Genomic DNA, 80,766 nt, shown 5'->3' with positions numbered 1-80,766 from the left:
GGGCCTGTCATTAATTTCGTGTTCAAGGCATATCATTCTCCCCAGGAGAACCTATGCCTCGCAAACCGAAAGCTACGCCGGCAGAACTGCCGGTGATCCCCGCTGAGCTGCTTGAGAAGTTCGGCAACGGGCCGATGACGGCCGAAGCGATCAACGCCGCGACGTTGTCCTTGAAGAAGGCGCTGATCGAGCGGGCGCTGGGTGGCGAGATGAGCCATCATCTCGGCTACACGTCCGGTGCTGCAAAGCCCGCGGCCGTCACCAATCAGCGCAATGGCACGGGCGCCAAGACAGTCCTGACCGAGGACGGTCCGATCCGTATCGAGATCCCACGCGATCGCGACGGTAGTTTCGAACCGCTGCTGATTCCCAAGCACGAACGGCGCTTCACGGGTTTCGATGACAAGATCGTCGCCATGTATGCCCGGGGTATGACCGTGCGTGAGATACAAGGCTTTCTGCTCGAACAGTATGGCACCGACGTCTCGCCTGATTTCATCAGCTCGGTTACCGACGAGGTCATGGCCGAAGTGACGGCCTGGCAGGGCCGCCCGCTTGAGCCGATGTATCCGGTGGTGTTCTTCGACGCATTGCGGGTCAAGATCCGCGAAGACGCCGTGGTGCGCAACAAGGCGATCTACCTTGCGCTGGGCATTCTTCCCGACGGCACACGCGATATCCTCGGCCTGTGGATCGAGAACACCGAGGGCGCCAAGTTCTGGATGAAGGTGTTCAACGACCTCAGGACGCGCGGCGTCAACGACATCCTGATCGCCGTCACCGATGGTCTGAAGGGTATGCCCGAGGCGCTGGCGGCAGTGTTTCCGGCCACCACGCTGCAGACCTGCATTGTTCACCTGATCCGCAACAGCCTCGATTACGCGAGCTGGAAGGACCGCAGGGGCCTGGCCGCAGCGATCCGCCCGATCTACACCGCGCCCAGCGCGGAAGCGGCGCAGGCGGAACTCGATGCATTTGCTGATGGGCCATGGGGGCAGAAATTCCCGCCGGTCAGCGCGGCGTGGCGCAACGCCTGGGATCGCGTAATTCCGTTCTTTGCGTTTCCACCGTCGGTTCGCAAGGTGATATACACGACGAACGCCATTGAGAACATCAACTCGCAGTTGCGCAAGATCATCAAAACGCGGGGCCACTTCCCGACCGACGAGGCTGCGACGAAGCTCATCTGGCTTGCATTGCGTAACATCACTGCCGATTGGGGGCGTGCGGCTCATGACTGGAAGGCCGCCATGAACCAGTTCGCCATACTTTATGAGGACCGATTCGTTCGACCATCCGTGTAATTCTCAACCCGCCTTGAACACGGAAATTCTGACACCCCCTTCTTTGCCGCCGCAAAGAAAGATAAGCAAAGAAAGCGGCTCACACCGCCAGCTCATAAGCGGGTCCCCCGCGCAGCCACGGTAGTGGTGCATCTGGAATCTGTCTCCTCGCACACTCCGCGCGAGCGACAAAGGACTCATCAGCTCCCACTCCGCACTGCGTGCGTCGCGGATGGGTCTGCCAGGGAAACCCTAGGGCTTCGGTTGGGCTCGGTGGGGGCCGTCGGCTTCGCCTCGGCGAGACGCTCGCGCACTCATTGGCGAACCCCACTTCAAATGAAATGTCGATGCGTTGCATTCACTGCGCGGCAGCAGCTGTATGCGCCGCGGCGATGTGGCAACGAGTGGGGGAGCTGGGCAGACCCTGGGGGCGGGCCGCTTGAAATGTCGATACGTTGCATTCGCTGCGCGGCAGCAGCTGTGTGCGCCGCAGCGATGTGGCAACAAGTGGGGAACTGAGCAGACCCTGGGGGGGCGGCTGCTTGAAATGTCGATGCATCGCATTCACTGCACGGCCGCAGTTGTGCATGCTGCTGCGATGCAACGACAAGTGAGGGGTTTGGACAAACTGCAGGAACGAAAACAGAGCGGGGGTTCTTATGAAGAACCATTCGGCGCGCGCAGCGCCGCCGGAAGAATGACTGCTGTGTCACTGACGCGGAGTGTGCGAGAGCACGGATTCCAGATGCACCACTACCGTGGCTGCGCGGGGGACCCGCTTAAGAATAGCGGTTTGAGCCGCTTTCTTTTGCCTATCTTTTCTTTGCGGCAGGCAAAGAAAAGTAGGTGCCGCCCCGCACAGGGGCAACGCTAATAAACCATTAGCAAATCAAGGAAAGGCCAAAGAAGCCAGAACAAGGAAAGCCCAACACCGCAGGCATACAACCAAGCGCCGAACGGCAATCAGATCAAGAAAAGGCCAACGCCACAAACGCACAGACAAACAAACCGCCGAGCAGGCCCAAACCTTAATTCCGACTAGCAATAGCCCGCTGATCCCCACCAGAACCCGTCGAAGTAGAATCCGCCGTCTGCGAAGACCCAACTGCAGCCCCCCAAACAACGGAGTTGTTCACCGCATACAACCGGCAGGGCGCCGCACTCTGCTTCTGGCAATTGGCAATTGCCACCGTCATCGGATCATCGCCACCTTCGGCCCACGACCACGCACCCGTGTCCGAAACAGCAAAAGCCCGGCTAGGATACTGATGCAGGAAATTCCGATATCCATTACGGCCAGCTTCATCGACATACGGCACAGAATCGACCGCATCAACCGCAGCAAACCCACTCGCCTTAGGCATCGAAGGATCCGCCACGCGATACTGCACGCCAGTCGGCATCCCCACCCGAGCCAGGAAAGCCTCAACCGCTGGCCACCACACATGCACGCCATCGCGATCCCCAACCAGCCGATGTGCGTCATTCTTGTAGTTGCCGAAATCCACCATCTTCGCGCTCGCGCCGTGTGCGGCATACGCGGCGTACATGCCGGCCACCAGCGGCGCCGTCCACACCGAATCGTTATCGCCGTACAACCACAGCGACGGAACCCTGGTTTTCTCGCCATAAGCGCCGAACGCACGCGTCAGGTTGCCCTGCCAGTCATCGCACGCGTCCTGCCGCAAACCACCCGAGAAATTGATCAAAGCCCGCACGCCCGGCGCCGCGTCGGGACCGTAAGCAATCGTCGCCAGACCGCCGTGCGAAGTGCCGGCCACCACAATGTGCGTGGCGTCCACGTACGGCTGCTTCGACATGTAATTGATCGTCGCGGCCACGTCGCCGGCCTGGTCAATACCGTTGCGTTTGACGTTGCAACCATCCTGCTGATAAGTGCCGCCCGAATGGCCGAAGCCCTGACGGTTCGGCGCCACCACCACGTAACCGCGACGCACGAATTCGCGCGCGAACGGCAGCGGGTCGCTGCGCTCCTGCGTACGCGGATCACCAGGAATCTTGCCGTGGTTGAAAACGATCATCGGAAACGGGCCCGGGCCGTCCGGCTTGTAGATCGTCGTTTCGAGCGTGACGTTGCCGGCAGCGTCGACCGGCACGCGGATGATCTGTTCGTTCAGGCCGGCGGTGGGCAGATAAACGTCGTCGTCGAGCGCGATGCGCGGCACGTGCGCGCGGGTGAGAGGCCCCGCCTGGGTGTCGGCAAGCGGATCGGCATGCGCGAGCGCGACAGCGCACAGCGCCGCTGCACACGTCACCGCACACTTCGTCAAAACCTTGCTGAACACCATTGACGCACCTGCCTCAAAAACCTGCCCTGAACACCGTGATGTCTTGTCTGTCGAATGTCACCGCTGACAATTGCCTTTCATCGGCGTTTTCGACAAACAAAAACTCACTCGCGCACGTAGTGCGCTATGCGCACGCACGCTGATCGAGATCGCACGGGATGAACCCAAACGGCCGACGCGACCCCACGCGCCGATGATGAGCGTCACACATGTCACCCGGAACCGCCGTGGAGCCCTTGCTGGTGGGCTATCGGCAGGTGCCTGCGCATTTTGCGGAATCCGTATGGACCTGTTCTCGCAATGTGACGTCACAAACCTACGGCCTCATCCTGGCATGACAATTTTGTTTTGTGCAATCAAGGAGAACCCGTGGCGCAAAAATTGCCGCGTGCGAACCGGGACGCATTCGCCTCCTGGATGCTGTAAAGCGCCTGTCGTAAGCTGTTTGGCTGCACGAAGTAATGTGTTGCAACACATGAGCTGTGGCGTCGAGCCAACACGAAAAAAAGCCCTCGTTTGAGGGCCATATGTGATCACGGTGTGATCTGCGTTAGTGCGTCGTGTAAGGCTGTGGAAGGTATAGCCTATTCGTTGACGTCACCATCAACATAGCGCCAGTGCCCGTCGTCGCCACGGACGAAGCGGCTGAGTTCATGCAGCCGGTGGGCGCGCCCGCCGACCTTGTACCGTGCAACGAATTCGACGCTCGCATGATCGGCGTCGATTTCGGTGAAAGCCTTGATCTGCAGTCCGAGCCAACGCGGCGCGTCGGGGGCCGCGGGGTCGGCGTCGAGATCCGTGGGGCAGGTGTGCTGCGCCCAGGTCGCACGCAAATAATCCGTTGCGCCCACAACATACGCGCTGTAACGCGAGCGCATCAGTTCGAGCGCGCGCGGCGCGGCTTCGCCGCCGTCGATATAGCGGCCGCAACATTGCGCGAAGCGGGGCGGTTTGGCGCCGCTGCGTTGATCGGGCGCCGTGCCGCCGCATGGGCAGTCGGACGGTCGTTGCATTGACAACAATGGCTTATTCATCAGACGTTCAGGCAAGACCGCGCGCGATCAGGATCTTCTGGATGTCGCTGGTGCCTTCGTAAATCTGGCACACGCGCACATCACGGTAGATGCGCTCGACTGGGAAATCGCTCAGATAGCCGTAGCCGCCGTGAATCTGCAAGGCGGCCGAGCAGATGCGCTCGGCGGCTTCCGAGGCGAACAGCTTGGCCATCGCGGCTTCAGTCAGGCAGGGCTGGCCGGCGTCTTTCAGCGAAGCCGCATGCCAGATCAACTGACGTGCGGCTTCGAGTTGAGTCGCCATGTCGGCCAGGCGGAATTGCACGGCCTGGTGCGAAAACAGCGGCTGGCCGAAGCTCTCGCGCTCCCTTGCGTAGCTCAACGCCGCCTCGAACGCGGCGCGCGCCATACCGACGCTCTGCGCCGCGATACCAATGCGTCCGCCTTCGAGCCCCGATAGCGCAATCCGATAGCCTTCGCCTTCCGCGCCGATCAGATTCGCGGCCGGCACGCGGCAGTCTTCAAAAATAATCTGGGCGGTGTCCGACGAATGCTGGCCGAGCTTTTCTTCGACCCGTGCGACGACGTACCCCTTCGTATCGGTCGGCACGATAAACGCGCTGATGCCGCGCTTGCCGGCTGCCTTGTCGGTCACGGCCATGACGATCGCGACGTTGCCGTTCTTGCCGCTCGTGATGAACTGTTTGACGCCGTTCAATACGTAGCTGTCGCCATCGCGTGCCGCCGTGGTACGCAGCGCGGATGCGTCCGAGCCCGCTTGCGGTTCGGTCAGACAAAACGCGCCGAGCATTTCGCCGCGCGCGAGCGGCGTGAGCCAGTCGCGTTTTTGCGCCTCGTTGCCGTAGGTCAGCAGAATGCTGCACACCGGGCAATTGTTGACGGAGATCGCGGTGGAGGTGCCGCCGTCGCCCGCCGCGATTTCTTCGAGGATCAACGCCAGCGCCAGCGCGTCCATGCCCGCGCCGCCGTACGCTTCGGGCACGAGCACGCCATACGCGCCGAGTTCGGCGAGCTGGCGATGCACGTCCTTCGGAAAGATGCGCTCGCGGTCCCATTGCGCCGCGTGCGGGGTAACCGCTTCACGGACGAACGTGCGCACCGCGTCGCGGACCATCTGGTGATCCTGATCAAGCACCATGGCTCGGTCTCCTCATTAGTCTCCTCACGTATCTTTTCACCAGTCGAGCGCCGTGCCGTCGTATTGATAGAAGCGGCCGTTGAACGCGTCGTGCGCAGCGGCTGCCTGGGCGAGCACTTCGCGCATGCCGGTCACGCTGCGCGCAGGATCGATCGCCGCCTGTGCGCCGCCCATGTCGGTGCGCACCCAGCCAGGGTGCAGCGAAATACAGGTTGCGCGCCGCGTATCCAGCGACGCGACTTTCAGCGCGTCGTTGAGCGCCGCCTTACTCGCCCGGTACAGCCACCCGGTCGTGCCGCTCGCGTCGCTGATGCTGCCCATCTTGCTCGAAAGCACCGCGAACACACCGCCGGCTTCCTCGACGAGCGGCAGCAGGATCGGCATCAATTGCATCGGACCGCGCACGTTGGTATGCATGACCTGATCGAAATCTTCGGCCGTGAAGGTTTCGATGTCCTCGGTATGCGGGCCGTACACACCCGACACCAGCACGGCTGCGTCGAGCCGTTCGCCGTCGAGCTTCCAGGCGAGCGCCGCGATTTCTTCGGGCTCGGTGACGTCGAGTGAGAAAGTCTCCGCGCCGAGAGCTTTCAGCGCGTCGAGCGCGGCGCCGTCGCGCGCGGTGGCGAGCACGCGCCAGCCGCTTTTCTTGTACTGACGCACAAACTCCTGGCCGATGCCACGCGACGCGCCAACGATCAACACTGTCTTCATCGAATCACCTCGAGCTCTCAAGCGCGTAAGCAACGCGTCAAACCAGTTCAATGCCCATCGCGGTTGCTTCGCCACCGCCGATGCACAGCGTGGCGACGCCGCGCTTGCCGCCGCGCTTTCTCAGCGCGCCAATCAGCGTGACGAGAATCCGCGCGCCCGAGGCGCCGATCGGATGGCCGAGCGCACAGGCGCCGCCGTTCACGTTGACCTTGTCATGCGGCAGATGATGTTCTTTCATCGCGGCCATCGTGACCACCGCGAATGCCTCGTTGATCTCATACAGATCCACTTCGTCGGCCTGCCAGCCGTTCTTGTCGAACAGCTTGCGAATCGCACCGACCGGCGCGGTGGTGAACTTAGCCGGTTCCTGCGCGAAGGTAGCGTGGCCCACCACGCGAGCAAGCGGTTCGACGCCGAGACGCTTCGCAGTCGACTCACGCATCATCACGAGCGCTGCCGCGCCGTCGGAAATCGACGACGAGTTCGCCGCCGTCACGGTGCCGGTTTTGCTGAACGCGGGTTTGAGCGTCGGAATCTTGTCGAGGTTCGCTTTGAACGGCTGCTCGTCGTGATCGATGGTCACGTCGCCCTTGCGGCTTTCCACCTTTACCGGCGCGATTTCCCATGTGAACGAGCCGTCCTCGTTCGCGCGCTTCGCACGATTCAGGGACTCGATGGCGAACGCATCCTGCGCGTCGCGCGTGAAGTCGAACGACGCTGCGCACTCCTCGGCGAAGGTGCCCATCAAACGGCCTTTTTCGTAGGCGTCTTCGAGACCGTCGTAGAACATGTGATCGATAACCTGGCCGTGGCCCATGCGCATGCCGTTACGCGCCTTGGGCAGCAAATACGGCGCATTGGTCATGCTCTCCATGCCGCCCGCGACGATCACATCGACCGAGCCCGCCGCCAGCATGTCGTGCGCGAACATCGCCGCGCGCATGCCGGAGCCGCACATCTTGTTGACCGTGGTGCTGCCGGTGGCGAGCGGCAAGCCGGCGCCCAGTGCGGCCTGACGCGCGGGCGCCTGGCCCTGGCCTGCGGGCAGCACGCAACCCATCACCACTTCGTCGATCTGCTCGGGCTTCAACCCGGCGCGTTGCACGGCGGCTTCGATAGCGATCGAGCCCAACTGCGGCGCGGTGAGCGTTGCGAAATCGCCCTGAAATGCCGCCATCGGCGTGCGAGCCACACCGACGATCACGATCGGATCAGCTTTTGTGTCACTCATGTTTGTCTCCTTCATGTTTGAGTTCCTTGATCACACCTTCGACGATAGCCGGCACCTGACCGAGCTGGGCCGCGTCGTTGTCTTCCTTGTACGCGCCGCCGGCCGATACCGCGGCGAGGCAATTCCTGTAGGTTGCATCGAGCGCCGCCGGGTCGTTGACGGTCATGCCGAGGTTGCGCACCTTGCCGTCGTGCACGCCATACACCCAGCCGTGCACCGCGAGTTCCTGCCCGCGTGCCCATGCGTCGTTGATGATGGTGGTCCGGCATACGTTCATCACCTGCTCGATCGCATTGAGTTCGACCAGACGCCGATGCCGCGCCTCACCGATCGGCCATTCTTCGATCAGCGCGGCGTGCTTGGTGCGCACGTCCTGCACGTGATGCAGCCAGTTGTCCGCGAGACCCACGCGCCGGCCGTGCAGCGCCGCGGCGACACCCGAGCAGCCATAGTGACCCACCACCATGATGTGCTTGACTTTCAACAGGTCGACGGCGAACTGGATCACCGACAGGCAATTCAGATCGGTATGCACCACCACGTTGGCGATATTTCGGTGTACGAACACTTCGCCAGGCGGCAGGCCGATGATCTGATTGGCCGGCACGCGGGAATCTGAGCAGCCGATCCACAGATATTCGGGTGTCTGCTGGTGCGCGAGGCGTGAGAAGTACTCCGGATCTTCGGACAGCTTGCGGGCCACCCACGCGTCGTTGTTGTCGAACAGGTGGGCGAGCGGATTGGAAGGGGGAGAATCGTTCGTATTCATGGATGAGTCTGGGCGGTTGCTCGACCGATTGACCGGTCGATGTCATTGCATAAGGTTCGGACAGCGCGCTCAGCGATACGGGCCGCGCATGAAGCGCATGAACCATATGATGCGCTTCAGGTTCAGGCCACGCGCTCGGTGCGCTCGTCTGCCTGGTTCTTCGCTTGACCGGGCGCCGTATCGGCGAATCGTTCCGGATAGCGGATGCAGAAGCGCACGCTGCTGTCGTACGGGAAAAAGTCGGGCAGTTCGCCTTTCAGGAGATGATCCTTGTGCCGTTGCCATAGCGCCGGATCGAAAAAGTCCGCGTGATGCTGCATGAAAGACCGGCGCACGCGTGGGTCGCCGAGCAGAAACGTGCCGTATGTCTCCGGGAAAATATCGTGCGGGCCGACCGAGTACCACGGCTCGCCCGACATTTCGTCTTCCTCGTTACGTGGCGCCGGCACCGCGCGCACATTGCATTCAGTCAGGTACTCGATCTCATCGTAGTCGTAGAACACGACGCGGCCGTGACGTGTCACGCCGAAGTTCTTGTACAGCATGTCGCCAGGGAAGATGTTCGCCTGCATCAATTCCTTGATCGCGTTGCCGTATTCCTTGATGCCGTGATCGATGTCGTCGTCGCTGCCGTTTTGCAGGAACAGATTGAGCGGGACCATCCGGCGTTCGATATACAGGTGGCGAATCACCAGGTTGTCGTCCTCGTGTTCGATCAGGGACGGCACTTCTTTTTCGAGTTCGCGCACGAGCGCTTCGTCGAGCCGCGAAAGGGGCAGCGCCACGCTCGAATATTCGAGCGTATCGGCCATGCGGCCCAGACGGTCATGCCGTTTGACGAGCTGATACTTTCCCTTGATCTTCTCGCGCGTGGTTTCCTTGGGCGGCGGGAAGTGGTCCTTGATCAGCTTGAATACGTACGGAAACGACGGGAGCGTGAACACCAGCATCACGAGCCCCTTGATGCCGGGCGCGATGATGAACTGATCGCTCGAATGCTTCAGATGGTGCAGCAGGTCGCGATAGAACAGATTCTTGCCCTGCTTCTGCAAACCCACCGACGTGTAGATTTCCGCCTTCGGTTTGCCCGGCATGATCGTGCCGAGAAATTCGACGTAAGCGGAGGGCACTTCCATATCCACCAGAAAGTACGAATGCGAGAAGCTGAAGATGATCAGTAACTGTTCGCGCTTGAGCAGCACCGTATCGAGCGCAAGCACGCCCGGCTTCACATGGCGCAGCGGCACGGCGAACGGCAACAGCGAATCGCCGTTGATGATCCGTCCAACGATATACGCTGACTTGTTCCGGTAAAACAGCGACGAGAGCACATGAATCTGGAAGTTGGCCGCTTCGTCGAACACGCCGAATGCCTCGTGGATCGTCTGCATCACGCACGCGACGTCGCGGGTCAGATCCTCGAACGGCGGCTCCAGCTGGAAATTGGTGACGATGCGCTCGAGCGTGGCCGCGAGACCGTCCTTGCCGGGGTAATACGCACGGTAAGTCGGCTTCGCCGCCGGTTCGTCATTTTCGATGTACTCGGTCGAGATCGCCGGGCGCACGAAAATGAAGTCGTTGTTGAAGTACGAACGGTGCAGGATCTTGCAGCACACCGAATTGAAGAACGTCTCCGCGCACTCGGGCTGGCGGTGCGTGGTCAGCAGGCCGATGTAGTGGAGCTTGATCTGCTGCCACACTTCGTCGTCGATATTTTCGGCGTCGTATTCGTCTTCGAGCAGTTCGACGCATTCCTCGACGCGATCGTCATACGAGGTAATGCGCTCGCGCGCCAGCGTTTGCAGCCCATGCCAGTCGGCCGCTTCGAAGAGCGTTTTGGCATGGATCGCGGCGTCGCGGAAAATCCGGTAGTGCCGATCGAATCCTTCGAGCATCGTCTGCGCGACATCAAAGCCGATCTGGGACGACAGCAGTTTGGGGAAGTGATTCATGTCGAATTCGCCTGATCGGGGCTTACGCGGACTGGGTCCCGCGAGCGCCGCTTTCCAGCAGCGTGCGCGCCTGGGCTTCGTATTGCGCGAGGTCTTCGAGCGTCGCGTTCAGGTCTTCGAGCTGACGTTCGAGCACGTCGCGATGGCGTGCCACCGTGGCAAGAAAGGCGTGCAATTGCGGCACGGTGTCGGTTGGCGACTCATAGACATCGAGCAAATCGCGGATTTCCGACAGCGTGAAGCCAAGCCGCTTGCCGCGCAGCGTGAGTTTCAGGCGGGTTCGGTCGCGGCCTGAATAGACGCGCCGCAAGCCGCTCGAGCCTTCGCGGCTGGGCGAGAGTAAACCCTGATCTTCATAGAAGCGGATCGCTCGTGGCGTGACGTCGAATTCCCGCGCGAGCTCGGTGATCGTGTATTGCGTGTTCATCGGGGCGTCCCGTGACCGGGCAGAAAATCGGATTGAACGATAGAATCGACGTTTACGTTATCGTCAACTTGATCGAAACGCAACTACGGCGCAATACGGCACCGGTATGTCCCGGCCGGGCCGCAACCACGCTGTCCGGCATCGTATACCTCGCCATGCCGGGCGGCCGACGGAGGAAGACAAACACAATGAATGCACTCGAACATCAACTCGACTACCCGTTCAACGACACCTTGCCGGAAGCCGGCCACGCGATGGAAGTCGTGCCCGGCGTGTTCTGGCTGCGCATGCCGCTGCCGTTCGCGCTGGACCACATCAATCTGTGGCTGCTGCGCGATGAAATCGACGGTCAGCGCGGTTGGACGGTAGTCGACTGCGGCATTGCGTCGGACACGATCAAGGAAAACTGGGAGAAAGTGTTCGACTCCGTGCTTGACGGTTTGCCGGTGCTGCGCGTGATCGTCACGCATTGCCATCCGGACCACATCGGCCTCGCGCACTGGATCTGCGGTGGCGGCGACAGGAAGCGCTGGGACGTGCGCTTGTGGACGACCCTCGGTGAATACATGCAGGCACGCGTAATGGCGGCCGGCGACGGCTCGAATGCGGGCGGCGAGGGCGCGGCGCGGCATTTTGCGCGGCATGGTCTGAACGATCAGGCGTCGCTCGAAAAGCTGCGCAATCGCACGAGCTACTACTCGAGCCTCGTGCCGGCGATTCCCAGCCAGTACCGCCGCTTGCGCGAAGCCGATGGCGTGAAGATCGGCGGCAAGACCTGGCGGGTGGTGACGGGCTTCGGCCATTCGCCGGAACACTGCGCGTTGTATTGCGAGGAAACCGGCACGCTGATCTCCGGCGACATGGTGCTGCCGCGCATTTCGACGAACGTCTCGGTGTTCGACATGGAACCGGAAGGCACGCCGCTCGCGCTGTATCTGGAATCGCTCGGCCGCTACGAGACGATGCCCGAAGACACGCTCGTGCTGCCGTCGCATGGCAAGCCGTTTCGCGGTGTGCGCACGCGCATCAGGCAATTGCGTGAGCATCATGACGCGCGTCTGGCCGAAGTGCGCGAGGCCTGTGCGCAGAAGCCGCAGAGCGCGGCGGATATCGTGCCGCTGATGTTCAAGCGCCAACTCGACATCCATCAGATGACCTTCGCGATGGGCGAGGCGTTGGCGCACTTGCATCTGCTGTGGCTCGCGGGGGAGTTGACGCGCAACCAGGATGCAGACGGAGTGATCCGGTTTAGCGGCGCGCCCGATCAGAAGCATTGATCGGGTGATGACGTCAAAACGGTGAGGACAAAAAAACAGACCCGGTGCATGGCAGCGGGTCTGTTTCGTTGCTCAACATCGAGCGTGGCGTGACTCGGTGGTGACGCGGTGGTTTTACTGCACCGCCACCGCCCCAAAGTTCTGCCGTCCGAACGGACTCACGTGATAGCCGCTCACATTCGTGCGCGTGATGGCTGCCGCCGTCGGATAACCCAGCGGAATCCACAGCGCCTGATCGTGGATGATCTGCTGCGCCTGTTCATACGCCTTCGTGCGTTTGGCCTGGTCGGGCGTTGTCTTGCCGTCGGCGATCAGCTTGTCCAGATCCTGATCGCAGAAGCGCGCAAAGTTGATGCCCGACTTCACCGCATTGCAACTGAAGAGCGGCGACAGATAGTTGTCCGGATCGCCGTTGTCGCCGGCCCAGCCCATGAACAGCGTGTCATGCTGGCCTTGCTTTGCCTGCTTGATCAACTCGCCCCATTCGATCACCTTCACGTCCGCTTTCACGCCGATCTTCGCGAAGTCGGCTTGCAGCAGTTCGGCGCCGGCCTTCGGGTTCGGGTTCAGCACGCTGCCGTTCGGACGTACCCAGATCGTCGTTTCGAAGCCGTTCGGATAGCCGGCGTCCGCGAGCAGTTTCTTCGCCTTCACCGGATCGTACGGCCACGCCTTCACTGATTTGTCGTAGCTCCACGTGTTAGGCGGATACGGATTGACGGCCGGAGTCGCGGTATTGTCGAAGATCGCCTTCAGATAGGTCGTGCGGTCGAACGCCATGTTCAGGGCCGCGCGCACCTTCTGGTTGTCGAGCGGTTTCTTCTGCGTGTTCAGTGCGACGAAGGCGGTCATGAAGGCCGGTGTCTGCACGATGGCGAGCGACTTGTCGCTCTTTGCTTCGGCGAGATCCTGCGGCTTGGGCGACAGCGCGATCTGGCATTCACCCGCTTTCACCTTTTGCGCGCGCACCGTGGCGTCCGGCGTGATCGCGTAGATCAGGCGGTCGATCTTCGGTTTCGGACCCCAGTACGTCGGGTTCACGTCGTAGCGGATCACCGCGTCTTTCGTATAGCTCTTCAATTCGAACGGACCCGTGCCGATCGGCTTTGCATTCAGGTCGACCTGTTTGCCGGCCTTGAGCAACTGGTCGGCGTATTCAGCCGAATAGATCGAGGCGAAGCCCATTGTGAGGATCGATACGAAGGTCGCGTCCGGTGCGTTCAACTCGAACTTGACGGTGTTGTCGTCAACCTTGCTGATCGACTTGATGAGCTTCGGCAAGCCCATCGACTGCGCGTGCGGAAAGCCGCTCGCGCCCGCCACCTTGTGCCACGGATTGCTGTCGTTGAGCATGCGGTCGAACGTGAAGACGACGTCGTCGGCATTCAGCGCACGGGTGGGCTTGAAATAGTCGGTGGTCTGGAACTGCACGTTCGGGCGCAGATGGAACGTATAGGTGAGGCCGTCGGCGCTCACGTCCCACTTGTCGGCCAGCGAAGGCTCGACTTTTTTCGCGGCCTCGTCGTACGAAACCAGCGAATTGAAGATCACGTCGGCCGACGCATTGGTCGTGACGAGCGAATTGAACTGCACGACATCGAAACCGTCGGGGCTCGACTCGGTACAGACGGTCAGCGGTTTGGCGAGCACGAGCGCGGGCGCCGTGAACAGTACGGCGGCTGCGAGCAGTTTGAAGCGCATAGGATCTCCCATAACAAGCGCAGTCAGGCAGTGCGTCTGGTTGTGTGGTTATATTCCGTTGACGGGCGACGGCAACCGATGGCCGGTCTGGCCGTCGTCTTTATTGTGATACGTTTCCGGCGCCAGCGCATGGTTTGGCGGATACCGTACACGCGCGTTTTGGCCCTCGCGAAAGCTTATCGAAGGGTGGTTGTGGCGACAACAATTTAATCCGCATATCCATATGGACTGAGGATGTGCGTGCCGGCTCCTTGTCGTGCGGATACACGCAAAAGCCGAGGCGTTCGATTTATTCGGGGACGGCGCGGGGTTTGCGCGGCGCGCGTTCGAAGGCGCGGTCGTAGAGCCAGCGCGGCAGCACATGCAATAGCATGGCCGCGACACGCATCTGCCACGGGAATACCGCGAAGGCAGTCTGCCGCTCGATCGCGCCCGCCACCTTCACGGCGAAGCGGTCGGCGTCCATCAGGAAGGGCATGCCGTACGGGTTGTGTTCGGTCATCGGCGTGCGGATATAGCCAGGTGCGATGGTGACCACGCCGACGCCCAGCGGCCGCATCTCGACGCGCAACGCTTCCAGATACTTGAGCGCCGCCGATTTGGACGCGCTGTAAGCGCCCGACCCTGGCAAGCCCCGCACGCCGGCGACGCTGGCGATTCCGACCAGCGTGCCTTTCTTCGCAGCCACCATTGCGGCGGCGAACGGCTCGAACGTGGCGACCATGCCGAAGTAATTGATATCCATCACTTCGCGGAAGGTGCGTAGATCGCCCTGCCCGGTGACCGCGCCACGGCTGATACCGGCATTGGCGATCACGATGTCCGGCAAGCCATGCTGCGCGATGAACTGCGCGGCCGCTTCGGCGAGCGCCTCGGCGTCGCGGACGTCGACGGAATACGTGGAGATGGAATTCTGCGGATGGGACTGCTGGAAAGCGGCGAGGGCGTCGCCGCGGCGGGCAACCAGGCCGAGAGTCGCGCCGCGCCGCGCATATTCGGCGGCGAGCGCGAGGCCGATGCCACTCGAGGCGCCGGTAATGAAAACCTTCAGGGGTGAACTCATTCCGGCGCCTCGGCTTTACATCTTCTTGGCGCGGACCTGTTGCACCAGGTAGTCGAGCACCTGAATCGTGCCCGGCAGGCTGTTGGTCGCAGCCGGACCGGTTTCATACTTGCCCTGCACGGCCAGCGTCGGCACGCCGTCGATCTTGTAGTCGTCCATCAGCTTCTTGTCCTTCTGCAACGCGCTTTGCGTCGAGAACGAGTTGTACGCGTCCATGTACTTCTTCGGATCGACGCCGTTCTTCGCGAGGAACTTGGTCTGATCTTCCGGCGTCAGCAAATAGTTCTTGTTGACGTGGATTTCGTTGAAAACCTTCGGCGTGAGCTGCTGGGCGAGACCCAGTGCGTCAAGCGCGTGGAACATTTTCGAATGCGGGATGAAGTCGTCGCGGAAAGCGACCGGCACGCGCTTGAACACGACGTCCGGACCCTGCTTCTTGATCCAGGCTTCGAGGAACGGATCGAATTCATTGCAGTGCGGGCAACCGTACCAGAAGAATTCGGTGACTTCGATCTTGCCGGCCGGCACGTCCGTAGGTTGCGGCGTGGCCAGCACGGTGTAGTCCTTGCCGGAAACCGGCGCGGCCGGCGATGCATGCGCCGTGGCGGCAACCAGGCCCAGCGAGAGGAACAGAATGCTCAGCAGTTTTTTCATGTTGTGTTGACCCAAGTAGGCGATAAAGCGGTGGCGCCACGCAAATGCCCGTCACCGTTTTCAATGTCGGCGTTAGACGTTCTAGTCGATTGTGTTTGTCGATTGTGCCTGTGACTCGCGCCGCGCGCCGATAGTTCGGCGGCGGCGCGTTCCGGCAAATCACCGTTGCTTATTGTTTGCTTATTGCTTCGTAAAGCGGATCACCGCGGTATCCACACCCGCGTCGGACAGACGCTGACGGCTCGAATTCATGTCTTCGAACTTCGAGAACGGGCCGATACGCACGCGGTAGTACGTCACGCCGCCGGCATCGCGCTGCGTGACCTTCGATTCGAAGCCCTGGAAGGCAAGACGCGCCCGCTGCTGTTCGGCGTCGGCGGAGGTCTTGTAGGCGCCCACTTGCAGGAAGTAGCCCGTGTTCGCGTCACCCGCGACCGGCGCCGCGCCCGAACCCGGCTTGGCATTGGCCGCCGTGCTGGGCGACGTGCTCTTCGGCGCGGAGCCTGCCGCAGTGGCGGCCGGCGCGCTGGAGCCTTGCGGTTTTTTCACCGGCGTGGTGGCCGTGCCGTTGTCCTGCGCGGGCTTCGGTGCGACTGCCGTGCCGTTCGCGTTATCGCCCGAAGGCGGCACTTCGACGATCTGCGGTTCTTCCAGCATGCCGGACTGCGTCTGCGAATTGGTCTGGCCCGGCGCGGTGTTAGGCGGCGCCGGTTGCGCGGCTTGCGGGACCGGCTGGCCCGGCGTTTTGCCTTGCAGAGGACGGTTCGGGTCGTATTGCTGCGGCTGGCTTGCGCCGTTGTCGGGCGTGGCCGGCGGCGCGACCTTCGAGACGAACGGCGTAGGCGCACGGGTGATATACAGCGCCACCACTACCGCGATCGCGAGACCGACGATCAGGCCCAGCACGATACCGAGAAAGGTGCCCCCGGTTTGTTTCGATTGCGATTGCTTTGTTGTGCGGCGTGGTTTTGCCATCGTATGAATCACCTGCAAAAAGAATCCTGGAACGGCCGTCGATTATAACGACGGCCGCGTGCATGTTGCGCCGGAGGACTTACATCTTGACGGGAGCGGAGACGCCGATCGTCGCGAGACCGTTGGCCAGCACCTGACGGGTGGCCGCAAGCAGCGCGACGCGCGCATTGCGCTCGGCCGCGTCGTCGACCAGTACGCGTTCGGCTCTGTCATTGTAGAACGAGTGGAATTCCCCGGCGAGGTCGCGCAGATAGAACGCGACCGCGTGCGGAGCGAGTTCGTCGGCGGCGTGCTCCAGCATGTCCGGGAACTCGGCGAGCTTGTTCAGCAAGGCCATGGCGCGTTCGCTGGTGAGCGGCGACACGTCCAGCTGGGCCAGCGTGCTCTCGTCCGTGTTGTAGCGCGCCTTGCATTCGGCGATGACCGAGCAGATCCGCGCATGCGCATACTGTACGTAGTGGACCGGATTTTCGTCGTTCTGTTTCAGCGCCAGGTCGATGTCGAACACGAATTCCGTGTCCGCCTTGCGCGAAATCAGGAAGAAGCGCACGGCGTCGCGGCCGCGGCGAATCGTCTCTTCGTCGATCAGGTCGATTGCGGCTTCCGAGCCCGGCGTGGCGCCGCCCGACCATTCGATCAGATCGCGCACCGTCACATAGCTGCCGGCGCGCTTCGAGATCTTCACCTCTTCGCCGTTGCGCATCACCGTGACCATCTTGTGCAGGATGTAGTCGGGATAGCCCTTCGGAATGCCGACGCCGAGGCCCTGCAGGCCGGCGCGCACGCGCGCGATCGTGCCGTGGTGGTCCGAGCCCTGCACGTTGATGACCTTGGTGAAGCCGCGTTCCCACTTGGCGACGTGATACGCGACGTCCGGCACGAAGTAGGTGTAGGTGCCGTCGGTCTTGCGCATGACGCGGTCTTTGTCGTCGCCGTCGTCGGTGGTGCGCAGCCACAGCGCGCCTTCCTGCTCGTAGGTCTTGCCGGCGGCGACCAGCGCCTCGACGGTTTTCTCGACCCGGCCTTCCTTATACAGCGACGACTCCAGGTAGTACTGGTCGAACTTCACGCCGAACGCCTGCAGGTCCATGTCCTGTTCGCGGCGCAGATAGGCCACCGCGAAGCGGCGGATCGCGTCGAGGTCTTCGACGTCGCCCGCGCCCGTCACCGGCTCGCCGTCACTCGCGGCCACGGTGACGCCGTTCAGATAGTCTTTCGCGATATCGGCGATGTACTCGCCGTTGTAGGCCGAAGCCGGCCAGCCTTCGTCGCCCGGAGCGAGGCCGCGCGCGCGCGCCTGGGTCGACACGGCGAGCGTGTGGATCTGCACGCCGGCGTCGTTGTAATAGAACTCGCGGTGCACGTCATAGCCCTGGCTAGCCAGCACGTTCGACAGCGCGTCGCCGAGCGCCGCCTGGCGGCCATGGCCGACGTGCAGCGGGCCAGTCGGGTTGGCCGAGACGAATTCGATCAGCACGTGCTTGCCGGCGTCGCGCTGCGAACGGCCGAAGCCGTCCTTTTCGGCGAACACCGCAGCGATCACCGCCTGCTTGGCGGCCGCCGCGAGGCGCAGGTTGATGAAGCCGGGGCCGGCCACTTCGGCGGCTTCCACGAGACCCTTTGCCTGCGGCTGCGCGAGCAGCGCGTCGACGATCTGTTGGGCCAGCTGGCGCGGGTTGGCGCGCAGCGGCTTGGCGAGTTGCATCGCCACATTGCAGGCGACGTCGCCGTGCGCGGCCACTTTGGGACGCTCCAGCGTGATCGTGGGCGAGACGAAGGCGGCTTCGCTCGCGCCCTGGGTTGCTTCAGCGACCTGCTTCACCGTGTCGGCGAGCAGTGTTTCGAGGGTATGTTTATGTGCGGGCAGCATGCTTGTTGCGAGTCCAGTGAGGCAATCCGGTGATGCGGAAGAAGCGGCGGCCGCGCGCGACGCGCAGCCGATTCGTCAGAAGCGTGGAAAGCGGCGCTGGGCCGGCCGTGACGCACCGGGCCGCGATACGGCACGTTGCGCCCATTGGGGCGGCGCAACGATGCGCCTGGCACGGCTGCATGCGCTCGCGCGCGGTTTTGACCAACCGGCACAGCCAACGCCACCTGTACAACGCCCGGCACAGCGCATTGCGGCGCGCTTTTCCGTTCAGACGGATTTTAGCAGGTGCTAATATGTTCAATGAGATGCCCACCAAGGGCCGTGGCCGCCGTGCCTGATCGGCGTGTCAACGCAACGCACGCCGGCGGCGAGTTTTGAGCGGCCCTCGCGTCGATCCAACATAACGAAAAAGGGAACAGTCATGCTGATTACTTTTAAATGCCGGGCCTGCCCGGATGTGATGATGCTGGAGAATCTCGCCCAATACCTCGTCGGCATTGTCGGCAAGCGGCTTGGTGAGCGTGGCGTCATCATCCACGACGAACTTGACGTTGCGATCAGCAAACTCGAAGCGGCGATCACCTTCGACAAACAGGAACGCGCCGAGCACGATGGCCATTTCCACGAAGGTGAAGACGGCCACGAGCATCATGAGATCCCGCCGGGACTCGCCCAGCGCGCGTATCCGTTCCTCGACATGCTGCGTGCCGCGAAGAAGGAAAACGCGGATATCGTCTGGGGTATCTGATTCTGGCGTGATTCGCCGGTGGTTTGCGGCGCGCCAGGCGGCGCGGCGCAGAGCACGTTGCGCAGCACGCAATGTGACGCATCAATGAAAAGAGCCCGCAGCAGCGGGCTCTTTGTCTTTCATGGGCCTGAACGACCCTGTGCCGAACTGGCTTACTGGCTGGCGGCATCCGCGGGTGCCGCCATCGGTGCCGACGCACCCTTCTTCATTTTTTGCTTCTTGGGCTTCTTGACGTGCTTTTGCGTAGGCGGCGAATAGGAACTGACCGAGCTGGCGGGCTGGGCCAGCGCCACCGAGGCGCCTGCGGCGAGCGAAACAGCAGTCAATAACAGCGTCAGCTTCTTCATACGATTCTCTCCGTTGACGATTGCAATTTGATAAGCCGACGCGTTTTGGCCGCGTCTGGCGGGTTGAAGCCGTTTCAGTCTACAAAGCCGAAAATTGCACTGCCGCAAATATTCAGCCTAGCGCGCCCGATATAGTGGGTTCCCCCCCGCAAGGCTTACAGCAAAGGCGCGAGCGCCCGCTCGGCGTCTGTTTTCGACAACGACATGCGTTTTGCGTAGTCTTCCAGCTGGTCCTGGGCGATCTTGCCGACCGAGAAATAGGTGCTGTCCGGGTGCGCCAGATAGAAGCCGGAGACGCTGGCCGCCGGCAGCATGGCCAGCGATTCGGTCACGCTCATGCCGATTTCGGTGGCTTGCAGCACATCGAACATGTCGCGCTTCACGAGATGGTCCGGGCAGGCCGGGTAGCCCGGCGCCGGGCGGATGCCATGGTATTTTTCGGCGATCAGGTCGTCGTTCGAGAGGGTTTCGGTGTTCGCGTAGCCCCAGAGATCGCGGCGCACGCGGGCATGCAGCGCTTCGGCGAAGGCTTCGGCGAAGCGGTCGGCGAGCGCCTTCAACATGATCGCGCTGTAGTCGTCGTGATCCTTTTCGAACTGCTTTTCCTTCACGTCGACGCCCAGACCTGCCGTGACCGCGAACATGCCGATGTAGTCGGCCACGCCCGAATCCTTCGGCGCAATGAAGTCGGCAAGCGAGCGGTTGGGGCGCATCACGCCGTCCACCACCGGCCGCACGCTTTGCTGGCGCAGGTTGCGCCAGGTGAGCGCGACTTCCGAGCGTGACTCGTCGGTATAGATCTCGATGTCGTCGTCGTTCACCGTGTTGGCCGGCAGCAGGGCGATCACGCCGTTGGCCTGCAGCCAGCGGCCCTGGATCAGCCGCGCGAGCATGGATTTGCCGTCCGAGAACACGCGGCGGGCCGATTCGCCGACGATCTCGTCGTTCAGGATCGCCGGGTACGGGCCGGCCAGGTCCCAGGTCTGGAAGAACGGACCCCAGTCGATGTAGTTCGCCAGTTCGTTCAGATCGAAGTTCCTGAACACACGGCGGCCGATGAACTTCGGCTTGACCGGCTGGTAGCCCGCCCAATCCACCTTGGTCCTGTTCGCGCGGGCTTCGGCGAGCGTGACCATGGGCAGGGCTTTCTTGTTGGCGTGCTGGTCGCGGATACGGTCGTAGTCGGCTTTGAGGTCGTCCACGTACTTCGCCGCGCCTTCATCGGACAGCAGGCTCGAGGCCACGGAGACCGAGCGTGATGCATCCGGCACGTAGACCACCGGGCCCTCGTAATGCGGTGCGATCTTCACGGCGGTGTGCACGCGCGAGGTGGTCGCGCCGCCGATCAGCAGCGGGATCTTCTTGATGCGGAAGTAATCGTCGCGTTGCATTTCAGACGCGACGTAGGCCATCTCTTCGAGGCTCGGCGTGATCAGGCCGGACAAGCCGATGATGTCCGCGCCCTCGACCTTGGCTTTGGCGAGAATGTCGTTGCACGACACCATCACGCCCATGTTGACCACTTCGAAGTTATTGCACTGAAGCACCACCGAGACGATGTTCTTGCCGATGTCGTGCACGTCGCCCTTCACCGTGGCGATGACGATCTTGCCTTTCGCGCGTACGTCGGCGCCGGCTTCGGCCATCAGCTTCTTTTCTTCTTCGATGTACGGGATCAGATGCGCGACCGCCTGCTTCATCACGCGCGCCGACTTCACGACCTGCGGCAGGAACATCTTGCCCTGGCCGAACAGGTCGCCGACGACGTTCATGCCGTCCATCAGCGGGCCTTCGATCACATTGATCGGGCGGCCGCCGGCGGCCGCGATCTTGGCGCGCACTTCCTCGGTGTCTTCGACGATGAAGTTGGTGATGCCGTGCACCAGCGCATGCGACAGACGCTTCTCGACGGGCTGGTTACGCCATTCGAGGTTCTCTTCCTTCTTCGCCGCGCCGGTCTTGAACTTGTCGGCGATTTCGAGCAGGCGGTCGGTGCTGTCGTCACGGCGGTTCAGCACGACGTCTTCAACACGCTCGCGCAACTCCGGATCGAGGTCGGCATACACGCCGAGCTGGCCGGCGTTGACGATGCCCATGTCCATCCCCGCCTGAATCGCGTGATAGAGGAACACGGTGTGGATCGCTTCGCGCACCGGATCGTTGCCGCGAAACGAGAACGACACGTTCGACACACCGCCGCTGATCTTCGCGTACGGCAGGTTTTCCTTGATCCAGCGCGTGGCGTTGATGAAGTCGACCGCGTAGTTGTTGTGCTCTTCGATGCCGGTGGCGACCGCGAAGATGTTCGGGTCGAAGATGATGTCTTCGGGCGGAAAGCCCACTTCATTGACGAGGAAGTCATACGAGCGCTTGCAGATCTCGGTCTTGCGCTGGTAGGTGTCGGCCTGGCCTTGTTCGTCGAAGGCCATCACGACTGCTGCCGCGCCGTAACGGCGGATCAGGTTCGCGTGATGACGGAACGCTTCTTCGCCTTCCTTCAGCGAGATCGAGTTGACGATCGCCTTGCCTTGCACGCACTTCAACCCGGCTTCGATCACCTCCCACTTCGACGAATCGATCATGATCGGCACGCGCGCAATATCCGGCTCCGAGGCGATCAGATTCATGAAGCGGACCATTGCCGCCTTCGAATCGAGCATGGCCTCGTCCATGTTGACGTCGATGATCTGCGCGCCGTTTTCGACCTGCTGCCGCGCGACCGCGATGGCATCGTCGAACTGGTCGTTCAGGATCATTCGCGCGAACGCCTTCGAACCGGTCACGTTGGTGCGCTCACCCACGTTGATGAAGAGCGTCCCGGACGTGACGTTGAACGGCTCGAGGCCGGAAAGGCGCATGGTGTGATCGGTCATGGCGTAGGTGCGGTTCGGTTGCGTGCGTCGGGTTTGATAGCGATAGCGTGGCGGGTCAGCGGCGCGCCGCCGGACTCAGTGACTCAGTCAGGCCGCGTCGCGGTATTGGGTCGGCCATTGGCGCGGCTTCACTTCAGCCAGCGCCTTGGCAATCGCCGCGATATGCTCGGGTGTCGTCCCGCAGCAGCCGCCGGCGATGTTCACGAGGCCTGCCTGCGCGAACTCCTTCAGCAATCCCGACGTATCCGCCGGCAATTCGTCGAAGCCTGTATCGCTCATCGGATTCGGCAAACCGGCGTTCGGATAGCACGACACGTAAGTGTCACAGAGCTTCGCCAGTTCGGCGATGTACGGGCGCATCAGCGCCGCGCCCAACGCGCAGTTCAAACCGAAGGTGAGCGGTTTGGCATGACGCAGCGAGTTCCAGAAGGCCTCAACGGTTTGCCCCGACAGAATCCGGCCCGATGCATCGGTGACGGTGCCCGAGATCATGATCGGCAGGCGCTCGCCGGTGTCTTCGAACAGCTCGTCCAACGCGAACAGCGCAGCCTTTGCATTGAGCGTGTCGAAGATCGTTTCGACGAGGAACAGATCGCAGCCGCCGTCGAGCAAGGCCTTGGCCTGCTCGTAGTACGCCGTGCGCAGTTCATCGAACGTCACGTTGCGCGCGCCCGGATCGTTCACGTCAGGGGAAATGCTCGCGGTCTTCGGCGTCGGTCCGATCGCGCCGGCCACAAAGCGCGGCTTGTCGGGCGTCGAGTACTTGTCGCAGGCGGCGCGCGCCAGCTTCGCCGATTCGAGGTTCATCTCGATGGCGAGGTCTTCCATCCCGTAGTCGGCCTGCGCAACCGTGGTGGCGCCGAACGTATTGGTCTCGATGATGTCCGCGCCAGCAGCGAGATACTGCTCGTGAATCTCGCCGATGATCTGCGGCTGCGTGATCGACAGCAACTCGTTGTTGCCCTTGATGTCGCGCCCATAGTCCTTGAAGCGCTCGCCGCGATAGCGGGCTTCGTCGAGCTTGTAGCGCTGGATCATCGTGCCCATCGCGCCGTCCAGAATCAGGATGCGCGACTTGAGCAGCGCGGGCAGCGCCGTGCCGCGCGTATAAGCGGCGTCGGGACGGACTGGCGTGGCGGATTGAGCAGGCTGGTTCATGGCGGACGAGGGCTTGCGCCGGCTTTTTCGGGAAACCTGTCATTGTAGCCGCAGTGGGGCGGTTCCGCCGGGCGCGGGCCCGGCGGCCGGGGAGCGTGCTCCGCGGTAACGGTGGTCGTTGGGGAAAACGAAACAACGGAAACAAATGACGAAAACAAAACGGCCCAGTCAGGTGAAAGCCTGCTGGGCCGCATTATTGCTGCTGACCGACTTGTAAGGGCCGCCGGCTATGCCGGTCGGCGCGGTCGATGGTTGTCGCCAAACCGTTACGTCAAACCCTTCGGTTAGTGAAGAATCACCGGTTGATGCATCAGGCTGTCGAATTGCCCGAGGAATTCGTCGACCTCATCCAGTGACGGTTCCTCTTCGATCAGTTTTTGCACGTGCTCGCGAAAGCTCGCTGCCATTGCACCGTCTATGTAGATTTCGCGCTGCATGTTCTTGTCCACGATCTCATAGCCTCCTGATTTCATGGCCAGCGGGCCTTCCTGCGGCGGAAACTCGACGACACAATAGTTGGGGCTGTTATAGATCATTTGCATGGCGACACTCCTTATTTCCGTTGGCTCCTGGCCATTCCTGCGCCATAGGTGGAGCTTGTGGTGTGGAATTCAAGGGGTGGGTCCGGATTGACGCTTGTGAAGTTCCGAACCTACCGGTTAGACCGGCTTTCCAAGAAACGTTTCAAGCAGTGCAGCAAAACGGTGAGATTGTTCGATGGGTGCGAGACAGGCGGCATCGGGCAGTTCGAACGGTGCGCCTTCCACGGCGTCTGCTATTGCCTGCGTTGCAGCAGGAGACGTGCCCGATCGTGGCGGTCCGCCACCCCGTCAACGCCGGGCGACATACGGTTCCCAGCTTACCCCGTAGAGCGAAATCGCGCAGGGCTTCGAACGCCATGACGTAGCCTTCTGACAACGTAAGTGTTAATTCGTCATGAAAGTTTGTGCAGCCTGTTCGAGACCCTGCTCGAGCTCAGGGCTTTTCGGGCAGATTGCCAGGTGCGGTCGAATCGACCGGCGAAGCCGCGCCGGGTTCGGGCGTGGTGGTGGGTGCGTCGGTCGTGGGCGGCTGATGTGCCGGTGTGCTTGCAGAAGGCACGCCGCTGCTATCGGTGCCATTGGTTTCACTTGTGCCACTGGTGCTGTCGGCCGGGGCGCCGGTATCGTCTGCATTGAGCTTGCCGCGCCATACGAGTTCGAACTGCGTGCCGTTCGGCTCGGTCTGCATGATTCGCGCGGGCAGCCAGCCGAGCGACGGCGCGAGCCATACGTCGATGCGGCGCAGATCGCCATCGTGGCGAGGCAATCGTTTGAAGTGGCGTGTTTCGAGGTAACCCTGCGCGGTGCGGATCGTCTCGTCGCCAATCGTCTCGACGGGCCAGTTCTCGCCGCTGTCGTTATCGACGACGAAGAATTGCCGCGTCACGCCCGGCTTGTAGGCGGCAGGGTCGCCACGCACGAGGCTGGCAAGTTGCATCACCATGCTGAAACGGTCTTGCGCGCCGTCGGGCAGCGGCAGCGCTGCCGGCGTGCGCGTGAAGACGATCATTTTGTCGGTGCGATTGAAGATCGCCACGTCTTCCGGACGGCGGCCGCGCTTTTCGATGTACTGATCCGGAGCGAGCCCGAATGCGTCGATGCGGCCATGGCTCGAATACGTGAACGCGCCGACAAAGGGCAGCGGCACGGTAACGATCATCTCGTAGCTTTGCGCGTTGCTGGTCCAATGGATTGTGCCAGGCTGGTTGCGCACGCCGTTGTAGAACGTGTCGTACTGCAGTTCCCCGGACGGCGGAACAGAGAATTTCACGCCCGTGGCAGCTTTAGGCGCGCTGGCGGCGGGAGCACTGGCCGTAGCGGCGGCGGTTGCATTCGCATTCGCATTGACTGCCGCACTGGCGGGGCTCGTTGCGCCTGCTTCGCTCGCGGCTGCATCCGATGCTGCCGCGACCGCCGCTGCCTGCTTCGCCGGTTGCATTGCTGTCAGCACGTGTTCGCGCGGTTTGCTCGCAGCGGCCTTGTGCGCGGGCGCTGGCGCCGCGGCTTTGGGCGCATCGGCGGCGGGATTGCGCTCGATACGCTCGGGCGTCAGCAGGGCGACCTGCACGGGGACATGCTCGTTGTCCGATGGATTCAGCGTGGCGCGATTGCGCTCGACCCATTGCGCGGCAATCCAGTGCAGGACGGCCACCACAAGCAGCACCACAAGCCATCGCCATACCCGCACACCGGCTCGCGGCCCGGCGGGCGGCGTGCGATCAGTGTGGCGTGTGGCAGAAGGTGAGGACATGGACGAATGAATGTGAACGGGCCGACGGTGACAGGATAAGCGAGGGGCAGGTGCGGCCTCCCTGCCTGGCGATTACGGCGCACGCCGCTACGGCTCAATACCGAACGGGCCGCGCAGGGTTTCGACCACCCGCCTGAGAACGATGTTCCTGAACCCAGCGCGATCAGCGTGGCGTCGCACTATACCCGAGCTCGTACGAGAGTTTTTGCGCACATTCGCGCAGCGCCTTATCGATTTCGCCGCCCCAGTGGATATCGAACGCGCCTTCATGGCCGAGTGCGACGAGGCCGAGCGCGAGATCGCCGGTCGAGTCGAACACCGGCATGCAGAACGCGTGGATGGTCGGCAGCAGCATGCCTTCCACGCGCGCCGCTTCGTGCTGCCGCACTTCCGCCAGCGCCCGCTCGACCTCTTCCGGCGTGCGCGGGCCGCTCATGTGCGACGAGCGCCGCGAATCGGCCAGTTCGCGCTCCAGCATCGCCGCGGTTTTGCTCGACGGCAGATAGGCGGCAAACAGCAGGCCGGTGGCGGAACTGAGCAGTGGCATCACGTCGCCGAGCTTGAGCGACGCCTTGGCGGGATGGCTCGACTCCATCCAATGGACCATCGTAGGGCCCTGATTGCCCCACACCGCGATGCCCACGGTCAGATCGAGCCGGTCACGCAGCTCGGCAAGCGCGATGCGCGCGAGCTTCACGCCATCGACGCGCGCCAGCCGCGCAAGCCCCAATTGCAAGGCGAAGCCGCCCAGTTCGTAGCGGCCCGACAGCGGGTCCTGCGCCACCACGCCGAGGCGCAGGAAACTCACCAGATAGCGGTGCGCTTTCGCCGGACTCATGCCCGCACGCTGGGCCAGATCGCGCAGCATCATTGCGCGTGGTTCGTGGGTCAGCACCTCGAGCAATCTGAAGCCGACTTCGATCGACTGGATACCGGAGCGCAGTTTTTCCTCGCCGGCCTCGATGCTTTCGTCGTCGGATTCGGGCGCGCCGTGCGGTTCGAGCGGTTCAGCGGAGTCAGGGTCGGTACGGATCGCGCCGGAGCGGGCAATTGGAGGCATGAGCGAGGCGCATGGAGCGCGTTTAAAAGACCGTGAGAAAAGAATAGGGCTGGACCCGGCAGGCGTGCCGCGCGGGTTGCGCAAACCGCCGCCGGGCGCGGGCACTTGGGCCGCGCCGATTCACCATCGTAGAATAGATTCCTTCTATCGTCACTAACGGTTCACTCCTCTATGAAACTTGCCACGCTGAAGGACGGCACGCGCGACGGGCAACTGATCGTCGTGTCCCGCGACCTGCACACCGCAGCCATCGCCGACGCAATCGCGCCCACCATGCAGCGCGTGCTCGACGACTGGGCCTTCTACGCGCCGCAACTGCAGGACCTGTACGACGCGCTCAACCAGGGCCGCGCGCGCAATAGCTTCCCGTTCGACGCGAAGGAATGCATGGCGCCACTGCCGCGCGCGTTCCAGTGGGCCGACGGTTCGTCGTACGTGAACCATGTCGAGCTGGTGCGCCGCGCGCGTGGGGCGGAAATGCCGCCGGAATTCTGGACCGATCCCCTGATGTACCAAGGGGGCAGCGACGACTTCATCGGCCCGAAAGATGACGTGCTGTGCGCGTCCGAAGAATTCGGCATCGACTTCGAGGCGGAGGTTGCCGTGATCACCACCGACGTGCCGATGGGCGCCACTCCCGATCAGGCGCTTCGTAGCGTGCGTCTGGTGACGCTCGTCAACGACGTGTCGCTGCGCAATCTGATCCCCGCCGAGCTCGCGAAGGGTTTCGGCTTTTTCCAGAGCAAGCCGGCCACGTCGTTCGCGCCGGTGGCGGTGACGCCCGACGAACTCGGCGAGAGCTGGCGCGAAGGGCGCCTGCACCGGCCGATGATCGTTCACTGGAACAACAGGAAGGTCGGCCAGCCGGACGCCGGCACCGACATGGTGTTCCACTTCGGCCAACTGATCTCGCACGCGGCGAAAACGCGCAATCTGCGCGCCGGCGCGATTGTCGGCTCGGGCACGGTGTCGAACAAGGACGCGAAGCGCGGCTATTGCTGCATCGCCGAGAAGCGTTGCCTGGAGACCATCGAGCACGGCGCGCCGCAAACCGAGTTCATGAAGTTCGGCGATACCGTGAGAATCGAGATGTTCGACGAAGCAGGCAAGTCGATTTTCGGCTCGATCGAGCAGGGCATCGCGCCGCTGGACTAAGGCGTGAGGTCGATGAGCCGGGGTTTTGCGCGGTCCGCGGCATCCGGACCGTGCGGGTCTGTGCTGTGGCGTCTACGAAAGGGTTTCGCCCGATGCCGACGTCACAGCGCGCCGCTACACTGACTGGCGCATTGGCGGCCTCGGGGTCGCGGCAGGGCGCCGGCTTGCGAAGCCACCGCGAAGCAGCACGTGAGCAGGGCACAGGCAATACAGAAGCAAAATACGAGCAGCACATCGGCAGTACATCAAAACGAAAAACCGACGTGAGGAGACAGCATGCCGCGATTTGAATCCCTTGAACGAGGAACCTGGCGCGCTCGCGCATCGAGTGTGCGAACACCATCGCCGCGCGGGCTTGCCCGTCTTGCCGCAGCGCTAACTGCCGCGTTGCCCGCCATCGCTCTTGCGCAGGTGAAGATCGGCCTCGTGCTGTCGCTCACCGGGCCGGCCGCGTCGCTCGGTATTCCCGCGCGCGACACCGTCGCGCTGCTGCCCAAACAGATCGGCGGGCAGAGCGTCGAATACATCGTGCTCGACGACGCGTCCGACACCACGCAGGCGGTGCAGGACACCAAGAAGCTGATTTCCGAGAATCACGTCGACGCGATCATTGGGTCGTCGATCACACCGAATTCGCTTTCGATGATCGATGTGGTTGCCGACGGCGACACGCCGATGATCTCGCTCGCCTCGTCGGCGAAAATCATCGAACCCGTGGATGCAAAACGCCGCTGGGTATTCAAGACTCCCCAGACCGACGCCATGATGGCCTCGGCGATCGCCGCGCACGCCAGCACGCACGGCGTCAAAACAATGGCGTTCATCGGCCAGGCCGACGCGCTCGGCGAAACGTTCTATACCGAAGTCGCCAAATTCGCGCAGTTGCATCATATCGACATGGTGGCGAGCGAGCGCTTCAATCGCACCGATCCGAGCGTGACCGGCCAGGTCCTGAAGATTCTCGCCACCCACCCGGATGCGGTGGTGGTCGGCGCGGCCGGCACGCCCGCCGCGCTGCCGCCGAAGACGCTCAGGGAACGCGGCTACAAAGGTCTGATCTATCACAATCATGGAGTCGGCAATAACGACTTCCTGCGCGTGTGCGGCGCCGATTGCAACGGCACGTTCCTGCCCGCGAGCCCGGTGCTGGTCGCCGCGCAATTGCCGGTGGATCATCCAGCCAAACGTCTCGCGCTCGACTACATCGCGCGCTTCGAGGCCGTGCGCGGACCGGGCAGCGTGTCGGCGTTCGGTTCGTACACGTGGGACGCCGGCATGCTGCTCGGCAATGCGATACCGATCGCACTCAAGGTGGCTGCACCCGGCACACCGGAGTTTCGCCGGGCGCTGCGCGACGCGCTGGAAGCAACGCGTGGTCTCGCGGACACCAACGGTGTGGTCAATATGAGCGCCACGGATCACCTCGGGCTCGATCAACGGGCACGTGTGATGGTCGAAATCAAGAATGCGAAGTGGGTTTATCAACCGAATTGAGTTTGCGCGAGGTTCGCGCCGATAGGGCGCGAACCAGGCCTAATGGGCTGAATGTGCCCTGAAGGTGATGGTTTCAACAGCTGCACCGATAGACGGATTGCTCACCATGTCTCAGGCACCACACAGTAACGACGCGTTCTACGCGCACTACCAGTCGCTGCAATTGCACCGTCATCCACACGGCGTGCTCGAAGTCGTGATGAGCGGCGAGGGTGCGAACAGGAGCGGGCTTGCCACCGCCAATGCGCGGATGCACTTCGAGCTCGCCGAAATCTGGCGCGATATCGATCGGGACCCCGAAACGCGTGTCGCGATCATTCGCGGTGAGGGCAAGGGCTTTTCGGCCGGTGGCGACCTGCAACTGGTCGAAGACATGGCGACCGATTTCGACGTCCGCGCGCGGGTCTGGCGTGAGGCGCGCGATCTGGTCTACAACGTGATCAATTGCAGCAAGCCGATCGTTTCGGCGATGCACGGTCCGGCGGTCGGTGCGGGGCTCGTGGCAGGCCTGCTCGCCGACATCTCGATTGCTTCGAAATCGGCGCGCATTATCGACGGCCATACGCGGCTGGGTGTTGCCGCGGGCGATCACGCGGCCATCGTCTGGCCGCTTCTGTGCGGCATGGCGAAGGCCAAGTATTACCTGCTGCTGTGCGAACCTGTGAGCGGTGAGGAGGCCGAGCGGATCGGCCTCGTGTCGCTCGCCGTCGACGAAAACGATCTGCGGCCCAAAGCATTCGAAGTCGCGCAGAAACTGGCGAACGGTTCGCAAACGGCGATCCGGTGGACCAAGTATGCGTTGAACAACTGGCTGCGCTCGGCCGGCCCGGCGTTCGATACGTCGCTGGCGCTGGAATTCATGGGGTTCGCCGGGCCGGATGTGCGCGAAGGCGTGAGCTCGCTACGCGAGCGGCGCGCGCCGGATTTTGGCGGCGCGGACCCGTGGAGCGGGCGGCCGAGACGGACACCGGGCGGCGGCGCTTCGGGCGGTGAGCACTCCTGAAACCGCTGACGGGCGCGTATCGCGCGAGGCCTCATCGGTCCGCGTTTGAGACGCCGCGCGAGTGGGGCCGCCGGCCCCACGGGTAGCCGCCCAAACTCGGCGCGGTGTGGGTCGCCCCGCGCGGTATGATCGAATCAGACGCGTCCGGGATGGCGCTATTTCTTCCCCTTTTATGCAGCGAGGCGACAAGCATGACCGATACACCTGGCACCACGCCGCCCTTTCCTGGCTTCCCCGGTTTTCCGCCCGCTGAAATGCTGGAACGCATGTGGGGCATGATGCGTCTCTCGCCGTTCAGTTCGGCGTTCTCGGGCGCGCAGTCGGGCAGCAGCCTCGGGCCGTCGCTGTCGATGATGTCCGACATGATGGCGCCACTGACCAACGTCGAGGAACTCGACAAGCGCATCACCGATATGCGTGCGGTCGAGCAGTGGCTGAAGCTCAATCTGAACATGCTGCAGTCCGCCATTCAGGCGCTCGAAGTGCAGCGCGCCACGCTCGCGACGCTGCGTGCGTTCGGCGCATTCGCGCAGTCGTCGATGACGCAGCCGGCTTCCGCAAGTGCCGCGCCGAGTCCCGCGCCGGCCGGCTGGCCGCATCCGGAGGCGGCTTCGAATTCAGCTTCGGCTTCGGACCATGCGAGTTCATCGTCAGCCGCCGAGCCGGCAACTGACGAGAACGAGGCGGCCACCACGCCGCCGTTCGACGCCTCCGCCTGGTGGAATCTGCTGCAGTCGCAGTTCAACCAGATCGCCCAGTTTGCGATGACGCAGCCCACTAACGCAGCCTCCGCGGCGGCCGGTTCGGCGCCGGATTCGCCGGGCGTGGCCGAAGCGCCGGGTGAGACCGCAGAAGCAGGCCACGCCACCAAGCGGCCGGCGGCGAAGCGGGCCGCGCCGTCAAGCTCGACCTCAACCTCAGCTTCGGCGGCCGCGAAGCCTGCAGGCAGTGCGGGCGCAACGCCGCGCACGAGGAAGAAACCCGTTTGACGGCAGGCATGAACCCGGGCGATGCAATTCATGCGACAGCAGTGCAAAGCCCGGCGGATTCGCGCTGCAGTGAGGCAAATTCGCCACATGTCATGGTTTTGACCTCGATCGTCGGCCACACTCCGCGAATCGGGCCGTTGAATCGGGCTCTTTATTGAGAGAAGTCAACCCGGCGCCAGCGTCGCATCTGCTGGTGCACGGGATCCGTAAAGTCAGCGTGCTATCATTGTGTAAGCTTCATTTGGCTTTTGGGCGTGCGCTGAAAACAACCAATCCAGCCGCCCTCGCTCCATTCGTTGCCGGTATCCCCGGCGCAGGGCTGGACGGTGCGGATTCATCGCAGACTGGCTCGACCTCAGGCATAGGGTATCCCTCACCCACGGTTGGCCGCGTAGCGCGTAACTTCTGGTTAGCGGCGCCGCGCAAACGGCTGGACTTCTTTGCTGCCCAATGCATCTAGGCGGCCGATTACCGCGTAAAATTGAATGCTTGGCCGATAAACGGCGCACAAAGCGGTGCGTTTCGTTCGTCGTCAGTAAAAGTGCTACATGTAGTAGTGACAGACACAGACAGTATGCGCAGAACAGGGGTGGGACTATGAACACCATGCTTTATCCGGAACTTTATAAATCGCTCGAATCCGTTCGATGGGACATGGAGAAAGACATTCCCTGGGACAAGTTCGATGCATCGCTATTGACCGACGAGCAGGCCGCGACGATCAAGATGAATGCGATCACCGAATGGTCGGCATTGCCCGCCACGGAAATGTTCCTCCGTGACAACCATCACGACAGCGATTTTTCCGCGTTCATGAGCGTGTGGTTCTTTGAAGAACAGAAGCATTCGCTGGTGCTGATGGAATATCTGCGCCGCTTCAAACCGGAAATGTGCCCGACCGAAGAAGAACTGCACGCCGTGCGCTTCGAATTCGACCCGGCGCCGCCGCTCGAAACACTGATGCTGCACTTCTGCGGCGAAATTCGCCTCAATCACTGGTATCGCCGTGCTGCCGAATGGCACACCGAACCAGTCATCAAGGCCATTTACGAAACCATTTCGCGCGACGAAGCGCGTCATGGCGGCGCTTATTTGCGCTACATGAAGAAAGCGATGGTGCAAACCGGCGACATCGCGCGTGCTGCGTTCGCCAAGATCGGCGTTCTGATGGCATCGGCGCGCCGCACGGAAAAGCCGCTGCACCCGACCAACCTGCACGTGAATCAGGCGCTGTTCCCGCGCGACACGATTCAATCGCGTCTGCCGGATCCGGAATGGCTCGAGCGCTGGCTCGACGAACAGATCCGTTTCGACGACGGCTGGGAAAAGAAGGTGGTGGAACGGATCCTGCACAACCTGTCGATTCTGTTCGAGCGCACGTTCAACACGGCGCAAGAGTTGAACCGCTATCGCAAGGAAGTGGTCGCGCGTCTGCAGGCCGATCAGAAATCGGCTGAACAGCCGGCTTGATGGCTTAGCGCAGACGCTTCAAGGTATCAGGAATGGCCCGGCAGGCGTGAGCTTGCCGGGCCATTTTGCTTCATGCCGTTCGACGTGTATCGTGGCGGCACTTCTTTTTTCTTCGCGACTCCATCATGGCCGCCACTTTTGAACGCAAGATTTTTACGCGCGACGCGCTGGTGAAGCTTCGCGCTGCGATGCCCGCACCGGTTGTATTTACCAACGGGGTATTCGACATCCTGCATCGCGGGCATGTGACTTATCTTGCCGACGCCAAAGCACTCGGCGCCTGCCTGATTGTCGGCGTCAATAGCGACGCGTCCGTGCGCATGCTAGGCAAAGGGGACGACCGGCCGATCAATAGCGAGGCCGATCGGATGGCTTTGCTCGCGGCGCTGGAGAGCGTCGACTACGTGGTGTGCTTCGGCGAGAAGACGCCCGTGGAACTGATTTCGGCGGTGCGGCCCGACGTGCTCGTCAAAGGCGGCGACTACGACATGGACGTTCTGCCCGAATCGGCCATTGTGCGAGGATGGGGCGGCAAGGCTTTGGCGATCCCTTTCGAGCATGAGCGCTCGACCACCGCGCTATTGAAGAAGGTTCGCGCGCAAGGCTGAGGCGTTTGTCCGGATCTGGGTGGCGCTTTTTTCTTCGCCGAAGTTAAGCGTAGTGCCGGAGGCCGCGAGCCGTCTGGCGCCGCTTCCCTACTGCGGCAGCGCCGATGCCGCGATCGGCGCCGCCGGCACCGGGCCGCCTACGACCGCCTGGTCAGCGGCTTCGGCTGCCGTTAAGGGTTGCACCTTCAACCACTCCGCGTGGAGCTGGCGATTCAGGTGATTCGGCTCGCGGTTGCCGGCTGTGGGCGTCGGGCCGAATACGCCGCGCATCGCGACGAATGCCAGCATGTTGGCAAGAAACAATATGGCGATCAGCCAGCGCAGCATTGTTCGTATTCCCGGTCGATGAGTTCAGCCGCCGTTATCCATATGGCCGCGGCTCAGGCGCCGCCTGCCAGCGTGCCTTCGGCGGCAATGAGCGCAAGCCCCGACAGCACCAGCGAATCGTGGCGAGTATGCGGCACTTTTAGCGCACTTGTCACTTCGTCCACGGCACCGCCGCTGACCACGAGGCGCACCGGCACCTGCCATTCGTCCTGCAAATCGCGCCACATACGTTCGATCAGACCGGCTTGCGCCAACGTGCACCCGGCCGATAGCGAGCGTGGCGTATCGGTCGCGAAGAACGGGCCCTGGCGTTCCCGGCGGGACGTGGCGTCCGTGTCGAGCAGGCCGCGCGCCGCGTTGGCGTCGAGCGTCGGCAGTTGCGCGGTGTGCTCGCCGAGCGAGCGCATCATCAAGGTCCATCCCGGCGCGATCAGGCCGCCGACAAAGCAGCCGTCCGCACGCAACGCTTCAAGCGTGGTCGCGGTGCCGAACGTTGCAATCAGCAGATTTTCACCGGGAAACGCCGCGTGCGCGCCAATCAGACCGGCCCAGCGGTCACTGCCGAGCGCATTCGGCGTGGTGTAGCTGTTGGTCACGCCGCATTGCTGTGCGCAGGCGCGGATCGTCGTGCGCGGCAGTTGCGGCCAGTGAGCGTCGAGGCGCGCAGCAATCCACGCCGCGACAGCTTCGCCTGCCACGTTCGATATCCATGCACTGCCCGGCGTCGGCAAACCCGGCCAATCAGGCTGGTCGGCACCGCCGTGCGCGAGCGCGCCGGCGGCGATTTGCGTGCCGTCCGGCTGTACCAGCGCCCACTTGATGCGGCTATTGCCTGCGTCGATCAACAGATAAGGCGCGCTGCTCGTCATGCAGCACCGTCGGCCAGACGCAGCGAGACGTCACCGGTCGCCACGGTCAGGCGGCCCGCCGCCGTGTTGAGCAACAGTTGCCCGCGTTCGTCGACCCCTGCGGCCACGCCGCGAGCCAGTTCCTGGCCTTGCTCCAGTAGCACGACTTCGCGGCCTGCGTAGGCGTGCACGGCGTTCCAGCGCGCCTGGAAGGGTGCGAAGCCGTCAGCGCCGAAGCGCTGCAACGCGGGTTCGAGCGCATTCAGTTCCGCCGCCAGCGTATCGGTGAGGTTCGCGTTCGGCAGCGCGCGTTGCAGCGCGGTCGGCACGGTGCCGCGCGCTTGTGCCGGAATGTTGGCGTTGAGCGCGCTGACTTTGGTGGCGAGTTCGTCCGCACCCTTCACATTGGTGCCGATGCCGATCACCACGGCGCTTGCGTCATCCGTGCTCCACGCGGTTTCGATCAGGATACCGGCGAGCTTGTCGCCTTCGAGCAGGACGTCGTTGGGCCACTTCAGCGCGATCTGCCCGGGGCCCGCGACCGGCAGCGAGCGCAGCCCGTCGACCAGCGCCACGCCCACTGCGAGGCTCAAGCCCGCCAGCCCTTCGAGCGGACGCGGCAACACGCAGGCGACCGAAAACAGCAGCGCATTGCCCGGTTCCGCATACCATGGACGGCCACGGCGGCCGCGGCCTGCGGTTTGCAGATACGCGACCCGCACGATCGGCCGCGGCAGCGCGCCGGCTTTACGCGGCAACGCCTTGACGCGCGTCATCAGGTCGGCGTTGGTCGAGCCGGTTTCCTCGACGATCTCGATCGGCCAGTCATGCGCATGCGGACCGAATAGCGCGACGGCGCGCTCGCGGTCGATGCGCCAGTCGGAAGCCGGAGCGGCTTGGGGTGGGGTCTTGGAGGCGTTCATGAACCATATTGTAGCGACAGCGAACGCTGCGAGCCCACGGGCACAGTTCATCCGCCGCGCCTTCGTTACAATGACCCCTAATCCGATAACCAGATTGCAGCGATCCTTGAACTACGACACTCCGCCCGGCCTTGAAGTCGCGGCAGGCAGCCAAGGCAAGATCGTCCGGCTTTCGGGCCAGTGGACGGCGCTCGCGCTCGCACGCGACAAGGCCACCGGTCACGTGATTCCCCTGCTGCGCTCGCTGATCGGCGCTGAGGGTATCCGTGAGTGGGACCTGTCGCGTATCGACCGGATGGACCACGTCGGCGGCCAGGCATTGTGGCGCGTGTGGGGCCACAAGATGCCGCCGGACACCACGCTCACCGACACGCAACGTGACATTTTCGAGCGTATCGCGCTGCTCGACACGGCGCGCGAAAAGGTCGAGCCGGTAGTCAAGGTCGATCCGTTCACCCGGCTGGGTCTCGCGATATTCTCGTTCTTCGAGCATCTGTACGGCGGGTTCGGCATGCTCGGGCAGGTCGTGATCGATCTCTTCGCGATCCTGCGCAAGCCGAAAATCACGCCATGGACCGAAATCTCCGCGAACATCTATAACGCCGGCACCAAGGCGTTGCCGATCACCGCGCTGGTCGCGTTCCTGATCGGCATCGTGCTGAGTTATCTGTCCGCGCAGCAACTGCGGCTTTTTGGCGCGAATCAGTACATCGTCAATATCCTCGGGTTGTCGGTGATTCGCGAATTGGGGCCGGTGCTGTCGGCGATTCTGGTGGCGGGCCGCTCGGGTTCCGCGATTACCGCGCAGATCGGCGTGATGCGTGTCACGGAAGAACTCGACGCCATGCGCGTGATGGGCATTCCTCACGGTCTGCGGCTGATTCTGCCGCGCGTGGTCGCACTCGGCGTGGCCATGCCGCTGCTCGTGATGTGGACCAACATCATCGCGTTGACGGGCGGCGCGCTTGCCGCCAAGGTCGTGCTCGGCATCGACATGAGTTATTTCGCGCGCGCGTTGCCAGGCGTCGTGCCGGTCGCGAATCTGTGGATCGGCCTCGGCAAGGGCGTGGCGTTCGGCATGCTGATCGCGATTGTCGGCTGTCACTTCGGTTTCCGTATCAAGGCCAATTCGCAAAGCCTGGGCGAAGGCACGACGACCTCGGTGGTGACCTCGATCACCATCGTGATTCTCGCGGACGCGGTGTTCGCGATCCTCTTCCAGAACGTGGGGCTAGGATGATCGCGCCACTCACCCAGGCCGTACGCGGCCAACCGATGCCTGAGATCGCGGAGCCGGTAATCGAGGTGATCGACATCACCAAGCGCTACGGCCGCAACATCGTGCATCAGCATCTCAATTTCGATGTGCGGCGCGGCGAGATCGTCTCGATCGTCGGCGGCTCCGGCTCGGGCAAGACCACGCTGGTGCGGCAGATTCTCGGCCTGGAGCGGCCGTCGTCGGGAACCATCAAGCTGTTCGGCGAGGACATTTCCACCATTGCGCCCGAAACCGCGCTGCTCATGCGCAGCCGCTCCGGGATGCTGTTTCAGCGCGGCGCGCTGTTTTCGTCGCTCTCGGTGTTCGATAACGTCGCGCAGCCCTTGCGCGAACTCGGCAAGATACCTGAGGACCTGCTGCGCGACATCGTGATGCTCAAGCTCGAGATGGTCGGCCTGCCGTGCAAGCACGCGTCGAAGATGCCGTCGGCGCTCTCGGGCGGCATGATCAAGCGCGTGGGTATCGCGCGCGCCATCGCGCTCGAACCCGAACTGCTGTTTCTCGACGAACCGACCGCCGGTCTCGATCCGCAGGCGTCCGACGAATTTGTCGAGCTGATTTCCGCGCTGCATCGCGCGCTCGGTCTGACCGTGGTGATGGTCACGCACGATCTGGACACGATGATCGCGCTGTCCACCCGCGTCGCCGTGCTGGCGGATCGCAAGGTGCTGGTCGCGGCGCCGGTTGAAGAGGCCGCGGGTGTCGATCATCCTTTTATCCGCGAATATTTCCTCGGCCTGCGCGGGCGTCGCGCGCTGCAGGCGCTGCCACCGGAACGCCGCGCCAAATTGCCGCGCGCCGCGCTCGAATCGGCATCGTCCGAATTGCCGCTGTGAACCAGGGAACCTGACAATGGAAAACAAATCACATGCCTTCTGGGCGGGGCTCTTCACGGTGGTCCTGCTGGCCACGATAGCGGTGGCGGCTTTCCTGTTCAACGTCGACCGTTCTGTGCGGGTGCCGTACGACCTGATCGCGCGCACCAACGTCACGGGGCTCTATACCGACGCGGCGGTGCGCTATCGCGGGCTCGACGTCGGCAAGGTGCAGTCGATCAAATTCGACCGGGATCATCCGGGGCAGATTCTGATCCGCATCCTCGTCGACACGCACGCGCCGATTACGCATTCAACGTTCGGCAGCCTCGGGTTCCAGGGTGTGACGGGTATCGCCTTCATCCAGCTGGATGACAATGGGCGAGATCCGACGCCGCTCGCCTCGTCGGTGAAAGATGTGGCGCAATTGCCAATGCGGCCGGGTTTGCTCGATCAGCTGCAGCAGCGCGGCGATGTCCTGCTGCGCAAACTCGAAAAAGTCACCGACGACGTCGACAATCTGTTGTCGCCGGAGATGGTCAGCCAGTTGCAGGGCACCGCAGCGAGTCTTCAGAAGGCCGCCGACGGTGTCGCCACGCTGACCCAGCAGATGGCGCCGGCGGCCGGCAAGCTGCCCGCCACGTTGAACACACTGGATCGCACGCTGGCCTCGACCAATGAGCTGATCACCAGTCTGAATCGCCCGGACGGGCCGTTCGAGACCAACCTGAACAAGGTCGGCACGGCAGCGCAGCAAGCCGGGGACGCGCTGGTCTCGATGGACAGTTCGATCCAGGACTTGTCGGCGCGCGTCGGTTACGACACGCTGCCGCGCGTCAATTCGCTTGCCGAAGACGTGCGCTCCGCGGCCCGTTCGGTGGACCGCGCTGCCGACACGTTCAGCACGAATCCGCGCAGCGTGCTGTTCGGTGCGCCGAGGGCGGCGCCAGGCCCTGGCGAAGCCGGTTTCACGTGGCCCGCTGCCCGTGCCGCCGCGCACGCTGCCCAATGAAATGATCTGAAGGTTTTGAAGAAGGAACATGGTTATGTCACGCTCGATTCATCGATTGTTGTCCTCGAGCGCCGCGCTTGCGGTGTTGCTCGCGTTCGGCGTGCTGGCTGCCGGCTGCGCCGGTACCCCCGCGGCGATCTCGGACATTCGCTACGACCTTGGGCCGCCGAATCCGGCGGCCTCGGCCGGCACGCTGCCGGTGGTGAAGGTGCTCGATGTCACCGCGCCCGAGAATCTCGATTCCGACAAGCTGATTTACCGGCTCAGCTACGCCGACGCGCAGCAGACGGCGTCGTACGCGAATAGCCACTGGACCATGGCGCCGTCACAACTGCTGACCCAGCGTCTGCGTGGCGCGCTCAGTTCGCGTGGCACCGTGCTGACTGGCGCCGACGGTGTGCATGCCCCGGTCCTGAAGGTCGATCTGAGCCAGTTCGAACAGGTCTTCGATAGCCAGTCGGAAAGCCACGCGGCGGTTACCGCGCGCGCCACGTTGACGCAAAACGGCAAGGTGATCGGCCAGCGCACCTTTATCGCGCGCGCGCCGTCCAGTTCGGCGGACGCCGCCGGCGGCGCGCAGGCCCTCTCCGCGGCCAGCGACGATCTCGTCGCGCAGATCAGCGCATGGCTCGGCGTGCAGGCGCTGGTCGCCGCGCAATGACCGGCATGCAGCGCACGCAACGGAGCGCTGCATGAGCGTCAAACCCTGGCAGCGCCGCCCGTCGGCGCTTGCCCGGCAGGCGTTGGGGCTGTACGCGGCGCTGATCGTCTACGGTTCGTGGTATCCGTTTTCCGGCTGGCGTTCGCTCGGCCTCGCGCCGTTTGCCTATCTGTCCGATCCCATGCCGCAGTACCTGACGGCCTTCGATGTCGTCACGAATGTGCTCGGCTATATGCCGTTCGGCGCGCTGGTGGTGCTCGCGGTGTATCCGCGCTGGCGCGGTGCGCTGGCGGTGGCGTTGGCCTTCGTGCTCGGCGGATTGCTGTCGGGCGTGATGGAAGCGGTGCAGACCTATCTGCCGACGCGCGTCGCGTCCAACCTCGATCTGGCCGCCAACGCGCTCGGTGCGCTGCTCGGTGCGGCGATCGTGTCGCCGGCCACCGGTGCGTTGCTCGATCGCGGCTTGTTGCGGCGTTTGCGGCTTCTCTGGTTCGAGCGCGACTCGGCCGCGCTCGCGTGTCTCGTCGCCTTGTGGCCGTTCGCGACGATGTATCCGGCGCCCCGCCTGTTCGGATTGGGTAACTGGCCACGCGAGCTCTGGCTGCGTTTCGATTCGACGACGCAAGATGCGCTGCTCGCGTGGACCCCCGCGGCGTGGCACGTCGGCGCGTGGCCTGCGCTGGTGGCCGCATGGCTGCCGGACGACGGGTGGGAAACCGTCATCACGACGCTCAATCTGTTCGCGGTCCTCGCGCTGGCTTCGCTGCCGGTGCGCCGCCATGCACCGCTCGTGCGGCTGTTGATCGTGTTTGTCGCCACGACCTTGTGTGTGAAGGCGGGCGCGACGTTTTTGCAATCGCAATCCGGCCTCGCCTTCGACTGGGCGACGCCCGGCGCAATGGCGGGGCTCGTGTGCGGCAGCGGCGCGGCGCTCCTCGCGCTGCGGCTGCGGCGCAGGTCGCGTGCGGCGCTCGCGGCTGGCGCCCTCACGGTGGCGCTGGTGCTGGTCAATCTGCTGCCGGTGAATCCGTATTTCGATGCCGTGCTGGCCGACTGGCGCCAGGGCCGCTATCTGCACTTCAATGGTCTCGCGCACTGGATCGCGTGGATCTGGCCATATGCGGCGCTGGTGTGGCTCGCCTATCTCGTCGAACAGGTGTGGCTCAGGCGGCGCGTGAAGCACGCATGAAGCGGGGGCGGCGGCTGAGAGCTGCCCGAACAGGTGGCGTGAGGCAGTTGCCTGAGACTTGCGCAAGGCGCGCTGCAAACCCGGCCGGGCCGCGAGCCGTTGTCCGCCCATGGTTCGGCGACCGCCAGCCCCGCTCGCTATAATCGTCCGCACAACAGGCGCGCCGCAGCGCTAACAGCGTCACTCTCCACTCTTACAGTCTCGCCTCCGGACATCATGGATTCCTTCTACAAGTACCACGTCTTCTTCTGTCTGAATCAACGCGATCCTGGCGCGGAGCGCCCGAGCTGCGCGAATTGCAACGCGCAGGCGATGCAGGAACACGCAAAAAAACGCGTGAAGCAACTCGGCCTCGCCGGGCCCGGCCAGGTGCGTATCAACAAGGCCGGCTGTCTCGAGCGTTGCGAACTCGGCCCGGCGCTCGTCGTGTATCCGGAAGGCGTCTGGTACACGTATGTCGACGAGAACGACATCGATGAAATCGTCGATTCGCACCTTGTGAACGGCAAGATCGTCGAGCGTCTGAAAATCGATCAATAAGCTTCGCCATGAACGTACATACACAGAAATATCTGATCGACGGCCCGGTCGGCAAGATCGAGGTCGCGCTGGATCTGCCCGACGAAATGCGTGAAAACGGCGCCGCGCCGCGCGGTATCGCACTGGTTGCGCATCCTCATCCGCTATTCGGCGGCACGATGGACAACAAGGTCGCGCAGACGCTCGCGCGCACGCTCGTGCAATTGAATTACGTGACGTACCGCTCGAATTTCCGCGGCGTTGGCGAAACGCAAGGCGAGCACGATGCCGGCATTGGCGAGCGCGACGATCTGCGCGCCGTGCTCGACCACATGCGCGCGCAAGCCGGGCAGGGCGATCTGCCCCTCGTACTGGCGGGTTTTTCGTTTGGCACCTTCGTGCTGTCGCACGTGGCGGCGAAGCTGCGTGAAGAAGGTCAGGCGATCGAGCGGATCGTGTTCGTCGGCACGGCGGCAAGCCGTTGGGAAGTCGCACCCGTGCCGGAGAACACTCTCGTGATTCACGGCGAAACCGACGAGACCGTGCCCATTCAGTCGGTTTACGACTGGGCGCGGCCGCAGGAATTGCCGGTCGTCGTGATTCCGGGGGCAGAACATTTTCTGCATCGCAAGCTGCACATCCTGAAGCGGATCATCGTCGACGCGTGGCGTTGATGAGGTGTGAGGAGCGGCATCGCGCGCGTTTTCCGGGGTACAGGTATGTGCAAACGCAAATTAATCGCCGCCCTTTGCTCCGAGATATCAGGATAGCGCGCGTATAATGAGCGCTCTTTTTTGGGCGCAGCATCGCCCACCCGGCAGTTCGCGCGACGCGTAGCCTGTTTCTCGCGCGCAGCGGTGCCGGATGCGAGGCGTGCTGCGCGAACCGATCGCGTGGCCGGAAGTCCAACGGGCGCCGCGCCGTTTTTTACGGCCTGACGCTCGCCGACCGGCTCCTCCAAACTATGCGCCCTGCGCGCGATGTATTTTTCCGCACGAATCGACCCTATGCGTTTCTCCCTCTCCGGCCGCACGTCATTCCCGTCAGTTTCCTCGTTTGTTCCCCATACGCTTAGCCGTGCCGTGACCCTCGGCATCGTGCTGCCGGCAACGCTCGTTGCCAGCACGGCGTTCGCGCAGGTGCCGCCGCCCGCGGTCAACGCGCGCTCGTGGGTGCTCGTCGACGCCACCAGCAATCAGGTGCTCGCGTCCGGCAATGCAGACGAACGCGTCGAACCGGCTTCGCTGACCAAGCTGATGACCGCGTACCTCGTCTTCGAAGCACTGCAGACGAAGAAGATCACGATGGACCAGACGGTGATGCCGAGCGAAGCGGTGCGCCGGGTGAAAACCGACGAATCGCGCATGTTCATCGAAGCGAACAAGCCGGTGACCGTGCACGATCTGGTGTACGGCATGATCATCCAGTCGGGTAACGACGCGGCGATCGCGCTGGCTGAACTGGTCGGCGGCAGCGAGGCGCAGTTCGTCAACATGATGAACACCGAAGCGCAGAAGCTCGGCATGGCGCACACGCATTTCGCCGACGTGAACGGCATGCCCGACCCGCAGCACTACACCACGGCGGGCGACCTCGCGGTGCTGTCGGCGCGTCTGATCCGTGACTTCCCCGACTACTACAACATCTTCTCGGTCAAGGAATTCACGTACAACAAGATCAAGCAGCCGAACCGCAACCGTCTGCTGTGGATCGATCCGACCGTGGACGGTCTGAAGACCGGCCATACGCAAGCGGCAGGCTACTGCCTGATCGCGAGCGCCAAGCGTTCGCTGCCGGGCACCACCGACGGCTCGCGCCGTCTCGTCTCGGTGATGATGGGCGAGACCAAGGAACACGACCGCGTGCAGGACAGCCTGAAGATGCTGAACTACGGCTACACCGCGTATGACACGGTGCGTCTGTACAAAGCGAATCAGGTGGTGGGCACGCCGCGCGTCTACAAGGGTGCGCAGGATACCGTGCAGATCGGCGTGAAGGGCGATCAGTACATCACCGTGCCGAAGGGCATGGGCGACAAGGTGAAGCCGCAGATCGAGCAGATCGATCCGCTGATCGCACCGATCGCGAATGGTCAGCAGGTCGGCACCGCCAAGCTCGTGGCCGATGGCAAGGTGCTGGCCCAATTCCCGGTGGTCGCGTTGCAAGCGGTGCCGCAAGCCGGCGTGGTCGGCCGCGTGTGGGATTCATTGATGCTGATGTTCAACAAGAAGAAATAAGAGCCTGATTGCGATGACCGCTGTTGCCGATGTTTCGCTCGACCCGATCGTTTATCTGAACGGCGAGCTGGTGCCCTTGTCCGAAGCGCGCGTGCCGGTTCTCGACCGTGGCTTCATTTTCGGCGACGGCATTTACGAAGTCGCGCCGTTGTATGCCCATGCGGGCGGCCGTACGGCGTTTCGCTTCAGGCATCATCTGGCGCGCCTCGCGCGCTCGCTCGACAAGATCGGCATCGCCAATCCATTCGACGACGCCGGCTGGCGCGAGCTGATTGGGCGCGTGGTCGCGGCCAATGAGGCGGAAGCAGGCCTGCGCGCCGATCAGGACGCGATTGCCTACGTTCAGATCACGCGCGGTGTCGCGAAGCGCGGTCACGCATTTCCGGCCGGCATTCAACCGACCGTGTTCGTCATGGTCACGCCGCTGAATCTGCCCGACGCCGCACAGCGCGCGCAGGGCGTGCGCTGCGTCACCGCCGAAGATCGTCGCTGGCTCAATTGCGATATCAAATCGGTGTCGCTGCTCGGCAATGTGCTGATGGCGCAATACGCAGCCGAAAACGACGCATTCGAGACGATCCAGTTTCGCGATGGCCTGCTGACCGAAGGTTCGTCTTCGAATATCTGGATGGTGAAGGACGGCGCGCTGTACGCGCCGCCGCGCAGCCACAAGATTCTCGAAGGGATCCGCTACAGTCTGATCGAAGAGCTGACGGGCGAATGCGGCATCCGCTTCGAAGCGCGCGAGATTGCCGAGGCCGAGTTGCGCGCCGCCGACGAGATTCTGGTCAGTTCCGCCACCAAGGAAGTGCTGCCGGTTACGCTGCTCGATGGCCAACCGGTTGGCGACGGCAAGCCGGGCGCGGTGTTTGCGGCTTTGTACGCGGCCTATCAGCGTGCCAAGGCCAAGGAAGCGCAAGACGCGCAGCAAGGAGTAGAAAATGAATCCCGCGAAAGAATCGTTGCTTGAGTTTCCGTGCGATTTTCCCATCAAGATCATGGGCAAGTCGCATCCCGAGTTCGCCGGGACAATTGTCGAGGTGGTTCGGCAGTTCGATAGCGAGGTCGACCCTGCTCGCGTGGAAACGCGGCCGTCCAGCGGCGGTAATTACACGGGCTTGACGATCACGGTGCGCGCCACGAGCCAGGCGCAGCTCGACGATGTCTATCGCGCGCTCACCGGCCACCCCATGGTGAAAGTGGTGCTTTAAAGCACTGCCCGAGCAGACGCTGGCGCCGCTTTGACTTTGGCATAGGCACCGCAGGCCGTGCCCACGATGCCTCGCATTACGACGTGACGCGCAACGCGTCCGCCGCCAGATCGGCGCTTGCTGCAGGCCCCGCCGAGCAAGCTCGCTCGAAAAGCTGTTTGAACCGTCCCACTTCGTCGAATACCCAGGCGCGGAACGCTTTGACGCGCGCGGTTTCGAGCATCTGCGGCGGGCAGATGAAGTAGTACTGCCACGGGCTCGGCCCATCCACGTCGAATAGCCGCACGAGGCGGCCTGCTGCGATCTCGTGCATCGCCAGCGAACGGCGCGTGAGCGCAATCCCCTGACCGTCGATGGCTGCCTGCAACAGATTCGACGAATCCTGATACAGCACGCCGCGCTTCGGCTCCGGCCAGTCGGTGAGGCCGGCGGCGTCGAACCACGGGCGCCAGAGTTCGTCGTCCGAGCGCAGCAGCGGGACTTTCGCCAGCTCGGCTGGCGTTTGCGGCAGCTTGCCGCTGTTGAAATTCGGTGAACAGGCCGGAAAGAAGATCTCCTCCAGCAATAACTCCGCGTGCAACCCGGAATACTTGCCATAGCCGAAGCGGATCGCCACGTCGACATCGTCGCGCGCAAAGTCGGTCAACGCGTTGGTGGACAGCAGTTCGAGGTCCCATTGGGGATGCTCCTCGATAAAGCTGCCGATGCGCGGCGTGACCCAGCGCGCTGCAAACGAAGACAGCATGGAAACCACAAGGCGCCGCTCGCGGTCCCCGGCGCGGATTTCACGGGTGGCCTCGACCAGCCCCGTCAGTGCCGTGCGCACGCGCGTGGCATAGCGGCGGCCGGTGTCCGTAAGCCGGACGCGCTTGCCGTCGCGGGCGAACAGCGTGACGCCCAGCTCCGCCTCAAGCGCGCGAATCTGGTGACTGACCGCGCCGTGCGTAACGAACAGTTCGTCCGCGGCGCGCGAGAAACTCTCGTGGCGGGCAGCGGCTTCGAACGCCTTGATGGCGTTCAGTGGGGGTAAATGCCGGAGGTCCATCGCAATATTTCTCACATAGAGGTGAAAATAGATCGTTTTGCGTAAACCCTTGCTACGCATACGATTGTAGCCATGAAACGAACTTTGGCGAGGGCATCATGCGAGAAATTTCCTCTAGTATCGGTTTTGAAATCCGCAACGGCGAAACCATTCCTATGAAGGTAGCGCGCAGCACCAAGCTGGTCGTGCATGGCGGCGCGATCTGGGTCACGCGCAGCGACGACACGGAAGACTACTGGCTGCAGCCGGGCCACACGATGCGGCTGCGTCGCGGTGAACGGCTGTGGTTGAGTGCCGAGGGCAGCACGCATGCGAAGGTCGCGTTTTCGGTGCCGACACGCTGCGATGAGCGCGCGCTGAACTGGTTCGTGCGGGTGAGCGAACGGCTGGCGGCCCGCATGCGCGGGGGCTGGCGCACGGTGTGAGGACGCTGCATGCCGTGCCGTGAGAGCGGACCGGCATCGAAGTTGAACGCCGTTTGGGTGCGCAGCGAAGCAGCGGCGCTGCGCCAACCGATGCGGGCGCGTCCGGCGGGGATGCGCAGATTTCGGTAAACTGTCGGAATCATGTGCGCCACCCCGGTTTTCACGTCTCCCTTGCCCGCCACGGCGCCGCTTACGCTGCGCTGGCTCGGCAACGAACCCTACGAAGCCAGTTTCGAAGCGATGCGCGCGTTCACCGACACGCGCACTGCCGATACACCCGACGAAATCTGGCTGGTCGAACATCCTCCCGTCTTTACGCTCGGCCAGGCCGGCGACCCGGCGCATCTATTGGCTGCTGACAGCGGTATTCCGCTGGTCAAGGTCGATCGGGGCGGGCAGATCACGTATCACGGGCCCGGACAGGTGGTGGCCTACCTGTTGCTGGACCTGCGCCGACGCAAGCTGATGGTGCGCGAGATGGTCACGCGGATCGAGCAGGCGGTGATCGACACCCTCGCGGCGTATAATCTCGCCGGAGAACGCAAGGCGGGCGCCCCCGGTATCTACGTGGCGCCCGGGCCGGACGCCGGGCTGCACGCCGGCGCCAAAATCGCCGCGCTGGGTCTGAAAATCCGCAACGGCTGCAGCTATCACGGCGTGAGCCTGAATGTGAACATGGACTTGCGACCGTTTCTGGCCATCAATCCATGCGGCTACGCGGGGCTCGAAACAGTCGATATGGCAACGCTGGGCGTTGCCGCCGGCTGGAACGACGTGGCCCGCACCTTTGCAGCACGCCTCACCGCAAACCTCGACGGCAGTCCCGCGGCCGTCGCCCAACCGCAGGCCGGTGCACTGACCGCCTGACTGGACCGAACGAATGACTGACGTTACCGCGAACCTCGCAGCTTCTCCCGCTCCTGATGCCGTGCCGGCTGCCGCCGCCTACGACGCCACCGCGAAGCAGAAGGCACAAGCTAAAACCGCCCGTATCCCGATCAAGATCATCCCGATCGAAAAGCTGAAGAAACCGGACTGGATCCGCGTCAAAGCGGCTACCGGCAATTCGCGCTTTTCCGAAATCAAGCAGATTCTGCGCGAGCACAACCTGCACACGGTGTGCGAAGAAGCGAGCTGCCCGAATATCGGCGAATGCTTCGGCAAGGGCACCGCGACGTTCATGATCATGGGCGATAAATGCACGCGTCGCTGCCCGTTCTGCGACGTCGGCCATGGCCGTCCCGATCCGCTCGATGTGGATGAGCCGGGTAACCTGGCGCGCACCATCGCCGCGCTGAAGCTGAAGTACGTGGTGATTACGAGCGTCGATCGTGACGATTTGCGCGACGGCGGCGCGGCTCACTTCGTGGAATGTATCCGTCAGACGCGCGAACTGTCGCCGGAAACACGCATTGAAATTCTGACGCCTGATTTCCGCGGCCGTCTGGATCGCGCGCTCGGCATTCTGAATGCAGCGCCGCCTGACGTAATGAATCACAACCTCGAAACGGTGCCGCGTCTGTACAAGGAAGCGCGTCCGGGTTCGGACTACGCACATTCGCTGAAGCTGCTGAAGGACTTCAAGGCGCTGCATCCGAACGTCGCGACCAAGTCGGGCCTGATGGTCGGTCTCGGCGAAACGGAAGAAGAAATCCTGCAAGTGATGCGCGACCTGCGCGAACACGACGTGGACATGCTGACGATCGGCCAGTATCTGCAGCCGTCGGAACACCATCTGCCGGTGCGCTCGTACGTGCATCCGGACACGTTCAAGATGTACGAAGAAGAAGCGTACAAGATGGGTTTCACGCACGCCGCGGTGGGCGCGATGGTTCGCTCGAGCTACCACGCCGATCTGCAGGCGCATGGAGCCGGGGTGGTTTGAATGGTTTAGTGTGTTGTCAGTTTGAAAATGCAAAGCCCGCACGTGTTGCGGGCTTTGTTTTTTGTGGGGCTTGGAAGAGGGGGCGCAGTTGTATGGCGTGGCGATCTGCCTGTACGGGCTAGCGGTAGTGACGTGCTAGCAGACTGCAAGTGATGGATATCACTCCGCCGATGATCGTGAATGGGTAAAAGAAAACGATAATGCGACGGCGAAATGCGCGGTCACCGATTACACGATCGATGAGGTTGTGCATGCGGGTCTCCTTGTGATGCCAGAATAAAAAGTATAACGCAGTGACTTGAAATTAGTTAGGTAAACGAATAATGAGATGCGAAGAATGAAGTGGCGACGATGACAGTGACGAGTATGGAAAGCCACATCAGCCAGCCGTCGGACTCTCCCTCGCTGCCGTTGTGTGCGAGACGAGCCGCTGCATCTGCTGATCCAAGGCATACCAGTATCGACGCTGCAATGATGAAGAGTACGTGCCAGAGAAGTGCCGCTAGCATAAGTACCAGCTTGCCGCGCGCGGAGACATCGGCCACCAGGCCGCCGATTTCATAACACGCGCTGGCGCACATCGAAATGACGACCCAGAAAAGCTGCCCATCCTGAATTGAACGCCGCGCGATGCCTCGCGCCACGTGCTGGTAGTAGCGCGAAAAGCGCAACAGCGGAAGCAGTGCGATCGGTGCAAAAACAGGCACACCGATGTTGAAAAAAAACCAGCTTGAGCGGCTAAGAAGATCGACCATAGGAATGCGAATTGAAGGCAATCCGTCGATCATGCCGCTACCGTGCGAACACGGCAATTGGCCGAACGGCCAGATTGCACAAATGTATCCCGAGCCGTCATCATTCGTTCGAATCGACCGATTCCCCGCCACAGTAGGCAACCCTATCCAACCGAACGTGAAAAGCAATGCTCGAACGGCGTCATTAGCAATCGCGGATTAATTAGAACCGCCCGCGGACAAACTCCCTATAGTCGAAATCCTCCCAGACAACACACACTAAAGGGGCTTCTCGATGAACCGCTTCCTTCGTCCGCTCGCCGTGTTCGCCGCACTGTTTGCGCTGTCCGCGCCGTTTTCTTCCACTGCATACGCCGACACCAAAGAAGTCGTGATCGCGTATCAGGACATGGTCGTGCCGTGGCGCTATGCGCAAGCCACCGGTGAAGTCGAGAAAGCCACCGGCTACAAGGTCACGTATCGCAAGCTCGGCAGCGGCGCCGACGTGATTCGCGCGCTGGCTTCCGGCTCCGTGCAACTCGGCGAAGCTGGGTCGAGCCCCATCGCGGCCGGGCTGTCGCAAGGCGTCGATATTTCGCTGTTCTGGATTCTCGACAACATCAACGACGCCGAAGCGCTGGTTGCGCGCGACGGTTCCAATGTCACTAGCGTTGCCGGTTTGAAAGGCAAGAAGATTGGCGTGCCGTTTGTGTCCACCTCGCACTTTCACACGCTGGTCGCGCTGCAGAGCGCGGGCGTGAATCCGTCCGATGTGAAGATCGTCAATCTGCGTCCGCCTGAAATCGCGGCGGCGTGGGAGCGTGGCGACATCGACGCGACTTACATCTGGGACCCGGTGCTGGCGAAGGTGAAGAAGAACGGCAAGGTTCTGATCACATCGGGTCAGGTCGCGCAGCAAACCGGCAAGGCAACCTTCGACGGCTTCGTCGTCGATCGCAAGTTCGCGAGTCAGAATGCCGAGTTCGTTGCGCGCTTCGTGAAGGTGCTGGCCGCTACTGATGCGAGCTACCGCGATCACACCTCTGCATGGACTGCCGCGTCGCCGCAGGTCGAGGCGGTAGCGAAGGAGTCCGGCGCCACGGCCCAGGAAGTGCCCGCAAGTCTCGCGTTGTACGCATTCCCGACGCCGGCCCAGCAGGCGTCGAACGCATGGCTCGGCGGCGGTGCGCAATCCGGCGCGGCTAAATCGCTCGCTGCGACGGCAGCGTTTCTGAAGACGCAAGGCACGATCCAGAACGTGCTGGCCGATTACTCGAGCGGTGTCGATCCGCAGTTCGTGCAGCGTGCGGCGCATTGAGCGCATTGATTTCTGAGCATGCCTATCCATCTGCATCATGAGGCACGGCGATGAGCGGTCTTGAGATCCGGCGGCTGCACGTCGCCTACGAAGGCGCCCGGGGCGTTGCGCCGAACATCGCGCTCGCCGACGTCGATTTGCGCATCGAACCGGGTGAATTCGTCGTCGCGCTCGGCGCGTCCGGTTGCGGCAAGACGACCTTGCTGAACTGCATCGCCGGCTTCATTCAGCCGACCGCCGGCGAGGTGCGCTTGAACGATGAACCCGTGCTCGGACCCGGCGCGGATCGCGGCGTCGTGTTCCAGAAATACGCATTGATGCCTTGGCTCGACGTGCTCGGCAATGTCGCGCTCGGTTTGCGTTTTCAGCGCGTGCCGAAGGCGCAGCGCGAGCGTATTGCGCTGGAGATGCTGGCGTTGGTCGGCCTCGAAAAGCATGCGCATTCGCAGGTCTACGCGCTGTCGGGCGGTATGCAGCAGCGCGTGGGTATTGCGCGCGCGCTGGCAAGCGATCCGCAAGTGCTGTTGATGGACGAACCCATGGGCGCGCTCGACGCGATGACGCGAGAATCGATGCAGGAACTCGTGCTGGACATCTGGGGCCGCACACGCAAGACGGTGTTCTTCATCACGCATAGCGTGGAAGAGGCGCTGTTTCTGGCCACCCGTCTCGTCGTGATGACGCCGGGGCCGGGCCGTATCGCCGAGAGCTACGACCTGCCGTTCGCGCGACGCTTTCTCCAAAATCGCGACGCGCGCGCGGTCAAGTCGTCGCCGGAGTTCATCGAATGGCGCGAACGGCTGGTGCGCCGTCTGCACGAACAGAATGAATGGAAAGAACGGAATCAGGAAGAGGTGCTGTCGTGACGGCCTCGCGTGAATCCTTGAGCAACGTGCCGCTGACTCAGGCAGGCGAGCCGCCGCGACGTAAAGCGCGGCCGGTGCGCGGCTGGCGTTTGCCGGGCGAAGGTCCGACCGCGGCGTTGAGCGCGGTCTCGGTCGCGACGCTCGCAGCGCTGTGGTGGTTCGCAACGCATCTTCACTGGCTGCCCCCGCTATTTCTGCCGACGCCCGAGGCGGTTTGGGCCGCGTTTCTGGACGCGTGGCATGGGCGCATTCAAGGCGGCTTGCCGCTCTCCGAGCATCTCGCATGGAGTGCGCTGCGCGTGTTCGGCGCGTTCGCACTGGCTGCCGTGACGGCGGTGCCGGTCGGGATTCTGATGGGTGTGAGCCGGGTTGCGCGCGGCTTGCTGGATCCGCCGCTGGAGTTCTACCGGCCGTTGCCGCCGCTTGCGTATCTGCCGCTCGTGGTGATCTGGTTCGGTATCGACGAAACGGCGAAGATCGTCGTGATCTATCTCGCCTGTTTCGCGCCGATTGCGATGGCGGCGCGTGCCGGTGTGCGCAGCGCGACCATCGAGCAGATTCATGCGGGCTATTCGCTGGGTGGCCGCTTCGGGCAGATCGTGCGCCATGTGGTTCTGCCCGCGGCGTTGCCCGAGATTCTGACCGGCTTGCGGATTGCCATTGGTTTTGGCTGGACCACGCTGGTTGCCGCCGAGATGGTCGCGGCCACCGCCGGCCTCGGTCAGATGGTGCTCAACGCGTCGAGCTTTCTGCGCACCGATGTGGTGGTGATGGGCATCGTGCTGATCGGACTGATCGCGTGGTTGTTCGATCTCGGCATGCGTGCGCTGGAGCGGCGGCTGGTACCGTGGAAAGGGCGTGTGTAGCCGCGGCTCGTACCGTGGAAGGGGCGCGTGCAGCCGCAGCCTGCGCGAGCCCGCCTGATCCGGGCAAACAGGTCAGGCAAACAGTTCAATCACCGGCCAGCCGCGTTCTGCGGCAATGGCGCGCAAACGCGGGTCCGGATTGGTCGCGACCGGATGCGTGACGCACTCGAGCAAAGGCACGTCGTTGATCGAGTCGCTATAGAACCAGCTCTGCGGAAAATCCTCCAGGCGGTGGCCGAGCGAAGCCAGCCAGCCCTGCGTACGGGTGATCTTGCCTTCGCGGAAGGTCGGCACACCGACCGCATGTCCGGTAAAACGCGCCAGCGGATCGCCGCCTTCGGTGCCGAGATCGATCCCCAGCAGATGTTCGAAGCCGAGCGCCTTGCCGATCGGCTTCGTGATGAACACATTGGTGGCGGTGACGATGCAGCACAGGTCGCCTGCTTCGATGTGTCGTTGCACGAGTTCCCGCGCAGCCGGCAAGATGGCCGGCGCAATCACCTCTTTCATGAACTGCGCATGCCACACGTCGAGCTGTTCGCGTGAGTGGCGAGCGAGCGGTGCCAGGGTGTAGTTCAGGTAGGCGGTCATGTCGAGCGTGCCGGCCACATACTGCCGGTAGTAATCGTCGATTTCTTCCGCGTGCCGCGCAGCACCTTCTATGCCCAATCCGGCGATGAAGTGGGCCCATGCCTGATCGCTGTCGAGCGGCAGCAGCGTGTGGTCCAGGTCGAACAGGGCGAGGTTGCGGCTCATCCAGAGTCCTTGTGATGAAGTGTGCAAACGAAATGATTGAGCGAATCGCGCTGCGGACCATGAGCCGGCACACAGCGATTCGCAGCCTTGGGCGAGCGTATATTTAAATGCACAAAATTACAATAAGGCAAAAATGTGCAACACTACTGTCATAAACGCCCCGGGTGCTGATTCGCACGGCATGCGGTTCGAGTCATGGCAGCAGGAATGGATGCACGGTGTTTTATGTTGATTCTCCTTAATCTTCTGGCTGGTGTGGCGCTCCTCGTGTGGGGCTCGCACATCGTACGTACCGGCATCCTGCGCGTGCTCGGCGCCGATTTGCGCAGCGTCCTCGGGCGCAGCACCAGTAGCCGCTGGCGTGCCTTTCTCTCGGGCGTCGGCGTCACGAGCCTCGTGCAAAGCAGCAATGCAACGGCTGTGATCGTCACGTCGTTCGCCGCGCAGGGCCTTTTGCCGCTCACCAGCGGGCTTGCGATCATGCTTGGCGCCGACGTCGGCACCGCGCTGATGGCGCGCCTGCTGACACTCGATCTGTCATGGCTGTCGCCGATCCTGATTCTGCTCGGCGTACCGCTCTTTCTGTCGCGCAAGCAAACCCGCACAGGCCAGGTTGGCCGCACGCTGATCGGGCTCGGTCTGATTCTGCTGGCGCTGCACCTGATCGTCGAAGCCGCGCAGCCGATGATGCAAGGCGCCGGCGTACGCGTGATGTTCGGCGCGCTGACCGGCGACACCATGCTCGACGCGCTGGTCGGCGCGGCATTTGCGATGCTGTCCTATTCGAGTCTCGCGGCGGTCCTGCTGACAGCCACGCTTGCCTCGTCCGGCGTGATCTCGCTGAAGGTCGCGTTGTGTCTCGTGATCGGCGCGAATCTCGGCAGCGGCTTGCTGGCGCTGATGGGCACGCTCGCGCAGAACACGGCGGCGCGGCGCCTCGCCTTGGGCAGCCTCGCGTTCAAGCTGGCCGGCGCGCTGCTGATCCTGCCGTTCGCGCCGCTGCTCGCGCGCGGGCTGCCGGTGCTGATCGCGAATCCCCGTGAAGCGGTGGTCGGCTTTCATGTGATCTACAACACGCTGCGTTGCTGTGCCTGCCTGTTGCTGATTGATCCGGTCGCGCGCATCTGCACGCGGGTGCTGCCGGAGCGGCCGCTGCCCAACGGGGAACTGCGGCCGTTGCATCTGGATACCGCCGCGCTCCCCACGCCCACGCTCGCTCTTGCGCACGCCGCGCGCGAGGTCCTGCGCATCGGCGACATCATCCGCACCATGCTCGATAACGTAGCGGAGCTGATTCATGACAACAGCCTCGAAAAGGCGCGCGAAACGGTCCGGATGGACGACGACGTCGACCAGCTCTACGCCGCGGTCAAAAGCTATCTGACGCTGATCTCCCGCGAGCAACTCGACGAGGCTGACAGCCGCCGCTGGACCGACATCATCTCGCTCACGATCAACCTGGAACACGCGGGCGACATCATCGAGCGGATTGTCTGCGATATCGAGGAAAAGAAGATCGCGCACCGGCTGTCGTTTTCGCAGGAGGGACTGGGCGAACTGGACGACCTGCACGCACGGCTCGTCAGCAATCTGCAGCTTGGCCTGTCGGTATTTCTGAATAATGACCTGCGTTGCGCCGAGCGGCTGCTGGCTGAGAAGGAGCGCTTCCGCGATCTGGAGCGCGCGTACTCATACAAGCATCTGGACCGGCTCGCCGGGCAAACCTTGCGCAGCATCGAGACGAGCGCGTTGCATCTGGACCTGATCAGCGACATGAAGCGGCTCAATTCGCTGTTCTGTTCGACGGCCTATCCGGTGCTCGATGCAGCCGGCGCGCTGCGAGACACGCGCTTGCGCAAGCGCGTGCTCGATACGATGCATGTGAAGGAATAACGCGAGACCCCAGAGGTCTGGCATTAAGCCAGAACGATCTCTTCCAGCTTCTTTTTGAGCGGGGCAAAGTCGGCGGCTTCGGCCGCCTTTTTGTTGGTGACCAACACATCGATCCGATCGACCGGACAGTACGAAATCCGGCTGCGCTGACCGATCTTGCTGTAGTCGGCGAGGATCACCACGCGATCCGCATTGGCGACCATGGCGCGCGCCACTTCGGTTTCGGCGTGATCGTAGTTGGTTGCGCCATGCCGGTGATCGATACCGACCGGCGAGAGCAGAGCCATGTCTGCCCTGTAGCGCTGGATGTCGAGCACGGTGGTGGCGCCGGTGGTCGCCATGGCGCGGTCGCTGATCGAGCCGCCGAGCAGGATCACTTCGTTAGCCGCTTCCGTTTGATCCACGGCGCCGCGCATTTTCAGCGCGACGTCGATGGAATTCGTGACGATCGTCAGGTTCGCCAGTTTCGCCAGCTCTTCGGCGAGTGCCGCCGTGGTGGTGCCCGCGTCGATGAAAAGGGTCTGGCCGCTCGCGATCAAACCGGTGGCCGCCTTGGCGATCGCGGTCTTGGATTTGACACGCATGTGGGCGCGTTCGGCGATCGGCGCTTCGTCGGCGGGTTTGATCGCGCCGCCATGCACGCGCCGCAACTCACCGAGCGCTTCGAGATCGAGCAGATCGCGCCGCACGGTTTCGCGCGATACCCCGAGGTCCGCCATGATCCGTTCGGTCGACACGCGTTGAAGCGTGGACAGCAACGCGCGAATTCTCTGATGACGGTCTTCCTGCCACATGCATTTTTCCTTGGATGCGAACGCTCGCTGACACGGCTTGTTTTTAAAGTGTCATCGTGGACACGGATGTGTGTCCGGACTATGTCAAGCCTACTACTTTAGCTGAATTGTGTTGTATTTTTTTGGCAGCTTGCAAGTTTGTGTATTTCATCTTAGCCTTCGCAGATCGAAGCGCTGTCTCTATTTCGAACATCAAATGTTCGGAAAGGAATCAAGATGTCCGATTTCGAGCATTTTGCGGCGTTTTTTGGCAATTTGATTGACCCATGTCGTCGTAATAATGGATCCTGGGATCTGCCGGCTGAACCATTCGTTGCTGTACACGGCGCTGTCCGGAATCTGCAAGGTTCGGCATCCTGACAATAAGATCACGAGGCCGCCACGCGACGGAATAAGCCTCGGCGTTGGCCGTGTGGGCAGCTATCGCAGCGTCGCCCATTGACGTGATACTACACGTGGGGCTCACGCGTAGAGGCGGCATGGCGGCTACGCCTGCTGGGAACGTGTCGAGAGCATATTCAACTCGCTCTATCTGGAAGGTAACGAGACGTGGCAAACGGGACTGATCGCACTTTATCCGCCAACTGGCCGTATCCGAGGCTGGTTGCGCACCGCTGCGGCGGCACGCTGGCGCCGGAGAACACGCTGGCCGGTTTCGACGCGTGCGTGCGCTACGGCTACCGCATGGTCGAATTCGACGCCAAGCTTTCCGCCGACAACCAGCTCTTTCTATTGCATGACGACACGCTGGAACGTACGAGTAACGGCCACGGCGCCGCTGCCGAACACACGTGGAACCAGCTGGCCGGGCTCGACGCCGGCGCCTGGTTCGGAGCGCAGTTCGCCGGCACGCGCCTGCCGACACTCGCCGAGGCCGCCGGGCGTTGCGCGCGAGATGGCATTGCCGCCAACATCGAAATCAAACCCTGTCCGGGTCGTGACGAGATCACCGGGAGTCTGGTCGCAAGCGGCGCATTGACTTTATGGCAAGGGCAAACCCCACCGCTGCTGTCGTCATTTTCGTTCGAGGCGCTCGCCGCGGCGCGCGATGCGGCCCCCGTGCTGCAACGCGGCATGCTGTTCGAAGAGGTTCCGGCGGACTGGTTACGCATTGTGCGGGAGCTGGATTGCGTGTCGCTGCATGCGAGCCATCGGCATCTGAGCGAGCCGCTGGTCGCCGGGATCAAGGCGGCCGGCTTGCGCGTGCTGGCTTACACGGTGAACGATCCGGAGCGTGCGCGGCTGCTCGCCCAATGGGGTGTCGACATGATTTGTACAGATCGCATTGATAAGCTGGAACACGACATGTTCTCGGCGCCGGTCAGTCCGGACTGAGCATGGCGCGGGTGCGAGCCTCTTCAGACGCGCGCCCATGAAGCCTGAAACCAGAAATTTTCCAAACGTAGCAATTTCGGCAGAGGATGGGGAAGACTATGAAGCGCACCGCGTTAGCTCGTTTAATTTCGATGTCGGCCGCTGCGGGTGTCGCCGCAGCCGGCGTGAGCAGCGCCTCGGCCGCGCCGCTCGACGCATTGATCGCAGCCGCCAAGCAGGAAGGCCAACTCACCGTGATCGCGTTGCCGCACGACTGGTGCAACTACGGCGAACTGGTGGCCGGATTCCAGAAGAAATACGGCATCAAGATCAACGAGCTGAATCCGGATGCGGGTTCGGGCGACGAAGTGGAAGCCATCAAGGCGAACAAGGGTAACAAGGGGCCGCAAGCACCCGACGTGATCGACGTGGGTTTGTCGTTCGGTCCGACCGCGAAGGCCCAGGGTTTGCTGCAGCCGTACAAGGTTGCGACGTGGAACTCGATTCCGAAAGAATCGAAAGACCCCGACGGCTATTGGTATGGCGATTACTACGGCGTGCTGGCGTTTGAAGTGAACGCCGACATGATCGACAAGGCGCCGGCCGACTGGAGCGATCTGCTCAAGCCGGACTATAAGAATGCGGTCTCGCTGGCAGGCGACCCGCGCACGGCCAATCAGGCGATCCAGGCGGTGTTCGCTGCCGGCCTGTCACAAAGCAAGGGCGACGTGAGCAAGGCCGACCAGGCCGGCCTCAAGTATTTCGCCGACCTGAACAAGAGCGGCAACTTCGTGCCGGTGATCGGCAAGGCCGCGTCGCTCGCGCAAGGCACCACGCCGATCATCGTGCGTTGGGACTACAACGCGCTCGCCGACCGCGACACCCTGAAGGGCAATCCGAAGGTGCAGGTGGTGATTCCGAAAACAGGCGTAGTCGCCGGTGTGTACGTTCAGGCGATCAGCGCCTACGCGCCGCATCCGAATGCCGCCAAGCTGTGGATGGAATATCTGTACTCCGATGAAGGTCAGCTCGGCTGGCTGGGCGGCTATTGCCATCCGATGCGCTATAACGAACTGGTGGCGCAGAAGAAGGTTCCGAAAGCCCTGCTCGACAAGCTGCCGCCGCCTTCCTCATACAAGAACGTGGTGTTCCCGACCTTGTCCCAGCAGGACACCTATAAAGACACCATCACGAAACACTGGGACGAAGCGGTCGGCGCGAACGTCAAGTAATCGTCGCAGCGCGCGCGGTGGCAGCGGCAGTGGAGCGGCGGTCAATCGCACGCTGCACTTGCCGCGGTTTCTAGCCGCAACGCGCAGTTTTCAAGGATGACGCGTCGCCCGCTGAGGGCGGCGCGTCAGGCGTTAGCCAGAATGCCGCAAGGGTAAGCTATGAGCGCTTCATCGGATGCTGGATCGGTGCAGCCGGAACTGCTGGTTCCGCCTGTGCCCACGCCAACGCCTCGCGCCGCCGGTCCGGGCCGCGCGTCGCAGTTCCTCGCCTGGATTGGCGTGGTGCCGTTTTTTACCTTCGCGCTGTTGTTTCTGATTCTGCCGACCGGTTTCCTGATGGTCGGCGCATTCCAGGATCCGCAGGGCCATTTCACGCTCGCCAATTTCCGCGAGCTGTTCCAGCCCACGGTGATGGATGCCTACTGGATCAGCTTCAAGGTGAGCGCCGCATCCGCAATCGGCGGCGCAGTGATCGGCTCGCTGCTCGCGTGGGCGGCGGTACAAGGCAAATTGCCGGGCTGGATTCGTCCTACGCTGATGACCTTCTCCGGCGTCGCCTCCAATTTCGCCGGCGTGCCGCTTGCGTTTGCCTTCATCTGCACGCTGGGACGCGTCGGTCTCGTGACCGTATTGCTGAAGAAGTACCTCGGCTTCAATCTGTACTCGACCGGCTTCAGTGTCCTGAGCTTCTCGGGGCTGACGCTGACTTACCTGTACTTCCAGATTCCCTTGATGGTGCTGATCGTCACGCCCGCGCTAGACGGCCTGAAGCGCGAGTGGCGCGAAGCCTGCGACTGCCTCGGCGGCACGGCCTTCCAATATTGGCGCCACGTGGCGCTACCGGTGTTGTGGCCGAGCGTGCTCGGCGCGACACTGCTGCTGTTCGCCAATTCGTTCGGCGCGGTGGCTACGGCTTACGCGCTGACGGGCAGTTCGTTGAACATCGTCACGATCCTGCTGTACGCGCAGATTCGCGGCGACGTGATGCACAACCAGAACCTTGGCTACGCGCTCGCGCTCGGCATGGTGCTTGTGACGGGCCTGTCGAACGGCGGGTACATCTGGCTGCGTTCGCGCGCTGAAAGGGGGCGTCGATGAAGAGCCAATCGCGTGCGGGCGCGTGGGTCGCGATGATCGTCGGCTCGCTTTACTTTCTGATTCCGCTGCTCGCCACCTTCGAGTTCAGCCTGCGCATGAAGCGTGGCGTCTACAGCTTCGAGGCGTACCACGTGGTGCTGAGCGACCCGCGTTTTCAGGCCTCGTTCGGCTATTCGATCCTGATGGCAGTGCTGACGATTATCGTCGGCGTATTGCTGGTGGTGCCGACTGCGTACTACGTGCAGTTGCGCTTGCCGAAACTGCGGCCGGTGGTCGAGTTCATCACTTTGTTGCCGCTGGTCGTGCCGGCCATCGTGATCGTGTTCGGTTACCTGCGCATCTACAACAGCAGTTCGATTTTGCCGCTCACCGGCAACGAACGCGCGACCGACCTGTTGCTGGTGTTCGGCTATGTGACGCTCTCGCTGCCGTACATGTATCGTGCGGTCGATGCCGGTTTGCGCGCGGTCGACGTACGCTCGCTGACCGAAGCCGCCGAGTGTCTCGGCGCAAACTGGCCGACGATTCTGTTCAAGGTGATCTTCCCGAATATTCGCTCCGGCATTCTGTCCGGCGCGTTTCTGACTTTCGCCGTCGTGATCGGCGAGTTCACGCTGGCAAGTCTGCTCGACCGCCCCGCGTTCGGCCCGTATCTGCAATTGATCGGCGCGAACCGTGCGTATGAACCGTCGGCGCTAGCGATCATCGCATTCGTGATCACATGGGCGTCGATGGGGTTGATTCAGGTATTCGGTTCGGCACGCGCGCTTAGCGGCCAGAAAATCTGACGGACTGATTTGACCGACTAATGTGACCGATTAATGTGACCGAATAAGGCAGAGAATCATGGCATTCCTCGAGATCGAAAATCTGCATAAGGCCTTCGGAGCGAACACGGCGCTGCATCACTTCGACATGAAGATCGAACGCGGCGAATTCATCACGTTCCTTGGACCGTCCGGCTGCGGCAAGACCACGGTGCTGCGCATGATCGCCGGCTTCGAAACGCCCACGCGCGGCACCATCCGGCTGGACAACAAGGACGTGACGCATTTGCGCACGCGTCAGCGCAAGGTCGGCATGGTGTTTCAGTCGTATGCGCTGTTTCCGAACATGACCGTGGCCGACAACATCGGCTTCGGACTGAAGATCACGCACCGTCCGCAGGCGGAGATCAACAAGCGTGTCGAGGAGATGCTGCAACTGATCAAGCTGCCGCATCTCGGCGAGCGCTATCCGTGGCAATTGTCGGGCGGTCAGCAGCAGCGCGTGGCGCTGGCGCGTGCGCTCGCCGGCAAGCCCCAGGTGCTGTTGCTCGACGAACCGCTGTCGGCGCTCGACGCGAAGATCCGCATCTCGCTGAGGCAAGACATCCGCGCGCTGCAACGTGAGTTGGGCATCACGTCGATCTTCGTCACGCACGATCAGGAAGAGGCGCTGTCGATTTCGGATCGCATCGTGGTGATGAACGAGGGCCGCGTCGAACAGATCGGTTCGCCTTCGGAGATCTACAACTACCCGCGCACGCGCTTTGTGGCGTCGTTTGTCGGCACGCTGAACATCCTCGCGGGGCATGTGATCGATCCGAAAACCGGCAAGATGGCGGTCGACGGGCAGGAGCTCACCACCACGCAAGCACTGCCGGCAGACGACGCGGGCAAGCAACGCATGCTCGCGCTACGGCCTGAAGCTATCGTGCTGGAGCCGGCCGCGCCTGGCCGCAACACGCTGAGCGCGATTGTCGAAGAAGTGAATTTCCTTGGCGCGGTGGTGCGCATCAGAACCCGTGTGAAGGATGCGGTCATTTCGCTGGATGTGTTCAACGACCCGAATCGCGGCTTGCCCGAACGAGGTCAACCGGTGTCGCTGGGCTTCTCGCATGAGAACCTGCTGGTGCTGGAAGAGGGCGGCGCATAGAAGTCGAACGGCGTGTCTGAGGTGAGCGAGAGCCGCGCCTGAACGCCGCGCGGTTTCGCGCTGAAGTGGGCGAAAGCCACAGCCCAAAAGCCTCTCCGGGTTTTCCCGGAGGCGCCGCCCATACGAATTCCGGATTCCCCGACAGCGCTCGTCCGGATTTCCGGAATCCCGGACGGCTCGCTTCGCGGTAAGCCAAAAAACCTATAAAAATCAAAGCAATCTGCTGAGTCTCAAGCTGGCATCGACCTTGCAATTTAGATCACGCGGCCGCAACGGTCCGACAACTAAAGCAAGGAGACAACGATGTCTGATTTCCCTCCCCGGTATTTCTGAATTCGTCGTCTTGTCGCGGCCTAATGCCGTGCACGAGCGTGACGACTATTCGTTCGCATGGTGCGCAGCGTGGCAGGCCTTGAGCTCACCCATATCGCAGGAAACATCGTGAAGAAACCTATCCACAAAGTGCTGTACGTCCAGGTGATCGTGGCGATCATTCTCGGCATCGCGCTCGGCCATTATTCGGCGGACTTCGCTATCGACATGAAGCCCCTCGGCGACGGCTTCATCAAGCTGATCAAGATGGTGATCGGGCCGATCATCTTCTGTACGGTGGTGACGGGTATCGCCGGCATGGAGGACATGAAGAAGGTTGGGCGTGTCGGCGGCAAGGCGCTCCTGTACTTCGAAATCGTCTCCACGTTCGCACTGGTGCTCGGCCTGATCGCGACACACGTGCTGAAGCCCGGCGTCGGCTTCAACATCGATCCGGCCACGCTCGACGGCAAGGCTGTCGCGTCGTATGCCGCGAAGGCACACGGCCAGACCACGGTCGACTTCCTGATGCACATCATTCCGGACACGCTCGTGTCCGCGTTCGCACAGGGCGAAATCCTGCAGATCCTGCTGATCGCATTGCTGTTCGGCGCGGTGCTGGCCACGGCGGGTGAGAAGGGCAAGGTCGTCACGAACTTCATCGACGGGCTCTCGCATGTGCTGTTCGGCATCGTGCGCATCATCACGAAGCTGGCGCCGATCGGCGCGTTCGGCGCGATGGCGTTCACGATCGGCAAATACGGCATCGGCTCGCTGCTGCCCATGCTCAAGCTGATCGGCACGTTCTATCTGACGTCGATCGTGTTCGTGGTGGTGGTGCTCGGCATCATCGCGCGTGCGGTGGGCTTCAACATCCTGCGCTTTATTGGCTACATCAAGGAAGAGATGCTGATCGTGCTCGGCACGAGCTCGTCGGAAGCCGCGTTGCCGCAACTGATGCTGAAGCTCGAGAAGCTCGGCTGCTCGCGCTCGGTGGTGGGCCTCGTGGTGCCCACCGGTTACTCGTTCAACCTCGACGGCACCAACATCTACATGACGATGGCCGTGCTGTTCATCGCCCAGGCAACCAACACGGACCTCACGTGGGCGCAGCAGCTCACGCTGCTGGCGGTGACCATGCTGACGTCGAAGGGCGCAAGCGGTGTGACGGGCGCAGGCTTCATCACGCTGGCCGCGACGCTCGCGGTGGTACCGACCATTCCGCTGTCGGGCATGGTGCTGATTCTCGGTATCGACCGTTTCATGAGCGAATGCCGCGCGCTGACGAACATCGTCGGCAACGGTGTGGCGACGGTGGTGGTGTCGGCATGGGAAAAGGAGCTGGACCGCAACAAGCTGAACGCCGCTTTGCGGGGTGATGTGGCGGTCAAAGAGCCGGCCGGCGTTTAAGCCGCGTACCGGCGCCAGCACCCCGATCACGGCCGCGGACAACCCGGTATGAAAACGGCGGCCGCGCGCCGTGACCCTGCGCCGCCGGCCGCGGAAGCGCGTGCCGGCGGCGCGCTGCCTTATGCCACAATAGCCGATCCTCACCGATCGGGAATTGCCAACGTGACGCGCCGCCTGCTGATCCTCTTCGCGCTCGTCGCCGGGCTCGTGGCGGCGTGCGGACTCACGTATAGCGTGGCGTGGCAAAGCGGCATCGACAACTTGCGGCGCAACGCCGCGGTGCGCGTCGATCGCACCACGAATGCGCTGAAAAGCACACTCGAGCGCTATGAGTCGCTGCCGTATCTGCTGGCTGAACATCCTATCGTGCAGGACGTGCTGGTCAATCCCACGCCAGCCAATGTCCAGCGCGCCAATCTCTACCTTGAAGACCTCAACCGCCACGCGCGCGCCACGGTCACCTACATCATTCCAGTTGACGGCTATTGTGTTGCGGCGAGCAACTGGCACGGGCCGGGCAGCTTTATCGGCGCGGGCTATCAATTCCGGCCGTACTTTCTCGATGCAATGAAGGGTGGCGTGGGCCGCTTCTTCGGCATCGGCACGATTTCGCAGGCGCCGGGCTACTACATTTCGCAGCCGGTGCGGCGCGACGGCAAGATCGTCGGCGTGGCGGTGGTCAAACTCGATCTCGAATGGTTTCAGGGTGCGGACGCGTCCGAGCCCCTGGTCGTCACCGACGATCACGGCGTGATCTTTCTGTCGTCGGTGCCCGCGTGGAAATATCACACGATCCGGCCGCTGTCCGGGCAGGTTGCCGATTCGATCTATCAGGCGCGCCAGTATGCGCAGCAACCGATCGCGCCCTTGCCGGTGACGATCGAGCGCACGCTCGAAGGCAATGCGCAGATCGTGCGCATCGGGGGCGGCCGTTATGCGCCGCGCTATCTGGCGTCGCGGCGCGGCATGGGTGAGCCGGACTGGCATCTGATTACGATGTCGCCCGTCAATCCGGTCGACGCCGACGCGCGCAACACGACGATCATTACCGGCTTCGGATACGTCTCGCTGGTCCTGCTCGCGTTCTACTGGAGAATGCGCCGCGCGCGGGTGCGCGAAGTGATGCGCAGCCGTTCTCTGCTGCAAAAGGCCTACGCGGAACTGAACCAGCGCGTGGCAGAGCGCACCGCGGATCTCTCGCAGGCGAACGAGCAGTTGCAGAAGGAAGTGGCCGAACGAACGCGCGCGGAACAGGAATTGCGCGCGGCGCACGATGAACTGATCCAGGCCAGCAAGCTTGCCGCATTGGGCCAGATGGCAGCCGGCATCACGCATGAATTGAATCAGCCGCTCGCGGCGTTGCGCGGTTTCTCCGACAACACACGCGTGCTGCTCGAACGCGGCGACCAGGCTTCGGCGCGCGAGAATCTCGAAGCGATCGCCGCGCTCACCGAGCGCATGGGCAAGATCACCAATCAGTTGAAGCTGTTCGTCGGACGCGCGCGGCCGCGCAGCGCGCGCGCGCCGATCATGCGCGCGTTGCGCAACGTTGTCGCGCTGCTGCAGAAGCGCCTGCTTGGCGTCGACGTCGAGTTCGTGTTGCTCGATGCCGATACCGGCGTGCGCACACCGCTGAATCTCGCCGACGACCATCCCGAACTGATCGCCCATTGCGACGATCTGCGGCTCGAACAGGTCCTGATCAATCTGCTCGGCAATGCACTCGACGCAACGGCAGGGATGACGCCGCCGCGTATTTCGATCGGAATCGAAACCACGGAGTCGAGTGTTTCGTTCGCAGTGCGCGACAACGGCCCGGGTATTCCCGACGACGTGCTGCCGCGCCTGTTCGAACCGTTCTTCACGACGAAGGAAATGGGCCAGGGGCTGGGGCTTGGCCTCGCGATTTCGTCGTCGATTGCGCGCGATTGCGGCGGCACGCTAGTAGCGGGTAATGCCCCGGACGGCGGCGCATTATTCGTGTTGACGCTGCGCCGCGCGCGCGTGCAGACGAGCCATACCACGGACCCGCTCACCACCGGTTCCTGAATCAAACGAGAACGACATGTTGAACGACGGCCTGCAGGTGCTGTATATCGAAGACGACGAACTGGTGCGGCGCGCCAGCGTGCAGAGTTTGCAACTGGCGGGCTTCGACGTGATCGGCCATGCGTCGGCGGAATCCGCTGCGAAGATGATTAGTGCGGACTTCTCAGGGGTGATCGTCAGCGATATTCGCTTGCCCGGTGCAAGCGGTCTCGAACTGCTCGCGCAGTGCCACGAGCGCGCGCCAGACGTACCCGTGATTCTGGTCACAGGTCATGGCGATATTTCAATGGCCGTGCAGGCGATGCGTGACGGCGCGTATGACTTCATCGAGAAGCCGTTCGCGTCCGAGCGTCTGATTGAAACCGTGCGACGCGCACTGGAGCGCCGCAAACTGGTGCTGGAGAATCTCGCGTTGCGCCGTGAGCTGGCCGGGCAGAATTCAGTGGCGCCACGCATTATCGGCCGTAGCCCGGCGATCGAGCAGGTGCGGCGGCTGATCGCGAATATCGCGCCGACCGACGCATCAGTGCTGATCAACGGCGACACCGGTGCAGGCAAGGAGTTGATTGCGCGCAGTCTGCATGAACTGTCGCCACGGCGGGACAAACCGTTTATCGCAGTGAACTGCGGCGCGCTGCCGGAGCCGATGTTCGAGTCGGAAATGTTCGGCTACGAACCCGGCGCATTCACCGGCGCGGCAAAACGCCGCATCGGCAAGCTCGAACATGCGTCGGGCGGCACGCTGTTCCTCGACGAAATCGAAAGCATGCCACTCGCGTTGCAGGTCAAATTGCTGCGTGTGTTGCAGGACGGCGTGCTGGAAAGGCTCGGCTCGAATCAGCCGATTCGCGTGAATTGCCGTGTGGTGGCCGCCGCGAAAGGCGACATGGCCGAGCACGTTGCGGACGGCTCGTTCCGTCGCGATTTGTTGTACCGGCTGAACGTAGTCACGATCGCGCTGCCGCCGCTTGGCGAACGGCGCGAAGACATCGTGCCCTTGTTCGAGCACTTCTTGCTGGATGCCGCGGTGCGCTATCAACGTCCTGCGCCGATTCTCACGGACCGGCAACGGGCGAGTCTGATGCAGCGCGAATGGCCGGGCAATGTGCGCGAACTGCGTAATGCCGCCGACCGCTTCGTGCTCGGTGTGGCCGACGATCCGGTCATGTCGTTCGCCGACGAAGGCGTAGCGGCGCAGCCATTGAAGGAGCGTGTCGAGCAGTTCGAGCGGGCGGTGATTGCGGAGGCGCTGGAGCAGGCAGGCGGGGCAGTCGCGCTGGCCGCGGACAAACTGCAGCTTGGAAAGGCAACGCTCTACGAGAAGATCAAGCGATATGGCCTTGCGGCCAAAGGGGAAGGGGAGCGCTGAGGATTTGAAGCGCCGGCGGCGAGCTGCGACGCCGGCGTGTTTGAATCAGGATGGGTTGCTTTTCGCGTTTCGAGACACTGAGGCGAAAATCAGGCAGCGTTCAACGCTTTTTCCAGCAACTGGTCGAGTTCCGCGAATTGCGGTTCGCCGACGTAGCGCTTCAGAATCTTGCCGTCCTTGTCGACCAGGAAGGTGGTCGGCGTGAGCTGGACGTTGCCGAACTGCTTGGCGGCCGAGCCGTCGTCCATGGCAACCTTGAACGGCAACTGACGGGTTTGCGTGTAGTTGGTCACGTACATCGGCGCGTCGTAGTTCATCGCAACGGCGACGAATTCGAGCCCTTTGCCCTTGAAGCGGTTATAGGTCTGGACCATCTGCGGCATTTCTTTCATGCAGGTGTCGCAGCTGGTCGCCCAGAAGTTGACCAGATAGACCTTGCCTTTCAGATCGGCGGTCGAAACTTTCTGGCCCGACAGCAACGTGAAGGTCGCATCAGGCACGCGCTGCTGGCCGGCGAACGCAAAATAGCCGGCAATCGCGAGCGCGATGGCCACGACGGCGATGATGACGATGCGAAGCGGATTCGCGCGCCGTGCGGCGGTGGAGGGGGTGGAGCTCATGAACGGAACCTCGAAAGTCGCGCGGAGCGCGCGGTACAGTGCGTTGGTTTGGGACTGCTTCTGAATCTGCGCTTTTTGACCGGTTTGGGGACGATTGAATCCGCTGCGGCCAAGCGTCGCTATTGTAGCCCCATTCCGCCTGCGCGGCAGCGGGCTGCCCGGGAGGGGATAATAGGACTTTACGTTCCTGTCAGTTCGACCTTCTGTCCCCATGCTCCGAACCGCTTTTCGCTTCCTCGCCCGGATCTCGACCATCCCGTTTGACCGTCCCACTAGCTTCGTTAGCCGTGCGCCGCGTTTCGCTGCGGTCGATCGCCGCACGGCCTGCACCGCTGCCGGCTTGCGGCGCATACGCGCCGTATTTGGCACGATGGCTTGCGCGCTGGCATTGAGCGGCGCGTTGAGCGCATGTTCGCCGACCTTCGACTGGCGCACCATCATGAACAACGACAACGGCTATACGGTCGACCTGCCGGCCAAGCCGGGCAACGATCAGCGCGTGATTCAGATCGGCGGCAAGCCGATGCAGATGGCGATGCAAACCGCAGAGGCCGGCGACGCCGTGTTCGCAGTCGGCACCGTCATGCTGCCGAGCGACGACGAAGCGACACAGCGTGCGGCCCTGGAATTCCTGCGTACCGGTCTCGCCCGCAATGTCGGCGCCGCGCCGGACGCGCACGCGGTGCAGATCCCGCTCGCCGCCGGCGGCCAGGTGCTGGGCCTGGAAATGAAACTGACCGGTGAAGCGGGTTCGCAACACGAAACGCGTACCGTCTACGCGCGGCTGGTTGCGCGTGGCCGGCATGTGTATCAGGCAGCGATCATCGCTTCCAAGCCGGTGCAACAGGAGCAGATCGACCAGTTTTTTTCCTCGTTCCAACTGTATTGAAACCGCAGTTCCGGCCGGATCGCGTGCGAGAAGATCGTCGTGCACAGTGAAAGTTCCTTCGTAGCATCGCGCGCTAATTCCCGGTTTACGTTGAAGTTTTCCGATTACCCACAGGTGCTGTGGATAACTCTGTTGAGAACTTCGCTTTTTTCGCCGCGGATGCCCATCCCATGGGCATCCGGTCAGGATGCGAGAGCTCTGGGCGGCCGAAATAATTCAATCAAATCAATGCCCTTTGGATGCATGCTTGCACGGGCCTTTCAGATGTTTCCAGATTTGTCTGAAGCCCGAACATGTGCATAAGTCAAGTCTTGACAGCCGATTTTTCGCCCTATAACGACCCGAAGGCCCGGCGATACTGAATGGCTTCGCCGATCTGCTCGGCACTCGGCATGGCGGCGCCAGCCAGATCGGCGATGGTTCGCGCCACCTTCAGGACCCGGTAGTGAGCGCGCGCTGACCAGCCGAAGCGCTCGCCCGCCTGACGCAACAAGGCTTCGCCGGCTGCGTCCGGGCGGCAGACCTCGTCCACTTCCCGGCCACCCAGTTCGCGATTGGTTTTGCTTTGCCGGGCCAGTTGCCGCTCACGAGCGGCGTTCACCCGCAGCGCGATCGTCGCGCTCGTTTCACCGGTGACGGTGGAACGTGCCGACAGCTCCGCCGGCGTGAGCGCCGGGATCTCGATCTGGATGTCGATCCGGTCGAGTAGCGGCCCGGACAGTTTGCGCAGATAGCGCGCCGCGATCTCCGGCGTGCAGCGGCAGCGGCCGTTTGGGTCACCGCGCCATCCGCAGGGACAAGGGTTCATTGCGGCGATCAGCTGGCAGGCTGCTGGAAAATCCGCTTGCAAGGCGGCGCGGGAGATTGTGATGCAGCCGGCCTCGAGGGGTTCGCGCAGGGTTTCCAGCACGTGGCGATCGAATTCCGGCAGCTCGTCAAGAAATAGCACACCCAGATGCGCCAGGGTGATCTCGCCGGGTTGCGGCGGATTGCGCCCGCCGACCAGCGCCGGTGCGCTCGACGAATGATGCGGCGCGCGAAACGGCCGCTGCCGCCATTGCGAGGGCGTAAAGCCCACCCGGCTGGCGGAAAGCAATGCGGCCGAACTGAGTGCTTCGTCGTCGGTCATCGGCGGGAGCAGGCCTGGCAGGCGCGCGGCGAGCATCGATTTGCCCGCGCCAGGCGGTCCGACCAGCAAGACGTGGTGTCCGCCGGCCGCGGCCACTTCAAGTGCGCGGCGCGCGCCGCGCTGGCCGATTACATCGGCCATGTCAGGAATCGCGGCAGCGGCAGTTTCGCCGAGGGTGGGCGCCGCGACCGGGTAGAGCCGGGCGTCGGGCGCACCGACCAGATGCGCGCACAGCGACGGCAGGTCGGTGGCGCCGTAGACGTCGACACCGGGCACGAGTGCCGCCTCGGCCGCACTTGCCGCAGGCAGATAGAGCTGCGGGGTGTGCTGAGTGGGCGTCCCGAACGTCGCCGGTTCGCTCGATGTAATGCGAGTCGGTGCAACGTCAAAAGGAGAGGCAGGAGAAGCGCCGCGGGGGTCACCGTGATGCGCCATGCTGCGGGCCGTCCCACAGGCCATGGCAAACGCTCCGCGCATCGGCCGCAGCGCCCCGGTCAGTGACAGTTCACCGGCGAATTCGCGATGCAGCAGGGATTCGGCGGGAATCTGCCCGCTCGCCGCCAGAATGCCCAACGCGATCGGCAGATCGAAGCGGCCGGACTCCTTCGGCAGATCGGCCGGCGCGAGATTGACGGTAATGCGCCGCACGGGGAAATCGAAGCTGCAATTCTGCAGCGCCGCGCGCACGCGCTCGCGGCTTTCGCGCACTTCCAGATCGGGAAGGCCGACGATGGAAAACGAGGGTAATCCGTTCGCGAGGTGAACCTCGACGGTTACTTCGGGCGCGCGGCCAGAGGCCGGCGCGCGACTGCGCACCACGGCAAGCGACATGTTTTCTCCCGTCGAACGGCGCGCCGGGGGCGCGCGTGTTCCCTAAAACGCTGATGACGTCACGGCTCGCTTGCCAGTGATGTGCAGCACTACGCAGCTAAAGCGCTGCGAGCAAAGCCTCAGGACGTTTGCGTCGTGACCGGCAGCTTCTGTTCGAGCTCGGCGACGCGGCGCTCCAGCTCTTCCAGGCGCGCGCGGGTGCGCACCAGCACCTGGGTCTGCGTATCGAATTCCTCACGCGTGACCAGGTCGAGCTTGGAAAAGCCCTGCGACAGCATGGCCTTCACGTTGCGTTCGACATCTTTGGCCGGCGAGTTCTTGAACAGCTCGCTCATGCGAGCCTGAAAATCGTTAAAGACATCGTTCGGTTGTTTCATGGTGTTCCCTTTGGTGCACAAAAAATGTGCATGTTTCGTTGCGCCTGTGCTTTGTTACGCCGAATGGGCCGTCTTGGTGCATGACCGATTGGCTGTCGCCGCCGCATGAGCCCGTTTGGTGCGCGCCCCAGCGTTAAAAGCCTTCGAACACTCTAGCAACGATCCATGCGCCACGCCAGCTTGCCCCGTCAACGTTGGCCATCCGGCCAGGGCCGCTTGCGCCCCTTTTACGACAGGCCCTGAGGCGAAGTCTGACACAACATGGCACGCGAGTTGCTGTTACTGCCCGGCGCGCACTGCCGGGTGCTTTTTACCGGCAGCGGATCGAGACCACGCGAACGGGTTACAGGTACGCAAACAGGGTTACGCAACGGGTTACGCAACTTAGCGAGGGATTTCATGAAACTCATTACCGCAATCATCAAGCCGTTCAAGCTCGATGAGGCGCGCGAAGCCTTGTCGGCCATCGGCGTCTCAGGCATCACGGTGACGGAAGTCAAAGGTTTCGGTCGTCAGAAGGGCCACACGGAACTGTATCGGGGCGCCGAATACGTCGTCGATTTCCTGCCGAAGGTGAAGATCGAGGCGGCTGTCTCGGACGACATCGTCGACCAGGCGATCGAAGCGCTCGAGCGCGCGGCACGCACCGGCAAGATCGGCGACGGCAAGATTTTCGTCACCCCGATCGAGCAGGTGATTCGGATTCGCACCGGGGAGACCGGCGCGGACGCTCTGTAATACCAAAAGATAGCGACACAGATAGCGACAAGAGGAAACGAAGATGCGCAAATTAATGATGTCCTTGCTGATGGCCGGTTCGCTGCTCGCGGGCGGTATCGGCGCCGCCCTCGCGGACGACGCTTCCGCCCCCGCAGCCGCCTCGGCACCGGCTTCCGATACGACGGCGAGCGCGCCGGCACCGGACGCTTCGGCAGCTCCTGCTGCCGCCGCGGCTTCGGCACCGGCCGCTGACGCTTCCGCCGCACCGGCTGCCAGCGCCGCCGCAGCCGCGCCGGCAGCATCGGACGCCGCGCCTGCCGCACCGACCGCGCCGTTCTCGGTCGATTCGTCGAAGATCAATTCGGGCGACACCGCCTGGATGCTGACCTCCACCGCGCTCGTGCTGTTCATGACGATCCCGGGCCTGGCACTGTTCTACGGCGGCATGGTCCGCAAGAAGAGCGTGCTCGCGATCCTGATGCAAAGCTTCGCGATCACCTGCCTCGTGTCGATCATCTGGGTCGTGGTGGGCTACACGCTCGCCTTCACGCCGGGTAACTCGTTCATCGGCGGCTTCTCGCGCTTCTTCATGGCCGGCATGAACTACATCAAGGGCGACAAGGCCACGACGCTGACCGTCAGCCACCTCGCCCCGACGATCCCGGAAACGGTCTACGTCGTCTATCAGATGACGTTCGCGATCATTACCCCGGCACTGATCACGGGTGCGTTTGCCGATCGCATGAAGTTCTCGGCGATGCTGGTGTTCATGACGCTGTGGTCGATCATCGTCTACTCGCCGATCGCGCACATGGTCTGGGAACCGACCGGCTGGCTGGCTAGCGCGGGCATCCTCGACTTCGCGGGCGGCACGGTGGTGCACATCAACGCCGGTATCGCGGCGCTGGTCTGCGCTCTGGTGCTCGGCAAGCGTGTCGGCTACGGCAAGGAAGCGATGGCGCCGCACAACCTGACGCTCACGCTGATCGGTGGCGCCATGCTGTGGGTCGGCTGGTTCGGCTTCAACGCGGGTTCGGCAGTGGCGGCAGACGGCCGTGCCGGTTTCGCGATGTTCGCAACGCAAGTGGCAACCGCAGCGGCAGCACTCGCATGGATGTTCGCCGAATGGGCAACCAAGGGTAAGCCGTCGGTGCTCGGTATCGTGTCGGGTGCCGTGGCAGGTCTGGTGGCGATTACGCCGGCTTCGGGCTTCGTCGGCATGACGGGGTCGCTGGTGATCGGCATCGCGGCAGGCGTCATCTGCTTCTGGTCGGCTACGTGGCTCAAGCACAAGCTCGGTTACGACGACTCGCTCGACGCGTTCGGCGTGCACTGCATCGGCGGTATCGTGGGTGCGCTTCTGACCGGCGTGTTCGCGGTCAAGGACATCGGCGGCGCGGACGGCAGCGTCATCCTGCAAGCCAAGGGCGTGCTGACAACGCTGATCTACAGCGGCGTGGTGAGCTACATCCTGCTGAAGGTGATTGACATGGTGATGGGCATCCGCGTGACGGAAGAACAGGAACGCGAAGGTCTGGACGTGAGCCTGCACGGCGAACACGTCGAATAAGGATTCCCCTGCAAGCCTCAGGGGCTTGTGGATCACAAACAAGCGCAGCGATTTTGGCCCGCCTTTATGGCGGGCTTTTTTATTGCGGCCTATCTTGTAAACAGCAGATTCCCCTGCCTATCATCGCGATAGCGAGAATGCATTCGCATCCGCTTGCGAATGGAGAAACCGTCCCCAAATGGACAAAGCATTTGCTCTACAATCTTTTTTCTCCAGTCTGCGAGTGATCAATGGTTCCGCACCTAGTTACGGCGTTAAACGGCCCGCTGCTCGACCTCGAGCGGAAGATCCTCGACGCCACACCCGCCATCGAACGCTGGTTCCGGCTCGAATGGCAGGAGCACACGCCGCCGTTCTACTGTTCAGTCGATCTGCGTAACGCGGGGTTCAAGCTCGCGCCGGTCGACACCAATCTGTTTCCCGGCGCATTCAACAATCTGCCGCAGGAAGTGCTGCCGCTCGCCGTGCAGGCCGCGATGGCGTCGATCGAGAAGATCTGCCCGGACGCGAAGAACCTGCTGGTGATTCCGGAGCGCCATACACGCAACGCGTTTTATCTCGAGAATGTCGCCCGTCTGGCTGCGATCATGCGCCAGGCCGGCTTGAACGTGCGCTTCGGCACGCTCGATGAAAGCATCGTCGGGCCGGTCACGATTGCGCTGTCCGACGGGCAGAAGCTGGTGCTCGAACCGCTCGAACGGTCGCAGCGGCGCCTTGGCCTGAAGAATTTCGACCCGTGCTCGATTCTGCTGAACAATGACCTGTCGGGCGGGATTCCGCCGGTGCTGGAGAATCTGCACGAGCAGTACCTGCTGCCGCCGCTGCATGCCGGCTGGGCCGTGCGCCGCAAATCGACGCACTTCTCCTGTTATGACGACGTCGCGAAGAAGTTCGCGAAGATGGTCGAGATCGATCCGTGGATGATCAATCCGTATTTCGCGCATGTCGAAGGGGTCGATTTCCAGGAACGCACCGGTGAAGAAGCGCTGGCCGATGCGATCGACGGTGTGCTGAAGAAGATTGCCAAGAAGTATCGCGAGTACGGCATTTCCGAGAAACCGTATGTTGTCATCAAGTCGGATGCGGGCACCTATGGAATGGGCGTGATGACCGTGCACGACGCGTCGGAAGTGGCCGCGCTGACCAAGCGCGAACGCGCCAAGATGGCCGCCACCAAAGACGGCCTCGAAGTGCATGACGTGATCGTGCAGGAAGGCGTGTACACCTTCGAGCGCATCGGCGAGGAAGTCGCCGAGCCGGTGGTGTATATGATCGACCGTTATGTGGTGGGCGGCTTCTACCGCGTGCACGGCAGCCGCGAGCGCGATCAGAATCTGAACGCGCCCGGCATGCACTTCGTGCCGCTCGGCTTCGAACATACGGCGTTGCCGGATGCGCACGCCAAACCCGGCGCGGCGGTGCCGAACCGCTTCTATATGTACGGCGTAGTGGCGCGGCTCGGCTTGCTGGCCGCATCGGTCGAACTGGAAAAAACCGATCCGGAAGCGATTCAGGTTTAAATCTCGCGAAGCGGACGATGGCGGCGTGTGTGCCGCCATCGTCATTTTCAGCGACTATATTGACGATCAATGCCAAGCCCCAAGGGCGCACCGGAATCCACATGGACATTCTTTTCATCGCCGATCCGCTTACGCAGTTCAAAATCTACAAAGACTCGACCTACGCGATGATGGCCGAGGCCGCGCGGCGCGGCCATACGCTCTACACCTGCGAGCCGAAGCATCTGGCGTGGACGGGCGGCGACGTCGAGGCGAGCGTGCAGCGCTTTGCGATCGTCGGCGACGTGACGGACCTGCATCGCGACGCCTGGTACGCCGCCGAAGCGGCCGCGCCTAAATCGCTGAAGAGTTTCAGCGCGGTGGTGATGCGCAAAGACCCGCCGTTCGATATGGAATACGTGACGTCGACGTGGCTGCTGGAAATGGCCGAGCGCGGCGGCGCGCGCATTTTCAACAAGCCGCAGGCCATACGCGATCATTCGGAAAAACTGGCGATCGGCGAGTTCGGACAGTTCGTCGCGCCCACGTTGGTGACGCGCGACGCCGCCCGGTTGCGCGCTTTCCATGAAGAACACGGCGACGTGATCCTGAAGCCGCTCGACGGCATGGGCGGCATGGGCGTGTTTCGTGTGAAGGCCGACGGCATGAACCTCGGCTCGATCATCGAGATGCTGAGCCACGACGGCGCGCGCTCGGTGATGGCGCAAAAGTTCATCCCCGAGATCAAGGAGGGTGACAAGCGGATTCTGCTGATCGGCGGCGAAGCGGTGCCGTTTTCGCTCGCGCGGATTCCGCAGGGCAATGAAGTGCGCGGCAACCTCGCGGCTGGTGGACTGGGGGTGGCGCGGCCGCTCACCGAGCACGACCGCAAGATCGCCGATACCCTCGCGCCGGTGTTGGCCGCGCGCGGTTTGCTGCTGGTTGGACTGGATGCGATCGGGGACTGGCTCACCGAGGTGAACGTGACGAGCCCGACGTGTTTCCGCGAGATCATGGATCAGACCGGTTTCGACGTCGCCGCCATGTTCATCGACGCTCTGGAGCGCGCGGCAGCTTGAGGCGAAGCTCTTGAATGGCCGCCATGGCCCCCAAACTGTGTAGTAAATCCGCATCAAGCGAAACGCCTGCTTTGGCACGAAAATGAGCCTGCTACAATGCCCGCTCTCCCGCGCCAAGCCGAATCGAGGGCGTCTGCGAGGCGCTGCAGGCATGGATTGCGGACTGTAGGCGAGTTGTTTTCCGCCAACGCCGTCGCGGCATCTGGCGGCGCGGGCCGCTCGCCAGATAATGTGTTCCGGCTCTCACGACCCACGGCCGGTCGAGGGCGCTTACGAACCGGGCTTGGTCCCGGTCCACGGTTCGGGGCCGATCTTTTTGCAGTAAGGCTGACATGGCAGGCATTCTGATCATTGCGCACGCTCCGCTCGCCACCGCGTTGCGCGATTGTATTTCGCACATCTACGGTGGCTTGCCGGCTCGCATCGGCGTGATCGACGTATCGCCGGATTGTGATCCCGTACAGCAGGTTGCGTTCGCGCATTCGGAAATCGAGCGGCTCAAGGAGGAAAACGGCGCGCTCGTGCTCACCGACATGTTCGGCGCTACGCCGGCGAATATTGCCGGGCGGCTAGCTACGCTGCCGGACGTCCGCGTACTATGCGGCGTCAATCTGCCGATGCTGGTGCGCGCGGTTTGTTATCGCGCTACGCCGCTCGACACGTTGGTCGACAAGGCGCTTGCCGGAGCCACCAAGGGTGTGCACGCAATCGGGCCTGCCACGCCGGCACCCGTTGCGCCGCCTGCGGGGTGCAGCGACTGTTTGCCGGCTTTGCCGCCCGCTGCCGCTGCCACGGACTGTTTGCCCGCGTTGCCGGCCGAGGCCGACCTGACTCAAAAAGCGGGTTCGACCGGGTTGTAAACGGGTCGCACGGCTTTAAACGATTGCTTTCGGGTTGCGACCCGTTTGCAGCTGGTTTGCAGTTTCACCTTTCACCACAACATTCACCCGCGCTTCGGACCATCACATGCTGCAACAGGAAACGACTATTGTGAACAAGCTGGGGCTGCACGCGCGCGCGTCGGCCAAGTTGACGCAACTCGCGGGCAACTACCAGGCGGAAATCTGGATGAGCCGCAATGGCCGCCGTATCAACGCCAAGAGCATCATGGGCGTGATGATGCTAGCCGCGGGTATAGGCAGCACGGTGCTGATCGAAACTGAAGGCACCGACGAGCAGGAAGCCATGAACGCATTGTTGAAACTGATTGCTGATAAGTTTGGCGAAGGTCAGTGAATTCACGCGTTCTTCTTGCCTGACGCAAAATGCCGCGACTGTCCGCGGCATTTTTTTTAGCGCGAGACAATCGGCACATGCGTGGTGCGAACGTGCATGTGCCGATTGCGCCGATTGTGCCGTCGGCAGCGGGCGAGCGTTGCCGGAGCGCAAGGCCAATGAAGGCGCATTGTCGTGACTGGTTACGGTATTTCGTGCTGCGCTGCACACAGCCCGGACGTACTTGCAAAGGGCACGGAATTTATAATGACAATGAGAGTCTGAGAGCATTGCAGCGGTTTGCCGCGGCATCACACAACTAGAGGAGGTGCGCGTGTCATTCACGCTGCATGGAATTCCCGTGTCACGCGGTATCGCCATCGGGCGGGCTTACCTGATCGCCCCGGCTGCACTTGACGTAGACCACTATTTGATCGAACCCGCTCAGATCGAGGGCGAGATCGAGCGTTTCCGCACGGGCCAACAACAGGTGCATGAAGAGCTCGACGCGTTGCGCGCCGATCTTGCTGCGGATGCGCCGAGCGAAATGGGCGCGTTCATCAACGTTCATTCAATGATCCTGAACGATGCGATGCTCGTGCAGGAAACCATCGATCTGATCCGTACGCGCCGCTACAACGTCGAGTGGGCGCTGACTGAACAGCTCGAGCGCCTGTCGCGCCATTTCGACGACATCGAAGACGAATACCTGCGCGAGCGCAAAGCCGACATCGAACAGGTGGTGGAGCGCGTGCTGAAGGCGCTCGCCGGCGCGTCGGGAGCGCTGGTGGGCGGCGTGCACGGTACGTGCGACGAAATGATCGTGGTCGCGCACGACATCGCGCCGGCCGACATGATGCAATTCAAAACGCAAACGTTTCAGGGTTTTGTCACCGATCTCGGCGGACGGACTTCGCACACGGCGATCGTTGCGCGCAGCCTCGGCATTCCGGCTGCGGTCGGCGTACAGCATGCAAGCGCGCTGATCCGGCAGGACGACCTGATCATTGTCGACGGCGATCACGGCATCGTGATCGTGGATCCCGCGCCGATCGTGCTGGAAGAGTACTCATATCGGCAGAGCGAGAAGGCGCTTGAGCAGCGCAAGCTGCAACGGCTGAAGTTCTCGCCTACGCAGACGCTGTGCGGCACCCGCATCGAACTGTGCGCGAACATCGAATTGCCGGAGGACGCGCGTGCCGCGGTCGATTCGGGCGCGACTGGCGTGGGCCTGTTTCGCACCGAGTTCCTGTTCATGAACCACAAGCACCACCTGCCGGAAGAGGAGGAGCAGTTTGCTGCCTACCGTCGCGCGGTCGAGCTGATGAACGGCTTGCCGGTGACGATCCGTACGATCGACGTCGGCGCCGACAAGCCGCTCGATTCGATGGCCGGTGGCGACGGCTACGAAACCGCACCGAACCCCGCCTTGGGGCTCAGAGCGATTCGCTGGAGCCTCTCCGAGCCGCAAATGTTCCTGACACAACTGCGCGCTATCCTGCGCGCGTCGGCGTTCGGCAAGGTGAAGATCCTGATCCCGATGCTCGCGCACGCGCAGGAGATCGATCAGACACTCGATCTGATTCGCGAAGCCAAGCGGCAGCTCGACGATGCCGGCATGGCCTACGATCCGAACGTGCAGGTCGGCGCGATGATCGAGATTCCGGCCGCCGCGATTGCGTTGCCGTTGTTTCTCAAGCGGCTGGATTTTCTGTCGATTGGCACGAACGATCTGATCCAGTACACGCTGGCGATCGATCGCGCGGATAACTCGGTCGCTCATCTGTACGACCCGCTGCACCCGGCGGTGCTGCATCTGATCGCCTTCACGCTGCGCGAGGCGAAGCGGGCGGGCGTGCCGGTGTCGGTGTGTGGCGAGATGGCGGGCGATCCGGCGTTGACGCGTCTGTTGCTCGGCATGGGGCTCACCGAGTTTTCGATGCATCCGAGCCAGTTGCTGGTGGTTAAGCAGGAGGTCCTGCGCTCGCACCTGAAGACGCTCGAGAAGCCGGTGGCCGATGTACTGGCTTCGTTCGAACCGGAAGAAGTGCAGGCGGCGCTCAAGCGCGTCGTGCTTGCCTGAAGCTGGGAAGCGCTTAGGTTCAAACGGAAAACGCCGCACATGTGCGGCGTTTTTCATTTGGAGTCCAGTCTGAATTCAGTCAGGCCTGGTGTTGTTGCCCACATACCGGGCAATCCGGCTGGCGCGCAATGCGCATGGTGTTCCATTCCATTCGCAGCGAATCGAGCATCGTGAGGCGGCCTACCAGCGGCGCGCCGATTTCACCGATCACTTTCAGTGCTTCAGCCGCTTGCATCGAACCGATGATGCCGACCGTGGGCGCGAATACACCCATGGTCGAGCACGCAACCTCTTCGAACGGCTGATCCTCGGGGAAGACGCAGGCGTAGCAGGGCGACGTTTCATCGCGGAAATCGAAGGTGCTGATCTGGCCGTCGAAGCGCAGCGCCGCACCCGACACCAGCGGCACGCCGTGTTTCACGCACGCCCGGTTGATCGCGTGGCGGGTCGCGAAGTTATCGGTGCAATCGAGCACGACGGTGGCGTGCGGCACTTCGCGATCGAGCCATGCATCGTCGACGCGTTCGGCGACCGCGTATACCACCACCTCGGGATTGATCTGGGCGATCGCGTCGCGCCCGGACTCCACCTTCTTGCGCCCGACCGACGCACTCACGTGCAGAATCTGCCGCTGCAGATTGGTCAGATCGACCGTATCGGCATCGACCAGCGTCAAGCGGCCGACGCCCGCTGCCGCCAGATACATCGCCGCAGGCGACCCGAGGCCGCCCGCGCCGACGATGATCGCGTGCGCGTCGATAAAGCGCTGCTGCGCCTCAATACCGATTTCGTCGACGAGGATATGGCGGGAATAGCGGAGGAGTTGATCGTCATTCATGGCGGGGCGCGTGGAGTGTCGCGCAATGAAGTGCAGGCCCGGTGGCCTGTCATGCGCGGTTTCGTTATTTTAATCGCGCGAGGGGACGAGGGTTCGTGCTGGGGCCGGGTATTGGTCATCGGTCATTGGCCAATGCAATGCACACGCCAGCGTCTACGGCGACGTGCCTTCGCAGCCGAACCGGCTGCGAAGGCACGTTGGGTTTGCTGCTTAGTTGCTTTGCGCGGCAGGCGTCGAGGCTGGGACCGGGGTTGCTGCGCCCGGCACCGGTTGCGTCGGCTTCACCGCGACCGGCGCGGACGCCGAGGTTGCCGGCTTGTTCTGCGCCAGACGCCGCTCGGTCAGCGACTTCGATTCCTGCACCGGCTTGCCTTCCAGCTTGTTCAGCGCCTGTTGCAGCATGAAGTCGTCGGTCGAACCGAACTCGACCGGCTTGCGCTCACGATCCTTCTGACGCTGTTCCGGCGTCTTCTTGTCGTTCTGCTCTTCAAGCTGGCGCAGTTGGTCCATGCGTTCCTGTTCGCGCTGTTCGGCTTCCTTCTTCTCGTTCGGGTCCTGCGTGTTCGCAAGGTGGTTCGAGTAGTCGACTTCGCGGGTAACCAGTGCGTCGTCCGGATCGCCTTCGGCGTACTGATCGACCGCGATGTCAGGACGGATGCCCTTGTTCTGGATCGAACGGCCGCTCGGCGTGTAGTAGTACGCCGTGGTCAGACGCAGTGCCGTGTCGGCCGTCATCGGGCGCACGGTTTGCACCGAACCCTTGCCGAACGTGGTCTTGCCGACGATCAGCGCACGATGCTGATCCTGCAGCGCGCCCGCGACGATTTCCGAAGCCGACGCCGAGTAGGCGTTGGTCAGCACGATCATCGGCACGGTCTTGAAGATCGGTGCTTCGTCTTTCAGCGGATCGCTGTCGAACGATTGCAGGCGGTAGTTATCGTACGTGTCGCGATAGACCTGCTTCGAATCCGGAATCTGGCCGTTGGTGGACACCACAACCGAATTCGGCGGCAGGAACGCGCCGGCCACGCCGACCGCGCTTTGCAGCAGACCGCCGCCGTTATTGCGCAGGTCGAGCACGAGACCCTTCAGGTTCGGCTGTTGACGGGCGATGTCCTGCAGTCTCGCGGCCAGATCAGGCGTGGTGCGTTCCTGGAAGCTGGTGATGCGGATATACGCGTAGCCCGGCGCCAGGATCTTCATCTTGACCGATTGGACCTTGATGATCGCGCGCGTGACCGTGAGCGGGAACGTGCGGTCGTCGGTCTTGCGGAAGATGGTCAGCGTGACCTTGGTGCCCGGATCGCCGCGCATCTGCTTGACGGCCTGATCGAGCGTCATGCCGCGCACGGGTTTGTCGTTGATGCGGGTGATCAGGTCGCCCGGACGGATGCCCGCGCGGAATGCCGGCGTGTCTTCAATCGGCGAGATCACCTTGATCAGGCCGTCTTCGGACGAAATTTCGATGCCGAGACCCGCGAAGCGACCCTTGGTCTGCTCCTGCAGTTCTTCGTAATCGGTCTTGTCGAGATACGACGAGTGCGGGTCGAGGCTGGACACCATGCCCTTGATCGCGGCGGTGAGCAGCTTCTTGTCGTCGACCGGTTCGACGTACTCATGCTTGATTTGCCCGAAAACTTCGGCAAACAGCCTGAGCTGGTCCAGCGGCAATGGTGCAACGGCGCTCGAGGCGGCGCTGGCGGGTTGCTGGGCCGAGGCGGAGAGTTGCAGGGTGGCGAATACGCCGGTAGCAAGGCCCGCGGCAATCAGGCCGATATTTTTCAGGTTCTTTCGCATAGAGTCTGTTGCGGTCGGAAGCGCGTGGCAGCGTCGATAGAGATGGGGACGGACAAGTATAACTGCACACCCGCCCAGTCAGGGCGCAGCACAGGCTATCGTGATTCGACAACCTCGGCGAGGCCTGGTTCTTGAGTCAGGCGCCGGGGTGACGAAGTAATGTGCGGTAACAGCAAGATGGCAGCCAGATGGCGCGCTTGTACGATTTGGGCCACGCCGGC

The 80,766-nt window shown here is 62.7% G+C and carries 73 protein-coding genes and 1 pseudogene; 42 read left to right on the top strand and 32 right to left on the bottom strand.

Annotated features, from left to right (window positions below; translation table 11 throughout):
* Positions 1-53: 53 nt before the first annotated feature.
* Positions 54-1,304 (top strand): IS256 family transposase, encoded by a 1,251-nt coding sequence (locus tag BCY88_RS12025; protein WP_120342987.1) that lies wholly within the window; start codon positions 54-56, stop codon positions 1,302-1,304.
* A gap of 1,007 nt (positions 1,305-2,311) precedes the next feature.
* Here BCY88_RS12025 and BCY88_RS12020 read toward each other — a convergent pair.
* The 8 genes from BCY88_RS12020 to BCY88_RS11980 form a co-directional block, all read right to left on the bottom strand.
* Positions 2,312-3,592 carry a dienelactone hydrolase family protein gene (locus BCY88_RS12020; RefSeq protein ID WP_120344454.1) on the bottom strand — a complete coding sequence of 427 codons (1,281 nt, stop codon included), beginning with the start codon at positions 3,590-3,592 and terminating at the stop codon, positions 2,312-2,314.
* 584 nt (positions 3,593-4,176) lie between these two features.
* On the bottom strand, positions 4,177-4,626 hold the full coding sequence (locus BCY88_RS12010; RefSeq protein WP_120344452.1) for a YchJ family protein: 450 nt from the start codon (positions 4,624-4,626) through the stop codon (positions 4,177-4,179).
* Between the two features lie 7 nt (positions 4,627-4,633).
* On the bottom strand, positions 4,634-5,764 hold the full coding sequence (locus BCY88_RS12005) for an acyl-CoA dehydrogenase family protein (protein ID WP_120344451.1): 1,131 nt from the start codon (positions 5,762-5,764) through the stop codon (positions 4,634-4,636).
* Between the two features lie 36 nt (positions 5,765-5,800).
* Positions 5,801-6,478: an SDR family oxidoreductase gene (locus BCY88_RS12000; RefSeq protein WP_120344450.1), complete on the bottom strand. Its 678-nt coding sequence runs from the start codon at positions 6,476-6,478 to the stop codon at positions 5,801-5,803.
* Positions 6,479-6,515: 37 nt separating this feature from the next.
* Positions 6,516-7,724, bottom strand: a complete 1,209-nt coding sequence (locus tag BCY88_RS11995) for an acetyl-CoA C-acetyltransferase (RefSeq protein WP_183081343.1) — start codon at positions 7,722-7,724, stop codon at positions 6,516-6,518.
* Positions 7,702-8,478, bottom strand: a complete 777-nt coding sequence (gene can / locus BCY88_RS11990; RefSeq protein ID WP_120344448.1) for a carbonate dehydratase — start codon at positions 8,476-8,478, stop codon at positions 7,702-7,704. The genes BCY88_RS11995 and can overlap by 23 nt, the downstream gene beginning before the upstream one ends.
* A 122-nt stretch (positions 8,479-8,600) precedes the next feature.
* Complete coding sequence (gene aceK, locus BCY88_RS11985; RefSeq protein ID WP_120344447.1) at positions 8,601-10,430, bottom strand: bifunctional isocitrate dehydrogenase kinase/phosphatase; 1,830 nt, start codon at positions 10,428-10,430, stop codon at positions 8,601-8,603.
* A 22-nt stretch (positions 10,431-10,452) separates the two neighbouring features.
* The gene (locus tag BCY88_RS11980) at positions 10,453-10,857 is read right to left on the bottom strand and encodes a MerR family transcriptional regulator (RefSeq protein ID WP_120344446.1); all 405 of its coding nucleotides are present in this window, start codon (positions 10,855-10,857) and stop codon (positions 10,453-10,455) included.
* Positions 10,858-11,045: 188 nt separating this feature from the next.
* Between BCY88_RS11980 and BCY88_RS11975 the strand changes: the two genes are divergently transcribed.
* On the top strand, positions 11,046-12,134 hold the full coding sequence (locus tag BCY88_RS11975; protein WP_120344466.1) for an MBL fold metallo-hydrolase: 1,089 nt from the start codon (positions 11,046-11,048) through the stop codon (positions 12,132-12,134).
* Between the two features lie 114 nt (positions 12,135-12,248).
* On the opposite strand, the gene BCY88_RS11970 is transcribed toward BCY88_RS11975, so the two are convergent.
* From BCY88_RS11970 to argS, 5 genes are all read right to left on the bottom strand, one after another.
* Entirely contained in the window at positions 12,249-13,835 is a 1,587-nt protein-coding gene (locus BCY88_RS11970; protein ID WP_120344445.1) for an ABC transporter substrate-binding protein, read from the bottom strand.
* A gap of 289 nt (positions 13,836-14,124) precedes the next feature.
* Positions 14,125-14,898 (bottom strand): SDR family oxidoreductase, encoded by a 774-nt coding sequence (locus BCY88_RS11965; protein ID WP_120344444.1) that lies wholly within the window; start codon positions 14,896-14,898, stop codon positions 14,125-14,127.
* Between the two features lie 15 nt (positions 14,899-14,913).
* Positions 14,914-15,552, bottom strand: a complete 639-nt coding sequence (locus BCY88_RS11960) for a thiol:disulfide interchange protein DsbA/DsbL (RefSeq protein ID WP_120344443.1) — start codon at positions 15,550-15,552, stop codon at positions 14,914-14,916.
* A 180-nt stretch (positions 15,553-15,732) separates the two neighbouring features.
* Complete coding sequence (locus BCY88_RS11955) at positions 15,733-16,545, bottom strand: SPOR domain-containing protein (RefSeq protein ID WP_120344442.1); 813 nt, start codon at positions 16,543-16,545, stop codon at positions 15,733-15,735.
* A 61-nt stretch (positions 16,546-16,606) separates the two neighbouring features.
* A complete protein-coding gene (gene argS, locus BCY88_RS11950; protein ID WP_120344441.1) occupies positions 16,607-18,397 on the bottom strand; it encodes an arginine--tRNA ligase in 1,791 nt (596 codons plus the stop codon).
* A gap of 421 nt (positions 18,398-18,818) precedes the next feature.
* On the opposite strand from argS, the gene BCY88_RS11940 reads away from it, so the two are divergent.
* A complete protein-coding gene (locus BCY88_RS11940; RefSeq protein WP_120344439.1) occupies positions 18,819-19,145 on the top strand; it encodes a DUF1840 domain-containing protein in 327 nt (108 codons plus the stop codon).
* A 152-nt stretch (positions 19,146-19,297) separates the two neighbouring features.
* On the opposite strand, the gene BCY88_RS11935 is transcribed toward BCY88_RS11940, so the two are convergent.
* The 6 genes and pseudogenes from BCY88_RS11935 to BCY88_RS11905 form a co-directional block, all read right to left on the bottom strand.
* Entirely contained in the window at positions 19,298-19,492 is a 195-nt protein-coding gene (locus tag BCY88_RS11935) for an acid-shock protein (RefSeq protein ID WP_120344438.1), read from the bottom strand.
* Positions 19,493-19,647: 155 nt separating this feature from the next.
* Positions 19,648-22,425, bottom strand: a pseudogene (gene metH / locus BCY88_RS11930) (methionine synthase); the annotation flags it as partial.
* Between the two features lie 27 nt (positions 22,426-22,452).
* On the bottom strand, positions 22,453-23,523 hold the full coding sequence (locus BCY88_RS11925) for a homocysteine S-methyltransferase family protein (RefSeq protein ID WP_120344436.1): 1,071 nt from the start codon (positions 23,521-23,523) through the stop codon (positions 22,453-22,455).
* A 284-nt stretch (positions 23,524-23,807) separates the two neighbouring features.
* A complete protein-coding gene (locus BCY88_RS11920) occupies positions 23,808-24,065 on the bottom strand; it encodes a BTH_I0359 family protein (protein WP_120344435.1) in 258 nt (85 codons plus the stop codon).
* 433 nt (positions 24,066-24,498) lie between these two features.
* Entirely contained in the window at positions 24,499-25,815 is a 1,317-nt protein-coding gene (locus tag BCY88_RS11910; RefSeq protein ID WP_120344434.1) for a DUF3108 domain-containing protein, read from the bottom strand.
* 163 nt (positions 25,816-25,978) lie between these two features.
* Positions 25,979-26,875: an IclR family transcriptional regulator gene (locus BCY88_RS11905; RefSeq protein ID WP_120344433.1), complete on the bottom strand. Its 897-nt coding sequence runs from the start codon at positions 26,873-26,875 to the stop codon at positions 25,979-25,981.
* A 171-nt stretch (positions 26,876-27,046) separates the two neighbouring features.
* Here BCY88_RS11905 and BCY88_RS11895 point away from each other — a divergent pair, with 171 nt between their 5' ends.
* The 6 genes from BCY88_RS11895 to rfaE2 all read left to right on the top strand — a co-directional run bounded on the left by BCY88_RS11895 (position 27,047) and on the right by rfaE2 (position 33,594).
* Entirely contained in the window at positions 27,047-28,030 is a 984-nt protein-coding gene (locus tag BCY88_RS11895; RefSeq protein WP_120344432.1) for a fumarylacetoacetate hydrolase family protein, read from the top strand.
* Positions 28,031-28,306: 276 nt separating this feature from the next.
* Positions 28,307-29,524, top strand: coding sequence for an ABC transporter substrate-binding protein (locus BCY88_RS11890; RefSeq protein ID WP_120344431.1), 1,218 nt, complete (start codon positions 28,307-28,309; stop codon positions 29,522-29,524).
* Positions 29,525-29,630: 106 nt separating this feature from the next.
* Positions 29,631-30,527, top strand: coding sequence for an enoyl-CoA hydratase/isomerase family protein (locus tag BCY88_RS11885; protein ID WP_120344430.1), 897 nt, complete (start codon positions 29,631-29,633; stop codon positions 30,525-30,527).
* A gap of 191 nt (positions 30,528-30,718) precedes the next feature.
* Positions 30,719-31,516, top strand: coding sequence for a PhaM family polyhydroxyalkanoate granule multifunctional regulatory protein (locus BCY88_RS11880; protein WP_120344429.1), 798 nt, complete (start codon positions 30,719-30,721; stop codon positions 31,514-31,516).
* Positions 31,517-32,113: 597 nt separating this feature from the next.
* Positions 32,114-32,986 carry a ferritin family protein gene (locus BCY88_RS11875; protein WP_028198988.1) on the top strand — a complete coding sequence of 291 codons (873 nt, stop codon included), beginning with the start codon at positions 32,114-32,116 and terminating at the stop codon, positions 32,984-32,986.
* A 125-nt stretch (positions 32,987-33,111) separates the two neighbouring features.
* Positions 33,112-33,594 (top strand): D-glycero-beta-D-manno-heptose 1-phosphate adenylyltransferase, encoded by a 483-nt coding sequence (gene rfaE2 / locus BCY88_RS11870; protein WP_120344428.1) that lies wholly within the window; start codon positions 33,112-33,114, stop codon positions 33,592-33,594.
* Positions 33,595-33,681: 87 nt separating this feature from the next.
* Here rfaE2 and BCY88_RS11865 read toward each other — a convergent pair whose 3' ends face one another.
* From BCY88_RS11865 to BCY88_RS11855, 3 genes are read right to left on the bottom strand one after another with little or no spacing between them, the layout of a single operon-like run.
* Positions 33,682-33,921, bottom strand: a complete 240-nt coding sequence (locus BCY88_RS11865) for a hypothetical protein (protein ID WP_120344427.1) — start codon at positions 33,919-33,921, stop codon at positions 33,682-33,684.
* Positions 33,922-33,974: 53 nt separating this feature from the next.
* The gene (locus BCY88_RS11860) at positions 33,975-34,790 is read right to left on the bottom strand and encodes a type III pantothenate kinase (RefSeq protein WP_120344426.1); all 816 of its coding nucleotides are present in this window, start codon (positions 34,788-34,790) and stop codon (positions 33,975-33,977) included.
* A complete protein-coding gene (locus BCY88_RS11855) occupies positions 34,787-35,692 on the bottom strand; it encodes a biotin--[acetyl-CoA-carboxylase] ligase (protein ID WP_120344465.1) in 906 nt (301 codons plus the stop codon). The genes BCY88_RS11860 and BCY88_RS11855 overlap by 4 nt, the downstream gene beginning before the upstream one ends.
* Before the next feature lie 106 nt (positions 35,693-35,798).
* Between BCY88_RS11855 and BCY88_RS11850 the strand changes: the two genes are divergently transcribed.
* The 10 genes from BCY88_RS11850 to BCY88_RS11805 all read left to right on the top strand — a co-directional run bounded on the left by BCY88_RS11850 (position 35,799) and on the right by BCY88_RS11805 (position 44,615).
* A complete protein-coding gene (locus BCY88_RS11850; RefSeq protein ID WP_120344425.1) occupies positions 35,799-36,932 on the top strand; it encodes an MlaE family ABC transporter permease in 1,134 nt (377 codons plus the stop codon).
* Complete coding sequence (locus tag BCY88_RS11845; RefSeq protein ID WP_120344424.1) at positions 36,929-37,807, top strand: ABC transporter ATP-binding protein; 879 nt, start codon at positions 36,929-36,931, stop codon at positions 37,805-37,807. The genes BCY88_RS11850 and BCY88_RS11845 overlap by 4 nt, the downstream gene beginning before the upstream one ends.
* Positions 37,808-37,823: 16 nt before the next feature.
* Complete coding sequence (locus BCY88_RS11840) at positions 37,824-38,798, top strand: MlaD family protein (protein WP_120344423.1); 975 nt, start codon at positions 37,824-37,826, stop codon at positions 38,796-38,798.
* Between the two features lie 34 nt (positions 38,799-38,832).
* Positions 38,833-39,459, top strand: coding sequence for an ABC-type transport auxiliary lipoprotein family protein (locus tag BCY88_RS11835; RefSeq protein ID WP_120344422.1), 627 nt, complete (start codon positions 38,833-38,835; stop codon positions 39,457-39,459).
* Positions 39,460-39,490: 31 nt separating this feature from the next.
* On the top strand, positions 39,491-40,648 hold the full coding sequence (locus BCY88_RS11830; protein ID WP_120344421.1) for a VanZ family protein: 1,158 nt from the start codon (positions 39,491-39,493) through the stop codon (positions 40,646-40,648).
* A gap of 216 nt (positions 40,649-40,864) precedes the next feature.
* Positions 40,865-41,188, top strand: a complete 324-nt coding sequence (locus BCY88_RS11825) for a (2Fe-2S) ferredoxin domain-containing protein (protein ID WP_120344420.1) — start codon at positions 40,865-40,867, stop codon at positions 41,186-41,188.
* Between the two features lie 8 nt (positions 41,189-41,196).
* Positions 41,197-41,841, top strand: coding sequence for an alpha/beta hydrolase (locus BCY88_RS11820; RefSeq protein ID WP_120344419.1), 645 nt, complete (start codon positions 41,197-41,199; stop codon positions 41,839-41,841).
* Positions 41,842-42,174: 333 nt separating this feature from the next.
* Positions 42,175-43,404: a D-alanyl-D-alanine carboxypeptidase family protein gene (locus BCY88_RS11815; protein ID WP_120344418.1), complete on the top strand. Its 1,230-nt coding sequence runs from the start codon at positions 42,175-42,177 to the stop codon at positions 43,402-43,404.
* A 13-nt stretch (positions 43,405-43,417) separates the two neighbouring features.
* Positions 43,418-44,374 (top strand): D-amino acid aminotransferase, encoded by a 957-nt coding sequence (locus BCY88_RS11810; RefSeq protein WP_120344417.1) that lies wholly within the window; start codon positions 43,418-43,420, stop codon positions 44,372-44,374.
* The gene (locus BCY88_RS11805) at positions 44,346-44,615 is read left to right on the top strand and encodes a DUF493 family protein (RefSeq protein ID WP_120344416.1); all 270 of its coding nucleotides are present in this window, start codon (positions 44,346-44,348) and stop codon (positions 44,613-44,615) included. Before BCY88_RS11810 ends, BCY88_RS11805 begins: the two co-directional genes overlap by 29 nt.
* 76 nt (positions 44,616-44,691) lie before the next feature.
* On the opposite strand, the gene BCY88_RS11800 is transcribed toward BCY88_RS11805, so the two are convergent.
* On the bottom strand, positions 44,692-45,660 hold the full coding sequence (locus BCY88_RS11800) for a transcriptional regulator GcvA (RefSeq protein WP_120344464.1): 969 nt from the start codon (positions 45,658-45,660) through the stop codon (positions 44,692-44,694).
* Between the two features lie 98 nt (positions 45,661-45,758).
* Between BCY88_RS11800 and BCY88_RS11795 the strand changes: the two genes are divergently transcribed.
* From BCY88_RS11795 to lipA, 3 genes are all read left to right on the top strand, one after another.
* On the top strand, positions 45,759-46,085 hold the full coding sequence (locus BCY88_RS11795) for a DUF2917 domain-containing protein (protein ID WP_120344415.1): 327 nt from the start codon (positions 45,759-45,761) through the stop codon (positions 46,083-46,085).
* Between the two features lie 141 nt (positions 46,086-46,226).
* Positions 46,227-46,952: a lipoyl(octanoyl) transferase LipB gene (gene lipB, locus BCY88_RS11790; RefSeq protein WP_120344414.1), complete on the top strand. Its 726-nt coding sequence runs from the start codon at positions 46,227-46,229 to the stop codon at positions 46,950-46,952.
* Positions 46,953-46,965: 13 nt separating this feature from the next.
* A complete protein-coding gene (lipA, locus tag BCY88_RS11785) occupies positions 46,966-47,970 on the top strand; it encodes a lipoyl synthase (RefSeq protein WP_120344413.1) in 1,005 nt (334 codons plus the stop codon).
* 308 nt (positions 47,971-48,278) lie between these two features.
* Here the strand turns inward: lipA and BCY88_RS11780 are convergent, their stop codons facing one another.
* Positions 48,279-48,758, bottom strand: a complete 480-nt coding sequence (locus BCY88_RS11780; protein ID WP_259461368.1) for a hypothetical protein — start codon at positions 48,756-48,758, stop codon at positions 48,279-48,281.
* A gap of 241 nt (positions 48,759-48,999) precedes the next feature.
* On the opposite strand from BCY88_RS11780, the gene tauA reads away from it, so the two are divergent.
* From tauA to BCY88_RS11765, 3 genes are read left to right on the top strand one after another with little or no spacing between them, the layout of a single operon-like run.
* Positions 49,000-50,022, top strand: a complete 1,023-nt coding sequence (gene tauA / locus BCY88_RS11775) for a taurine ABC transporter substrate-binding protein (protein ID WP_120344411.1) — start codon at positions 49,000-49,002, stop codon at positions 50,020-50,022.
* Positions 50,023-50,072: 50 nt separating this feature from the next.
* Positions 50,073-50,888 carry a taurine ABC transporter ATP-binding protein gene (locus BCY88_RS11770; protein WP_120344410.1) on the top strand — a complete coding sequence of 272 codons (816 nt, stop codon included), beginning with the start codon at positions 50,073-50,075 and terminating at the stop codon, positions 50,886-50,888.
* Positions 50,885-51,754, top strand: coding sequence for an ABC transporter permease subunit (locus tag BCY88_RS11765; protein ID WP_120344409.1), 870 nt, complete (start codon positions 50,885-50,887; stop codon positions 51,752-51,754). Before BCY88_RS11770 ends, BCY88_RS11765 begins: the two co-directional genes overlap by 4 nt.
* Positions 51,755-51,826: 72 nt before the next feature.
* Here BCY88_RS11765 and BCY88_RS11760 read toward each other — a convergent pair whose 3' ends face one another.
* Positions 51,827-52,510: a histidinol-phosphatase gene (locus BCY88_RS11760; protein WP_120344408.1), complete on the bottom strand. Its 684-nt coding sequence runs from the start codon at positions 52,508-52,510 to the stop codon at positions 51,827-51,829.
* Positions 52,511-52,735: 225 nt separating this feature from the next.
* Here BCY88_RS11760 and BCY88_RS11755 point away from each other — a divergent pair, with 225 nt between their 5' ends.
* A complete protein-coding gene (locus tag BCY88_RS11755) occupies positions 52,736-54,403 on the top strand; it encodes a Na/Pi cotransporter family protein (protein ID WP_120344407.1) in 1,668 nt (555 codons plus the stop codon).
* Positions 54,404-54,426: 23 nt separating this feature from the next.
* On the opposite strand, the gene BCY88_RS11750 is transcribed toward BCY88_RS11755, so the two are convergent.
* Together BCY88_RS11750 and BCY88_RS39835 are read right to left on the bottom strand one after the other, a co-directional pair.
* Complete coding sequence (locus tag BCY88_RS11750) at positions 54,427-55,197, bottom strand: DeoR/GlpR family DNA-binding transcription regulator (RefSeq protein WP_120344406.1); 771 nt, start codon at positions 55,195-55,197, stop codon at positions 54,427-54,429.
* Between the two features lie 192 nt (positions 55,198-55,389).
* The gene (locus BCY88_RS39835; RefSeq protein ID WP_183081342.1) at positions 55,390-55,542 is read right to left on the bottom strand and encodes a hypothetical protein; all 153 of its coding nucleotides are present in this window, start codon (positions 55,540-55,542) and stop codon (positions 55,390-55,392) included.
* A 204-nt stretch (positions 55,543-55,746) separates the two neighbouring features.
* Here BCY88_RS39835 and ugpQ point away from each other — a divergent pair, with 204 nt between their 5' ends.
* From ugpQ to BCY88_RS11710, 8 genes are all read left to right on the top strand, one after another.
* Entirely contained in the window at positions 55,747-56,532 is a 786-nt protein-coding gene (ugpQ, locus tag BCY88_RS11745) for a glycerophosphodiester phosphodiesterase (RefSeq protein WP_120344405.1), read from the top strand.
* Between the two features lie 98 nt (positions 56,533-56,630).
* Positions 56,631-57,743, top strand: a complete 1,113-nt coding sequence (locus BCY88_RS11740; RefSeq protein WP_120344404.1) for an ABC transporter substrate-binding protein — start codon at positions 56,631-56,633, stop codon at positions 57,741-57,743.
* A 159-nt stretch (positions 57,744-57,902) separates the two neighbouring features.
* Positions 57,903-58,841, top strand: a complete 939-nt coding sequence (locus BCY88_RS11735) for an ABC transporter permease (protein ID WP_120344403.1) — start codon at positions 57,903-57,905, stop codon at positions 58,839-58,841.
* The gene (locus BCY88_RS11730) at positions 58,838-59,629 is read left to right on the top strand and encodes an ABC transporter permease (protein ID WP_120344402.1); all 792 of its coding nucleotides are present in this window, start codon (positions 58,838-58,840) and stop codon (positions 59,627-59,629) included. The genes BCY88_RS11735 and BCY88_RS11730 overlap by 4 nt, the downstream gene beginning before the upstream one ends.
* A 58-nt stretch (positions 59,630-59,687) precedes the next feature.
* The gene (locus tag BCY88_RS11725; RefSeq protein ID WP_120344401.1) at positions 59,688-60,758 is read left to right on the top strand and encodes an ABC transporter ATP-binding protein; all 1,071 of its coding nucleotides are present in this window, start codon (positions 59,688-59,690) and stop codon (positions 60,756-60,758) included.
* A 441-nt stretch (positions 60,759-61,199) separates the two neighbouring features.
* Positions 61,200-62,480 (top strand): dicarboxylate/amino acid:cation symporter, encoded by a 1,281-nt coding sequence (locus BCY88_RS11720; RefSeq protein WP_120344463.1) that lies wholly within the window; start codon positions 61,200-61,202, stop codon positions 62,478-62,480.
* Between the two features lie 48 nt (positions 62,481-62,528).
* The gene (locus BCY88_RS11715; RefSeq protein WP_120344400.1) at positions 62,529-64,529 is read left to right on the top strand and encodes a sensor histidine kinase; all 2,001 of its coding nucleotides are present in this window, start codon (positions 62,529-62,531) and stop codon (positions 64,527-64,529) included.
* A gap of 16 nt (positions 64,530-64,545) precedes the next feature.
* A complete protein-coding gene (locus BCY88_RS11710; RefSeq protein WP_183081341.1) occupies positions 64,546-65,898 on the top strand; it encodes a sigma-54-dependent transcriptional regulator in 1,353 nt (450 codons plus the stop codon).
* Between the two features lie 89 nt (positions 65,899-65,987).
* On the opposite strand, the gene BCY88_RS11705 is transcribed toward BCY88_RS11710, so the two are convergent.
* Entirely contained in the window at positions 65,988-66,518 is a 531-nt protein-coding gene (locus BCY88_RS11705) for a TlpA disulfide reductase family protein (protein WP_120344399.1), read from the bottom strand.
* A gap of 370 nt (positions 66,519-66,888) precedes the next feature.
* On the opposite strand from BCY88_RS11705, the gene BCY88_RS11700 reads away from it, so the two are divergent.
* Positions 66,889-67,407, top strand: coding sequence for a hypothetical protein (locus tag BCY88_RS11700; RefSeq protein WP_404935687.1), 519 nt, complete (start codon positions 66,889-66,891; stop codon positions 67,405-67,407).
* A gap of 331 nt (positions 67,408-67,738) precedes the next feature.
* Here BCY88_RS11700 and BCY88_RS11695 read toward each other — a convergent pair whose 3' ends face one another.
* On the bottom strand, positions 67,739-69,367 hold the full coding sequence (locus BCY88_RS11695; RefSeq protein WP_120344397.1) for a YifB family Mg chelatase-like AAA ATPase: 1,629 nt from the start codon (positions 69,365-69,367) through the stop codon (positions 67,739-67,741).
* Positions 69,368-69,486: 119 nt separating this feature from the next.
* Positions 69,487-69,744 (bottom strand): accessory factor UbiK family protein, encoded by a 258-nt coding sequence (locus BCY88_RS11690; protein WP_074285568.1) that lies wholly within the window; start codon positions 69,742-69,744, stop codon positions 69,487-69,489.
* A gap of 399 nt (positions 69,745-70,143) precedes the next feature.
* Here BCY88_RS11690 and BCY88_RS11685 point away from each other — a divergent pair, with 399 nt between their 5' ends.
* The 7 genes from BCY88_RS11685 to ptsP all read left to right on the top strand — a co-directional run bounded on the left by BCY88_RS11685 (position 70,144) and on the right by ptsP (position 77,910).
* Positions 70,144-70,482, top strand: coding sequence for a P-II family nitrogen regulator (locus BCY88_RS11685; RefSeq protein WP_006048089.1), 339 nt, complete (start codon positions 70,144-70,146; stop codon positions 70,480-70,482).
* A gap of 43 nt (positions 70,483-70,525) precedes the next feature.
* Complete coding sequence (locus tag BCY88_RS11680; protein WP_120344396.1) at positions 70,526-72,034, top strand: ammonium transporter; 1,509 nt, start codon at positions 70,526-70,528, stop codon at positions 72,032-72,034.
* Positions 72,035-72,264: 230 nt separating this feature from the next.
* Positions 72,265-73,554: a glutamate--cysteine ligase gene (gene gshA, locus BCY88_RS11675; RefSeq protein ID WP_028199027.1), complete on the top strand. Its 1,290-nt coding sequence runs from the start codon at positions 72,265-72,267 to the stop codon at positions 73,552-73,554.
* A gap of 101 nt (positions 73,555-73,655) precedes the next feature.
* The gene (gshB, locus tag BCY88_RS11670) at positions 73,656-74,612 is read left to right on the top strand and encodes a glutathione synthase (RefSeq protein WP_120344395.1); all 957 of its coding nucleotides are present in this window, start codon (positions 73,656-73,658) and stop codon (positions 74,610-74,612) included.
* Positions 74,613-74,944: 332 nt separating this feature from the next.
* Positions 74,945-75,472: a PTS sugar transporter subunit IIA gene (locus BCY88_RS11665; RefSeq protein ID WP_120344394.1), complete on the top strand. Its 528-nt coding sequence runs from the start codon at positions 74,945-74,947 to the stop codon at positions 75,470-75,472.
* A 106-nt stretch (positions 75,473-75,578) separates the two neighbouring features.
* The gene (locus tag BCY88_RS11660) at positions 75,579-75,848 is read left to right on the top strand and encodes an HPr family phosphocarrier protein (protein ID WP_120344393.1); all 270 of its coding nucleotides are present in this window, start codon (positions 75,579-75,581) and stop codon (positions 75,846-75,848) included.
* A gap of 313 nt (positions 75,849-76,161) precedes the next feature.
* Entirely contained in the window at positions 76,162-77,910 is a 1,749-nt protein-coding gene (gene ptsP, locus BCY88_RS11655; RefSeq protein ID WP_120344392.1) for a phosphoenolpyruvate--protein phosphotransferase, read from the top strand.
* A 79-nt stretch (positions 77,911-77,989) separates the two neighbouring features.
* Here ptsP and BCY88_RS11650 read toward each other — a convergent pair whose 3' ends face one another.
* Together BCY88_RS11650 and BCY88_RS11645 are read right to left on the bottom strand one after the other, a co-directional pair.
* Complete coding sequence (locus BCY88_RS11650; RefSeq protein ID WP_120344391.1) at positions 77,990-78,748, bottom strand: HesA/MoeB/ThiF family protein; 759 nt, start codon at positions 78,746-78,748, stop codon at positions 77,990-77,992.
* 210 nt (positions 78,749-78,958) lie between these two features.
* Complete coding sequence (locus BCY88_RS11645; RefSeq protein ID WP_120344390.1) at positions 78,959-80,545, bottom strand: S41 family peptidase; 1,587 nt, start codon at positions 80,543-80,545, stop codon at positions 78,959-78,961.
* Positions 80,546-80,766 lie beyond the last annotated feature (221 nt).

It is taken from the genome of Paraburkholderia fungorum, from assembly GCF_003610895.1.
GTDB classification, from domain to species: domain Bacteria; phylum Pseudomonadota; class Gammaproteobacteria; order Burkholderiales; family Burkholderiaceae; genus Paraburkholderia; species Paraburkholderia fungorum_B.
The sequence above is the reverse complement of the archived record's forward strand: the minus strand, read 5'-3'. Positions and strand labels throughout refer to the sequence as shown.

Bases quoted from the DNA above. Each gene is read 5' to 3' on its own strand.
- BCY88_RS11800 (WP_120344464.1), bottom strand. From the start codon at position 45,660: ATGGACCTCCGGCATTTACCCCCACTGAACGCCATCAAGGCGTTCGAA.
- BCY88_RS11890 (WP_120344431.1), top strand. From the start codon at position 28,307: ATGCCGCGATTTGAATCCCTTGAACGAGGAACCTGGCGCGCTCGCGCA.
- BCY88_RS11710 (WP_183081341.1), top strand. From the start codon at position 64,546: ATGTTGAACGACGGCCTGCAGGTGCTGTATATCGAAGACGACGAACTG.
- BCY88_RS11760 (WP_120344408.1), bottom strand. From the start codon at position 52,510: ATGAGCCGCAACCTCGCCCTGTTCGACCTGGACCACACGCTGCTGCCG.
- tauA (WP_120344411.1), top strand. From the start codon at position 49,000: ATGAACCGCTTCCTTCGTCCGCTCGCCGTGTTCGCCGCACTGTTTGCG.
- BCY88_RS11695 (WP_120344397.1), bottom strand. From the start codon at position 69,367: ATGTCGCTTGCCGTGGTGCGCAGTCGCGCGCCGGCCTCTGGCCGCGCG.
- aceK (WP_120344447.1), bottom strand. From the start codon at position 10,430: ATGAATCACTTCCCCAAACTGCTGTCGTCCCAGATCGGCTTTGATGTC.
- BCY88_RS11795 (WP_120344415.1), top strand. From the start codon at position 45,759: ATGCGAGAAATTTCCTCTAGTATCGGTTTTGAAATCCGCAACGGCGAA.
- BCY88_RS11780 (WP_259461368.1), bottom strand. From the start codon at position 48,758: ATGATCGACGGATTGCCTTCAATTCGCATTCCTATGGTCGATCTTCTT.
- BCY88_RS12005 (WP_120344451.1), bottom strand. From the start codon at position 5,764: ATGGTGCTTGATCAGGATCACCAGATGGTCCGCGACGCGGTGCGCACG.
- BCY88_RS11970 (WP_120344445.1), bottom strand. From the start codon at position 13,835: ATGCGCTTCAAACTGCTCGCAGCCGCCGTACTGTTCACGGCGCCCGCG.
- BCY88_RS11960 (WP_120344443.1), bottom strand. From the start codon at position 15,552: ATGAAAAAACTGCTGAGCATTCTGTTCCTCTCGCTGGGCCTGGTTGCC.
- BCY88_RS11935 (WP_120344438.1), bottom strand. From the start codon at position 19,492: ATGAAGAAGCTGACGCTGTTATTGACTGCTGTTTCGCTCGCCGCAGGC.
- BCY88_RS11895 (WP_120344432.1), top strand. From the start codon at position 27,047: ATGAAACTTGCCACGCTGAAGGACGGCACGCGCGACGGGCAACTGATC.
- BCY88_RS11735 (WP_120344403.1), top strand. From the start codon at position 57,903: ATGAGCGCTTCATCGGATGCTGGATCGGTGCAGCCGGAACTGCTGGTT.
- argS (WP_120344441.1), bottom strand. From the start codon at position 18,397: ATGCTGCCCGCACATAAACATACCCTCGAAACACTGCTCGCCGACACG.
- BCY88_RS11815 (WP_120344418.1), top strand. From the start codon at position 42,175: ATGCGTTTCTCCCTCTCCGGCCGCACGTCATTCCCGTCAGTTTCCTCG.
- BCY88_RS11835 (WP_120344422.1), top strand. From the start codon at position 38,833: ATGTCACGCTCGATTCATCGATTGTTGTCCTCGAGCGCCGCGCTTGCG.
- BCY88_RS11755 (WP_120344407.1), top strand. From the start codon at position 52,736: ATGTTGATTCTCCTTAATCTTCTGGCTGGTGTGGCGCTCCTCGTGTGG.
- BCY88_RS12010 (WP_120344452.1), bottom strand. From the start codon at position 4,626: ATGAATAAGCCATTGTTGTCAATGCAACGACCGTCCGACTGCCCATGC.
- BCY88_RS11975 (WP_120344466.1), top strand. From the start codon at position 11,046: ATGAATGCACTCGAACATCAACTCGACTACCCGTTCAACGACACCTTG.
- BCY88_RS11965 (WP_120344444.1), bottom strand. From the start codon at position 14,898: ATGAGTTCACCCCTGAAGGTTTTCATTACCGGCGCCTCGAGTGGCATC.
- BCY88_RS11830 (WP_120344421.1), top strand. From the start codon at position 39,491: ATGAGCGTCAAACCCTGGCAGCGCCGCCCGTCGGCGCTTGCCCGGCAG.
- BCY88_RS11715 (WP_120344400.1), top strand. From the start codon at position 62,529: ATGAAAACGGCGGCCGCGCGCCGTGACCCTGCGCCGCCGGCCGCGGAA.
- BCY88_RS11770 (WP_120344410.1), top strand. From the start codon at position 50,073: ATGAGCGGTCTTGAGATCCGGCGGCTGCACGTCGCCTACGAAGGCGCC.
- BCY88_RS11690 (WP_074285568.1), bottom strand. From the start codon at position 69,744: ATGAAACAACCGAACGATGTCTTTAACGATTTTCAGGCTCGCATGAGC.
- BCY88_RS11920 (WP_120344435.1), bottom strand. From the start codon at position 24,065: ATGCAAATGATCTATAACAGCCCCAACTATTGTGTCGTCGAGTTTCCG.
- BCY88_RS11750 (WP_120344406.1), bottom strand. From the start codon at position 55,197: ATGTGGCAGGAAGACCGTCATCAGAGAATTCGCGCGTTGCTGTCCACG.
- BCY88_RS11740 (WP_120344404.1), top strand. From the start codon at position 56,631: ATGAAGCGCACCGCGTTAGCTCGTTTAATTTCGATGTCGGCCGCTGCG.
- BCY88_RS11905 (WP_120344433.1), bottom strand. From the start codon at position 26,875: ATGCCTCCAATTGCCCGCTCCGGCGCGATCCGTACCGACCCTGACTCC.
- gshA (WP_028199027.1), top strand. From the start codon at position 72,265: ATGGTTCCGCACCTAGTTACGGCGTTAAACGGCCCGCTGCTCGACCTC.
- BCY88_RS11665 (WP_120344394.1), top strand. From the start codon at position 74,945: ATGGCAGGCATTCTGATCATTGCGCACGCTCCGCTCGCCACCGCGTTG.
- BCY88_RS11805 (WP_120344416.1), top strand. From the start codon at position 44,346: ATGAATCCCGCGAAAGAATCGTTGCTTGAGTTTCCGTGCGATTTTCCC.
- BCY88_RS12025 (WP_120342987.1), top strand. From the start codon at position 54: ATGCCTCGCAAACCGAAAGCTACGCCGGCAGAACTGCCGGTGATCCCC.
- BCY88_RS11855 (WP_120344465.1), bottom strand. From the start codon at position 35,692: ATGAACGCCTCCAAGACCCCACCCCAAGCCGCTCCGGCTTCCGACTGG.
- BCY88_RS11995 (WP_183081343.1), bottom strand. From the start codon at position 7,724: ATGAAGGAGACAAACATGAGTGACACAAAAGCTGATCCGATCGTGATC.
- BCY88_RS12020 (WP_120344454.1), bottom strand. From the start codon at position 3,592: ATGGTGTTCAGCAAGGTTTTGACGAAGTGTGCGGTGACGTGTGCAGCG.
- BCY88_RS11840 (WP_120344423.1), top strand. From the start codon at position 37,824: ATGGAAAACAAATCACATGCCTTCTGGGCGGGGCTCTTCACGGTGGTC.
- BCY88_RS11880 (WP_120344429.1), top strand. From the start codon at position 30,719: ATGACCGATACACCTGGCACCACGCCGCCCTTTCCTGGCTTCCCCGGT.
- lipB (WP_120344414.1), top strand. From the start codon at position 46,227: ATGTGCGCCACCCCGGTTTTCACGTCTCCCTTGCCCGCCACGGCGCCG.
- BCY88_RS11700 (WP_404935687.1), top strand. From the start codon at position 66,889: ATGGCTTGCGCGCTGGCATTGAGCGGCGCGTTGAGCGCATGTTCGCCG.
- BCY88_RS11860 (WP_120344426.1), bottom strand. From the start codon at position 34,790: ATGACGAGCAGCGCGCCTTATCTGTTGATCGACGCAGGCAATAGCCGC.
- BCY88_RS11825 (WP_120344420.1), top strand. From the start codon at position 40,865: ATGGATTCCTTCTACAAGTACCACGTCTTCTTCTGTCTGAATCAACGC.
- BCY88_RS11730 (WP_120344402.1), top strand. From the start codon at position 58,838: ATGAAGAGCCAATCGCGTGCGGGCGCGTGGGTCGCGATGATCGTCGGC.
- gshB (WP_120344395.1), top strand. From the start codon at position 73,656: ATGGACATTCTTTTCATCGCCGATCCGCTTACGCAGTTCAAAATCTAC.
- BCY88_RS11705 (WP_120344399.1), bottom strand. From the start codon at position 66,518: ATGAGCTCCACCCCCTCCACCGCCGCACGGCGCGCGAATCCGCTTCGC.
- BCY88_RS11980 (WP_120344446.1), bottom strand. From the start codon at position 10,857: ATGAACACGCAATACACGATCACCGAGCTCGCGCGGGAATTCGACGTC.
- BCY88_RS11660 (WP_120344393.1), top strand. From the start codon at position 75,579: ATGCTGCAACAGGAAACGACTATTGTGAACAAGCTGGGGCTGCACGCG.
- BCY88_RS11685 (WP_006048089.1), top strand. From the start codon at position 70,144: ATGAAACTCATTACCGCAATCATCAAGCCGTTCAAGCTCGATGAGGCG.
- BCY88_RS11725 (WP_120344401.1), top strand. From the start codon at position 59,688: ATGGCATTCCTCGAGATCGAAAATCTGCATAAGGCCTTCGGAGCGAAC.
- BCY88_RS11940 (WP_120344439.1), top strand. From the start codon at position 18,819: ATGCTGATTACTTTTAAATGCCGGGCCTGCCCGGATGTGATGATGCTG.
- can (WP_120344448.1), bottom strand. From the start codon at position 8,478: ATGAATACGAACGATTCTCCCCCTTCCAATCCGCTCGCCCACCTGTTC.
- BCY88_RS11680 (WP_120344396.1), top strand. From the start codon at position 70,526: ATGCGCAAATTAATGATGTCCTTGCTGATGGCCGGTTCGCTGCTCGCG.
- BCY88_RS11885 (WP_120344430.1), top strand. From the start codon at position 29,631: ATGTCTCAGGCACCACACAGTAACGACGCGTTCTACGCGCACTACCAG.
- BCY88_RS11820 (WP_120344419.1), top strand. From the start codon at position 41,197: ATGAACGTACATACACAGAAATATCTGATCGACGGCCCGGTCGGCAAG.
- BCY88_RS11925 (WP_120344436.1), bottom strand. From the start codon at position 23,523: ATGAACCAGCCTGCTCAATCCGCCACGCCAGTCCGTCCCGACGCCGCT.
- BCY88_RS12000 (WP_120344450.1), bottom strand. From the start codon at position 6,478: ATGAAGACAGTGTTGATCGTTGGCGCGTCGCGTGGCATCGGCCAGGAG.
- BCY88_RS11645 (WP_120344390.1), bottom strand. From the start codon at position 80,545: ATGCGAAAGAACCTGAAAAATATCGGCCTGATTGCCGCGGGCCTTGCT.
- BCY88_RS11865 (WP_120344427.1), bottom strand. From the start codon at position 33,921: ATGCTGCGCTGGCTGATCGCCATATTGTTTCTTGCCAACATGCTGGCA.
- BCY88_RS11810 (WP_120344417.1), top strand. From the start codon at position 43,418: ATGACCGCTGTTGCCGATGTTTCGCTCGACCCGATCGTTTATCTGAAC.
- lipA (WP_120344413.1), top strand. From the start codon at position 46,966: ATGACTGACGTTACCGCGAACCTCGCAGCTTCTCCCGCTCCTGATGCC.
- rfaE2 (WP_120344428.1), top strand. From the start codon at position 33,112: ATGGCCGCCACTTTTGAACGCAAGATTTTTACGCGCGACGCGCTGGTG.
- BCY88_RS11650 (WP_120344391.1), bottom strand. From the start codon at position 78,748: ATGAATGACGATCAACTCCTCCGCTATTCCCGCCATATCCTCGTCGAC.
- BCY88_RS11845 (WP_120344424.1), top strand. From the start codon at position 36,929: ATGATCGCGCCACTCACCCAGGCCGTACGCGGCCAACCGATGCCTGAG.
- BCY88_RS11875 (WP_028198988.1), top strand. From the start codon at position 32,114: ATGAACACCATGCTTTATCCGGAACTTTATAAATCGCTCGAATCCGTT.
- BCY88_RS11910 (WP_120344434.1), bottom strand. From the start codon at position 25,815: ATGTCCTCACCTTCTGCCACACGCCACACTGATCGCACGCCGCCCGCC.